We start from the raw sequence: 115,343 nt of genomic DNA on the forward strand, positions 1-115,343 counted from the left end.
GAATAAATCGTTCGTGCCCTGGGACATCAATAATACCAATCTTATCATTATCAGCAGTAATAAAATATGCAAAGCCAAGATCGATAGTCATCGAGCGTTTTAGCTCTTCTGGCAAGTGAGAAGGATGAATACCGGTTAAAGCATTAATCAAGGATGATTTACCGTGATCAACATGTCCAGCCGTGCCAATAACCGCATTCATACTATCCCCTTATTAATATATTTTTATAATAATGCATTAATTACTCAACAAAAACGGCACCTTGCGGTTCTGATTTACTCATCCGCCCAATAACATAACCTTCATGACCTTGTAGCGATTTAATAACGTCATTCACGGCAGATAATGCTGCTCCATCACAAGCGATTAATAAACCACCGGAAGTCTGAGGATCGGTTAATAAATTACGTTGCCAAATTTCTGCTGCGTTTACCTGTATTATTGACTTACCATAACTCTGCCAATTTCGATTTGATGCACCTGTCGCAATACCTTGCTTGGCAATATTTATTGCAGGCTCAAGAATCGGCAATTGCGCAAAATTAATCGTTGCTTGTAATTTAGCTCCTCGACACATTTCAAGTAGATGACCCGCTAAACCAAATCCGGTTACATCCGTCATAGCATGAACACCGTTAATATTACAAAGCTCGCTACCAATCATATTTAATGTTGTAGTTAATTTAACCATTACGTCATAATCCGCATCGGTTAGTAAACCCTTTTTTAAAGCCGCAGATAGCATTCCGATCCCTAATGGCTTGGTTAACACCAACGTATCACCAATTTGGGCAGTCGCGTTACTCAACAATTTTTTAGGATCGACAACACCAATCGCAACAAGCCCGTATACTGGCTCTAAAATATCAATTGAATGACCTCCAGCAATAGGGATCCCTGCTTTTTGACAAATACTGGCCCCGCCAGCAAGAATTTGGCTAATTACCTCTATTGGAAGCTTATCTAATGGCATACCAACTATTGCTAACGCCATAATCGGCTTGCCGCCCATTGCATAAATATCAGAAAGTGCATTGGTGGCCGCAATCTGACCAAAATCATATGGATCATCAACAATTGGGGTAAAAAAATCAGTCGTGGCAATGATAGCTTGTCGTTCATTAAGCTTATAAACAGCGGCATCATCAGCTGTATTGGAGCCAATTAGCAATTCATTGGGTAAAACGCCAGTAGGAATATTAGCGAGCAATTGTTGCAAAATTGCCGGTGAAATTTTACAACCGCAACCACCACCATGAGAAAATTGAGTTAATTTGATTTTTTGCATAGACTATCCTATTAAAAACTAATTAGTTGATAGAGCAAAACACCTGAAAAATATGATTATATTACAGATAAAACACGTAAAGCTAGTCATCAAATGGTCATGATAACTAAACTAGCTCGACAAGAATATTATTTATTGATTCGCTAAAACTGCGTTTTAATCAGTAATGGTTATATAATATCACAGCTAATAATATTATTAATAATAGCGAGCGTAGTTTGAGCCTTGACTTAATAATAAAATTTCAATGACTAAAATAGTGAAACCGTTACTACCGTAATGCGGTTTAAGGGCTAAATCATGTTAACATTTGAAAATATAACAATTGATATTGCACAATTTAAATGGTTAGGCGTTAAAACTTGGCACCCTTTATTAATCGACATTAGCATCAATGTTCAACCGGGTGAAATGGTGGCACTTGTCGGCAGTAGTGGTGAAGGAAAGAGTATTTTTTTACAAAACTCACTCGGATTATTACCAAATAACATGCGCTCAATGGGACATATCACAATTAATGGTCGAACAATCACTGACAAACAGAAAAGTCAACTTAGAGGCAATACCATTTGTTATGTTCCACAAGGCGTTAATGCGCTTAATCCCCTCTTGCGCATTGGCCCACAACTAAAGCGCACCACAAAACTCAATGGCGTACAAAAATACTCTCATGACGTTTTACATATTTTGCAACAATTTGAATTACAACAAAGTATTGTTAATTGCTATCCCAGGCAATTATCTGGCGGCATGGCAAAGAGAGTTCTCGCATGTAATGCGGCATTAGCCGAAGCCCAGTATATTTTAGCTGATGAGATAACCGCGTGGCTTGACAATGTGCATGCTATGCAATTACTCACTTACTTAAAAAAATTATGTAAACAAGGTCGAGGCACTTTGTGGGTAACCCATGATCTTGCCATGGCGGCTAAGTTTGCCGATCGCATCGCGATTCTACATAATGGCAGACTTGAAGAGATCGTAACACCAAGCCAACTAAAATTCCGTCAAGCAAGTAAGTGGTCACTATGTTTGTGGGATGCACTACCCGAACACAAATTTATCAGCTAATCTTCACGCCTAACATTGGTCATCAAAATAGATGATATTGGTGCAGACTTTTTGTAATAAGGATTCATTGTGACTAAAAATGAGCATTCCTAAAGGACGCTGATTTGATTCATCAATTAACATCTGCCAAATTTTGGCCTGAATATAAGCATCAAGTTGCGCGGTAGCCTCATCGATAATTAAAAATTTTGTCCGTGGATCCAGTGCGCGCAACAAAGCGATTCTAGCGAGCTCTCCGCCTGATAGTTCACTGGGTTTACGCGCTAGCCATGCTGGTTTAATAAACAATTTATTAAGCCAACCAGTATCAGGAGCCCAAGTGTCATATACGCTAGCTCGCATGGTACGGTAAGGATTAAAACTGCGTTCAGGATGCTGATTAACCAACTGGATGGGACAATAGCCTTTAGTTGATATCTGCTGACCATCCAATAATATTTTTCCAGAAGATATTTTTTGCCACTGGGCAATAACTCGCCCTAATGTGCTTTTTCCATAACCGCTTGGCGCAAAGATCCCTAACCTATCGCCACTCTTTAAACAAAAAGAGAGATTTTGCCATAAGATCTTCTCACCCTGCTTTATCGTCAGATTATCAACTTCAACTGTCGAGTTTATTAAGCTATTCATTTTTTATACCTACAAAATAACTACTATCAATAAAAAAGCCAAGAAAGAGCATTTTTCTTGGCTTTCTATTATATGTAAATCAATGCCTATTTGTATGACGAAAAGGTTGCCTTTTCAGTCTGCGCGCGGAGACGATGTTTTAATTGATGATATTCATCTAGCACATAAGCTTCAGCCCACTGCTGGTCAGCGATCGTTTCCAATTTAACTGGCACATATTTATACTCAGGCGTTTTTGTTATTGGGCTTAAGTTCTCCCCAACTAGCTCATTGCAAGCACCTACCCACCATTGATAAGTCATATATACCGCGCCTTTATTGGTACGGTCACTTACATTCGCTCGTGATATGACTTTACCATGCCGAGAGGAGATCCAAACAAGCTCTTCATCCTTAATATTGAGATTTTTAGCATCCTGACTATTAATTTGAATATAACCTGGTTCATCCGCTAACGTGGCTAAAGCCCGGCAATTGCCGGTCATAGAACGACACGAGTAGTGACCCACTTCACGAACAGTCGCAAGCACTAATGGGTAATCATTATCAATTTGCTCAACCGGCGGTGCCCAATCGCAAGTAAAGATTTGCCCTTTCCCATTTGGCGTATCAAACTTAACCCCACCTTGTCCATCGCTATATAAATAACGAGACCCAGGTGAATCAAGGGTTGGGCAAGGCCATTGCACATAGCCTAAACCGCCATTCACATCCATTTTTTCATATGTAGCACCATAGTACTTAGGACATAATCCCCGTAACTCATCCCATATTTCTTGGGTATTGTTATAGTGCATTGGGTAGCCTAAAGCCGTTGCAAGCAAGCTAATTATCTGCCAGTCAACTTTAACATCACCGACAGGCTCAACGGCTTTATAAAAGCGCTGAAACCCTCTATCTGCAGCCGAATAAACCCCTTCATGTTCACCCCACGTTGTTGCGGGCAAAATAACATCGGCAACAGAAGCGGTTTTAGTCATAAAAACATCTTGCACAATTAATAGATCAAGTTGACTAAATCCATGTCTTACCGCCGATAAATCTGGCTCAGTCTGCAAAGGATCCTCACCCATGCAATAAAATGCTTTTACTGAACCTTGCTCAGCTTTCATCGCTACTTCACTTAGATATACGCCAATCTTATCAGAAAGTTTTTCAACTCCCCATGCCTGTTCAAATTTAGCACGAACATCGGCATCGGCCACATTTTGATAACCAGGGAATTGGTTTGGTAAAGCGCCCATATCACAAGCACCTTGAACATTGTTTTGACCACGCACCGGCGCAAGTCCCGTATTTGGTCGACCAATTTGCCCCGTTAATAACGCTAAACTTGCCAGCGCACGAACGGTTTCAACGCCTTGATAAAACTGACAAACACCCATTCCCCAAAAGATCCCTGATGCAGGAGACATTGCATACATTCTTGCTACTTCACGGACAACGTCGGGTTCAATTCCTGTTGTTGTCTGAGTTGACTCAGGTGGATACTGCATGATAATTTGTTTAAATGGCTCAAAACCATCAGTATATTTATCAATAAAAGTCTGATTAATTAAATTTTCTTCAAGTAAAACATAAGCAATTGAATTTAAAAACGCAATATTACTACCATTTTTTAATGGCACATAAATATCCGCAATCCTTGCGGTTTCAATTTTACGCGGATCACAAACGATAATCTTCGCACCATTCTCTTTAGCCCTTAGTACACGGCGTGCAATAATAGGGTGAGAGGTTGCTGGATTCCAACCAAAAATAAAAATACATTTAGTATCATCAATCTCAACGATTGAGTTACTCATGGCACCGCCACCGACTGAAAGTTGCAGACCTGCAACAGAAGGGCCGTGTCAGACCCTTGCACAACAATCGATATTGTTAGTGCCAATCGCCGCCCTAGCAAATTTTTGCATTACATAATTAGTTTCATTACCCGTACTACGAGAAGAGCCGGAGCACATAATGGCATCTGCGCCATATTGCTCTTTTATTGATTTTAGTTTTGCTACCGTGAAATTGATGGCTTCATCCCAAGAAACGGCCTCGAGTTCGCCACCTTTCTCGCGACGGATCATTGGATTACGTAAACGAGGCGTCAAAATTTTTGTATCATTAATAAAATCCCAGCCATATAAACCTTTTAAACATAACTCACCTTCGTTAGTTAGGCCGTTTGCACCTTCAGCACCGACAACCTTCCCATTATCAACGTGCAAATTAATTTTACAACCTGAAGCACAATAAGGACAAACCTCTATCACTTTTTTCATTATCAACTCCTCACTATTACGATTGTATACATTCAATAAAATAATTTATTTATTCAATTTTTACTCATTTAAGCTTATTGTTATATCAACGGCTTTTATTAATTATATGCCAGCAATTAACTATTACAACGACGATGATTTAACGTGTCGAAAAATGCTTTCTAACTGACGTGTTTCTTGAATTTTTACCAATTCTTCAGGATCAACTAAAGATAGGGCATCGGTAGGACAAGCACGCACACATGCTGGTCCCTTTGAGTCGGTATAACAAATATCACATTTTATCGCTTGAGCTTTATAGCGTTTGCCTCTTACATGCCCTGCAACGATTAAATCTTGCGTTTTTAGTTTTACTTTCATCGCCCCAAATGGGCAGGCTAAAACACAGGTTTTGCAGCCGATGCATTTTTCCTGTAAAACCTCAATATGGTAATTTTGACGGATAATGGCGCCATTCGGACACGCTAGCATGCATGGTGCATCTTCACATTGGTGACACATAACCGGAACCGTAATATCACCCACCTCAATCACGCGAAGTCTGGCGTTAAAATAGGCACTTTCTAGCGTTTTAATTTCTTCACCATGCGCTAAAACACAGGCAATTTCACAGGTTTTACACCCAATGCATGCATCGGCATTTGCATTAATAAACTTATTCATAATCTGTCCTTATTGCATTGGTTAGATTTAATCATTTGTATTCTTTGCTATATGCATAACAACATCACTTATCAATGACGCTAAGCTATTTGACCATTATCACTTATTTGTAACCGTTCAAATGACGTCGTAATATTATTTTGCTGTAATGCTTGATATACCTTTTCAACTGCCTCAATAACCGCATTAGTCATCGGGTAATAAAAACCAACAATATCCGGCTGAATACCGAGAAATAATATGCTTTCAATATCCGGTTTTAACTGTTCTACTAAAAAATTTAGCGGCATATTGTGGGTATTCATTAAGAACATCTCAGCAATCATATCCACATCAACAAATCTAATTTCACCAGGATTTAGCCCCATTTCGGTCGCATCAATAATAAGCAAAAGGTTGGGTTTGATTCGGCGAATAATATGAACAACATTTTCGGGTGAACTCCCGCCATCAATCACTTGCCAATTAGCAATTGAATTTTCAGTCATTTTCTTCGCTAGTAAGGGGCCGGCACCATCGTCGCCCATCATACTGTTACCAACCGTAAACACCATTTGAGTTTGCATAACTAATCCTGCCCAATACGTTTAATCATTAAATACATAGCGGGTTCTTTGGTCATCGCCTCAAATAGCGAAAATAGCGTCTCGGTCCAAGTTCTAAATGGCTCCTCCATCGACTGACGTTTAGGTAAAAAAGCATTTGCTAATAAATTAACATGCGAAATATCCACTGTAATTTCACCAAATTTAAACAACCGATCAAGTTTTGCGTGTGCTTCACTCGAATCATCAATATGATCGATCCACTGTTTATATTGCGTAGCAGGGCAGTTAATTACTGCTTGAAAGCAATCAATAACACCAACATGATGACCTATTGCTAAAGAGTAATACATCACTTGTTGGGCATGCTGGGGAATGTCATGTTCCTGCTCAACAAATTTACTATTTAACGCATAAAATAAAACCTGACTATTCATCACGCATCACCTTTTAAAGCTTTAGCACACGTCTCTTTTAATGCAATGACTATTTCAGTTAAACGCGGATCATTTTCTTGCGACAACCACTGCTCAATTTGACTATCAAACTCATGAGGAGAAGATGATGTTAATATTTGCATAACTTTATCGCTAATTTGCTTACCTTTGTAATAACCTGCCAAAATTCGTGCTTCACGCTCTACCGTTACTCGAATAGATAAAGGAATATCAGCGTAAATTAATGAAGGCGCCATAGCTTGCGTTTGATCGCTGGTTTTACCATGTAATTTTTGCTCAAGCAATCCAAGCGCCATGGCAAAACCATATATCGTTGCCGCAGGCGTTGGTGGGCAACCTGGAATATAGACATCGATAGGCACAATATTATCGCTACCGCCCCATACACAATAGAGATCATGAAAAATCCCCCCACCACAGCCACAAGCACCATAAGAGATACAAATTTTAGGGTCAGGTGCACTATGATAGGCTCGCAGAGCCGGCATCCTCATTGAACGCGTTACCGCACCAGTAAAGATTAAGATATCAGCATGCCTAGGAGATGGGACGACTTTTATGCCGAAACGCTCGGCGTCAAATAGTGGTGTTATCGCAGCAAATATTTCAATTTCGCAGCCATTGCAACCACCGCAATCAACGCGATAAACATAAGCTGAACGTTTAATTTTTTTTAATAAGGTCTCTTTCAATTTTTTAGTTTGTTCATCAACCGTTATCGGCTCTAACCGATGATGATCATAGCTTGAGTTTAATTGGCTGTTTTTCATATTCATAGCTTAGCTCCTAGGCTGAATATGTTGGCTTAACATGATATTATCTTCACTGACAATATTTTGCCGGCGTTTACAATCAGAACAGGTTTCAAAGTGCTCGCGATGACTTTCAACTTCATCAATATCCATGCCCGATTGAACCAGCAAAGCCATCACATAGTCGATCTCTTTTTGCGGCGCAAAATAGCGCTGACATACTCGACAAGACGTTAAACTAAATATTGCCGTTTCATAAAGATCTTGTTTATTAGTCACAGCTAATTCAAATTCTTGAGATAATACAATTGCTCTTGTCGGGCAAACTTCTTCACATCTAGCGCAAAAAATACATCGACCGACAAATAGCTGCCACGTGCGCGTTCCTGACGTTAGATCCGTTGCCATTGTTAACGCATTAGCAGGACATGCTGTCGTACATGCGGCGCAAGCAATACATTGCTCTGGTTCATATTTTGGTTTACCGCGAAAACCTTCAGGTAAATCAAGTGGTTTAAACGGATATTTGACGGTAACATCACCCGTTTTAGTTAGAATTTTTAGCAATTTTAACATCGTAACCTCTCTATCCTTTAACTGGAGAATTTACCCGCTCAATGCCGTAGCGCTCTATTTCTTTATAAGGCACTGTTACAGATTTTTGCTTACGCACATCAACGAGTGTCACGCGATCTGTACAAGAGTAACAAGGATCAAGACTGCCAATAATTAAAGGCGCATCAGAAACCGTATTGCCGCGTAACATATATTTCAGTACCGGCCAATTAGCGTAGGTTGCCGCCCTACAACGCCAGCGAAATAATTTTTGATTATTACCTGTCATACTCCAATGAACGTCTTCGCCACGCGGTGCTTCGGTAAACCCTAAAGCAAATTTATTAGGCTTATATGTAAATCCTTCAACTAATAGCGGCCCTGCTGGTAAATTATCTAAGGCATATTCACACATCGCAATGGAATCTAATGTCTCTTCAACACGCACAAAGACTCTAGCTGCAACATCACAACTATCGTAACTAATCAAGTTTTTAGGTAATAATTCATAACCAGTATAAGGATGATCAAAACGGACATCCCGCTTAAAACCACTAGCACGCATAAGCGGGCCGACCGGACTGAAATCGCGGGCAATTTTTTTATCTAAAATCCCGATGCCTTTAGTCCGCTGTTCAAAGTTAGGAGTGCTCACTAACATATCAACTAACGTCATGACCTCCTTACGCATCTCTTGTAATAGCAATATTGTTTTTAAGCGTGCATCTTTTAAGATATCGCGCCGAATACCACCAATTAAATTCATACCATAGGTTTTTCGAGCGCCAGTCAGCAGTTCAGCAATCACCATCGCTTTTTCACGCACCCGGAAAAACTGTTGAAAACCACCATCAAAGCCAGTAAAGTGACAGCTCAGTCCAAGATTAAGCAAATGGCTATGCAGGCGTTCAACTTCAAGTAACACGCTACGAATCATTTGTCCTCGCATCGGCACTTCAATACCCAGCGCATTCTCAACTGAATTGGCATAAGCAACACTATGTGCATAGCCACAAATACCACAAACACGATCGGCTAAAAAGGTAACTTCGTTGTAGCCCATTCTATTTTCAGCTAACTTTTCCATACCACGGTGAACGTAAAACAGTCGATAATCGGCATCAATAATCCGTTCACCGTCGACAAATAATCGAAAATGGCCGGGCTCATCCGAAGTAATATGCATTGGCCCTATCGGTACAATGCGGTTACCGCTATCGCCAAGCTCATTTAAAAATGGATAGGTATCATTATCCGTAGTTGGCGCAGGTCTTTGACGATAATCCATCGAATCTTTACGCAGAGGATAGAGTTCATCTGGCCAATCATCGGGTAAAACTAAACGGCGCGCATCAGGAATACCGATTGGCTCTAAACCATACATGTCGCGAATTTCACGTTCTCCCCAAACAGCCGCGGGAACAAGTGGCGTTACCGATGGAAACTCAGCTTTAACTGGATCGACCAAGGCTTTGATAACTATCCAGCATTTTTCACCCTCCTCCATCGATAAAGCATAATAAATGGCAAAGTTACCATGTAGTGAGCGTTCATCATTACCAAATAGCACGGGCAAAAACCCGCCCAAATCATAATAGAGATAAGCGACGATATTGGGCAAACTATTTAGATCTACGGTGATCGTCAGTTGATTATAAGTTTGCCTCTCTTGCTCTAAAATGGCATGAGGAAAGCGATTTCTAACATTGCTAACATAGTTATCACCCAGGTTTTTATCTCTTAAATTATGCCCTGTTGGTCCTAAATTTTTCATCACTGTCGCTCTCCTGTCGTAATGATGTTAACGCTAATTCGATAACTCAATTTGATTGCTAATCGGCTGATTATCAACATTAATATGCGCTGTTTGTGGTTGCATAATAATGTCTGTCGCTCGGTAAATATATTGTTTAACTGGCTGAGGAATATAGGTTCCCATTAATAACATTAAGGCTAATAATATCGCCATCGGTAAAACGGTCATAAAGCCAAGCTCGCCTTTCGATACGGCTTCTGGCGGTGTGCCAAAACTCACTTTAGCGGCCATTTTAACTAAACCACCAAGCACTACAGTAAGTAAGAGTAACAGCAATATCGTCAACCATATTGAGCCCGCTTTAATCGATGCGACAACGATCATAAATTCACTCACAAACACATTAAAAGGCGGCATACCACCAAGTGCTAACGCACCAGCAATAAATAATACCGAGGTGACTGGTGCGATTTTTAATAAGCCTTTGACAACAGACATATCACGCGTGCCATATTTTAATAGGATATTACCCGATCCACAGAACAACAAAGTCTTGGCTAAACTATGGTTGATCGTATGTAATATTGCAGCAAAAGTGCCTATTGGTCCGCCAATAGCAATAGCTATTACAATTAATCCCATATTTTCAACACTTGAATAGGCGAGTAGCCTTTTTATATCTCGCTGGACAATAATGAAAAAGGCGGCAACGCCAACAGATAAAAACCCTAATACAAGAAATAACGTTTTGGGAAAACTATCACCGATGACTTCGGTTATAACAATAAAATAGCGCAGCACAACTAATAGCGCGCAATTTAATAACACCGCCGAAAGGAGAGCGCTGGCAGGACTTGGCGCTTCGCTATGTGCATCAGGAAGCCAAGCATGCATTGGGAATAGCCCCATCTTAGTGCCAAAACCTAACAAGATAAATACAAAAGCAATGTGCATTAATGTTGGATCAAGAATCTCTGGATGCTTAACAACCTCAGTCCAAAATATGGCTTGGCTAGGATCGACCATTAAACTGGCTGCATCGGCATAAACTAGCACCGTACCATAAAGCCCAAATGCCACGCCGATAGTACAAATAATGATATATTTCCATGCGGCTTCTAAAGATGATTTTTGCCCGTAAAGTCCGACTAAAAAAGTCGAACTAAGTGTTGTCGCTTCTATCGCCACCCACATGACAATAAGATTATTAGTCGTAATCGCAAGTAACATAGTAAATAAGAATAGGTGAAAAAAACCGTAATAGCAGCAAAGGCCACGAGCGGAAATTTCGCCATGGCGTACTTCATGGTTCATATAACCAATCGAATAGATCCCCGTAATCAATCCAATTATGCCTAAAATTGCGATAAACAGACCGCTCAAAGAATCAACGTGCCACCACAAGTTATCGGATAATATTTGCCCTTCAAAAAAAATACGATAAACAACCAATCCACATAAAATAAATAATGCCACCACGCCAACAAAATTGAGTAATGTCACCAAGCCAGTTGCCATTTTAGCCAAAAAGCAGACTAAAAAAGCTAAAATGGCAAACAGTAATGGGGTTGCAAGTAATAGATAGATAATTTCAGTTCCGTTCATAACCACTACCCTTTTAATGCATTTAGTTTATTCGCATCTAATGTTCTTAAGTCTCGATGAATGCGCCTAGCAAAATATGCCATAATGATGACAGCGAAAACTGCGTCGGTGGTTACCCCTATTTCAACGAGCTCAGGCACCCGAAACGCTAATAATGCCAAGGTTAAATGCGAGCCATTTTCCATCAAACAATAACCAAAAATTTGTTTAACGATATTGCGTTGACTAATAATGCACATAAGACCAATAAAAAAAAGTGCCAAAGAAACGGCTAAAACAGGTTTTAAATCTTGACGCAAAGGCAGCTTCACTGGCGCAGCAACAAAGTAACAAACTAATAAAATAGCCGCAGCTAATAAAATAATCAGCGGAATAGGGACATCTTTATAGCGAATATTGGTCTCTTTTATGTTACGAAAAGCAACGTAAACAATTGTTGGCACTAAAATCACTTTAGTTATAATTGAGGTTATCGCCCAACTATATAATTCATGCGCATTCATAAAATAGGCAATCACAAAAAAAATAGTCACTAATATTAAGGATTGTAGCGCAAACACCAAAATTGATGTCGTCAATCGCTTAACTAAAATAAGCACAATGGATGTCACAACTAGAATGCCGGCTAAATTATTGACAATAAAAGATTCAGTCATGCTTAGTTCTCCTTTTAATTTAACCAGAGTGAAGCGATCACACTTGAACACAGTGACATAATAATGAGAATAATAATTACCACCTTCATTGCCAAAGGAACGGGTGATGCGTTAGCAACGTCATCCGACGGTTTACCTGGTACCGTCTTACCAAACCAATATAAAAACCATGCGAAGCTACCCACTGATTCAATTAAAATAATAATGAGTAGCGCCATAACGAGCCAATTACCATTAAATAATCCAAAACCCGCAGCAAAAATAGGATACTTACTAAAGAAACCATTAAATGGCGGCACACCAGAAATCGCTAATGCGGCGACACAAAACCCGATCCCGAGTAATGGTAAAACCGTAATAATACCTTTTAGCTTAGGTAGCATTCGCGTTCCACAACTAAAACTAAGCGCGCCTGCAACTAAGAAAAATAGACTTTTAGCAAAAGCGTGATTGAAGATGTATGCAATTCCGCCTGCAAACGCCATAGTTCCGTATACCGTACCAAAACCATAAATAGATAATGACAGCGCAAAAAAGATATAGGAAAGCTGTGTGATCGTTGAATAGGCCAACAAGCGCTTCATATCCGTTTGCGGTAAATACATCACAAAGCCATACACCAGACTAATAGCGGATAAAACCATACCCACTTCACCAATAATTATTGGAATATTGCCTGATGACATAATGGCCCTTGCAAAAATATAAACGCCAACTTTTACCATTGATGCAGCATGCAAATAAGCACTCACCGGCGTTGGTGCTTCCATCGCATCAGGCAACCAAACATGTAATGGTAGCTGTGCTGATTTTCCCCAGGCTGCAAATAAGATCCCGCCAACAATAATAATCTTGGCGGTATCATTAACTTGAGCAATAGACATTAAGGAAAATGTGCCTGTTTCTACAAATAACCACGATGCTGCCAAATAAAGACCTAAGGCAGCAATATGCGTAACGAGTAAAGCTTTAAGTGCCGAGCGCTGTGATTTTGCGGTCTGATAATAACCAATTAATGCCCAAGAACATCCTCCTGTGATTTCAAAAAACAGTAACTGACCAATCAACGTTGAGGATAGTACTAATCCCGCCATTGCGCCAATAAATACCATTAACAAAGCATAATAGCGCTTGGTTCCCTCATGCGGATGTTCGCGATTTTGTTTGGTTAAGTAGGCGGTAGAATAAACACAAACAAGGAACCCCAAAAATACGACAGCAAAGCCAATCAGCGTGCTTACTTTATCGACTAAAATACCTAAAATTTCCGTCTCACCAAGCTTAAAGAGCATAAAGTAATAACTTGACTCGCTACTCTTTAACAGCATGTAACCTAATAAGGTGATACCAAATGAGGCAAGTAAAGAAACGACTACGCCTAACAAGCGAGACCGACTATACGGTAAACATGCGATAATCAATGCCCCAATAAAAGGGCCAATAATCGTCGCAATTGCAATATTTTCCATATTATTTTGCTCTCCTTTTATAAGCTTACGAGGTAAAAGACATAAGCTAATACGGAAATACCAAAACCAACCCATGTCACTTTTGCAGTGAGTAAAAAACGTCCTCGACATAAGCTATTTTCAATAACACAAGCGATCACAAAGACTATCAATAATTTAATTAAGAATAGACCGACCAAGCAAAAGATATTGACGTTAGGTGATGGAAAAAAAATCGCTAAAAATAGGCTAACGATAACAATTTGTTTTAGACTTAACCCCACTTTAACTAGTGCAAGGCTTACACCTGAATACTCTGTCAATGGTCCTTCTTGCAACTCTTGCTCTGCTTCAGCATAATCAAACGGAATTTTACCCATCTCAATAAATACGGCAAATGCACAAGCGACTAAAGCAATCATTGCTGCTGTTGGTGCTTTGCCACCCCACTGCGCCATAAAAAAGAGATTTATTTGGGTGATATTGGTCGTGCCAGCAATAATCGCGACCACAATTAGGGACAGCATCAAAATAGGCTCAACCAAAATCCCCAACATTAATTCTCGGCTAGCACCAATTCCAGCAAATGGGCTACCTGAATCAAGTCCAGATAATGAGAAAAAGAAACGAAAAATTGCAAATATATAAATAATCGCAATAAGGTCAGCAACCGTACCTAATGGTGAACCGACCGTAATAATCGGTAAAATCGTCGCGAGTAATAGCATTGAGCCGATTAAAATAAACGGCATGGCTCTAAAAATAAGCCCCGCATTCGTTGGCGCAACCTCTTGCCTTGCAAATAGTTTAATAATATCGCGGTATTCTTGTAATATACCAGGCCCTCGCCTTGATTGCATTCGCGCCTTAATTTGACGAGATATTCCCGCCATTAAAGGCGCAATAATTAGTAATAATAATCCCTGCAATAACCCTATTAAAAGCCAAGATAGAGATACTAAATCAAAACTCATACTTTTATCCCCCTATACTACGGCTAAAAAGAGTAAAATAACTAAAGCTACAACGATATATAGGCTGTACACCCTATAATTCCCTTGCTGCAATATTTGCACTCTCTGCCCCACGGCTTGAGCAAAATTCACCACTTTATCGATAATTTGACCATCCCATAATGGCTCAATTTTTCTTGCCCAATTGGTCAGCTTATCAACAAAAAGCTTGGACCAACCACCAAAGTCGAAAAACTGCCGCAGACGATACAGCGCCGCAAACATAAAACGTAGTGGTTGAGTGAAATTGCTTGCTGATTGCGCCATATCATTTTCATATTGGTAGCCGCATGCCCATGGTTCGCCTTGCTGGCGAAAAGCAGGACGATAGCAACGTGTTACCGCGTAGATAACAAGCGGTAAAAGAATCAATCCAGTTAATAAGATGAAAATTAAGATAGGCGAAAGCTGAGCTTGCTCAGGATCACCAGGGATAAGCGTTAACCCGCTATTAACAGTAATATTACTACCGCTTTGCAACATATGCGGCTGAACTAATTGCATCGCGATATCAGCAATAAATGGCGCAACCATAAAAGCGCCAACGCCAAAAACAATACACAGTAGTGCCAATAGCAACATCGCACTAATCATTGATAACGGAACGTCAGTCACTTTAGCTGCTTTTTCAGTTTTCGGCGCACCACAAAAACAGATCCCATAGACCTTAACAAAGCACATTGCAGCCAGCGCCCCCGTTATCGCTAACATCACAATAGCTATTGGGCCGACGAGTTTTAATAGCACGTTATCAGAATTTGTTAAACTAAAAAGCGACTGATAAGTATACCATTCACTAATAAAACCATTTAAAGGAGGTAATGCTGAAATTGCCATACAGCCGATTAAAAATGCTATTGCGGTATAGGGCATCATTTTGGCTAGTCCACCCATTTTTTCCATATCTTTAGTGTGTAAGCGATAAATAACCGAGCCAGCACCTAAAAAGAGTAATCCCTTAAAAATAGCATGATTGACTAAATGATAAAGTGCGCCTAATAAACCTAATACCGCTAATGCTGGCGAGTTAATTGAGATCCCTATCATACCAACGCCCACACCCATTAAAATAATACCCACATTTTCAACCGTATGATATGCGAGCAAGCGTTTAATATCATGTTCCGCTAAAGCATATAAAACCCCTAGCACCGCAGAAATAGAACCAAATGCTAATACCACAATCCCCCACCATAGCTGCGTCGCACCGAGTAAATCGATACCGACTTTAATAATTCCAAATACGCCGATCTTAACCATTACACCCGACATAAGCGCAGAAGCATGAGATGGTGCAGCTGGGTGCGCTTTTGGTAACCACCCATGTAGCGGCATCATGCCAGCTTTAGCACCAAAACCAAAAAATGCTAATAAAAAAATGATTGAAGACATCACTGGCGAACAATCGAGCGTTCGAAAGCTAGCAAAATTAAGACTACCGGATTGAAAATAAAGTAAAAAGAACGATGCCATAATTAAAACAGAGCCGACATGGGCGATGAGAAAATAGATAAAACCAGCTTTAATCGCTTTTTCATCTTGCTCAGATATAACAAGAAAGTATGAGGCAAGCGACATAATTTCAAAAAAGATAATAAAATAAAATGCATTATCAACCACCATCAACATCACCATCGAGGCGATAAACAGATTCATAAAAAATCCTATCGCGCTTGCCCCTTTACCGACATATTCTTGTACATAAGATAGAGAGTAAAGCGATGAAATTAATGCGAGTAAAGAGATAACGGCAATCATAAAAGCCGCTAGCCGATCGAGTAATAATGGACAGTCAGAAAAGGCAAATGGGCTCAGCAGCGAGTACTGATAAATTTCACCAAATAGTAACGTTGGAATAACAGCTACTAATCCGAGCACCGCCGCTATCATCCCAATAATACCCGAAAGATAAATTGCAACTCGCTGTTGTGTAGTAAACAAAATAGAAGCCAATGAACCTAGCCCATAAACGATAATTGAACAGAGTAACAAGCTAAAACTTAATGGCATAATTATTCCCCTTTTAACTTCGCTATGTTGATATCAACTAACTCCGCTGACAGGGCAACAGCTTCTTGCTTAATTTTAACCGTATCATTGAGCGTATCATTACACACGAGGAAAAGCGCATCAGTTGGGCAACTCTTTATACAAGCGGGCCCTGATGATGAAAAATAGCATAAGTCGCATTTGACTGCGATCATCTTGCGGCCTGCATTCCACGCTAAAAATGGGCTAACGGATGCTGGACTTGCTGGTAATTGATTAAGCATCGACTCGGGAACATAGTTGCCATAGCATTCAGGCTTATCTACTGGCTCACTTGCGGCGGGAGTGATTGCGCCAAATGGGCAGGCTAATCCACATAATTTACAACCAATACATAAACTTTCATTTAATAAAACCGAGTTGTCAGTATGAGTAATAGCATTGACTGGACAAACTTTGACGCAAGGAGCATCCTCACAGTGTCGACATAGCACTGGAGCCGTGCCACTCTTACTATCACGCACGACAATTAACCTTGCATGGCCAACTAGCCCTACGTCTTTATGAGCGTCAATACAAGCCGCCATGCAAGTATTACAACCAATGCACTTTCTTGGCTCGGCTATCACAAAGCGATTCATAGCATGAACACCCCTTGATTTTAGTTTGAGTATGCTTACCGTTATTAAAATATAGTTAGCAAAATTTATGCCAATTTAAGGTATAAGCGCCTAATCATATAAGAGGAGATAAAATTATGATGTCAGTCATAATACAAAATATGATTAAGGATACGAATAAGTCTAAATTAAATCTAGAAGAATCATTAAATTGAAATTAAACGGATTGGCAATCAGCATTAAGGCTAAGTGTGTTTATGGTATGGGATAATCAATTATTAGCAGCCTGAAATCTACACTAATATATTAATGAGAATAGCGCGTTGTTCGCTAGGTGAATGGTATTTAGACATTTTTGTCGATTTTAGTGTCGATAATAATGACATTCTCGACACTAGCTATTAGGTTTAATTATAAAATAAACAACTCTTTTACGTGAATCATTTTTAAAATATAATTTATCTCACAAACTTCTTTTAAATTTAAGGACATACCACTATGTTTGGAAATAAAGTTAACCGTCAAATCATCATCTGGACAACACTCCTTGGCGGCTTTTTTAGCTCGCTGGTGAAATGGGGATCTGAAGTTAATATGCCCCCTCGTGTTCCTGGTGAAATATCACCACCCGCTGCGCATATCGACGCTTGGTTAGGTTGGCTCGGCATTGACTCACACTCACTTGATTATATTTATCAAGGTGGTTCAGTTCTTGGTGCGGTAACGCTTTACCATTGGCTGTTTAGCTTTGCTTTTGCCTTTGTTTATGTGGCAGGATCATTCTATTGCAACAAAGTGAGATTATGGTATGGCGCTCTGTACGGTATCGTTATAACTGTTGTGATGCACGGTTTTTTAATCCCATTATTGGGTTTTAGAAATCCAATATATAATAGCGGCGCCACGGGCTGGTTATGGAACCTTAATGCCTATGAGTTATGGAGTGAAATTCTTGGTCATATTTATTGGGCGGTATCGATTGAAATTTGTATGATTGCCGTCCTAGCCCATTTTGCTAGACCAATAAGAGGCGTGTGGCGTCAATAATTGGCTTAACCTACAAAAGCAGAATAATTCTGCTTGATGCTTGCGAAACTAATATATTAATTTCGCAAGCTACTCTCCCGATAAAAGCCCGCGTTTAACAGTGATAATCAGCTCTGCCAGCAATTAAAATAATCGCAAATAGCGCTTATATTTCCGACTGCCATTGCCTTTTTTGTGACCAATATCTCAATTTTCACTTTTAACACACTAAATGTGACATATATCACAAACACTTTCGTTCGAAAGATATGTAATAGCCAAAAAGAGGTGATGCATGATCTTTAATGTTCAACGTTATTCTACTCATGATGGGCCAGGAATACGAACTGTCGTATTTCTTAAAGGCTGCTCATTAGGTTGCTACTGGTGCCAAAACCCAGAAAGTCGCTCAGCCCAAAAACAAGTACTCTTCGATAAGCGGTTATGTATCAAAGATTGTCAATTATGCGTAACATTTTGTCCAAACGCGATTACGCGATTAAATGAGAGAATTTACATTGACCGAAATAAGCTCACTTCCGCTGATTATGAAACACTACAACATCTATGCCCGAGCTTAGCGATGACTGTGTGTGGCGAAATTAAAAGCGAAGATGACGTGATGGAGATGATCAATAAGGATGCGGCTTTTTATCAACGATCAGGCGGAGGCGTCACGCTATCTGGCGGTGAGCCATTTATGCAACCAACATTGAGCCAAAATATATTACAAAAATGCAAACAGCAAGGTTATCACACAGCAGTTGAAACGTGTTTACACGTACCGTGGAAAAGTATTCAGTCTTCACTTGATTTCATTGATCTATTCCTTGCCGATCTTAAGCACACCGATATGAAAATATTTCATCAGTGGGCAAATGGCAGTGCAAAGCGCATTTTAGAGAACTTTAAAAAACTCGCCAAAGTAGATAAAAAAATCATCATTAGAATACCGTTAATTCAAGGTTTTAATGCCAATAGAAACGCAATTAAAAGCATGATTGACTTCATTGCTAACGAAATTCCAACCAATGAGATTCATTTTTTACCTTATCACACTTTGGGGATCAACAAATATAACATGTTGGATATGCCCTATTATGCACCATCTGAGCCATTAGATGACGAAGATTTAATCCAATATGCAACCACTTATGCCAAGCTAAAAAATTTAACTGCCATCTTGCGAGGATGACAAGGAGAAGAATATGCCTACTTTAGATTTAACCAACGTTACACCAAGAATTCAAATGCATAAAGACGCATTGATTCAAATTACCAAGCCCGCTATCTGTGTTGAACGTGCGGAACATTATACTGAGTCTTACCAAAAAAACCTTGCCCAACCAGTGGTATTGCGCCGTGCTCTTGCGCTTGCCCATCATCTAAAACAAAAAACCATCTGGATAAAACACGATGAGCTTATTGTTGGTAATCAAGCTATTTCGCCAAGAGCCGCACCCATTTTTCCTGAGTATACCGTTGGCTGGGTAGAAAAGGAGATCGACGAATTGGGTGATAGACCAGGTGCGGGCTTTGAAGTAACAAAACATGACAAAGAAGTCTTGCATAGCATCTGTCCTTGGTGGCATGGACAAACGGTCATTGATAAATGCTATGCGCTGTTTACCGATGAACAAAAATCATTACTTGATACGGTTATGATAAAAGCAGAAGGCAATATGAATTCAGGCGATGCTCACCTTGCGGTGAATTTTCCGTTAATACTTGAAAAAGGCCTAGACGGTATACTGGTAAAAATAAAAGAGCGTCGAAGCCTTATTAATACAACCAATCTCGATGATTTTTATAAAGACCATTTTTTAAAAGCATCGGAGATATCGATGTTAGCTATGAGCGAATACATTGAGCGCTATGCTGAACTTGCGCAAGAAATGGCAGGTAAAGAGAGCCGTTTATGGCGTAAAAATGAACTATTACAAATCGCTAAAAACTGTAAAATTATCGCCCATAAACCGCCACAATCATTTTGGCAGTCCATCCAGTTATGTTACTTTGTTGTACTGCTATTACAAATTGAATCAAATGGTCACTCGGTCTCTTTTGGCCGGCTGGATCAATATTTATCTACGTGGTATGAACAAGACGTTGAAAACAGCCAAACTCTCTCTCGGGAATCAGCAATTGAGCTATTACATAGCTGTTGGTTAAAACTCTTAGAGGTTAATAAAATCCGATCGGGCTCACACTCTAAAAGCTCAGCAGGCAGTCCAATGTATCAAAACGTTACCATCGGAGGCCAAAAATTAGTTGATGGTCAACCGGTTGACGCAGTCAACTCACTGTCTTATGCGATTTTAGAGTCCTGCGGCCGCTTAAAATCTACGCAACCCAATTTAAGTGTAAGGTATTATGCTGGTATGTCCGATGGATTTTTAGATGCTTGCGTACAAGTTATACGTTGTGGTTTTGGGATGCCGGCATTTAATAATGATGAAATTGTGATCCCTGAATTTATAAAACTCGGCGTTGAACCGCAAGATGCCTATAACTATTCCGCGATTGGTTGTATCGAAACTGCGGTGCCAGGTAAATGGGGGTACCGCTGTACAGGTATGAGTTTTATTAACTTCGCTCGGGTTGCTCTAGCATCATTAGAAGGCGGAAAAGACGCAACAAGTGGTGTTGTTTATTTGCCACAAGATAAAGCGTTAAGTAAAGGTAATTTTAATGACTTTAGCGAGATAATGACGGCATGGGCGCAACAGATCCGCTACTATACCCGTAAATCGATTGAAATCGAATATGTTATTGATACTATTTTAGAAGAAAATGCCCAAGATATTATCTGTTCGGTACTCGTTGATGATTGTATTGAGCGGGGAAAAACAATCAAGCAAGGCGGCGCTAAATATGATTGGGTCTCGGGATTACAGGTCGGTTTAGCCAATACGGCGAATAGTTTTGCTGCCGTTAAAAAACTTATTTTTGAGCAATGTTTAGTTCAACAAACAGAACTCGCACAAGCCTTGGATAATAATTTTCAAGGTCTTACGGGGGAGTTGCTGCGCCAACGCCTAATCAATGGCGCGCCGAAATATGGTAATGATAATGATGAAGTCGATTTATTACTAACCGATGCTTATAATGATTATATTAATGAACTAAAAAATTATCATAATCCACGTTATGGTAGAGGCCCAATTGGTGGCACCTACTACGCGGGCACATCATCGATTTCGGCCAACGTGCCTTTTGGAGCGCAAACGGCTGCAACGCCCGATGGACGTAGAGCTTGGTCGCCGCTGGCGGAAGGGGCTAGCCCATCATCAGGAACAGACACATTAGGGCCAACGGCAGTATTTAACTCGATTGCTAAATTACCAACCGATAAAATTTTGGGCGGCGTATTGCTAAATCAAAAACTCAATCCATCGACGTTAGACAACCCAAGAGATAAACAAAAGCTAATGACCATGCTTCGAACATTTTTTGAGGTACATAAAGGCTGGCATGTGCAGTATAACGTAGTAGCAAAGGAGACTTTATTAGCCGCGAAAAAAAATCCCAATGAATACCGTGATCTCGTGGTACGCGTCGCTGGATATTCAGCATTTTTTACGGCTTTATCGCCAGATACTCAAGATGACATTATCGCGCGAACTGAGCATGTTATTTAATGTAAAGTAATCGAAAAAAATTATTTTTTTTAATATCATAAAATCAAAAGCTTTAAAGCATTTTAACCTTACTATTTGTAAGGGATTTAAGAGGAGAATCAACACCAAAAATTGAAAAACTCTCAACGCACTACGATTATTTTATAATGACAAATCTTTATTTGTTGATTACTATTTAGCTACGCTTATCGGTACTATTAATAATTAACATGAAGGTAGGTCATGCTTTATTTAATGAATATTAGACAACAAGAAATTATCTATGCAGTCAATGATATTGGTCAAATTAGTGTAAAAGATCTTGCTCGACAATTCGATGTATCTGTTGTAACAATCCGTCACGATTTAAACTTATTAGAACAAAACGGCTACTTAAAACGAGAGCATGGTTATGCCATTTCAATTGATAGTGATAATCTTGATGCCCGAATGAAAATTAAATTTCCACTCAAACTAAAAATCGCAGAATATGCAGCCTCATTAGTCAGGAATGATGAGTGCGTTTTTATTGAAGGCGGCAGCACCAATGCACTTCTTGCTAGGCATTTGGCGTACACAAAAAGAGTAACATTAATTACGTCAAGTTGCTATATTGCAGAACTCCTTAAAAATACTGATGCAAAAATCATCTTAATTGGTGGTGAATTCCAAAAGAGAAGTGAAAGCGTCGTAGGTGAATTGGCCAGTTTAGCAATTGCTCATTTAAATTTTGACAAAGCATTTATTGGCATCGATGGTTTTGACCAAGTATCGGGCTTTTCAGGGCGAGATCAAATGAGAACCGAGTTAGTTAATACCATTTTAACTAAAAACAGCGAAAATATTATTATTACTGACTCATCAAAATTTGGGCAAATTCATCCTTATACTTTTTCCCCGATACGAGCAATTAAACGCGTTATCACTGATCAGGAGATAAATACTAAAGATGAGCAATTTTTGCTTACAAGTAACATTATTGTAGATAAAGTTTACTAAGCTAGCCGCGCTAGCATCTTACTTATTTTCACTTTTAATGCATAGGTGTTTTTTAAAGCTACCTTTTCCGTTAAAATTTTATTGCAAATTATCGGCATAATAAAAAATCACACTTAGATAAAACTGGTAGACATAGCTAATGATAATCCTAGCTACGAATTTTTAAGGTTAACCCTTTAAGAAAATAACGTAATAGCTGATCGCCACATTTACGATAATTTTTATGATCAGGCTTACGAAAAATCGCACTTAGCTCAGGCTTTGAAACCCGAAAATCAACTGAATTATAAATATCGATCAGATCAGTATCTTTTAATGCAAAAGCAGCTCGCATTTTTTTCATTATGATATTATTGGTAACAACTGGCTCGACCTCTGGGATAGGAAAACGGTCATCCCTACCACGAAGAAGAAGAATTAAGCCATTTAAAAAGTGAACCATAACATAATCTGGGCATATTTTATAATCTGGTGTACCTTCTGCTTTTAGCCAACAATTTATTTCTAAAGGATCTACTTCTAATCCTGCTAGCTTAATAATATCACGCATTTTTTCATCATTAAAATTAAGCATATAGCGCACACTGCGCAATGTATCATTATTTTCCATCATGGTTCCTGCTTTAAACAAATAAAACTATCAATTTATTGCCCTAATATGGCCGACATACTAGAGGGGAATGGAGGTAAACTCAACAAAAAAATACGATAATAACAATATTCAATGTTCTAGAGGTGAAGGCTAGTATCCGTAACCAAAGTTTGATGAAAAACTACTTAAATATTGCCATCTTATTCAGCATGCCACCAACATTAGCGATAATGTTGGTGGCTGGTATTTATTGAAAATAACAACGATTAACCTTTATATAAGGGTGAACGTTGCCCATACATAAAACAACGATTTGATGCAGGATCAAATAGCGTTGAATTCGCCATTCCGGCCATCGGATAGTACTTATCACTTATATTATCTAATATTCGGTTTAATAATAGCCCTAGAACATTAAAATAACTTGTGCTGTCACCTTGAACAGTTATTTCGTTATTCCATAGTGTTTTACCAGTTCTTAAATCAACCAATGTGCCTGATGCTGAAACCTCTGGTGCACCAGAAAGAATCCCATAACTATAACCATATTGGTTAATATCGAAATATAATACCGCATCAGCACCAAAAATTTGACGCAATTTTTCGGTACTAACATTACGCATTTCACCTGCAACAGTTACGCCATTTTGATAAAAAGTTTCCTCAACAACCGCAATGGGGAATACATAATAACCAGCCTCAGATAGTGGGCGAGTTAATTGTGAAAAAAATGCGTTAGTCGCGTCGATATTGGCCGTCTTATTCTCTGGTAATAGCACTAAGATCGATTTAGGCTTACTCTCATTAAACGCAGTATAATCACAAGGTTTTGAACACCCCGTCAAAAAGACGGTTATTAATATTCCTAAAAAAATAATCCCTTTCTTCATTTTAGATTTCTCGTTTTTTGATTAAGTAATAAGTCCATAAACGTTGCAGATTCAACAAATAGCTGCTTTTCTATTTTAAATTGATTTTTTGCATCATCTATCTTACCGATATTGCTGTAAAGCAAACCTAAATGAGCGTGTAGTCCTGGTGGCGATAGCAACGATTTAGCACGAGACTTATCAATATTTTTTTCTAAAAGCTTAATTTGTTCTTCTACATTTACTTTACCTTGCTGGTGATATAAATATAGCGTTGCTTCATAATCATCCCAGTTATAGATATCTTTTTTGGCACAACCAACAACTAATAAAACAAGAAGTGCTGGCAATAATTTTTTTATAAACATTACAAACATCCTTGTATATTACTTAGTGGGATTCCATGCGCCTGATTGAATACCTGAAATTAAATCACTAACGGCTTCATTTATGGCTAAATCAATTACTTTATCATTAAGTGTCGCGTCATAACTTGCTTTTCCACCAAATCCAATAATTTCACGGTTTGATAAGCTATACTCACCAGCACCCGGGGCAGTATAAACAACCGCTGAAGTCTTAACATCAATAACATTAATAATTACTTTAGCATAAGCAACTTGAGTTTTTCCGCGACCAAGAATGCCCCATAATTGATTGTCGCCAACTTCTTTTCGTCCAAATTCGGTAATATTACCGGTGATAATATATCTAGCACCAATTAAAGACTGGTTTTTAGCACTAATTTTTGACTCATTTTTGAGCTCTTGTAAATTTGAGCGGTCAAGAACAGTAAATCTGCCCGTTTGCTGCAAATGGCTAATTAAGACTGTTTTAGTTTGATTACCTAGTCGATCAACTCCATCAGAAAAAAGACCATTTTGGTAATTTGAGCGATTTTCAAATTTACCGATGGCGATAGGGCTTTTAACACCTTGATAATTAGTACTGTAAGATTTAGTTTTATTTACTTCTATAACCCGAGAAGACTCTGTTGCACAACCCGTTAATAACACTACTGGCAAGAATATTGAGCATAATATATTTTTTTTATTAAATTTCATTAAGTTGTCCTTTTAAAATTAATTTTAATCCGTTGTCTTGTTTAAGAATAGAGAGTGCATCCATTGTGGTCTTTAGTTTAGATATTGATATTACATCCAATATAAAGTCAGATTTCATTATTCTTTGCAAAAACTGGCGTTGCAGTATCTTTTTTTTAATTAGTACTGTCAAGTTAAATTTAATTTAATCATATAGATAAAAATTATGCATAAACTACATCAAACAGATAATCCTTATATTGAAAATATTTTGTCACAATATTCTTTCGAAGAAATAGCAATAATAAATAGATAAAAAATTAATCATTTTTTTGCTTTTATACTATACTTAATGAAATGGGATTTTATTACTACATAATATAAAGCGGCTAACATCCGCTTAATTAAACAATGTAATAATAAGAAAGGTTAATCTGATAACTGATTGAATAATGTTATGCCTAAATATTCTCTTAAACAGAAAGAACGCACCATAATCAATAAAATTGATGCCCTACAAAATAGAGTGCCTTTTATCGTTATTTTTATTGCTGGCATGATTGGCATCGTTACCGGTTTTGTCGGTACACTCTTTCAATATGCTGTCAGCTGGGTTTCAACGTCGCGCATTGAGTTAAGCCTAAGTCTATTTGGTGATCACAATGCAACATATATTTGGTCATTTTTTATTGCGGCTTTAATGGGAGTTTTTGCCTATTATTTAGTGCAACGCTTTTCTCCAGAGTCTAGCGGATCAGGAATCCCTGAAATAGAAGGTGCACTCATTGATATGAGGCCCGTCAGGTGGTTACACGTTTTACCCGTTAAATTTTTCGGCGGGCTCGGAGCCTTAGGTTCTGGTATGGTTCTAGGTCGAGAAGGTCCGACAGTCCAAATGGGGGCCAATCTAGGGCAATTACTAGGAAAACTCTTTAAAGTCGAAAATAAAGATAATAAACACACCTTTCTAGCAACGGGTGCGGCGGCAGGGATCACAACCGCGTTTAATGCGCCATTAGCAGGTATTTTATTTGTAATAGAGGAAATGCGAGAAGAGTTTAACTACAGCTTATCATCAATCAAAGCAATCTTTATTGGTGTGATCGGTGCGTGCGTCGTTTATCGGTTGATGGTCAGCACGGCCCCTATATTTAATTTTAGTATTTATGCTGCCGTCCCACTAAATTCCTTATGGCTCTATTTTATTTTTGGTGCCATTATCGCCGTACTCGGAGCAATTTCGAATCGGAGTATATTAACCCTTCGCGATAAACTTAAATCTTTCTATCAATTAAAATCCTATTATTTTTTACTGGTAGGAGGACTGCTTGCCGGTACATTCGGCTTATTAAGCTTATATTTCCCAGCTGTTGCTGGTAGCGGGTTCGAGATAATTCCCAATGTTATTGACCAATTATATGGGTTATGGCCACTGTTCATTATTCTTGTGATTAGACTTATTGCTACGATTTTATGTTTTAGTTCAGGAGCGCCTGGCGGAATTTTTTCGCCAACTTTGGCCTTAGGCGCTATTATCGGAGTATTATTCGGCCTTGCTATGCAATCAATATTTCCTGCTTATCAAATAGAATTGGGAGCTTGTGCAATTATTGGGATGGCCGGATTATTTTCCGCCACCATTCGCGCACCATTAACAGGCATTGTGCTAATTATGGAAATGACAGGTAACTATTTACTCATCTTGCCGCTTATTATTACCTGTTTAGCCGCAACTTTTGTGGCGCAATCTTTAGGTCAAAAACCACTTTATACAGCAATTTTAGATAAACTTATTCAGCGGGATAGTAAATAAAATATTTGAACGATTATTTCCCCTAAGAAAATGATCAGCAATTAAATAAAAAATAAGGAGAAGGCAATGAATGAAGTAAAAGTTTCTCGTTTTGTTTGTTTGGTGATGACCCTGTTCCCAGCTTTATGGGGGCTGTTTAGCTTTTTAAATAATTTAGCTGGCTTTTCTGGCACCGTACAGTATGCTGTTGCGCCATTATTATCGATGCAAAATACAGCAAATAATAGTTGGTTAATGTGGCGTGCAATCGATGCTCCTTGGGCTGGCTATGTAGGGCTCGCGCTCATCACTACCGTAGAAACGCTAGGTGGAATATTTGCAAGCTTAGGGCTAATTATTATGGTAAAAAATTTTAATAAATCGTACATATTATTTAGTAAAGGAAAAGCCTGGGCGATGCTTGGAGCATCTTGTGCCGTTTTAGTTTGGGGGGTTGGCTTTATGGTTGTGGCTGGCGATTGGTTTATGGCTTGGCAAGCCAAAGTCAATCCACTAAATACTCAAATGGGTGCGATGATATATGCGCTTCCTTGTATAACAGCAATCATTGTATTATTAGCGCAAAAAGAGAGCCAATAACAAAGTTTAGTTACCCGTGCCAAATACCACATGATAAGCATCTCATTATGTAGATGGATGCTTATCGACTGACATCTTACTACTTACGTTTTTGTAGCGCAAAATAAGGATAATAACAATGTTACAACCCGTTAATCTAGAAAAATCTTATCGCCTAATTAACCACGGCCCAACGGTAATGCTTTCGGCAAAATATGCTAATATTGAAAATGTAATGTCAATATCATGGGTGTGTGCACTAGAGTTTAAGCCAGCGAAAGTTACGGTGGTGATAGATAAGAGTGCATACTCTCGCTCTTTAGTCGAGCAAAGTGGCTATTTTGCTTTACAAGTACCCTTTGCATCTCAAGCTGCTATGGTTATTGCCATGGGCGAAAGTTATAAACAAAATCCCCATAAACTAGCTGATAATAACATCGAATTATTCTATCAAGATGGAGTTGATATTCCCCTGGTAAAAGGCTGCTCAGCTTATATCTTGTGTAAACTAATACCAGAACCACACAATCAACACACCCACGATCTTTTCATTGGTGAAGTTATTGCAGCTTATGCTGATGATCGTGTATTTTGTGATGACCACTGGATATTTGACCAAGTCGCTGATGAATTAAAAAACTTACACTATGTTGCTGGCGGTCAATTCTATATAACCGGTAAAGGGTTAGAAGTAGAAGGCGGACCATAATGGCTACGCCTTATTTAGTAATAAAAATGATCTAATCTTATTTTCTATGGATAAGGCTGCCGACAATGATATCGGCTCGAATAACCACCACCTGACTAATAATAAAAAATTAAAAAGACATAATGATAAAAACAACACTCTTAATCACGATTCAGGTTATTTGCTTGATGGGACTTTCGTCACAAGCATGTGCAATTGAAACGCAATCGAAACAGACGTTACGGCTAGCAATCGGCTCAGAGCCAACCGAAGGGTTTGACCCTATGCTAGGCTGGAGCCACGGCAGCTATTTACTCCTTCATAGTCCGCTTCTGAAGCAAGATTCAGATTTATCATGGCATAGCTACATGCTTGAAAGCTATCAGCACAGTGATGATGGCAAGTTATGGATACTCAAACTAAAAAATGGACTAAAATTTTCTGATGGATCACCATTAACCGCAAACGATATTGTTTTTACTTATAATAATGCAGCATCTAGTGGTGGAAAAATCGATATGGGAAATTTTGATAAAGCAGAATTTATCGATCCACTAACCGTAAAAATCACCTTATCATCCGCGCAAAGTACATTTATTAATATATTAGGCTCATTAGGAATTGTATCGGCAGAAAAGTATGACGCTAAAAAGTATGCTCACCATCCAATAGGCGCAGGCCCATATCGTTTAGTCTCTTTTCAAGCTGGTCAACAATTATTAGTTGAGCGAAATCCATACTATGCAGGCCCCACAAATGATTTTGATAAAATGGTATTCATCTTTCTTGATGAAGATACCGCTTTTGCAGCAGCAAAAAGCGGTCAGCTAGATATTGTTCGCCTACCTGCTGGCATTGCCATAAATGTAGATAACATCAAAAATATGAAGCTAATTAAGCGCCAAAGCGTAGAAAATCGAGGCATTTCATTCCCTATTCCTCCAGCTGGAGAAATAGATGCTAATGGTGTGCCTATCGGCAATGATATCACCTCAGATGTTGCAATTCGTAGAGCAATTAATTATGCGATTGACAGGCAATTATTGTCTCAGTCAATTTTAGAAGGTTTTGCTATTCCAGCTTATACTGGCGTGGAAGGACTGCCATGGAATAATCCTCATTCAGCATTCCAAGATGGAGATATTACAAAAGCAAACACCATTCTTGAACAAGCTGGCTGGCAGCTAAACAAAGAGGGATTAAGAGAAAAAAACAGCATAGTAGCAAAACTGACCTTGTGGTACGCAAGCGGAGACATAACTCGTCGAGACTTAGCTCAAGCAATTAGAGCAAGTTTAAAGCCAATTGGCATTGAAATGAACTTAAGAGCGGGAAGCTGGGAAATGGTAGAGCATTACATGCACGCTAACCCGACTTTATTTGGCTGGGGAAGCTTAGATCCAATGGAGTTAGTACATAACTATAGCAGTAAAGCTGCCGGTGTTGGTTTTTATAATCCAGGTTATTATAAAAACCATTATGTTGACGAAATACTTGAAGAAGCGTTGAGCCAAGCAGACCAAAAAACCGCCATCTCATTGTGGCAAAAAGTCGATTGGAATGGTGCCACAGGGACAGGGATTCAAGGCGACGCTCCGTGGGCGTGGTTAGTTAATTTGCAACATCTATATTTATTGAATAATTGTGTTGAATTAGGTAAAAGTGCACCGGAGATCCATGGTTCGTGGTCAATATTGAATAATGTTGATAACTGGGCATGGGCGTGTAAATAATGCGATCGTCGATTGTATTAGTGTGTCGATTTAGCTGTTCATTAGCAATAACCATAGCCAGTATTTTCATTCTACTAAGCTATTCACCAATCGATCCAGTTAAAGCTTATATTGGCAGCGACTTAATGTATGTTTCCGCTGAGCAATATCCGTTAATGGCCGCGCGTTGGGGGCTTGACCAGCCTTTATGGATACAGTTTTGGCACTGGTTCTCACAGCTAATACAAGGTGATTTTGGTTATTCCATCCTCTACAATAAGCCCGTACAACAGGTTATATCAGATAGGCTGATCCCCTCTTTGGCATTGTTACTCTCCGCCTGGATTTTTTCTGGGCTTATTGGATTTGGTTTAGGATTAATCGCTGGGCGTTATTTAAATTGCTGGCCTGACAAAAGTATTGCTTTTTTCTGCTATTTATTAGTATCTGTTCCGGTATTTTGGATAGGTTTATTGCTGCTTTACTTGTTTGCTATATCATTACAATGGGCGCCGATTTGCTGTGCTTGGCCTATTGGCCTTGATGAACAAACGTCAACATTTTTACAAAAAATGCATCACCTCATCTTGCCAGTGATTGCATTAGGTCTATCCCGTGTTGGGGCTATTACGCTACATACTCGTTCAAAAATTGCAGAAATAATGAAGAGTGAATTTATCTACTACGCCAAAGCCCAAGGTGATAAAGGATGGGCAATGTTATCTTTCCATGCCTTAAAACATATAATAACACCCGCAATCTGCTTACAGTTTGCATCGATTGGCGAATTATTGAGTGGCTCTTTACTAGCTGAAAAAGTTTTTACTTATCCAGGCTTAGGGCAAGCTGCCGTAGATGCAGGTTTGCGGGGCGACATTCCATTACTAATGGCAATTACGTTACTATGCATGATAGTCATCTTTATTAGCAATAATGTAGTCAATATCCTACTTAAGAGCGTGAACAAAGGGGTGATGCGCGAATAATGACTTATAATCCTAACAACGCTCTAATTAAATTAATTTTTTCATTATTGAGTTTAATTATCTTAAGTAGTTATGGTTTTTGGCTTTCTCACACTGATGTTGTAACGGATCTACTTAGTCGCCATCACGCCCCTTCATGGCATCATTTATTTGGCACCGATAATTTAGGCCGTGATTTATACAAGCTTGTTTTTCAGGGCTCAAACACCAGTTTACAAGTTGGCTTAATTGCCTCATTATCAAGCGGTGCAATAGCGTTATTTATGGCAAGTTTATCATCATTTAACACAATGATGGATTATCTGGTTCGTGGTGTAGTTGATTCATTACTGGCATTACCACATCTCTTATTATTAATACTTATTTGCTTTACGCTCGGTGGTGGCAAAGCTGGCGTAGTTTGGGCGGTCGCACTAACACACTGGCCCAAACTGACACTCCTGTTACGCGCCGAATTAATCAGCATACAGCAAACTGATTATATTATGCTGTCGCATCGCATTGGTAATAGTTGGCTTTATCGCTGCAGGCATCACTATGTGCCGACGCTCTTTTCGCAATGGATAATCGGCACTTTATTGATCTTCCCTCACGCTATTTTGCATAGTGCCGCTTTAAGTTTTCTTGGTTTTGGCTTATCACCGCATGAGGCATCGTTAGGAATTTTACTATCAGACTCACTACGTTATCTTAATACTGGCACATGGTGGTTAGCCGTCTTTCCAGGACTTGCATTAATGGCACTTGTGTTACTATTTGACCAGTTCGCCAAAGCCATACAACAGTTATTTTTAAGTAATTCATCCTACTAAAGCATGGACAATATTATCTATGTGAAAATAGGATTATATTATGGTAGTTATTTGGTATTGAGTTTTGCAATTACTCGCTTAAAGTTAATAGATTAATATGCCTTAACTAACTACATAACTAAAGAAAATTTTGCCATAAACCAATTAACGGAGCTTTTATACCATAAAAAATAAATTATCTATAATAAACCTAAAATTTTCAGACTATCTTTCGATAAATCAATGTCGTTTTACCACACCTTTGCCACTTTGGATAAAAAGTAAATATCGGGAGCTACTGGCTAACTAGACTGAAAACTAAGCGACTATCACCAGCAATGCAAATATTTCAAGACGGGTTACACCATGAAATAATTTACTCAGGAAAGGAAACGATAAGCTAAGTTACTAAGTGCCAAATTAGCTCCGATCTAATAAGTTAATTTGGCAGCATTTTGTTATAACTAGATTATTGTGTTATCTAAGTGTGCCTTATAGCGCTGAATGTCTTGTTCAATATCGGCATTTTTTATCACATCAATACATAAAAAGGTTGGTAGCCCCTCTAAACCTAAAAATTGATTCGCCTTATGCAAGTGGAAATAAACTATATCAACACCTAGACCTTCAAAAAACTGATCGGGTTGATTAAATGCTTCTGTTGGTGCGTTCCACGTTACAGACAACATATATTTTTTGCCTTGCAATAATCCACCTGAACCATATTTTTTACTCACATCTGAGCGAGATCTACCGTCGCTAGCATAAAGGCGCCCATGACCTTGAGTGAACACCTCATCGATATATTTTTTCATAATCCATGGCTCACCCATCCACCAAGCTGGCATCTGGTAAATAATAACGTCCGCCCACTCATATTTTTGTATTTCTTGCTCAACATCATAGCCATGATCAATCACTGTTACTTTAACTTCGTGACCTTTTTCAATAAGATATTGCTCAGCAGTATTTGTCAATGTGGTATTAAGACGCCCTGATGAGTGAGCAAACTCTTTCATTGAATTTAAAATTAAAATACGACTCATAACTGACCTCATAATGGGGTTAACTAAAACTAATAGCTTAAAAACTATCAAGGAATAAAATTGATGTTAGCTATTTTACGCTTTTACTTATGTAGAAAAAGCGTGTTAAATACACAACATACTTGACTAAAACTCAACAATCATGCAAGGCCTTAAATAATGAATATAACATTTGAAGAATTATTAGCCTTTAATACTGTAGTAAATACAGGTTCAATCACCGCCGCGGCAGAACAGCTACAACAAACGACATCAGGCGTCAGCCGCGCACTTGGGCGACTAGAGAAAAAACTTAATACAACGTTACTCCGTAGAACGACACGTCGATTGGAATTAACCGAAGAAGGCCAGCTTTTTTTAATACATGCTCAACAAATTATTGCTTCCGTTGAAGAAGCAGAAGAGGCAATGGTATTACAACGGCAAGAAGTAGCAGGGCTATTACGTGTTAATGCCGCGACGCCATTTATGCAGCATATTATCGTTCCCTTAATTACGCGTTTTCGTCATAGCTATCCACGCATACAGCTAGAACTTAATACTGATGATCATATTATTGACCTAATAGAAAAACGTACCGACGTTGCTATTCGTATTGGTTCGTTAAAAGATTCATCATTGCATGCGCGCTATTTAGGCGCTAGCCAAACTAAAATTTTGGCCAGCCCTCACTACTTAAAAAAATATGGTATACCAACTAATAGTCAACAATTACAAACGCATACTTTGATTGGGTTTAACTCCTCTAGTTACTTAAATAATTGGCCGATACTTGATAGTAAAGGCCAAATATTACAAGTTACACCTACCATTTCCGCCTCTAATGGCGAGATGATTCGCCAACTAGCACTACAAGGAGAGGGGATCGTGGCATTATCTAATTTTATGACAAAAAGTGACCAACAATCTGGCCAGCTTGTACCGATACTTGAGCAAGAGATGATTTATCGCGAAAAACCAATTAATGCCGTGTATTATCAAAACCGTAAGCTCGCCTTTAGAATATCTTGTTTCTTAGATTTTTTGAGCAAAGAAATTACTGACAGGCAATTACTCTAATATATGAGTATATGTAACTTAATTCGCGCGCTACATTAGCAATATTTTCCTATTTTCTGTTGAAGATCACATTCAGCTTAATAAGTTATATATATAATCTAGCTGGTATTACCATCAATTTAAAAATATATATTAACAATATATCTAGGAAAAAATATGAAGAAAACACTTCTCTCGATTGCTATTTTATCTAGTTTCTTTTATGGCAGTGCATTTGCTGAAAAAATGAAAATTCTGATTGTTAATGATGATGGCTGTGAATCTATTGGAACCACTTCATTGCAAGACAAATTGACAGCTAAAGGATATGATGCTTGGATTGTTGCACCATCGGTAAATCAAAGTGGCGTCGGTACTGCTGTTACATTTAAACCTGGTTATGAGTTTGAAGTAAAAAAAGTAGGTGAGAAGCGCTACTGTTTTCCGGGTACACCTTCTGACTCTGTCGATTTTGGTCTAACGGCATTAATGAAAAACAACCCTCCAGACCTTGTTATTTCTGGTGTAAATGATGGTGGAAATACTGGAGGTGCGCAGCTTAACTCTGGAACAGTCAGCGCGGCAGTGAGAGCAGTGCGATCAGGTTATCCAGCGGTATCAGCAAGTATCGGAGCCTCATTTACAAAGTTAAATGACGATCAAAATGGATTACTTAGCGAAGCAAGCAAAAATGTGAAAAAATACTGGCCAGATTCTATCGACTATGTAGCCGATCTGGTAGATAAAATGCAGATCAATAAAGATAACCATAAACCAATTCTCCCACCAGGGACAGGACTTGGACTCAATTATCCCGCGGTGGCTAAAAATGAAATCAAAGGTATCAAATTTATAGAAAATGAACCCTTCCCAAAACCACAATATATCTTTGAAATTTTACCTAATGGTAATGCAACCCAAAAAATGGATTTCTCATTGATGCAGCCGAGTGATGATGATACGGCTACGGCTTGGTTAAATCGCAAATATATTATCTATAGTATTTTTAAAGGTAACTGGAATGATATGTCGACTCAGGCTGAGTATGAGATGATATTTAATCAAGATTAAATTTTGATAACGAAAAATAATCCTACCAAGATTAGGCTTATAGCTAATTGATTTTGGTAGGTTTTTAAAATAGATCTGGAATTATTTGGCAAACCCATTAATTAGCGATGCAACTATTTCCATTAAATGTCCATTTGATCACTTTTTCCTTCTCGATGGTAAACGTCGTTTTACACCAATTGGACACAATCATATCTGGAGTTCCGCCTACTACGTCAGTATATATCCTGCCCTTACGGACATTGCTTACATAGACTGGAGGTGAGCCATATAATATTCTTTGGTCTGAATAGCGATAAGATAAAAATTTTAAATTACCTGCTTCATAGGTTCCATCAGGAATACCCCACGACTCAATTAATTGTTGCTCACTTGCACCTACCCAGCTATCTAATATTTTTTCATATTTAGCGGTAGTTGCACATCCAGCCAATATTAGAATAAAGATGCAGCTAATCAATAATTTAATTTTCATTATAAGACCTTCCTTACTCACTATTTAATTTATAACAACTCGGCATCGTTAATACTACTGCTTATTAGCTACTTGACGCTTATCGCGTTGCAAATTGGCAAAGCTTTGGCCAATCTTGGCGAGGATTAAAATAGATTTGCCATTTCATTTGATAAGCTAATCATCGCCAAATTATTTTCAGTTACACAAAAAAACTATTTTAATACAAGAGTTACTGATCTTGCTCGAATAATTTTTTACGATTAACCAGATAATAAAAAAGTGAAAATAGGACAAGTAATAGGAAAAATGTATTGCCTATTGCAGCATAAATAATGTAAGACAAATAGTCGTCATAAACACCACTAATAATGAGTCCAATACAATTATAAATTAAGATAAGCATTGCGCCCAAACAGAATGATACGCCGTGATGATGCATTAATTTTAAAAAGAGTTTCATGTAATTACCTCATAAACTATTAGTCGCATTGAGTAAGATTAACACACTGTTTTTACTATATTTTACAATAATTATAATAACGTCAACCCATATAAAAAGATAGTTTTGTTACATATTAATTAACGCAAAATTTTTATCTCAGCACGATGCTAGACTGAAAAAGTGCATTTAACCTGGTTTAATTATCAAATCATAAGCAGTTGGTCTTGTGTTATGTTAAAAATTCATTATTATTTTTATAACCACATACAATTTAGAGATCAATATGCCGATAAATCCTGATGAACTATTCCCTATTACTGGCGTTAATTCTATCTGTTTTATTAAAAATAATATCAAAAATCCCAATATCATAATCGGCGACTATACTTATTATTCAGATAATAAAAATGCCGAGAATTTTGAGTCCTGTGTTACTCATCACTACAATTTTATTGGTGACAAATTAATTATCGGCAAATTTTGTGCTATTGCACAAGGTGTTGAGTTTATCATGAATGGCGCCAACCACTATATGAAAGGCTTTTCTACTTATCCTTTCTCTATTTTCGGTGATGAATGGAAAACATCCGCCCCCACTTTAGAAGATTTAGATTTACGCGGCGACACCGTAATCGGTAACGATGTTTGGATAGGCCAAAATGTTACGATTTTACCTGGCATAAATATTGGCGATGGTGCCATTGTTGCCGCAAATGCGGTCGTAAGCCATAATATTCCACCCTACCATATTTTTGCGGGCAACCCAGCTAAATGCGTCAAAAAACGGTTCACTCAAGAAACTATTGATTTACTTTTAAAAGTAAAGTGGTGGGATTGGCCAATTGAGAAAATTACTAAAAACTTAAGCGTAATTACGCAAGCAGATATTAAAAGTCTTATTAAGCTATGTGATAATGCTATATAGCTGTCAAAATAACACTGCTAAATCAACCTTTGCTGATATGTCTTTTATTTAATAATAGAGATGAATACACTTAGGCATATCGTTATTTGTAATAAAAGAGATATAATATAAAACCCTCAATCGAGTGTATACCTTATGTTTAATATAAAATTATCTTCGCGTCATCATGCTTGGGTTAGCGTAATTAGCTTAGGTTTCGCCGCTTTTATTTTTAATACCACTGAATTTGTTCCCATTGCTTTGCTTTCTGATATTAGTCATTCATTTGATATGAATAAGCAAGATTCGGGTATAATGATTACGGTTTATGCTTGGGTTGTTGCAGCTCTTAGCTTACCCCTCATTTTATTGCTAGCGAACACTGAGCGTAAACGATTACTAATCATTGTATTTATCTTGTTTATCATTGGTCATATTATCTGTTATTTAGCTACATCGTTTAATTTATTATTGGTTGGCAGAATAATTGTTGCTAGTGCTCATGCTATTTTTTGGTCAATTACCTCTGCACTCGCGATCCGGGTCGCCCCCTATGGTAAAAAATCACAAGCGTTAGCGATTATCGCAACAGGAACATCATTAGCAACAATTTTAGGGATTCCAATTGGTCGAATTATTGGAGAATGGCTAGGATGGCGCAGTACATTTTTAATGATAGGAATTCTTGCTTTATTAGTACTCGCTATTTTAATTAAGGTTTTACCTAAATTACCAAGCATAAATAGTGGATCGGCTAAAAATTTACCCATAATAATGAAACGACCTGCTTTAGTCGGTATTTTTGTGATTGCAGCAATTGCGGTTTCAGGTAGCTTTACTGCTTATACCTTTATAGAGCAGTTTTCGATTGATTTAGTCGGTATGACAACAAATGAATTAACATTATTACTCCTTTTCTTTGGAATTTCAGGAATTATCGGCAGTATTATTTTTGGAAAAATCAATCCCAAACACCCACTAAGCATATTACCAATAAGTATTGCATTACTGACTTTTGTGTTACTGATTTTATATACCTCAATGGTAAGTTTACCGCTATTTTTTACAGCCTGTTTTTTTTGGGGGATCGCATTTACGTGTATGATGCTCAGCCAACAAATAAAAGTATTGGATCTCGCATCTGATGCGACAGATATCTCGATGGCAATCTACTCAGGTATTGTCAATGTAGGCATAGGTGCAGGTGCGCTTATTGGGCATCAAGTTATTAATTACACTAATATTAAGTGGATCGGATATTTTGGCGGATCGATTGTATTTGTCGCTTTATGTATTGCTCTTTTTATCATATTACGATTTAAAGCGCTATTTATTGAACGATCTAAAGCCAATATGGGGACCGAGATCATCAGCCATTAATTTTAGTGATAGTTCAAGTATTTTGAGCCCATAAAATAATCATCGCTGACACAAAATCTGATTCATGATATTTTGTGTCAATTAATGCAATATAATACTCATTATTAGGAGTTGTAATTGGTCGATCATGATGTTTTTCCAGAGCAAAGACTGACACTAATTCAGCAGATTCTATCCAATACCGGTAGAGTGATTGGTATTGACTTGGCAAAAAAGCTAAACGTGTCAGAACATACGATCCGCAGAGATTTGCAAGAATTAGCACGCCGAGGACTATGCAAAAAAGTCTATGGCGGCGCGGTGAGTCATATTGTAGAATCGGCAAACTTTGATGTGCGTGCATCTCAAAATATGCAGGAGAAATCGGTCGTTGCAAAAAGATGTGCGGATTTTATTAAAGCAAACTCGTGTATTTTTATCGACGCGGGCTCAACTTATCTAGCAATGGCAGGATTTATACCGAAAGACCTTGAACTGACGATAGTAACTAACTCTCCGCAAATCGCAGCGGTATTAAGTAGCCGTACAAAAAGCGAGCTTATTCTATTGGGTGGAAAAGTTAATCCATTAACAGGAAGCACACTAGGTGCAGATACCGTCAATCAGCTTAAAGGTATGCTATTTGATCAAACTTTTATTGGCGTTTGCGGGTTAGACCCTCAAGCAGGTCTCAGCGCAGTGTACTATGAAGATGCCTGCTTTAAAAAAGCCTTAATCGGTCAGAGCAATGAAATAATTGCTGCCGTCACCGCAGGTAAAATGCCTCAAGTTGCCAGATATAAAGTCGCGGCTTGTGAAGATATTGATATTGCTGTCGTCAGTAAAAACACCAATATCGCAGACTTTCGCTTAGTCAATATGCGAATTGTCGTAGCCGAAGAATAATCATCAACCAAGAACATGACCTCAACTCAAGCGCAAATATAGCAGCTGCGAAGAAAGCCGATACTTATTGGTGTTCACTGCGTTAATTTTGCCACATAAGGCAAATTGCGGTATTTATTTTCCCATGGCATACCATACCCAATAAGTAAATCATCATTCACCATTTCATAGGCGTAGTATTGCCGAACAGGGATCGCTATCCGACTTGGTTTGACAAACAATATGGCGACTGAGATCGATTTTGGGGTGTAATTTTCAGAAATAAATTTAACTAAACGTTTCATCGTTCCGCCTGACTCAATTGCATCATCAATAATAATGACATTTTGTCCGTTGATATTAGCATTATTATGAAAGACGATAGCTGAATTATTATTTCTATCGCCAGGAGTATGGGGGCAAGAAATATAGTCCATAGTAATATCAAATTTTAATTGTCGGACAAGATCTGCTGTGTATAAAATGCCGCCAGGCACAACGGTAATGATAACGGCATCACTAAAATCAAGATTAAGTTGCCTAGCAACTGCGGTTACACCATTAGCAATCGCACTTTCATCGATAATAATTTTGCCTATATGTCTACTTTTCATCGTGGTTTACCTTTAAGTTAGCGAAATCAGTAGCAATCTATGCATGCACAAAATGCGTCACACCATCGGCTGATAGTAATGTAAATATTCTCCCATTTCCTGCACCCATTCATCGTCAAATCATATAAACTAGTTATGAATTTAACATAAATCAACATATTTTTAATATTTTAAACATTAAAATTGCAAAATCAAGCATAATCGAGCACAATATAGCTTACGTGTTTTAACTTGAGAATAATGCTATGTCAATAATAGAGCCAAATATCCAATTTATTCATACACTCTCCCTATTATTAAACATGTTGATGGTGCAATTATCACCAGAGCCAGTAAATTCTCACATAGCCACATTTTTTACTTATTAGGTTATAAATAGCAATCGCATGAACGAGTAACCAGACCGACTTTGAGGTTATATTTTAACGACAAGAACGACCGCTGAATATCTGATTAATAGAAATTAAGCGCGACTAACGCAATTAAATACAGGGAGCCTTATACAATGATCAAACTAATTATTACTGATTTAGATGGCACTTTTCTTAACAGCAAAGGAGATTATGATAGGGAATCATTTAACGTTGTTCGAGCACTCATGCAACAAAAAGGCGTTCACTTTGCTGCCTGCACGGGAAAACAATGTGAAAGAGTTGAAGAGCTGTTTGGCGACAACAGCAAAGATTTGTGGATTGTGGGTGATAGCGCTACCCGAATTAAACGTAACGGACAATTTATTTATCAATCGCTCATCGAAAATAAACTCGGATTACGCATTATCAATACCCTTGAAGAGGTAAGTAAACAGCACGTTGTTATTCCCTGTACATCGACTGCGGCAGTTATTCGTACCGACACGCCGCAAAGGCTTAAGAATATAGTACGAAATTCTTATACAAACGTAATTGAAGTGGATGACCTAGCTACGTTGACGGCAGATTTTGTTAAGATTACTGTCTATGATGAACAAGGCTTATGCCCACAGACACGGCCTTATCTGTCTGATTTTGAGAATGATGTTTACATTGTAGTGTCAGAAAAAGCTTGGATCGACATCGCAGACTATGGTGTCCATAAAGGAACAACTATTAAAAAGCTACAAGAACTGCTTAAGGTTGGTAAACATGAAACAATGGCATTCGGTGATGGCTACAATGATATTGAATTGCTTGCGATGGCTGAATATAGTTTTGCAGTTCGAAACGCCTTTGAAGAAACAAAACAAGCTGCAAATTTTATCACTGGATACAATGATGAAAATGCAGTGCAAGAAACTATTAAGCGGATACTAGCACTGCAGCCTTCTTTCCCTCTCGGACTAAAATAACATAATTTTGCGATACTATTTCCAAATAAAGCATTCCCTAGGAATGCTTTTCTAGGCTCGGTAATCCTCCCATGTTTAATGGAAGTTCGGCGTAGAATTTTGCTGTTGTATTAATTTAAGTTTGAGCTAATACACGTAAAGTTAATTTTATCGTACTATCCAGAGAGTTTTAAAATAAAAATCAAAGGCTTTTATCACTAAAAATGATAAAATCGACTAACTTACATACCTAAATGAGAATGAATATGTTAGATATTTTGCGCATATACTTGACTGATTTTGTTGGCTATTTACAATTTTTATTAGAAGCTATTTCGGTAATATGTATACTAATCGCAACGCTAAAAACCTTATTATTAATGTTCAATAATTGGTGTGAAAAAGTTGCGCAAAGTGGATCGAAAATTAGGCTGGTTTTTGGTAATGGGCTGGCAACGGCACTCGAATTCCAACTTGCCGCTGACATATTAATAACAACCGTTGAGCCAGATACCGAAAGTTTAATTCGATTAGCCGTAATTGCCGTTATTCGTACTTTTTTAAATTATTTTCTCGCGAAAGAACTCGCAGCAGAAAAAAGCAATAGAGCTGAATAACGACAGTATATAATATTTATTTGCGTAGAATAAACTCGCGCAAACAAATATTATAATTTACAGACTAAATATATTTATGCTAATGACTGTTTAATTGATAATAAATTATCTGGGGTAAAGTTAATAATTCCCTCACCAGGCGTATCAATATCGGCAATAATAAATAGTGCTAATGTTGTTAATATAGGTAAAATTAATATCAACCAATTATGCCCTTTCATACCGCGAATATTATAACCAATTAGCATATTGGTAGAAAAAGCAAAGGTGATGAGTAATAGCCACGCAGCATTTGGAATTTTCACTTTCCAGCTTGCATAGGTCTTTTGTTGTGATGAATAAAGCTCATTATAAGCACTCATAACCAAGGATAAATCTATTTTGCTTGGTTGCTTATTTAAGCCAATAATAATATCCCATACTTGTGATTGCAATGCTAATGAGTGTCTTTTAATATCAGTAATTGATTCATTGGGATCTGCCAAGAAAAAATCAATCCTAACGGCTAGATATTGATCTAATAATTGCCGTACTTGTATTTGGTTTTCGGCGTCCAACAGTTTGCTATATTGGTATGCAGAGCCAATCGCGATTGCCTCGTTTTGTTCCGTTTTCTGCCGTTCATCAAAGCCTTGAATCGAGATCGATAATACAAAACCGATCATTAATGCCAGTAATGATAAAATAGCACCAAGCACAATACTTGTTTCAGTATCACCTAGATTATCTTTCCCTTGCCGACGCTGAAAGAGGTATTTACCTCCATAACAGGCAATTAATAATAGCGCTAAGGTAATGGAAAATAGTAGGAAGGAACTGATTGTAGTATTGTTTAAATGCTTTAACAAAGTAGACATATTGTGATCCTACTATCTGTTTATACAGTCATCAATTAATTAATTTATCAGTAATTTTTCTAGTTATACAACTTGTTATCTTAATAATTAGTATGGCATAAGCAAAGGATATTAACAAACCCCCCCCTCTTTATTATATTTTTATAAGATAATTGATTGGAATGGCAACACATTTTCAGACAATAAAATTAAGAGGTAACTGTCAGGTTAAATCTGGTTCAAATTTTTCTCTTCCCAGATTCGTTTTCCATCAAGTAATGTTTCCATTGGTGTTCGACCACTGTGTCACTCAGAACCTAGGCTGATATTATTAGTTTGAAAATTTAACTTCTGTTTTAACATTTAGTAAGGTGTGTGTCCACAATGAGCTGTATGATTGACGACGAAATGTAATTCTCATTTAATTCAGAATTACATTTTCATTTCTTGTCCTTTGGTTACGCTATTATTTTTTTCAATTTTTTTTAGATTCATTGCTTTATGTTGTTTAAAGCAATGGTTACTTGTTGCAAGGTAGCTATTTTTTAGCGTCTGAATCTCTTTACTATTATCATTTTCGACCCTTGCTTGTTGTAAAACTTCAGCGGCTTTTTTGTTAATTTTATCGATGACTATTTCTGGAAATTGTTGCTGCTTTTCTTCATTGGTCTTATTTGCAAAGTAAGATTTAACGTTATCAGGGGGATTCAATCCTGTATTTTCTTTTGTTGCCTCAATGATATAATTTTTTAATACTGCATTAAATTCGTTAGGATTTTGTGCTCTGTTTTCTAATAACTTAACAAGATTTGAACGCTCATTTGGATTGTTTAGGAAATTAGAAATATCTTTTAAATCAAAGGTTTTATTTTGCTCAATGCGATTTTCTTTCACTCTACGATCAATTAAGTTAATAACTTTTATTGATTCTTCTGCCGCATATTTTACATGTTCCTGTAAGCTAACTTTTCCGGTAAGTAATTCAATGTTGTGAGATTCCTTCATGCTACTACGTAGATAGCTATCTAAATACATAGCGGTAGCTAATTTATCTTCCATTCCAAGTTTTTTTAAAATTGAGTATGAACTAAATTCTGCGACCAGCTCTTCCTTGTTATAGTTGATTTTGTTAAGAGAATCATTTTTCATATCAACACTATTTCTATTTAGTTCTTTACTTGTTGCATGTGCTATCTCATGAAATAAAACGGAATAATACTGCTCGGCATTTTTGAATTGATTATCGGGTAACATATGAACTTTGCTATTCAGACAAAATGGTGTTTTATACGCATTTTTGTATATTTTAACACCTATATTTTTTATGAAATGATCTAATTCTGGTATATTTTGCCATGTTTTGGTTAAGTCACTACTTACAGATTTTAGCGTTATTTTTTGCTTGGATTCTTCATTTAGCTGCTCATAGTTAATAAAGTACTTGTCTTGATTCTCGCCTAATCGCAGCCGACATACTTGGGCTTCATCTTTCAAGGATAATCCGTTTGATTTAGCGGTATCAAGATCAACCCAGCAGTTGCTATCAAAAGGAAAAAAAGATAAATAGTGGTTAGTAGGTTCGCCAAAATCCTTCTTAGTAATCGCACAATACGGCGTATTTTGTTCGCTTTCAACTAGATGTATTATGCTTTCATTCTCCCTTTTATGAAGCTCTTCCTGGTTGTTGCTTAGTTTTTTTCTTAACGCATTATAATCATTAACAATTGCCGCAAATTCACTATAAGCCTCTTTAATTTCATCTTGCATCATGTTTTCATCCATTAGTAGCGGACACTAGACCAACGTTTGATTTCGCAATCTAAATACTCTTTACTCATGAAGTCCTTGTTATATAGTTCTCTATATAATGCCTTTAATTGACTATCTACTTCGGTTAATTCAGTGTCCTCTTCTATATTCTCTTCTAAGTCAAAAAGTAGGTTAGGTAAAGCTTGTTGAGATAACGTGATTTTTTTATTAAAAATAGATAGTAATTTGTATCGATAATCAGCGTATTGATGTAGATCAATTTTTCTATTTTTAAGCGCATCAGCAAGCCCGATAAAATAAATTTGAAAGTACTCAATATCTTTGAAGTCAGGATCTCGGCTACCAAGTGGCAAACTAAAAGGGGAAAAACAAAATGAGAGTTTTGCTTGTGTTCCGCTCTCCGTCGAACTAATATCTAGCTCACTCTCTATTTTTTTTAATTGCGTATTTAATTTTTCACTGTTCATTTCAATTTTCCCTTAATATTCAGATAAGCGGCGAGTTATCGTTACCAAAATATTTGCTGTACGACCTTGATAAATAAACGGTATTACGAATATCAGTCTTCATAATACCGTGGCGGTATTAAGTCATTGGTTTAATCACTTTTAACATACCTTAAGCATATTGATTGTCATAGCTTTTAATATAAAAAATAGTTCGATATGTATTCCCAAAAGAGCTACCTAAAAAAGCAGCCCTTCTATTTAAAACATCGTATTACTATTAAATTTTGCTAATTAATTAACCCAACAGTTTTTTGCTATTTCAAATTTTTGAACTTTTCCATTTTGCCCTCGGGCGGTATAAAATCCATTTTTCCAATCTTCATCCTTGTAATAGTTGCCACTACAGCTGTAAGTAGGAAGTTTAACATCAAGATAGGATTTTTTAGCAAGATTTTCACAGTAATCAGGTACCGTCGTCTTTGTTCTATAATAGGTTGTTGACACTATGCCATCTTCTGAACGCTCTCGACGTATAGTTTTTTCCACCAATTTATTGAACTCCTCTGCAGTACAATCTGTTCTGATCGGCGTTACGTCATCAATGATATTTTCTACAATTGGATTTATCTGATTATCATCAGATGTTGGGCAGAGTTTTAAAAAATTCTTTCTTTTAATTACCGTCTTGGCCCATTTTTTGGGGTCTTTAATGCCAAAATAACGAGCTAGTGATGCGGCGCATTCAGTGGGCCTTGTTGATGAAGATAAGCAAAGTAGCGCTTCACAAGCTAGTTTGGTATCGCCGGTTAGCTCATTGTTATTGTTTTCTGCATAGGCTGAATTCGCCGTTACAATCATGGCTAAACTTAAAAAACCGATTAACTTTTTCATCATTTTACTCCTTTATTAGTATTGGTTTGGTTGATTAATAGGGATCGCTTTACTTTTTGCTGGATAAGCGGTAGGATTCGGCGCTGACGAACATCCTACTAGCGACAAAACAAAAAAAATCAAAATTAATTTTAATTTCATTTAGATTTCCTTTTAAAATAAATTATTAGTGTTATTTTTCATAATAGCTTTGGGCAGTTTGATCGAAAGCTCACCCTGTTGCACGGCTCTATCGTAATCAAATTTGCTAGGATTCCCTCTAGTCGCACAAAGGCTTGGAGATACAGCTTTAAATTTTGCAACTAGCTCAGGTGTTGAAAAGTAGTTTGCTTTTTTACATTTTATTTTAACTTTATTACATAAAATGATCTCTTCATCATCATCGAGATCCATAATCTCTTGCGGTAAGATTAATGCTCTAGCTGTTACATTTTCGCTTCGTGATACATCTTTTTTACTAATTGATCGATTATTTTGTTTAGTGGTAATATTTCCGATACGTTTTGATATTTCATCTGCAATTTTTGGGTTCTTAGGTCGATAAATAATGTTACAAGTATGATTTTCAAGTAATGTACTTGCCCCATTCTCCCCGTATCCTAATGGTTTATTTTCCTTTAATTGCGCCTCATTTTGATAAATAATTAAACTACGCAAGTTATACCCTGCCATATAGCTAACGGATAATTGGTATTGCTCCATAAAACCAATAGAGGTAAATTCATCCATCAGTAATAACACGTTGTGTTTTAGATCAGGATTTTGGTCTGGTAATCCTTGCTTAATATTTTCAAAAAGCAATTGAGAGAAGAATAAATTTAATATTGGCCGAGCAGAGATTAGATCTTCTGGATTAATCACTAAATAAAGTGTAATTTTTTTGCGTCTTAGTTCCCTGAAATCAAAGTCATTACGGCTGGTTGCATGTTCAATTACTTGGTTATTGAATGGTTTTAATGCGGTTTCAAATGATGTTTTAACTCCAGCAAACTGGCTTTCCGCTTCTTTTTGAGTAAAAAATGACGTAAAAAGGTTATAAATTGTGTCAGGTAACCAGTTAAGCGAATAGGCAATTTCAACAGCGAGCTCAAGAGGCACTTTCTCTTCTTGACCTTTTTCATTAATAAGGTCAACGCCGTTTAATGCGCCTGCAATCGTTGTTAAGGTATAGCTTTTAGCCAGTCTAAAATTATAATAAAGTCTGCCGTACAAATAAACAATGGCGATAAAAATTGATTTCCCCTCACCAGTAAAAAAATCGTTATTTCCGCCGGTTAAAGGATAAAGTGAGTTGGCAATACCTTGTATGTCTAATTCTATTTTAGGGCTATCAAAATTAAGATAAAGCAACGGATTATAACAATGTGTTTCATAGCTAAAAGGATTGAATAAGTAAACATCTTGCCCAAGAATTTCTTTACGATACTTCGATGTATAATCAAAGCATTCTTTTTTAATATCTAGCACGACCAGAGAATTCGCAAACGTCATTAGGTTTGGGATAACGATCCCCGTCCCTTTTCCCGAACGAGTAGGCGCCCCCAATGAAACAAATTCTTGGCCACCAAAATAAAGCGGCTTTCCATTGCGAAGCCCGACTAACACTCCCTCGCTACTCATAAGCTTCTGATTTTTTATTTCTTTTTCATTACTCCATTGAGCCTGCCCGTGTAAATTATTCCCTTCTTGACGTTTTTTATGCAAGAAATAGAGGATAGAGGCAATAATTAACACGAGCACCAATGACAATAACAAAGAGGTTATCCCTACATAAGAGTAAGTTGAAAGCAATACTGATGAGGTTAGCGTTAGACTAAAATTTGCATAGATAAAACGTGCCCCATAAACGAGTTTTGTTAGCCCAGTTAAACCATTTTCAGGGATAAACCAACCAATCACGAATAAGTTGGAAAGTAAATAAGTGCATATAGAGACGAATACAATAATGACAATAATCTGTGTTTTTTCTCGAGGTGTCTTATTTTTCAAAAAAATCATTATGCTAACCCTCCTTATAATCTTTAAAATGCAATGATTTGATACATCGCTTACCTTTGTGATTTTCAATAATGGCAATAACATCAATTGCTTGCAATATAATTTCTTTTAATGTTTCATAGGGCACATTTTGTCCGGTCTCATTTTGCATTGCCATAGAGACAAGGCGACGTACCGCCTCATCATAAGATCCAGCATGAATAGAGGTTAAACTTCCGCCATGACCACTTGAAATCACATTAATATAATCGAATGTTTCACCACCTCGGAGCTCTGCTAGCAATATTCGGTCGGGTTTCATACGTAAACAAGACTTTAGCAGTTTGGTTGGACTCACAATATCTTGCTTTTCTGACGGATATAAAAGATTAACCATATTCTGATGGACATCACTTTTAATTTCCCTAACGTCTTCAATCGTAATTAATCGTTCATCATGTGGAATATGGACAACCAGCGATTTCATAAAGGTTGTTTTACCACTGCCAGTTGCCCCTGCAATGACGATATTTTTAGTGCCACAGCTTACCGCTAACTCAAAAAAAGATTGATAATCTTTTTGCGATAAAAAACCATTAAGGTTTCTGTTATTTTCATCAATATACTCACCAATAACGACCTGATCGAAAAACCCTTTTTCTTTAAAATCATTTAATGAAAAAATTCGGTCATTTGGCTTCCGTATCGTAATTGAAAATTGACTATCATCGCAGGCTGGCGGCATAATAATTTGCAACCTTTCACCGTGAGGCATGGTTGAGGATAAAATTGGCGTTTGACCATTGAGCGTGTTATTTGAAAATGCTGCAGCAGAGTTAGCAAAATAAATTAGATTTTCGGCTGTTACGCTTTCACTCTTTATTCGTTGCCAAATACTTTCTCTTTCAATCCAAATTTCCCCTATTTTATTGACCACAATTTCGGTAATATGTTGATCAACAAATATTTCACCAAATAGTCTTTTTGTATAGCTGTTTAACGTGCTCCCTTTATCTATCATTTGTTCAACCTTAGCGCATATACAGAGCTAAAATCAATATCACGAGCGACAAATACCCCTACTTTATCACCTTGATTTTTATACAGTGTTGGAGCTATATCACCCATTTTTTCAATAATACTTGATGCGATGTTGGATCCATCGTTTTGGGTGTTCTGAAGATAGTTTTGGCTATTTGATTTTTGCAGTTGGGTACTTGCTGCTACGCTAACATCAGCAATCATACTAACCACGATTGCATTACCGAATCGCTCCCAAAAATGCTGATCGACCCACCCTGTTAACCCGTTTGCTCCTAATTCATCCGTTGAACCACTATCTAGATTAACCACTAAATTACTGGCGGTTCGTGCCTGTTGCCAAATAACAAAAATTTGGTTACTACCTCTCGAAACCCCTGCAGATTTGTACATTCCCATTATCATAGTACCTTTTTCAAGCAATACCACATTACCACTTTTTGACAACACATTACTTGATACTGTACAGCTTATTTGCCCTCCTACATTTGAGATTAAACGCTGCCTTAATACACAGGGAATATAAGTGCCTTGCTCAAGTAATAAATTGCTATCATAATTACCTTTAAGCGCGCTGCTTGCCTTAAAATTTTGCGACTCACTCACAAACATATCCTGTTTATCTTCAGTAATAAATGGCTCAGAACCACCAGAATATTTATTGTTGCCATTTTGACCAATACTAGTTTCCTTGTTGATGATAAGTGCTCCTCCTGAGCCTGAACGAGATACTTTTGGAGCATAAAATGTTGGATTTGCAGTACCGATAAACCCCATATCTATATTTTTATCATCATTATTAGATTCTTGGGGGGCTATATTAGGTTCAATGGGATCTTTGAAATCAAAGATTTTTTCTTGTACAACGATAGTTTGTTCTTGTGGTTCTTGTGTTTTTTCAGATTGTGTAGTTTTAGAAAATAGTTTATAGGATAAAAACCCTAAAACTAAAACGGCAAAAATAATAAAAAATAAAGCTACCATATTATTTTTTTTACCTTTTTTACCTGCTGTTTCAGTTGTTATGCTCATGTTTATTATCCTTATTTTATGATTCGTTCGACATGATCATTAATGACTGGTGAATTATTTGTTTTAATCTTACCAAAGCTTTTATTAGTGACACCTACTACTTGATTACCACTTCTCAAAATAAACCGCTCATAATTATTGTGAACAAGAACAATAACGTATTTGTCTACATTACGCGTAGATATGTTAGTCATAACCTCTTGATCGCCTTCATAACCAAAAATAGCAGGAATTTTTTTATCGCTAGAAAAACCGAAAAAGGTCCTCACTCCATCATCATAAGCAAAATCAGGGGTAATACTTTCCGCTTTTTTTCCTACTTGCATAAAATAATTCCAATTACGGACAGATGAGGTTTTATTAAGCCAGCTTTTAACGTATTCATCTTGTTTCTGCTGAATAAATTTTTCTGTTTGCAATTTAAGATTTTCATTTTTCTCCATTTTCTTTTCGTTCGGATAATTAAATGAGACTAAAAAAGCATTATCTTTTTGTTCATCGTGCAAATCTGTTAGCGTCAAGTTAAACACGTAAAACCGCTTATTTGTCGTAACAAGCATATTGGTTTTCCATTCCTCGCTAGATGGTTCAATAAAATTATCATTATCGTACTTATAGGCAATGGCTTTTAAAAAAATTTTATTACCAGTTTCCACTGCTTCCCAGCCAGCATTAAAGCCTATAGCAACATTGATAATAACTTCATCAAGGTCAAAATTAATCGCCGTTACGTACCCCGTTTTAGCTCTAATTTGTGCTACATCTTGAGCGTTATAGCTTAGTGATTGCATTCGAGTATCATACTTAGATGACTTAGGCACCTCTAACGCCTGAGCATTTAAAGCAATAGCTCCCCAAAATAATAAAATAAGTAGCTTTTTCATTAAATATTTTCCTCCACAATCTGATAACTAGTTATTTGAAAACCTAACGGGTTTTCAAGACGATAACTTAGTTGTATTTTTTGTTTAGGTAAGTACTCAAATGCAAGTTTTATTACAAAATTCCTAGTATAAATTTCATTACGATCTGTAGAATAGGTTTTAACAATTCTAGCCGTTGCAATACTAGAACCATTCAAATTATCTAAAATAATTGAATTAACCTTAACGCCGATTGTTCCTTTTCTCATTACTCTATCAGGTGCATTATCGGTGTTCATAAAAGCCAAATAATCTGCTTTAACTTTATCATCCGAGTAAAGTTGTGTTAAAACATAATTCTGTTGAATCGTCTGATAGGTGTAACTTTCTCGATCTTGAATATAGGTATTTACAAAATACTTATCTAATGCCTCGCTGGCTCTAATATCAATAGGATCAGTTACCGTGATAACATCAGGGATACCTGTCTTCTCATTCACCTGAATGACGTAAGGCATCACTTCCTTTAATGGTAAAGTAAAAAGTAAAATTAACCATGAAATGACCAGTAAAATAATGGCAGAAATTGCAACTATCCATGCTCTTTTTTCACTACGTTTAAATAGATATTCTTTGTCCTCTTCAAACTCCCTTGCTTTTGAAAATTCACCTTTTTCTTTTTTTATTTTTTTATTTTCCATCTTTAATTTGTACCTATTTATTCAAAATTTCTGATTCGATTTTAGGGATATCATTATTAACGGGTCTCTGTTGAATATTTTCTAAATCATTCCAGCTAGTTTGCTGCTTATTACTAGTACACCCTATTAAAATTAACGCAATTAATAAAACTACTACATTTCTAAACTCCATCATCTGGCCCCTTCTTTTTAGCTCGCCATGCATTGAATGCTAATTTCCCTGCTTGCCCAACCCGCTCTCCCGTTCCTGTTGTGTGATTAATAGATACTTTAGATAAAGAATCCGCTAATGATATTGAAATTCGGCTACCACCAAGAACAATAACTCCAGCCACAAGCATACCAAAGCAACCATAAACACCTACAGACTGATCCATTTCAAGGCTCTTAGTTGCGATTTTGTAACCAATTTCAATAAATAATGAAATAAATAAACAAAATAAAATAACGCTGATAACCGCCTGAATCCACATAGCAAACATTTCTTTAAACCATCCCCACATATAACAAAATAAAAAGAGAGGAAATATTGCAAGCAAAGCAGTTATTGTCAGTTCACTTGCAAGCACTGAAACACAATATATAACAGTCCCAACGACTAATACGGCTGAAAAGATCATTTGCACTATTCCAGTTACCCAAGTCCGAGGATCCCAACCAATTTTTTTTAAAATAGTGGCATAAACGTCACCTAATTTAATAAATTTGTCATCCATACTGGCATAAATAGTCACACCTTTTTCTGTATTAGTAACAAATAATCTTAACTCATCTACAGCCCCTGTAATCAATTCCAAATAGGTACTATAGCTTTGCAAAATACCGATCACTAGGGCGAAACGAGCAAGATTCCAAACCAGCTCTTTGACTGGCTCTTGTATTTTTCCAGCAAGAATAAGATATCCATAAAAAATAATATAAATCGTAATACAAATAGAACTAAAATGAATAAGCTGAGCAACCCAATTAGCAGAAACCGCATCCACACTAGCTTGCATCATGTCTTTTATTTCCTTGCCCATCATTTGAAATAATCTAAATTGCATCAGTTACCTCTTTCTTTAATTATCCAATGTGTTTTTTTAGTAAAAATCAACTAAATCACCATTGATTTGACAATCAAATTTACCAAAAAAATATTCCGATTTAATATCATTAATCCTTACCGAAATAGTTTTAGTTTGACCATCTAAATTAATATATTCATCTTCTGTTTCATTGGTAATATTTTTAAACCCTGATAGGTTAACATTTAGTTCTTCATTTTTTATCTCAGTTGAAAGCGAAATAAATGGTGTTGTTATGCCGTTACCATCGTTATAAAATACTTCAATTTTTCCTGTATCTTTAATGACTTTACCTTTGTATTTTTTTAATACCAGTGAGCTATTTCCGTCTTGGTATTCCTGACATAATTGCTCTGGTGTAATAGAAGCCCATGTATTAAAACTGATTACGGAAGTAATTATTGCGGTTAATATTATTTTTTTCATTTTAAATCCTTATTTTTCATATTGTGATAACCACGCTTTAAAGTCGGCTTCTTCTTTTAAATTTTGAAGTCTTTCTGAATTTTTTTGTGATTCGTTATCTTCTACCATTCGTTGCAATTTAACTTGATGTTGAATTAATTGACCGAGTAATTGGTTAGTATAATCAGCACTTTGCTTAGAATCTTTAGACTGTGCAATCTCTTTCATTTGCTCTGCTAATTTTTTATCTTGCTTGTTTCTTTCCCTAACTAATCCTTCATATTTAGCACTTTGTAAGAGGCTAATAACTACTCGACCTTCACAGTTCTTACGCAATTTATAGCTGTATTGCGCATCATTATCTGAATTTTTGTAGTTACACATCTCCCCGAAACCTAATTCAGTAACTTTCGTTCTAAGTTCAGTGGTTAAACTATCAAAGCCAGCATTTAATATTTTGTCAGGTTCGGAAAGCCATTTAGTTAAATCATCCATATTCCAACTTTGAGAGTTTAAATAGCTTAATGCACTGCTCAAATCTCGGATGCCCGTCAAACTTTTATATTGCTCTTGAGCTTGCTTATATTGCTTTTCAAACATGTCATAATTTTCTTTATACTGACTTATTTGCTTTTGCCAGTGATCAATCTGTTGAAGAAATTCAGCTTCACGTTGTGCTAATTGCGCTAAATCTACAGTGGGAATACCAGAGCTAAACGCATAACCACTGAATAAAACCAATAAACCAATTATTTTTTTCATTATTAGCCTCTCTCATTTTATAATTTTAATTTAGTTAAACACATTTATCTTTGAAAATAGGAATCCAATCGTCGGGATTATTACCGACTTCTTTAATGGCTTTTTCCATAATTGTAATATTGTCCATGGAAGCAGATAAAATTTTTAAGTTACCTTTACCTAATCCGCCTAAATCAATTTTAGCTAATACAGAGTTACCTCGAGCCACCGACGGATCATCTGCTTTTTTAATTAAGAACTGGCGACTATCATCGGCCAAATTTTTAATAATTTTGTACTCTTTTTCGCTTACTTGTAATTGCTTGGTATATTGGTCAAAATCAGCTTTTGCATTAGGTAAAAATAGAAATGTTTCTATCTGCTCTACAATGGTTCTTGCAATGCTGCTACGCAATACCTCATCAGGCGACTGGGTTGCAAAAACCATAAATGCATTTAGCTTACGGAATGTTTTTAGCCCATCTTTAATAAATGGCTCAAAACTTGGTGAGTTAAGCCACATCCAAAATTCATCCATAATAATCGGTAATCGCCGACCATCTAGAATTTGCCTAATTCGATAAAGCAAATAGAAAGAGATGGGAGATACAATCTCTTTTTTGTCTAAAATTTCAGTACCATCAAAGGCAAAAAGCGGCGCTATATCAAAATTTAAACTATCAAATTCATTATCAAAAACCCAACCATTAGCATTACCATTCGACCAAATAGTTAATCGCTTTAAAAGGCTATTATCATCATTATCTTCTTGTATACTTTGTAGCAACCTTGATATTGGGTAAGTTCTCTCCTCTTTTGCCATGTTCATTAGTGAGTTAACCGCTAAATTAATTTTATTTTTTATTGATATTGAAGGGACGTCTTCACCGTAAGCAAGCATTTGTATAAGCTCATTTAAAAAAATGATATTGTCATCGCTACTATCAAGCATAAATGGATTAAAATGAGTTGGCTGACCGAGTTTTAACTCGTTATATACCCCACCTAATGCTTTAACCGCAATTTTTGCCCCGTAGTCTTTATCAAAAAAGAATGCGGTAAATTTTTTGTTTTCTGACTTTTGGGGGAATGAACTCTCAACACTAAATTTCATTAACTGAGTTAATAAAAAATCAAGCGTCATTGTTTTACCTGTCCCTGATTTACCGATAACCAAGGTATGAGCAAGCACCATCTCACCAAAATCATCACGACCTTGTTTAGATTGGTGAAAATTAAAATAATATGGCTGGTTAGCATTAGTTTTAAATACTGTAACAGCTTCTCCCCAAGCATTATTTTGTTGTTTACCAATTGGGTTATTATGTAATGAGTTAAAATCTGCGAAGTTAATACTGGTAATATCACTTAAACGCTGCCTAAACTTAAAATTACTGGGTAGCTGCGAAAAAAAACTCTCTTCAACGGCAAGACGATTAATTGCAGTAATAAAACCTAAATCTGCCATTTTGGCATTAAATAAGTTAATAATTTTACTGAGTTCTTCTTCGGAATTAGCGAATAAAAAAACGGAAAAATGATGAGAACCTAAAACAAAATCACCATTAATTAATTGTTCTAACGCAACTTCTAGATCGGCCCGTTGTTGTACAGCATCATCATCCGCTGATTTTAGTTGTTTTATTTGTTTAATTATAGTTGATCTGGCTTCCGCTTTAGATAGGGGCGTAAAAGATTGCGATATAATCAGTTTTGCAGGAAAATTAGCTAACTCATCCAAGAAACCTGCTTCACTGTAAGAAACCCAATCTTTAATTTCAATACATTGGCAATAAGCAATATCATTACCTTTAATAACCTTAATAATACCGTTATAAACTGAGTAATCAGCGCCCCCAAGATAGCTATAAATATGGGTATTCAGTACTTTAATGGGTTGTTTTTTAAAGGTCAGTAAATAGTTATAAAATTCTAATTGCTGAGAATACAACTGATCATTTTTTTTATAGCAAGTAAGCTTTCTTGCCCCAAAAGAATTAAGAATAGTCTCAATACTGTTACACTTTTCATCAAAATCATGAATACGCATTTCAATATCACTTTTTTTATCTTCATCTTTTGCCATTCGATAAGCTAACTTTTCTGCTCTATTTTTCTTAAAAATAACGGTAACAAAAAGTCTAGATTCCATATATTCTTTAGAGTTCTCTAATGAACGAAAATACTTATCATTAATTTCTCGAGCAAACGCATTTTCAAATTTTCCTTCCAACCTATCTTCTGAGTTATCTTTTATCGTATGAAAATAAAAAGAAATATTATCAATTGCAAGCGTAATAAATAAACTATTCAGCTTATTTTTATAGGCATCTAAACTGTGGTCATCTCTTAGCGCATAAGAAATTCCCTCAATTTCCCATGTTGATAATAAAAAACCATTACGATCCATTATTTTGTCATTATCAATTTGAGTTGAGTAAGGTATTATTTGATTTAATGAAATCGCTTTTTCAATATCTATCATCTTTAACTCGCTGATTAAATTAAGTTTTGACTTGCTTCGTGCTGAATAATTAATACTTGAATAATAAAAGGCATTAATTTTGCTTTTGATCGGCAATGACTTTATTTTTTGTGGCAATAAATGGATTTTCGTACCAATAATTTGAAAAATTTTTTCGTCCATTTTAGTTAATAGTTTAAGAATAAAAAAAATGGGAACGAAAAAAATAAAGTATAAAAGATTAGTATAAATGGCAAGTAATGCACAAAATGAAAAAACAATCACCAATGGAGAGATGGGAACACCAAATACTAACGGCGGTCTCGTTAAGGCTTTGTAAACCTGATTTTTATTCATCATTAAACTCTTTTTATTTAAAGAAGGAGGTTTCCACCTTCTTTATTTATTATTTGTTGCTAATAAACTATTTACTGATAAAGAGCCCTGCAATTTCTGATGCAGCACCAATTGCAATACCACCAATTAAAATTGGTGCTACTTCTCTAAACGTTTGACCTCCAAATAATATCTTATAACCTGCCCATAAAACGGCAACAGTAACAGATACCAGAGAAACACCTGTTAATACGCCTTGAACATTATCCATTAATGTATTAACACGATCCAATCCGGCACAAAAAGCAATATTGGAATAACAAAAAATAAACAGAAGGGAAAAGTATTTACTAAATTTATTCATCAAATATACTCCTATTTTAATTATAATTAAGCGGCAGAATTATATTCGATAAAGATAACAAATACTATGTAATAAATGTAAATTATTTAATTTATTTTCAAAGGAAAATTTTTGTTAAATTAATATTATTTTGATAATTTGCTTTGGACTATTTTTGAAATGGGACCATTAGATTGCTTTTCTTCAATTCTGTTTCTATACTCTTTAAATGAAGAGTGAGTGTAAGGAAGGATAACATGATCAACAATCCATTTTTGAGGGGTTTGGATCCGTTTCATTTCATTATTTGTTAATTCAAATTGCTTAGCATAGTTTTGTGTATTATCATAAATAGCTAATGAGCTTGAAAGGTTAAATAATTTTTTTATATTGCCATAACTTATTAGATAACGTCTTTCAATTGTTTCAATAGGAATATTATGCCCACCATTTTGAACTCTAATTGCAACCCGATCAATATGGTCACTTAACGAGTTTAAGCCAACATAGACACAATTAACGTTATAATTATATTGTTTTGCAGTCTCAATTTGTTTTAAAATTAGATTGCCTGTTAAAGTAGACTCAAGCAAAAATGACTTATTATTTTTAATACATTCGCGAAATAAATGAATAGCTTTTTTTCCTGCTTCAATTTCAGAACAATTGGTTTCTCTTTGAATTTTATCAGCATCTATAATGGTAATTTTGTCAAAATTTTCTAAATCTCTTAACGATGATTTACCTGCGCCATTTAAACCCAGCAGAAAATAAGCTTGTTTCATCTAATCACCTATTTCATTTACTTTATTGCCATTCCTGTCACGAATTAATTTTTTTATCCCCGTTAAAGGATTTATATACCATGTCTCCCCATTTATTTTTTCTAAATGCGGTTCTTTAGATAATTTATCGCCTAAACATTCATTAATTTTTGCTATATCTGAAAATAATTTTTTTCCCATCTTAATCTCCTATTTTATTAAGTTTCCTTTTAATTTCTTAATATTTAGCCATCTTTTCACCCTATTCATTACTTCCACATTATCTATATTTAAATTTATAAATATCGCTATATTCCTATTTACACAATAGCCCCCTTTAAGAGAAAAAGAGTGGAAAAATTAATCTTAGCATCGATAAAATAATGCCAATTTTTGCTAACGTCTACAATTTTCACTAAATAATACTCAAAAGTTGATAACGCGATGATGTAAAAAATAACAGTGGAAAAAAAGAGGGTGTTCTTGGAGTCAAAATCTGATTGAACCTTTCGCACCAATATGTCATAAAAACTTGAAAGGCAATCTAATTTAATCGAAAACTGCTTTTTGTCACTAAAAATTCCCAATCAAATAAGGAATAGATCACTGCGCAGGTGCTCTAATAGCACTTATATTTCATGGATGATAGATTTGAGATCTCTTCAGCAGCGTGTAATAATGCCGGCAGATAGCTTTTTAATCTTTCTTCGTGATTACCTTCTGATATTCTGAAAATATTAATAGCGGCAATAACACGCTTATCTTTACCAAAAATAGGAACAGCTAAGGCGATAAGTCCAACTTCCATCTCTTGATTAACAATGCTCCACCCTTGTTCTCTTACTTTTAAAATAGACAATTTTAATTGTTCAAATTCAAATTTAGATAAATTATTATTTTTTTGGTCTTCGATAAAATTCAAAAGCGTTTTATCTAATTGTTCATCGTCAAGCGCTGATAATAAAACGCGCCCAAGAGCAGTGAGCGGGGCCGGTAGACGGCTCCCTACAGACAGATTAAGTGACATTATTTTTTGTGTTTGAACCCGCAGCAGATAGACAATATTATAGCCATCAAGTGCTGCAATCGAAGAGCCTTCCTCAACATCCCGAACTAGTTTTGTTACAATTGGCTCAGCCATTTCCAAAAAAGGAACGCCCGCTAAATAAGAAAAACCGAGTTCGAGTATTTTAGGCGTTAAGCGGAAAAACCGTCCTTCTTTTTCAACATAACCTAACGACATTAGTGTAAAAAGCAAGCGCCTAACTCCGGCTCTAGCTAAGTTAACATTAGTTGCAATCTCTGCTAGCGTTTGCAGTGATCTTTCTTTATTAAAGCTTCGAATAACATCTAAGCCTCGAGCAAAAGAGCGAACAAAATTTTCACTATTACGAGATTCGTCATTTTCAACTGCTGTTTCGTCTACATCTAATGGTGATTTTTTATTCATCTTTACCTACAATTGACGACATCCAAATTCTCGAACTATTTTTAAATATAGTCTTAAATATAGTTTTGAATTTTTTTGTGAATTGCTTCAAAAATAACATTTTAGCATTATTGTATAACTGGTTCAACTTCGGTTACAACAGGTATTAGAGAGATATACAATATTAAATCACGCTATTAAAATCAGGTCGGTTTTAATCAAATTGGTATATATGAGAAATAGCGCGAAATAGACTTTAGGGGTCTTAAAACGATAAGAAATATTGAAACCATCGAATCTATTATAAAAAATAAGCATTATTTTTTACGGTAATTAACTATCAAAATTTTTTATAAATTTAGAGCAATTAAAGTTACTTATAGTTTCGTAACATTTAGTGGTTCAGCCATGGTAAACAAAATGAAAAAGGTCAATATAGAAATGGTACCAAGAAAAATAAAAATCATATCCCACCCCCAATGATCAAGTATAACGCCAGTAATAAAAGGCGCGGCAGTTCCACCCAACTGGCCAATCATGCTAACGATTGCACAGGCGAAAGGGAATCTGTCTTTATTTGCAACGTTCATTGGATAGGCTAAATAGTTAGAATAACCAATATTTAATAAAGTACCAGTTAAAAAGAATACAAAGCCATAATATAGCGCATTGCCTGGAATGAAAATAATTAGCATCATCATAAGGCAAGTTGTTAACGCTGAGAGCATCATTCCGGGTTTACGTCGACCTTTTAATAACTTATCAGATAATATTCCGCCAAGAATATTACCCACAATCGCACCAATCCATGGTGCACTTGATACAACCCCCATGTCAATCAATGAGAAATTTTTAACCACTAAAAAATATGTCGGCAGCCAAGCCATCAGCACATAAGTGATGCCCACTTGGAAACCAAAACAGATACCACAGCCGATAATGTTCCATGAACGCAAAATCTCTTTTGTTGAGGACAATAGTGCGGTATTATGCGTACGAATAATCTTATCTAATACCGGGATCGGTTCAATTAAAAGTATCTTGTTGCCTTTTTGCACTGTATGAGAAATTTTCTCTTCAATATAATCAATCTCTTGCTGATTAACAAAGCGCGTATTATGAGGATAATTTGGGATCCCCATAAACCAAACAATGGAAAGCAAAATACCAGGAATGGCAAAAAATATAAAAATCTCTCGCCATCCCCATATCGCAACAATGGCGATGCACACAGGCGGAACAATAACAGGGCCAAACTTAGCTGCGGCAATAAAAATGCTTGTCGCTATCCCTTTTTCTTGGGAAGGAAACCATTGATTAATAGTAGACGTAACGCCTATAGGGAGCGGTGATTCAGCAAGACCTAACATAACTCTGGTTAATTGTAGCTGTAATAATGAATTAGACAAGCCAATACCTAATGTCACTAATGAAGTACTGAATAATGCGATGGGAATTACTTTTCTCACGCCGAATTTCTGCAATAACCATGCGCTCGGTAACTGAAAAATCGCATAAAATAGTACAAAAGCACTAATTAAACCGCCAGCTTGCGTATTAGTAATATGAAATTCTTCACGAATAAAAGGCATAGCTATACCTAAATTTGCCCTATCTGCAGAAGCGGCAACATATGCTAGAAAAAAGATAAACGCGACAAACCAACGATAATTACTCCGTTTTTTTTTATACTTTTTGTCTTTCATGATATGTAATTCTCCATGGTAAACGATATGCTTTATATTAAAAAACCGTAGCGTGTCGTTTATTTAACCAACATAAAAATTGGTCAAATTATGTGTTAGGCGCATCATAATTTCGAATAACGGCCAAAATTGACGGCTCCCTTTCTCCTCTATTAATTTATGTTTGCCTTATGTTAAAAAGGGCTTAGATAAGATTTAAGCCTTGTTTATAACCGTCTAAATCACACCTTCACGTTTTAATAACACGATGTCATCCGCTGTATATCCAAGCAATTCATTTAAAATAGACTCATTATGTTCACCAAGCATCGGCGCCCGTTCAACAGGTTGCTGATAATTGGATATCCTGATTGGATTTGCCGCCATTGCATACTTACCTATTCCAGGATAATCGCACTCAATGATGCTGTTACGAGCTTGGATATGTTCATCTTTGAAAAGATCGCCGATCCCTTTAACGGGTGCACATGGAATGCCAGCTTTTTCAAGCTCGATTACGGCATCTTGGCTCGTCTTTGTTAATGACCATTCTTCAACGATCGATTCAAGAAGCGCTTCGTGTTGCTTTCTGCCGGTGTTATCTTTAAACCTCGGATCGGTAATTAGCTCTTCTCGTCCAATTAAACTTGCTAACGCTTCCCACTGTTTTTGGAATGAACCCGCAATATACACATACTCACCATTTTTTACAGGAAAGACATTAACCGGTGCAAAACCTGCGCGCCTGTTACCAAACCTTGTTGGCTCTTTTCCCGTTACCTTATATTTTGGTATAAAATCATCTAATACAGAGAGAATTGAATCAAACATTCCCACATCAACATAGGAACCTTCCCCTGTTTTATCGCGCTTACGCAAAGCAGCAACAATACCTAATGCGGCATAGATCCCTGAGATAAAGTCAGAAAATGCCGCACCCGTTTTGGTAGGTACCGTTCCCTCAATACCATTGACAGACATTAGGCCGCTGATAGCAGCGATGGTCATATCAAAAGCTGGCTTGCGAGCATAAGGACCATCTTGACCAAAGCCAGAGATTGAAGCATAAATTATTTTCGGGTTGATCGCTTTAAGATCCTCATATCCAAGCCCAATGCTGGCTAATAAGCCTGGCCTTTGGTTTTCGACAAAAACATCTGCCTTTGCAACCATTTTTTTTAATAACTCAACTGCTTTTGATGATTTAATATTTAACGTAATCCCTTTTTTATTACGGTTATAGTTTGGATAAACAATACTGACTCCTGCCTCATTTTTAGTGCCTTCTGCCCGGTAGAACTCTCCTTCACCTGGTTTTTCGATCTTAATCACCTCAGCGCCCATATCAGCTAATAACATCGTACTAAACGGTCCAGATATAACGTGCGTAAAATCAAGAATTCGTACTCCTTCCATTGGTCCTTTCATCTTTTTTTGCTCTGTTTTCATATTCATTTTGATGTTTCCTGTATTAAGCTTATCTAAAGCGTTAGATCTAAAGACAATTGATAGAATTTGCGCAGATGGCAGCATAAAAACCCTGAATTAAGTCATTGGGCTGTTCTTTTTAACGATTTCATTTGCTAAAATAAACGCAATTAACCCCGCCATTAGCCCGGCAAAAATAGGATCTATACCGAGAATAAAGCCGCTGTCTCCTTTTAATACATTCCAGATAATGTTGACAATTGGACCAGCAAGAACCGACGCTAACCCTGCCGCTGCGGTGAGACGCCCTTTGTAGAAAAAAGCAAACGCCATCGGAATAAGGAATACACACGTACGCAAAGCAAAAGAGAGAAATACAAATTCTTGAATATAGACCGCTGCTTTTGATACGGTGAAATACCCAGCTAAAAGACAAATAACAACAATTACGCCTCTTAATACATAAAGGTTTTCTTTATCTGATGCAGTAGCACGCAAGCGTTTATACAGATCTCGCGTCATCATCGTGGCAACGCCTAATGATAACCCGGCCATGCTACCCAACGTTGTTATCATCAAGGTTGCGATAAAAATCCCTGCAATAAAAGATGGCATATATGTTAAGAAAAACTGAGGTAAAGCTTGGGCTGCTTGCAACTCAGGATGTGCTACTTTCATATACATGCCGATAGCAACACCAAATAACCCCATGGGTAGTGTCAAGGCACATGAAATAAGTGCTCCATTTCTAGCCGCTTTAGCATCGATAGCCGATAACACAGCTTGAATATATATTTGTGTAACTAAAACACCAAGGCATAAAGAGACACCACTTGCTAAGTTGGATGAACCATCTGCGAATAAGTTAAAGTAGCTCGCGGGAAGTTTGTCAAACATGCCGGAAAAACCACCAATTTTAGCAAATGCGAGAACGCCACAAACCACCATCGAAATATAGATCATCAGCATTTTAAATAATCCAACCATACTGGCCCCCATAAGGCCACCAAACATGACCAGACAAAGCACCAGAATCACACCAATAACAGCTGCAGCTTGAAGCGAAATAGTGTCGGGGAACATCGATTGAAGTAGAGGCGTGAACGATTTTAATTGCGAAATAATAGAAAAGAAGATTGCGATACTCCCAAAAATGCTCGTAATTGGGCCAATTTTCGGTCCATATGTTTTCATCAGTACTTGAGGAACGGTTTCAACTTTAGTTTTATATAGATGATTAGCAAAGAAAACACCCAGAACAAGGCATCCCATCCCTAAGCCTAACGTTTGCCACCACCCAACGAGACCTTTAGAAAAGGCTGCTTGAGCGGTACCAACCGTACCGCCACCGCCAACAATAGAACCAAGAATAGCGCCGGCAACCACAACCGCCGTTGATTTTCGCCCACCGATAGAAAAATCTTCCGAATTTGTTACTTTGCGCATTGCAACAATCCCAATTAGGCAGACGATGCCTAATGTGATCACTATACCTAAATATAATCCGATATTATCCATAGAAATCAAGCCTCTCTATTATTTATCTACAAATTGTGGCGTTCTTTTCTCTAGAAATGCGTTCATCCCCTCTTTCTGGTCTTTCGTACCATAAAGCGCTGTCCATGCCATGCCTTCAAGTGATAGACCGGTTTGAATATCAGTAGAATAAGCGCTATTAATCGAGGATTTTGCTGCTTTTAATGCCAACGCTGGCTTGTTAGCTAATTTTTTAGCTAAAGTAAGGGCTTCATCAAGCAGTTCTTCTACCTTCACCACTTTATTCACCAGTCCTAGCCGTAACGCCTCTTCAGCATTAAGATTTTTGCCTAAAAAGATCATTTCTTTGGCAATCGCAATCGGTACATTTTGAATCAACCGTTGCGTCCCTCCACCACCTGGAAAAATACCGACATTAATTTCAGGTAATCCAAACTTTGCGTTTTCAGCGGCAATCCTTAAATCACACATCAGGACATTTTCAAAGCCGCCGCCAAAAGCATAACCCGCAATAGCTGCTAGCGTTGGCTTGTTCATGTCAGTAAAGACTTTTTGATATTCGAGTCCTCGGCGCCAAAATGCTTGCGCATCAGCTACATCAAATTTTGCAAATGCGGCGAGATCGCCTCCGGCACAGTAGGCCTTATCATTACCCGTTACAATAACCACTTTGATTTCATCATCTTCAGCAATAGCTCTAAAGATTTCTAAGCGCTCAAAACTCATCTCCACATTCGCGGCATTCATGGCATCAGGACGATTAAAACGAACAATCGCGATAGGTTCATCGATGACGACTTGCATGGTGTGATAAACTTTCGTTCGGTAATGCATATTATGCTTTCTCCTATCAGGATATTTCACTATGTTATAGCAGAATAGAAGCAACACTATCCCGGCACTACTTGAGTGAAAAATAAATAAAATAGTTCATTACGAGTTAAAGATTAAAGATTCAGATCTCTTTTTTTCTTTTCACCAGAAGAATAGTCATACCATCCCTTACCGGTCTTAATACCAAAATCACCACTCATAACAAGTTTTTTAAGAGGTAAGAACGGGCGCCATCGAGGATCTCTGAAGTGGCTATATAGCACTTCAGCGACTTGAACACCTACATCAAGTCCCGTTAGGTCATTAAGTTCAAATGGACCCATTGGATGACCTAAACCATATTTGAGTGCTTTATCAATATCTTCTATTGTTGCAAGACCTTCGCTCAGACATGCAAAGGCTTCATTTTTGAGAGCATTATTGATTCGATTGACTAAAAAACCAGGGCTATCCTTTACAAATACGCCCTCTTTTTTAAGCTGACAAACAAAATCATATGCAATTTGTGCAGTCTGTTCTGACGTTTTTAGCCCTTTAATTATTTCAACCAGTTTCATAACCGGTACGGGATTAAAAAAATGTAAACCGATAAAATTTTCTGGTTTTTTTAATTTAGCGGCAATTTCAGAGATAAGGATGGAAGAGGTGTTACTCGCTAAAATGACATTTTCATTTAAATGCATTTCACACTGACAAAAAAAGTCTTGCTTATTGATTAATTCTTCTCTAATTGCTTCAATAACAAGATCTGACTGATCAGCCTCAGCGATAGAGTTTGCAATAGCAATATTGGCAATTAAATGATCTTTATCATCAACAGTCATTTTCCCTTTTTCAACGCGTTTCGCTAATGCGCCAGTAATTTTTTCTATGCCTTTTTTGGCCATTCCATCAATTGCATCGTAGAGATAAACCTTATATCCCTGACTTGCACACACTTGGGCAATCCCTAACCCCATGATCCCCGCACCGGCGACAAGTATAGTATTAATCTTTTTCATAAAAAAACTCCATTTAGTTTCATTTAATACACTAAAAAATAAAATATTTGCTTAAAACGTCGGTTCTCGCTTTTCAACGAATGACAGGACGCCCTCTTTATGATCGCTGGAAAGTTGACATAAGCTTTGGGTTGTTGCTTCATATTCCAATGCTTCATCCATACTTTGCATTAGCCCAAAGCGCAGTGCATTTTTCGATTCTGCAATGGCATTTGGGCTCGCTAAAGCAATACCTTCTGCTATTTTTAAAACGGTATCCATCAATTCAGATTCAGACGTCACTTGATTAACAAGCCCACAAGCTAGCGCCTCTTGACTATCAATGACTTTTCCACACGCTACTAATTCCATTGCTTTTGCATAACCAATCAATCTTGGTAAAAAGTAGTTTGCCCCCCAATCAGGAATAAGCCCTCTCTTAGCGAAAGAAAAACCAAATTTTGCGTTATCTGCAGCAACCCGCATATCGCAAAGGAGTGAAATGCTAACTCCCGCACCATATGCGCCACCATTAATAGCAGCAATGACCGGAATTTTTATTGCATAGAGACGCTTAACCATTGCGGCGACATCATTTCTAAAAATTTCACGCCTCTCTTTAAAATCAAGTCCTGATTCCATTCGACTCACCATGAGTTTTACATCGCCCCCGGCACAAAATGCTTTACCTTGCCCAGTAATAATCAGTACCCGAATATCTGGATCTTGTTCAATTTGTATTAATACGGTGCGTAATTCATCACGCATAACATTAGATAAAGCGTTGTAAGCTTCTGGTCTATTGAGCGTGAGAATACCAATGTGCCTTTTCACTTCATATTTAATATGTTCAAAAATCACAGTAAAACCTCTCTGTATCACGATATCGAATTGCGTTTTATTATCAGCCGTGATAAATCACGACTGATAAATTGCAGAACAACACTAAAAATCAGGACGTTTAATTAAAAACAATGCTCTGTGCGATCAATCACGTCCTCCTGAAGCCTTGGGCTGAGCGCGGTAAAAAATGCACTATAGCCAGCCACTCGCACAATAAGATCCTGATAATTTTCTGGATTTTTTTGTGCTGCTCGTAATGTTGCAGCATCAGCAACATTAAACTGAGCATGCCAGACGCCAGAATCCAGCATTCCTTTAACATAATTAGAGAAGCGTTTTTGCCCTGCTTCACCTCTGATCACCGATGGTGAGAACTTCACATTCAGAATAGAACCGCCACTCATACCACTGTGATCAAGTTTGCCTGAAGATATTGCTACAGCTGTTGGACCGGCAGCATCTTCGTGATGACTAGGGGAACAGCCATCCGCCAGTGGCGTCCATTGTTTTCGGCCGTTAGGCAAGGCTGAAATTACTGTTCCATAAGGAACATTAGAGGAAACAGAACTAAAGCCAGGGTGGAAACGACCACCAAATAGACTTCGATATTTATCGGTTTCTCTGTTATAGATATTTACAACCTCAATAGCAATATCATCAACATAAGAATCATCATTACCATACTTAGGTACAGTATGAATCAACGCTAACACATCGTCATATCCTTGGTAGTTCGCATCCATTGCGGCAAGTAGTTTATCCATCGTGATTGACTTATCTTCGAAGACTAGCTTTTTAATTACCGCAAGTGAATCGGCAACATCTGCTAACCCAATTCCTCGAGGGGTCATACCTGAGTTGTAAATAGCTCCGCCGGCACTTCTATCTCTTGCATTACCAATACAATCTTGTACAAAGCATGAAATATACGGCGTTGGTACCAGCTCTTTATGTGCCTCTTCAACGCGCACACTCGCTTTGGAATAAATACCGATCATATACGCCATTTGCTTTTCGAATGCTTTAAGCATCTGCTCAAACGAGGTAAATGTCCTAATATCACCGCTTCTAACGCCCATCTGTCGTTTACCGTAAATCCAATCGCCATCATGTAACGCAAAATCAAGTGCTGCTGCAACATTTATATATCCAGCATTATGCGCACCTTTATCCTTTCTTGTCGGTTGAACACTTGCACAGCCAACGCTTGAATAATCCCTTGCATCTTCAAGCTCAATTCCTTTTGATTGAAGCGCAGCGACAACTCGACGGTCGTTAAAAAATGAAGGATGGCCCGTTCCTTTTGAGGCTAACTCAACAGCCTTATCGATAAGGGCATCCGGCGAGCCCTCAAAGAAACGAACCGATATACTTGGTTGATGTAAAAGGGTATTAATCGATGCTTGAATACACATTAACGTTAATAAGTTGGTGGCATCCTTACCATCAGGAGTCTGCCCGCCAACACAAATTTGCTGTTGAACCGGAAAACCACTGGCGATATGTGAGTAGTATTCAGAGTTGATATAGTTGGTTTCTGGAAATTTCATCCATAAGCAATCTAGCATTTCTTGCGCGTCTTTTTCCGTCAGGCGACCTGCCTCTAGATCCGCTTTAAGGAATGGGTATGCGTATTGATCAAAACGACCAAAGCTAAAACATCGTTGGAATGCTTCTTGCTGAATACCAACATATAAAAGCCATGCACATTGGGCGGCTTCAAAGAACGTTCTTGGTGGATGGGCGGGTACATGCGCGCATGCTTCACTTATACGCATTAATTCTGCTTTTCGTTTTTGGTTTTGTTCTTTGTCAGCCATCTCTTTAGCAAGTTTAGAATAGCGCTCAGCAAAATCAACAATCGCCTCAGCACTAATAATCGCCGCAGTTAGAAATTCAATACCCTCCTGATCATTTTCCGCTTCTGCCCTTTCTAAACGAGCTTCTGCACGTTTTTTAATACCGACAAACCCTTGTTCAATAACAGTTTGATAGTCAGGAGTTATATGTCCCGCAGGACCATAAAGCGGCACATCAAGCGTAAAGACGTTTGTTCCAGCAACAATATTATTTTCAGGATCCATGAGGAAAAGGTTCTTCTCTTCTTTACTCATTTGTGGGAATACTTTTTGGCGAAGCGAACTATCTTTCCATTGCATTAAAATATCTTCTAACTCAACACGATCGGCTTCATCATAAACAAAAGGATCGATTGGCCGAGTAGGAAGTTTGCGGTATTCATTAATAAGATCAGCGCCAACGCTTTCAGGATAAATAGGAAATCCTCTCGGCCGGCTTGACATGCTGCCAGCAAAAAGCTGATCATCTTCAATATAAATAGAACGAGTATTTAAGTATTTTTTAAATGCTTTTGCCCGTCCAACAATCAATTTTTCGCTATTTAAATTGTCTGCACCAAAATAAGCGTCATGATATATTTTTGCTCTTTCGATGCACACATTAGGCTTATAGGTAAAAAATTTTTCTCTAAGTCTTTTTACTCGATCACTTGCTGGATAAAAGTTAGTCATGGTAAAAATCTCCAAATTATGCCACCTTATTGTGGCTTCATGTTGAATCCTTATAATGAAAAACAATTACGATACTTTTCTCTAATGTGTATTAATTTGTACCGATACCCCCATACTAGAGAGAAGTTCTTTATAAGGAATAGCCTCTTCTTCTTTCATATTTCCATTGCCAGCAAAAATATAGTTGAGTCCTAGTTTTTCATATTTAGATTCACCAAAATTATGGAAAGGAAGAATCTCAGTCTTATAATTTCCCTTTAAAGATGTTATAAATTCGCCGATTTCTTTAATTATTGATACCTCAGCATTACATGTTGGTATCAATGGTATTCTTAAGGTCACTTTTTCTTTTTCTGGTTCACTCAAGTATTCATCCATTTGCCTAATATTTTTTAAAATTTGTTGATTTGACACTCCTGTTATTTGCCTGTGTAAATTGCTATTGATAGCTTTAATATCAATAAAAACGTGATCGCAAAGAGAGATCGCAGATAAAAAAACAGATGTTTTAACAAGTGCAGAGGTCTCTATTGCCAAATTTAAATTGCGTTGTTTGGCAAGCTTTAGGATCGCTAACGCAAACTGATGCTGAGATAATGGCTCACCGCCACTAAGTGTTAACCCACCGCCGCCATTGTTGAAAAAAAATTTATCTTTTTCACAGATTTTTATCACCTCTAAAGCGCTCATACAGTTATTACTCATTTTTCGCGCTTGGTATTTACATACTTCTACACACTGACCACAACCATTACATAAATTAGGATCGGTTAGGTATTGTTTGTTCGATCTATAGATGGCACTGTTTGGACAAGGTATGCAATCGCCACATCCGATACATTTACGTTTATCGAGTAAAACTTGGTTATTGAGCGTTAAACCTTCAGGATTCGCACACCAAATGCAACGCAACGGGCATCCTTTTAGAAAAACAAGAGTACGTATCCCAGGGCCATCATGTAGAGAAAACCGTTGGATATTAAAAACAACACCTAATACATCCTTAGAATCGTCCACAGTCCTCGTCCCATAAAGTGTTATATTTTTTTGTATAAATACCCATTGATAACAAACATTAAATCCGTTCTAAAACCATAGCGATACCTTGTCCAACGCCGATACACATAGTACATAGCGCATAACGGCCATTGGTGCGCTGTAACTGATACATCGCAGTTGTGACAATGCGAGCACCGCTCATGCCAAGAGGGTGACCTAATGCAATGGCGCCGCCGTTAGGATTCACTCGCTCATCATTATCTGTAATCCCTAATTGATGTAAGCATGCTAATCCTTGTGCAGCAAAGGCCTCATTAAGCTCAATAACATCCATATCATCAATCGTTAAATTGAGTTTTTGTAATAGTTTTTGGGTGGCAGGGACTGGACCAATACCCATAATTTTTGGTTCAACACCAACGGAAAGGGAACCGACAATACGCGCTCTTGGCGTTAAACCTTGCTTCAACGCCATTTTTTCATTTGCGATAACTAATGCACATGCGCCATCATTAACACCGGATGAATTACCCGCAGTAATAGAGCCACTAGGGCCGGTTATGCTTTTTAATTTTGATAGCGCCTCGAGAGAAGTTAGCCGAGGATGCTCATCTTTGTCTATGGTGATCGGTTCCCCTTTTCTTTGCGGAATAGAAACGGGGCAAATCTCTTGAGCTAAAACACCATTTTCCTGCGCTTTAGCAACTTTATGTTGACTATTTAGCGAAAAAATATCTTGAGCTTCACGTGAAATACCAAACTGATTAGCCACGTTTTGAGCTGTTTCAGGCATACCATCAATACCGTAAAGCTCGACCATTTTGGGATTAACAAAGCGCCACCCGATAGTTGAATCATGCAGCGTGATATCGCGACTAAATGCCGATGTTGATTTGGCTATCACAAAAGGCGAGCGCGACATACTTTCAACGCCACCAGCCATTACCAGTTCGGCCATACCGACATTAATTAAGCGAGCTGCATCTCCTACGGCTTGCATTCCTGAACCACAAAGACGATTAACCGTCGCACCCCCCGCTTTAGTAGGAAGGCCCGCGAGTAAGCTTGCCATACGGGCGACATTACGATTATCTTCTCCTGATTGATTTGTACAACCCAAAATCACATCATCAAGTGCATCCCAATCAACTTTTACACAACGTTCTCTTAATATTTTTAATGGAATTGATGCTAAATCATCGGTACGGATTGAAGATAATCCGCCACCATACCGACCTATTGGGGTTCTTACTGCTTCACAAATGTAGGCTTGGTACATTATTGCTCTCCTCAAATAATTTTATAGCTAGAATTATAAAATTTGATTTACCATAACATAATGTTCGCTTGATGAACTAATCGTTCGCTATACGAACAAATTAATAAGAGATCATCAAGCCGTCAAGCGACAATCGATTGATTAGTGAGAAGGATCACAAATTTAATTCAATTTTTATTATTTTTAATTAGCGGAGAAATAAGATTATAAAAACGATTAACAAGCTTATGATGAAAAACTTTAGAAATAAAAAACCCGCTTTAAGCGGTGTTATTTATTTAGGATTGGTACCCGTAGGCGGAATCGAAAAATATTAATTATTTGATTTATAAATGATTTCAAATTTAAAGAGACAAAATTACGACTATTACTAACAAGTTTTATTAATAATTAAAATAAAGTCTATCGCTATAAGTGTCTTCTTAATTCAATATTGGAACACTGAACCCGATTTTGTGTAAAATCTGAGTTCAGTAAAGGGAATTAAATAAAAATTTAGCGTTTAAAAGTCTGAAATTGATTTGGTTTTAAAATAGATATCCTCTCCATTCTGGTTGATTCATTTAAACTAACCGCTTCATCTTTTTGATTTAAAAGAGAATCAATTGGAATTTTTTTGGTTAGAAACGGATTGAAAATCCGATAAATCAGATGATCAGATTTTTCTGCTTTTTTCAGTGCGCTCAGTATCACAGGGCAATGTTTAAAATCGATTAACGAAAATTCTGTTGGCTGAGTTTTGGCAAGCGGATTTTTCTTAAAAATAGTTCTGCCATTTAAAAAATCGGCTAATGGATATTGTTGTAATGGCGATAAATACTCTTTAGCCGTTTTTGCAATATCAGCATTATCAAAACAATCATTTTCATAAAGAGCGGCAAACTCAAAAGTCATTAAGCCTTTCAACTCAGCATCTGGTGTCGCTAATATTTTTTCACCACTCGCTCTATTTGGACGATAGATTAAATTTTCTTTCCCCATCCAAGAGAAGCTCCTAAATAATGTTAACTGAATAGTTTCAAATTGCGATCCGATAACTTCATATTCTCGAACGCCTTGTGTCATTAAAGCGACGGTTCTATGTTCATCGCTCAAGGCAACAAAAGATTGCATAGGATTAATGGCAATCGGCGCTTCAGTCCATTTTTCTTGCTGCCAGTTGTTTATATTTGGATGCGTGAAAGGCACTTTTTCTACACCAAAAAGCCGATCAACAATGGCATAATCGGCATAGATTGCCGTTGCACAGCAAACACATAATCGATGAGAGCTAACGGTATTATTACATTCAACCAAAACGCGAACTAACTTTTCATCTTTACGCAGCTCAACCGTTTGTTTAAGCGATAAAACTGCATCACAAAGCCCTTTCGCTCTATTTTCTAAACAAGAAGGAACCTTAAGTTCAAAAGTGCAACTGATTTTTTGGTACAGATCATTTTTTTCTATTTCAATCACTCTATTTTGCATCGATTCTTTGCTACTAATGATTAAATCAGTTCTTGGCGGACTATAATTATAAGAATCACCATCATCACCATTTTCAATTAACACAAATTGCTCAGCGTAAACATGATTAGAGGTTTTATCAACAACGGTAAAACTCGATGTTTTATCGTCAAATGAAACCGTATAAAAGCTATTTTCAATTTCTGATTCTTCATTAAAATGAAGCGCTTTATTTAGATTGCTTTGGGCATCTGGAATTAAGTAAATCTGAGTATAACCGAGTGCTGGTACCTCTTTAACCTCAATTTTTAAATGAGATAAATAGGCTTTGTTCGGGATATAAGTCTCTTCCATTTCTTGTTTGTACAGATGAGGCGTTAAATAAGTAAATTGATTGAGTAAATAATCAGAATGATCAATTTGGGATGAAATATGGTAATTTAATTCATTACCATTTTTATCAACAATCTTAAATTCACCATCAGGCAGATATAAATCAGTTTCTAAAAGCGTCGTTCTTTGGTAAGGCAAAGTATTAAAAACCGTAATGGCATAACGCTCATTTTGATTTATCGACATGGCAATTTCGCGAAGATGCAAATCAAGTAAATTATCGACCATTTCCTCTATCAATTTATATCTTGCTTTGATGTCTTGATTGGTTGCATCGCTGTTGCAGCCGCCAATGCTATCGTGGGCTGCATTTTCAAACATCATTTTCCATATTTCTTCTAGCTCTTTTGTTGGGTAAAGATGATCTTGTACATGGCTGATGGTAAGAATCGGCTCCAATAGATTGGTGATTTTATTTTCAATACGATTGTTCGCTTGCTTTAAATCAGCCCTTGTTGAGTAAATCGATTTATGAATTCGGCTATTTTTGCCTTCAATCATTTCGCCTTTAATAACTGGCAAAGTGAATGATTCGTCTTTTAGATAGCTAAAAAAATCATCTGGATTAGATATTTTATATTTTCGCCCCGAATCAAGCTCATTCATTAGCGCAATAACTTCAGGTAGATTTTGTTGAATAGGCGCTTGGTCGCCACCATTAGGAAAATAAATATGGCCACTTTCAGTTCTTTTTTCTAATGGAACAATCACTGAGTTGATATAATCGGGCAAAATAGCTCTATTTTTTGGTATGTTTAAGCCATAATAATAAGCAAAAAAGAGTTGATGAGCTAAAATACGCGAACCATCAACACCTTGCCAAATGAATTCAGATTGTTTAAGTCGATCATCGCTGATACCGCGCCAAAATAAGAAACCATTCAGTTCAAACTGTGTGTAAATTTGAGGCATATTAGCCGCTTGCCCAAATACATCAGGGCAATAAGCAATTTTCATTGAATAACCGAGATCTTGCGCATCACTAATTCCATAATAAAGATTGCGAACAATTGATTCGGCACAAACAACCAGCTGGTCTGTTTGTGTTGTCCAAGGGCCAATAATTAGACGTTTATCGGAAATGAGTTGTTTTATTTTATGTTTATCTTCAGGATAGTATTTTAGATAATCAGTAATTAAAGATGTCTGTCCATCTAACAGATAATGCGTGAAATCGGGATTATCTGTTAGCGTTTGCATGACTTCTTGAACATGTCTCATTAAATAAATTTTAGAACGCGAAGAGGTAAAATACCATTCTTTATCCCAGTGCGAATGAGGAATAATGTGAATTGTTTTAGTTTTCATTTTGTGTTTTTCCTCTCTTGAAATAAGCACTAAAGAGAATCAAAAATAGATTAACTGCAATGATACCAAGCAGAATAGCAAGTAAATACAGCGCGACATTATTGCTGGCACCTAAGATCCCCGCCACAGGTCCGCCATTTGGAATAACAATCGTCACTTTAAATAACATTGCTAACGCGCCAGTTACAGCCGATCCACAAACAATGCTTGGGATAACAACTTTAGGATTTGCAGCAGCGAAGGGAATTGCTCCCTCGGTAATCCCTAGCATGCCCATTAAAATAGCGGGAGTCCCTGCTGATTTTTCGTCAGGAGAATATTTTTTTAGATAGAAGGTCGATATTCCTAAAGCTAGAGGGGGAACACCAATGACAGCAGCAACAACGCCCATAATCATCGGATTGCCCGTTGTGATAGAAGCAACACCAAATAAATAAGCGACTTTATTAATTGGCCCCCCCATATCGATACCAAGCATAGCGCCAAGAATCACCCCTAGAAGAATACTAATAGAGCTATGATGAGAAAGCGTTTCGAGTAATCCGTTTAAATTAGTCATTAACCAAGAAATGGGTTGCCCTAAAACCAGAATAAGCAGACCACAAATAATCGCGGTTCCTAAAATAGGAATCACAACGGTTGGCATAACGGCTCTTAGATCTTTTGGTATTTTCCAAGTATTCATCCATTTAACTAAATACCCAGCTAAGAAGCCAACGACAATGGCACCTAGAAATCCGGTACCCGCCTCTGTGCCTAAAATTTCTGGGGAATTGGCAACTTGTGCACTAATCATTGCTGGTGCTAATGCTGCTCTGCCGGCAATAGCATAAGCAATATAACCGGCAAAAATAGGGATCATTAAACCAAAGCCAATCACACCGATATCTGATATTTTTTGCCAAATAGAATCTAACGGTATTTCTAACCCACCGGGTAAGTTTTCACCACCAATAGCGGCTGCAATTGCAATAAAAAGCCCACCAACCACAACAAATGGGATCATATGTGAAACGCCATTCATTAAGTCTTTCATCGCACTTGATTTTTGCTTTGAACTCATGGCTCTTTCACTTTGATTAGGTTGCTCTAAATCTAAAATTTGTGCTTGATCGTTTAATCGCTCATAAACCTGCTGTGTATTTTTTAAGACCTCAGAAATAGGTACTTCCAATACTTTTTTACCATTAAAGCGCTCTTTTTCATCAATCGAAACGTCTGCCGCAATAATGACATAATCGGCGCTTTCGACATCTTCTTTAGTTAATTTATTCTCAACAATCGCAGCGCCTTGTGTTTCTATTTTTATTTCATAACCGAGTTTTTTGCCAAAACTTTCTAATTTCTCGGCTGACATATAGGTGTGCGCAAGTCCGTTCGGACACTTTGTAACCCCAATAACTTTCATATTACATATCCTTCAGTTTTAAAGCTAACAAATCGCTCACGGATTGTTTAGATTGGCATTGATTTAACTCATCAATAAAATCATCATGAACTAACAATCTCGCTAATTTAGCGATCATTTTTAAATGCATATTGTCGTTATCTTTTTCTGGCATAATGAGCGTAATGGCATTTTTAACTGGTTTTTCATCTAATGATTGCCACTCAACCTCATCCGTGAATCTAAAAAAAGCAACAATGCCTTCATTAATATTAGATTTGGTATGAGGGATGGCAAAACCAGAACCAAAACCAGTTGTGGATAATGCTTCTCTCGCTAGCAAACCTTGATTGATTTGAGCAGCTGATAAATTGGTTTTAGCGGCAATTTCCTTAGCAATAAGCTGTAAAACATCATTTTTTTGTTTATTGACTGTAGCGACATCTAAAAAAACAAGTTCGGTAGGCAAAATAGAGTGTGCCATTTATAACTCTCCTAAATAATTTGAAAGACTGAATAACTGACGAATTTGTAAAGGCGAAATAGAGTGTTTGGATAGCTTTTGCAGGTTTAAATAAAAATTTCGTTTAGCGGTATTTCGGTAAAAATGGTTAAAAAGCTGAGGAAATTCAAACATACTATGCTCGGTAATGGCTAAGAGAAAAATCCAATCGACTTGTTCATTGCCCCATAAAATAGGTTCTGGTAAATTTAAAATAATTAAGTGATTTTTTTTGACATAACTATTTTTACCATGTGGCACCGCTATACCTTTAATCGAGGTAGATGAAATCGCTTCACGGTCAATTAAACTGGGTAAATAATTCGATGTCACGCAAGACTTACTTTCTAAAACTTGATTTAAATACGTCAAAATATTTGGGACATCTTGAAAAAATTTATTGTGTATAATCGTCGCATTCTCAATAATTTTAGCGAGTTTGGCGTCACTTTTCTGTGCATAAATAAATTGGTTAATTTCTTTTATATTTTCATCTTCTAAAGCAAGCGGTAAGACAATAACCGGCTTTGTCAGCGCGAGTTCAATTTGAGAGAGAGAAAAGACCAGATCAACCTCTTCAATAAGATGAAGTTGGTTTAATAATTCAGATTGAGAAAGGATCGCTATTATTTGCACCTGATTTAAGGTGTGAGATAACTGGGTTTGAATTAATTGTCCTGCAGCTAGGCCATAAGGTGTTAAAATCAACGCTTTTATTTTACTCTCTTTGCTTTTTTGATTTTCTAATGAATTTTGATAATGAAGCGATAAATAGATCAACTCATCACCTTTAAAAGAAATATTTTTAATATTTTGTAAATATTGATTTGAGATAACGGCGGCTTCATAGCTTAGCGGAAATTGAGTTTTAATCGTCCACAGATCCATGGAGACCACTTCACTTTTTTCATATTCTTGCCAAGAAAAATCAATATGCTGAAGCAAATTTTTTTTAAGCTTGTCATCCTCTTGAAAAGAGGTGCTTAATAGATCATCAATATGGATTAAAAGATCATCTATGAGCCTTTTATTTTCGTCCGATTGCTCGTCTAAAGCTATTTGGTTAAAGTATTGTTTTGAAAATAACGTATAAAGCTCGGTAAAAGAGTTATCTTTATGGGTTATTTGATAATGAATTAAACTTAAAAATAGGCGAGTAAAAACTTCTTCTTTATATTGTGTCACTTTATTTTTAATGCTTTCAGCGACTAACTTAGCTTGAATGACTTCATTTTCTGTTACATATTGATATAAATTAAAATGCTGTTTACAAAAAAAATTAAATTTATCAACAAAGTGCAGACTTTTAAAATAAGGTAATAAAATATTAATAAAAGCATTTCTTTTTAAACAAATATCACCATGAAACTCATAACCTAAATGGCTAGATTTTATGTTATCTTTATTAATTTTATTGACGACTAAAATGGCTTTACTGCGGCTAATATAAAGGCGATCAGCTAATTTTTGTAGTGAAATTGGCTGTTTTTCTAGAATTAATAACAAGTTAACTTTATCAAAAATAGTCAATTTTTGTAATGAATCAAGTAGCAAAATAAGATGTCTGGCGGACTCTAAATCAGAGAACGAAATAAACTGTTCTAAATAAATAATCTGAACATGATATTCCTGCAAAAGCGTATTTAGAGAAATAATATCTGCTTTTAACGTTGGTTTTGATATTTGTAAATAAAGACAGCAATCATCTAAGGTAACAGGTTTATTTTCCATTAACAAAAGCATTAATTCTATTTGTCTTTTTAACATGCCTCTGCCTTATTTAACTATTTTTATAATATGAGTGTAATTATTTTTATTGAATTGTAGTTATATAATTTTTTTTCCTAAGGTGAAAATAAAAAAAACCAGCTTTAAGCTGGTGTTCTTTATTTAAGATTGGTGCCCGGACGCGGAATCGAACTACGGACACGGGGATTTTCAGCTCTAATTTTATATCAATAAAAACATTTAAGAACATACTTAAAAAATCTCAACCACTATTCTATCTCCAATGTTTTAATTAATAATTTCCCATACTTGAAATCTTTTTAGTTACTTAATCAATACTTCCTAATTTTCCAGCATTAATCAATTGACTTACATAGTGTAGATTAAAATTCCCAAAATCTATTTTATCTTTTGCTTTTACTAATACATTCAATTGCTCAAGTGTAAAGAGACACGATAGCTTATCTAAATAAATTTTAGATTCTGCCTTTATAAAAATATTTAGAGCGTCATGCTTAGAATGGTAAATAATGCTAAAGGGAGTCCAACCATAGTATACATCATCAGTAAATTTTATTTTACTAATTAGATACAATACAAATTCTGCTTGCGTAAAAACGTCGAGACTAAGAGTTGAGTGCTTCCAATCTTCATGTAAATATGTAGCTCTCAGGGATACTTTATTAAGAGCTAGTCTTTGATTTCTACAAGTTAAAGTCAGTTGTTCACCTTCATTAAAACAAACAAAACTTCTATATCTTTTCTTTCCATATGAACGATCTTCGATCACATATCTTCTTGATAAAAAATCACTTAGTTGTTGGAAACGTTCATATTGAATGAAAAGAGAAACAGTATAAACAAAAATTTGGTAACTAATTTCCTGATAATTTTCAAAATCAGCTTTATGATAACTGCTTACACCAGCTGGTGCGAAATTATATATTTGAATTTTTTCAAAAAAAGCATGTATTTTGTTAATAAAATCAGAAGTTGGTGAATAATTGAGTATAAATGAAAATATCTCAAGAATTTCATTTCTTGCCACAATTAATGAATTCATATTATGAAAAAAAATATCGTCAAACTTTTGCCCATCTGATATATCAGAATATTTAATTCTGAAGTTCTCCAAATTCTCAAGAAATACTTTGCAATATTCATCAAAACACCCTAATGCATTAGATTTTCCATTTCGAATGGAATCCACACAACGAGAGTAATATGTTTTTGTGCCTATTGAAATAATATTATCATCAAACAAAAAAGCCGGAGGTTTACCTATCGTCGGTTTTTGATAAACGGGTCTGTCATAAATCCAACGCAGCAGCTGCTCATAGTTTTTAGAATATTCCTCATCATCAGACAAATCGATATAAATTTTTGACTGGTAATATGCTGGAACATAAGCCTCATTATTTTCATTTTTTTCTTTAACAACAATCACAAACTTATTCTGTTCAATTTTACCATATAGTTCAGGTGTAATTATTTGAGTTTCAGTACCAACGCCCCCACTTCTATCATCAGCTTTTTCTGCGTATACTCGATCACTAATAATAATTACTTTGGTTATTTCGGAATCAGTAACCATTTTTTCCATAAAAGCAAATTTATCGTGCCCCTCCTTTAACCCCCATTTATCTAGTTGAACATCAACACCATTTTCACATAGCTGCTCAGCTAGCTTTAAAACCCATTGTTCATGTTCAGGAGAAGACCAACTATAAGAAATAAAAGTTTTAATAGATTGAGGATTCGACATTTTCTTATTCTCTCTTATTAATGATTAAAATTAGTGAAATAATAAAAATATCTTATTTGATTTCTTTGGTTTTTTAAAGATTAGATTTGACAAGGGAAAGGGATATATAGTCCCCGTGCCATAAAATGGGATTTTATTTTTATTTAAAAACAAGGGATTAACTTTTGACTTCTCAATCGCCATTTTACCGCTACTTGAGAAAGTGACGTAAAAAAACCAGCTTTAAGCTGGTGTTCTTTATTTAAGATTGGTGCCCGGACGCGGAATCGAACCACGGACACGGGGATTTTCAATCCCCTGCTCTACCGACTGAGCTATCCGGGCAACAATGGAGCGTATTAAACACGATCTGCGATTGTTCGTCAATCCATTTTATTATTTATTTGATAAAAACCCAGCTGATTGCTCGAAAAATAGATGATTTGCCCAAATTTAATAATTCTTTAATCATTTTGTTGAAAAATAGTAACTCGACCTCATTATATTATTTAACCAATAGGTTTTGCAAAAAGGATTAAATTACATGCGTTGGTTATTTTTGATACTGTTCTTTTTATATATTTATATTGAAATTAGCGTTTTTGTTGCGGTTGCAAATTCGATTGGCGTATTATTGGCGCTAATTTGTATCATCGCTACATCAGTGCTTGGTTTATCATTAGTGAAATCACAAGGCTTAAAAAATCTAGTCATCATGCAGCAGAAAATGGCAGCTAATGAAAACCCAACTAATGAGTTAATCAAGAGTGTTTCACTATTACTAGCTGGGCTACTATTATCTATTCCTGGTTTTTTCACTGACATTTTAGGCGCGCTTTTATTGCTCTCACCCGTTCAACGTTTTTTGGTTAAACGCATTGTACCTAAAATAAATATCAAAACGTACCAATCCAATTCACACAATAACCGTAATAGTAATGAAATTATTGAGGGAGAATTTACGCATAAAAATGATGAATAAATAATCAGTTAATAATTTTTTTTATTGCCCCTCTTGAAGTAGTCCAAACTATCCCCATTTACATTGGACTGCATCATAAAATATAACTATTTTATGACTTTATTTTAACGTACCATTTATAAATTTAACTAAAAATTTATTGTAGGAGAATAATTAATGAAAATTCGTCCATTGCATGATCGTGTAATTATAAAACGTAAAGAAAGTGAATCAAAATCAGCTGGTGGGATCGTATTAACGGGATCTGCAGCGGGTAAGTCTACTCGTGGTGAAGTTTTAGCTGTTGGTAATGGCCGTATTTTAGAAAACGGTCAAGTACAGCCATTAGATGTTAAAGTTGGCGATATTGTTATTTTCAACGAAGGTTATGGTGTTAAAACTGAAAAAATTGATAATGAAGATGTTTTGATCCTTTCTGAAAGTGATATTTTAGCAATTGTTCAGGCGTAATTAAGTTATTTAATAGAATAAAATACAGATTTTAGGAGAACTAAAAATGGCAGCTAAAGATGTAAAATTTGGTAGTGACGCGCGCGTAAAAATGCTTCGTGGCGTAAATGTACTTGCTGATGCAGTTAAAGTAACGTTAGGCCCAAAGGGTCGCAATGTTGTTTTAGATAAATCATTTGGTTCACCAGTGATTACTAAAGATGGTGTGTCAGTTGCGCGCGAAATCGAATTAGAAGATAAATTCGAAAATATGGGTGCACAGATGGTTAAAGAAGTGGCATCAAAAGCAAATGATGCAGCTGGTGACGGTACAACAACGGCAACAGTTCTTGCTCAGTCTATCGTAAATGAAGGTTTAAAAGCGGTGGCTGCGGGCATGAATCCAATGGATTTAAAACGTGGTATCGATAAAGCGGTTATTGCTGCAGTTGAAGAGCTTAAAAAGTTATCTGCCCCATGTTCTGATTCGAAAGCAATTGCGCAAGTTGGTACAATCTCAGCTAACTCTGATGAAACTGTTGGTACCTTAATTGCTAAAGCAATGGAAAAAGTAGGTAAAGAAGGCGTCATTACCGTTGAAGACGGAACAGGCTTACAGGACGAATTAGATGTTGTTGAAGGGATGCAATTTGATCGTGGTTACTTATCACCTTATTTCATCAATAAACCTGAAACTGCAACGGTTGAATTAGATAGTCCGTTCATTTTACTGGTTGATAAGAAAATTTCTAATATTCGTGAATTATTACCAGTGCTTGAAGCTGTCGCTAAAGCAGGGAAATCACTCTTAATCATCGCTGAAGATGTTGAAGGCGAAGCATTAGCGACATTAGTGGTTAATACTATGCGCGGTATTGTTAAAGTTGCAGCGGTTAAAGCACCTGGTTTTGGTGATCGTCGTAAAGCAATGTTGCAAGATATTGCGATTTTAACTGCTGGTACTGTTATTTCGGAAGAAATTGGTCTTGAGCTTGAAAAAGCAACCCTTGAAGATTTAGGTCAAGCGAAACGTGTTGTGATTAATAAAGATAACACAACAATCATCGATGGCATTGGTGAGCAATCACTTATCGAAGCTCGTGTTACACAAATTCGTGGCCAAATTGAAGAATCAACGTCAGACTATGATAAAGAGAAACTTCAAGAACGTGTTGCTAAATTAGCTGGCGGCGTTGCCGTTATTAAAGTTGGCGCAGCAACTGAAGTTGAAATGAAAGAGAAAAAAGCACGTGTTGAAGATGCTCTGCATGCAACTCGCGCAGCAGTTGAAGAAGGTGTTGTTGCTGGTGGTGGTGTTGCACTTATTCGCGCAGCAAGCTCAATTACTAACTTAAAAGGCGACAATGAAGATCAAAACGTAGGCATTAAAGTAGCGTTACGTGCGATGGAAGCGCCATTACGTCAAATCGTTGCTAACTGTGGCGAAGAAGCGTCGGTAGTTGCTAATAACATCAAAGCGGGTAAAGGTAACTATGGTTATAACGCGACAACTGAAGAATACGGCGATATGATTGCCATGGGAATTTTAGATCCAACTAAAGTAACACGTAGTGCATTGCAATACGCGGCATCAATTGCGGGTCTGATGATCACAACAGAATGTATGATTGCTGAATTACCAAAAGAAGATAAAGTAGACATGGGCGCAGCTGGAATGGGCGGCATGGGTGGTATGGGCGGAATGATGTAATTTGCCTTACCCGTTATCAAAAAAACCGTAACGAATGTTGCGGTTTTTTTATATTTAACCCATCTTATTTTGGTTATTTTTTTACTTCAATATTAAATATAATAAAAAAATCATACCACTAGATGTTGATAAAGCGTTGAAACACCAATGGCAATCAGTACTAACCCACCTAATAACTCGGCTTTTTTACCAATAATACAACCTATTTTTGCACCTAATAAAATACCTATCGTTACCATGATACATGTCACTAAACCAATCATGCTGGCAGCATAGGCAATATTAACTGCCGCAAAAGCAAGCCCAACCCCTACCGCAAAGGCATCAATACTCGTCGAAATAGCCGTTAGGATCAACATAATTCGTGAACCATTTTGTTGTGAATCTGCAACGCACTCTTCTTTTTTAAAGCTGTTATAAATCATACGTGCGCCTAAACAGAGCATCAGTACGAAAATAATCCAATGATCCCATTGTTCGATATATTGCACCGCAATATAACCTAATAGCCAACCAATAGCAGGAGTTATTGCCTCGATAATACCAAATAAGACGCCGACTTTTAGTGCATCAGTGAAACGATAAACGTTAAGTGATGTGCCTTTACAAATCGCCACCGCAAAAGCATCGGTTGACATAGCAAAAGCTAATAATAATATAGTCCAAAAATTCATGACATAAACTCAAATTTTATTGTTATCGTGTTCTTATTTGCAAACGGTTAATAAATATCTTGCAATTTGTGTGTCACCTTGTTGTCGATATACCTCGGCCATGCCTATCACATCTTGCCGTTTGTTTGGGTTATATTGAAATAGCGACTTAAATGCTTGGTTAGCTTGAGCAATATCACCGTTTTGTATTGCGCAATAGCCAAGTTGCTCCAACCCGTCCATCTTCCATTGTGGGCGGTTAAGAGTAGTGGCTATTTTGTATTGTGTCTGTGCTTCTTGATAGCGGCCAGTACCGCATAAAAATGAACCATAGTGAATGCGATATAAACCATTAGTAGGTGCAAGTTTAATAATTGTTTGATAAATAACATCGGCTTCTTGACGCTCACCTACGTGCTGATCAAATAGCGCCATGCCAAGCATGACATTCGGGTTATTCGGTGAGTATTTATTCGCTAAGGTAAGATTATAGTGAGCTAGTTTAATATCTTCATTGGATTTATCGGTCGTATCCTTGGCTTGAGCTAAATAACCTAAACCCAACTTTAACCTTGCTAGCGCGGCAAGTTCAGGATTGAACTCTTGTTGCTGCTCAGCAGTAAACTGACAAGCAGTTAAACCAATAAGTGATGACCAGCATATTATGATATATAATAGTGACTTAAACATAGCATCAATCGACTCCTCTTATTGCCTGATATCAATAAAGGACTGAGATAATGGTGATGTAACTAATTTTGTTCGCTTAGTCCTATCTAGTACGTCACCCGCTAGCTGTCCGCAAGCTGCATCAATATCATCTCCACGCGTTTTGCGCACAATGACCGTAAAACCGTATTCCATTAATGTTTTCATAAATCGATCAATACGGGTGTTAGAGCTACGTGAGTAAGGGGCCCCTGGAAACGGATTCCATGGAATTAAATTAATCTTGCATGGTGTATTTTTTAAAAACTGCGCAAGCTGGTGCGCATGTTCAATGCCATCATTAACTTGATTAAGCAATACATACTCTATCGTCACTTTACCATGGTTTGCATTTGATACGGCCAGGTAACGGTGAATGGATTCACGTAAAGTTGCCATATTATATTTATCATTAATTGGCATAATTTGGCTACGAATATCATCATTTGGCGCATGCAATGATATAGCAAGTGCAACATCAATCATGCCAGCCATTTTATCCAATGCTGGCACCACTCCAGATGTAGATAATGTTACTCGTCGCTTTGATAATCCATAAGCAAAATCATCTAGCATGATCTCCATTGCTGGGACAACATTTGATAAATTGAGTAAAGGCTCGCCCATTCCCATCATCACAACATTGGTGATTGGGCGATCGACAAGTTTGCCAGTGACGCCAATAATTTTTGATGCGCGCCATACTTGGCCGATAATTTCAGACACACGTAGATTACGATTAAATCCTTGCTGGGCAGTAGAGCAGAAATTACAGGCTAATGCACAACCTACTTGCGAAGAGACACATAACGTTGCTCTGTCGCGTTCAGGGATGTAAACACATTCAATTAGTTGATTATTGCCAACATCGAGTGCCCATTTTATTGTGCCATCAGATGACCGCTGCTCCTGTGCAACTTGTGGCGCTTTAATTTCAGCAATCGTTTTGAGCTTATCTCTCAGTTTTTTATTGATATCTGTCATTAACTCAAAATCATCATGACCAAAATGGTAAATCCATTTCATAACTTGATCCGCACGGAAAGGTTTTTCTCCCATATTGTTGAAAAACTCTCGTAATTGCGGGCGAGTAAAATCTAATAAATTGACTTTATCTGATGAGTTATCACTAGTTGTAAGCGATGAATGACATGGCTCAATTTGAGCACTGTCTAAATTAACTGTGGACATAAGGCCTCGTTTTTACACATTGTGGCGAAAAATATATGACAAAAATAGAGAAAGGATTATACTGTTTTACAATCGATCTGGCTAATAATATTGCGATAATTACGACTTAGATAGCATGAAAAAATACAGTTTATTAATTTTAATCATATTACCCTTTATTACTATGGCAAATACAATTCCGTTAGAAAAACTGCTTGGCCAGTTCAATGAAAAATTAGATGATAAGTTTATCGCACTAGATAAAACCGAGCTACCGGTTAATAAATCAGGCATGTATCTACAAAAAGAGCCAACAGAGCAGCTAATCAAAGCCTATCATGCTTTTAAAAAGCAATATCCAAATAATCCATTTATCGTTGTAAGCGCTACACGTAATTACAATTATCAAAGTGGTATTTGGCAGCGTAAATGGAATGCCCTTTTCCCTAAGTTAAAAAATGAGCAAGAGACGGCAAAAGATATCCTAAAGTATTCATCAATGCCAGGGAGTTCAAGGCATCATTGGGGAACAGATATTGATATTACCAGTGTCTCATCAGATTATTTTCATAAAACTGCCAAAGGAAAAGTTCTATATCAATGGTTACTAGACAATATGCCAAAATATGGCTTTTGTCAGCCTTTTAGTGAAGGGCGTGTTGGTGGATATAATCCTGAAGAGTGGCACTGGTCATATAAACCAATCGCTAAAAATTATCTCCAGCAGTATAAGGAAACACTACAACAGAATAGTGAAGTGATAATATCTAAGTTAAATTTTGCTGGCCACGATAAAATTAAACTAGCAACGCTTTTACAAGAATACGTGCTTGATGTTAGCCCAGATTGTTACTAAGACGACAGATTAAGTTCGCCAATACGGAAGCTTAATCGTCATAATTAAACCGCCAGAGTCCCTATTACGTGCCTGTATCGTGCCGTTATGCATGACAATTATCTTCCTTGCGATGGCTAGCCCTAAACCGTACCCTTTAGCTACTTGAGGGGATTGAATTCGTACAAAAGGTTCAAAAATACTCGATAGCTTATGTTCTTCAATGCCTGGCCCATGATCACTTATATCAATTTGTAAATAGCGACCGCTCTCTTTTAATTCTAAATCAACTTGCTGTTCTGGCTTAGAAAAACGAATGGCATTACGAAGAATATTTTCGACTGCTCGACGAATCTGCTCTGAATTGCCTTTAATTATCGGATGAATAAGTGAAGTATATGTAAAATTAATCATGATTCTTTGCGGCGTTGCTTCATATGTAGCATCTGCAACCACAACAGTAAGGAGATCCTTAAGATCAAAATATTCATCGAGTGGGTTGCGGATTTCTGTTCTAGAATAGTTTAATATCTCACCGATTAATGTGTCTAAACGTTGTGATTCTAACTCAATACGTTGTAATGAATTATCAATATTGTTTTTATTTTGTTGAGCAAGACCTATTGCGAGCTGTAAACGAGCCAATGGTGTGCGTAGTTCATGAGAAACATCGTGCAATAGCGATTGTCGATCGGAAATCAAAATATGAAGTTGTTCAACCATTGAGTCAAAATCTTTTGCAAGCTCGCTCAACTCATCATGGCGATTTTTCAGCTTATCAAATAATCTGACAGACAAATCACCTTGTGATACCTGATGAAAACCGTGCCGAAGTAGTTTCATCGGTCTAGTTAAGTTCCAAGCCAAAAATAGACTAAATAATAACCCGCCTGCAATTCCCATCAAAAACATCGGTATTGGCATGTTAAATATTGTACCTTTGCTACTATTATCATTGTTTTGATAAGAGATTAGATACATTTTCCCGTCTGGAGCCGTCGATGTTTTCTGGTAGATAAAAGAACTACTATTTAACTTATCGGAAGTCAGTTCAAGATGCCCATCTTGTGGATTAAATAACGTAATAAAGAAGCATCCACGCTCCGGCTCCGGGAGATGAGAAATAAAATTAGCTGCCTCTTTCTCACCAGAAATTTGCAACAATTGTGCAATCATTTCAACTTTGGTAGGAATATGGTAATAGATCCGGTGCTCACGACTTTCAAGATAAAAAGTGAGGCCAACCCAGGTAAGTTGAAAAGTAAGATAGAAAATTCCCCAGAAAATAATGAGGATTTTCCAAAATAGGCGCCTATTCATCTATATGGCTATCTAATTCTGTAGCCAACAGCTCGTATCGTTTCAATAGTTACAGCATCTTTGGTAAGCTGGTGTAATTTCTGACGAATATTGCTAATATGAACATCAACACTTCGGTCATAAAGTTCTCTTGCTCGACCCAAACCATCCTCTGATAACTCTTCTTTTGTTACAACTCTATCTTGATTCTTAACTAATAAAGCGAGTAAGTTAAACTCAGTAGAGGTTAGTTCAATAATAATATCATTCCAACGGCACTGTCTCTGAGGGATATCAAGCACTAGATTATGCAGTTCGTATTTTTTATTATCAACTTCACCTTGATTTTGTGAGGCTTGCTCATCAACACGTCTCAACACCGCTCTTAGTCTTGCTAAGAGTTCTCGTGGATAGCAGGGCTTTGGTACGTAGTCATCAGCACCTAATTCTAATCCTAGAACTCGATCAATATTGTCACCTTTTGCTGTAAGCATAATAACTGGAATATTAATCGCTTGACGAATACTCTTTAGAACATCAATACCATTAATATCTGGCAGCATAATATCTAAAATTACCGCTTTAAACTTACCTGATAATGCTTGATCAATACCTTCTTGTCCTGTATGAACAGCTGTTACTTTAAAACTCTCATTAGTTAAATACTCACTCAACATTTGTGAAAGCTCAACATCATCGTCAATCAATAAAATATTAATCATAGTCATAGCCATATAGAGAATAGTTATAGATGATCTATATTATCAATAAGATGGGGGAAAAGTCAGTTATTTTTACTAAAATATTACATGAAATCGTAAATATTTGTAAAAAAACAAATAAAACCAGTTTATTGCAACCAAAATGAATAAAATATTAAATGAAATAATAAAAAAGCCCCAAACCAATAGGTAAGGGGCTTCTTAACATTAAAAGTCTGGCGGTGACCTACTCTCACATGGGGTAACCCCCACACTACCATCGGCTTCACGGCGTTTCACTTCTGAGTTCGGCATGGATCAGGTGGGACCACCGCAACATTGCCGCCAGACATAACTCGTTTTCTCTTAGACTATATAAACTATCTACTTCCCATCAGTAACCTAAACCGCTACCAATCCTCAGCAAATAAACATACCATCCATCAATATAGACTCAAGCCAAATTTTTCATTGAGATTCAAAACAACTCTAAGTTGTAAGGTTAAGACTCTCGGTTCATTAGTATCAGTTAGCTCAATGTATCACTACACTTACACACCTGACCTATCTACGTCTTAGTCTCAAACGGACCTTACAGAGTAAACTCTGGGAGGACTCATCTCGGGGCTAGTTTCGTGCTTAGATGCTTTCAGCACTTATCTATTCCGCACGTAGCTACCGGGCAATGCAATTGGCATCACAACCCGAACACCAGCGGTGCGTTCACTTCGGTCCTCTCGTACTAGAAGCAAACCCCCTCAATCCTCCTACGCCCATGGCAGATAGGGACCGAACTGTCTCACGACGTTCTAAACCCAGCTCGCGTACCACTTTAAACGGCGAACAGCCGTACCCTTGGGACCTACTTCAGCCCCAGGATGTGATGAGCCGACATCGAGGTGCCAAACACCGCCGTCGATATGAACTCTTGGGCGGTATCAGCCTGTTATCCCCGGAGTACCTTTTATCCGTTGAGCGATGGCCCTTCCATTCAGAACCACCGGATCACTATGACCTACTTTCGTACCTGCTCGAGCCGTCACTCTCGCAGTCAAGCTAGCTTATGCCATTGCACTAACCTCCTGATGTCCGACCAGGATTAGCTAACCTTCGTGCTCCTCCGTTACTCTTTGGGAGGAGACCGCCCCAGTCAAACTACCCACCAGACAGTGTCCGTAGACCCGATTCAGGGCCCTACGTTAGAACATCAAACATTAAAGGGTGGTATTTCAAGGTCGACTCCATGCAAACTAGCGTCCACACTTCTTCGTCTCCCACCTATCCTACACATTAAGGCTCAATGTTCACTGTCAAGCTATAGTAAAGGTTCACGGGGTCTTTCCGTCTTGCCACGGGTACACCGCATCTTCACGGCAAATTCAATTTCACTGAGTCTCGGGTGGAGACAGCCTGGCCATCATTACGCCATTCGTGCAGGTCGGAACTTACCCGACAAGGAATTTCGCTACCTTAGGACCGTTATAGTTACGGCCGCCGTTTACTGGGGCTTCGATCAAGAGCTTCTCCTTACGGATAACCCCATCAATTAACCTTCCAGCACCGGGCAGGCGTCACACCGTATACGTCCACTTTCGTGTTTGCACAGTGCTGTGTTTTTATTAAACAGTTGCAGCCAGCTGGTATCTTCGACTGACTTCACCTCCATCCGCTACGGACTTCAATTACCATCAGCGTGCCTTCTCCCGAAGTTACGGCACCATTTTGCCTAGTTCCTTCACCCGAGTTCTCTCAAGCGCCTGAGTATTCTCTACCTGACCACCTGTGTCGGTTTCGGGTACGATTAAATATGACCTGAAGCTTAGAGGCTTTTCCTGGAAGCAGGGCATCAATTACTTCAGCACCTTAGTGCCTCGTCATCACATCTCAGAGTTACAGTGACCGGATTTGCCTAATCACACCCCTACATGCTTAACCCGGGCTCCTTGCGGACCTATCCCGGTAAACCTAGCCTTCTCCGTCACCCCATCGCAGTCACATTCAGTACGGGAATATTAACCCGTTTCCCATTAGCTACGCATCTCTGCCTCGCCTTAGGGGTCGACTCACCCTGCCCCGATTAACGTTGGACAGGAACCCTTGGTCTTCCGGCGTGCGGGCTTTTCACCCGCATTATCGTTACTTATGTCAGCATTCGCACTTCTGATACCTCCAGCAAACCTCACAGTTCACCTTCTACGGCTTACAGAACGCTCCCCTACCCAATATGTTATTCACACACTGCCGCAGCTTCGGTGCATAGTTTTAGCCCCGTTACATCTTCCGCGCAGGCCGACTCGACTAGTGAGCTATTACGCTTTCTTTAAATGATGGCTGCTTCTAAGCCAACATCCTAGCTGTCTAAGCCTTCCCACTTCGTTTCCCACTTAACTATGACTTTGGGACCTTAGCTGGCGGTCTGGGTTGTTTCCCTCTTCACGACGAACGTTAGCACCCGCCGTGTGTCTCCCATGCTCAACTTGTCGGTATTCGGAGTTTGCATCGGGTTGGTAAGCCGGGATGGCCCCCTAGCCGAAACAGTGCTCTACCCCCAACAGTTATACATGAGGCGCTACCTAAATAGCTTTCGGGGAGAACCAGCTATCTCCCGGTTTGATTGGCCTTTCACCCCCAGCCACAGGTCATCCGCTAATTTTTCAACATTAGTCGGTTCGGTCCTCCAGTTAGTGTTACCCAACCTTCAACCTGCCCATGGCTAGATCACCGGGTTTCGGGTCTATACCCTGCAACTCATTCGCCCAGTTAAGACTCGGTTTCCCTACGGCTCCCCTATTCGGTTAACCTCGCTACAGAATATAAGTCGCTGACCCATTATACAAAAGGTACGCAGTCACACCATTAATGATGCTCCCACTGATTGTACGTACACGGTTTCAGGTTCTATTTCACTCCCCTCGCCGGGGTTCTTTTCGCCTTTCCCTCACGGTACTAGTTCACTATCGGTCAATCAGGAGTATTTAGCCTTGGAGGATGGTCCCCCCATATTCAGACAGGATAACACGTGTCCCGCCCTACTCGTCAAGCTTCCACATAATGCGTATTCGTGTACGGGACTATCACCCTCTATCGTGTACCTTTCCAGATACTTCCACTTACACACTATGCTACCCGCTTTGGGCTCCTCCCATTTCGCTCGCCGCTACTTTGGGAATCTCGGTTGATTTCTTTTCCTCGAGGTACTGAGATGTTTCAGTTCCCTCGGTTTGCCTCCCTAACCTATTTTATTCAGTTAAGGATAGTATAGTTACCTATACTGGGTTTCCCCATTCGGACATCGACGGTTATAACGCTTATTACCAGCTTACCGTCGCTTTTCGCAGATTAACACGTCCTTCTTCGCCTCTGATTGCCTAGGCATCCACCGTGTACGCTTAATTTCTTAACCTTACAACCTACAGTTGTCTTGGTTTTCTCAATTTCGCTTTTTCTCTATCTTATCGTCATTCCATCTGGACTTTCACCCAAACTTCATCACCATAAAACGAGAACTCGTTTCTTTCAGCTTGTTCCATATTGTTAAAGAGCAATATTAATCAATGCACTCTAAAATGCACTTATCAATATAGTGAAATAGTTAGAAATGGTGGAGCTAAGCGGGATCGAACCGCTGACCTCCTGCGTGCAAGGCAGGCGCTCTCCCAGCTGAGCTATAGCCCCATTATCTTCACTTTACCGTATTCAGCCTATATTCGCTAAATTATCCAATTCGATTAATCCAGCATAATCATAGCCAAATAATGTCAGGGCATAATATAACAAAATTAAATTGAATTGGTGGGTCTGAGTGGACTTGAACCACCGACCTCACCCTTATCAGGGGTGCGCTCTAACCACCTGAGCTACAGACCCAATAAAGTGATATCTCTTTAAAAACAAACAATCTATGTGAACACTGTTAGGCACTTCGTAAGGAGGTGATCCAACCGCAGGTTCCCCTACGGTTACCTTGTTACGACTTCACCCCAGTCATGAACCACACCGTGGTAAACGCCCTCCCGAAGGTTAAGCTATCTACTTCTGGTGCAACCCACTCCCATGGTGTGACGGGCGGTGTGTACAAGGCCCGGGAACGTATTCACCGTGACATTCTGATTCACGATTACTAGCGATTCCGACTTCATGGAGTCGAGTTGCAGACTCCAATCCGGACTTAGACGTACTTTGTGAGGTCCGCTCCAGTTCGCACCTTCGCATCCCTTTGTATACGCCATTGTAGCACGTGTGTAGCCCTGGTCGTAAGGGCCATGATGACTTGACGTCGTCCCCACCTTCCTCCGCTTTATCAACGGCAGTCTCCTTTGAGTTCCCACCTCTACGTGCTGGCAACAAAGGATAAGGGTTGCGCTCGTTGCGGGACTTAACCCAACATTTCACAACACGAGCTGACGACAGCCATGCAGCACCTGTCTCATAGCTCCCGAAGGCACTCTCGTATCTCTACAAAATTCTATGGATGTCAAGACCAGGTAAGGTTCTTCGCGTTGCATCGAATTAAACCACATGCTCCACCGCTTGTGCGGGCCCCCGTCAATTCATTTGAGTTTTAACCTTGCGGCCGTACTCCCCAGGCGGTCGATTTAACGCGTTAGCTCCGGAGCCCAAGGGTCATGCCCCCAAACTCCAAATCGACATCGTTTACAGCGTGGACTACCAGGGTATCTAATCCTGTTTGCTCCCCACGCTTTCGCATCTCAGCGTCAGTATCTGTCCAGAAGGCCGCCTTCGCCACCGGTATTCCTCCACATCTCTACGCATTTCACCGCTACACGTGGAATTCTACCTTCCTCTACAATACTCTAGACAACCAGTTTTAAGTGCAATTCCCAGGTTGAGCCCGGGGCTTTCACACCTAACTTAATTATCCGCCTACATGCCCTTTACGCCCAGTCATTCCGATTAACGCTCGCACCCTCCGTATTACCGCGGCTGCTGGCACGGAGTTAGCCGGTGCTTCTTCTGTAATTAACGTCAATTCAGTATCCTGTTAGAATACTGACCTTCCTCATTACCGAAAGTACTTTACAACCCTAAGGCCTTCTTCATACACGCGGCATGGCTGCATCAGGGTTTCCCCCATTGTGCAATATTCCCCACTGCTGCCTCCCGTAGGAGTCTGGACCGTGTCTCAGTTCCAGTGTGGCTGGTCATCCTCTCAGACCAGCTAGAGATCGTCGCCTAGGTAGGCCTTTACCCTACCTACTAGCTAATCCCATATGGGTTCATCAAATGGCATGTGGCCCGAAAGTCCCACACTTTGGTCTCGCGACATTATACGGTATTAGCAGTCGTTTCCAACTGTTGTCCCCTTCCATTTGGCAGATCCCCATACTTTACTCACCCGTCCGCCACTCGTCAGCAAGAGCAAGCTCTTCTGTTACCGTTCGACTTGCATGTGTTAAGCCTGCCGCCAGCGTTCAATCTGAGCCATGATCAAACTCTTCAATTTAAAGTTTGATGCTCAATAGTTAACTGACTATAATTTCATTTCAAATGAATCTTTAGTGTCACTATCAAGACTTAATTTTGAGTCCTAAGACTTTTATATTTTGTCCTAACAGTGCCCACACAGATTGTCTGTTTTTAATTTTTAAAGAGCTGACAACTTACTTCTTTTCGCTGTCTCAAGGGTTGCGTATACTACACACTTACCGATTAAGCGTCAATATCTTATTTTGGATTTTTTTACTTTCTCATATCGATTGCTCATTTTTTATCTTATTAGGCAACTGAGCAAGGCTATCAATAATCCAATCGGCTTGTTGCTCAGCCTCTGTAGTAACAGCGTCTCCCGTACGTACAAGCACTGTTTTTTTTACACCCGCATTTTTGCCAGAAAGTAGATCTGAGATTCGATCGCCGACCATATATGAATTAGCAATATCAATGTCTAAATTTTTTTTAGCAGCAAAAATCATTCCAGGTTTAGGTTTACGGCATTCACAATCCGAATTACTTGGATCGTGCGGGCAATAATAGACACCGTCAATTTCGACGCCTCGATCGATTAATGACCAATCCATCCATTCAGTTAATGTCTCAAACTGTTCCTTAGAAAATATTCCTCTAGCAATACCTGATTGATTAGTCGTGATCACCAGTAAAAAACCCATTCTTTTTAGCTCTGCCATTGCCTCTATGACACCATCAATGAAATGGAAATCATCAATGGTATGGACATAATTATAATCAATGTTAATTGTACCGTCACGGTCGAGAAAAATTGCAGGTTTCATTACATAGGCTCAATTTCAGTATTTGTTAGGATGTTAGCATAATATTTATTGACTTAGATGTCTAGACGTCTTAACATTCTTAAATTAACTTTTTGCTTGAATCCTTTTATGATAAGACTAGAAAATATTTTTAAAACATTCATTCATAATAAAAAACCTATTTATGCATTGAAAGATATCAATATTAATGTACCTAAGGGTCAAATATATGGTGTCATAGGAAAATCTGGGGCAGGGAAAAGCACGCTGATTCGTTGCGTTAATTTATTGGAAAAACCAACAAGCGGCAAAGTGTTTGTTGATAATCAAGAATTGACTAAGCTATCAAATGGGCAATTAATCCATGCCCGCCGAAAAATTAGCATGATTTTTCAACACTTTAATTTGCTTTCCTCCAGGACGGTATTCGAAAATATTGCCTTCCCTTTAGAGTTAGAAGGAAGCACTAGGAAAAATATCAAAGCTAAAGTTAACGAGCTTTTAGAATTAGTGGGCTTAAGCGAAAAAGCAAATGTCTATCCAGCAAATTTATCTGGAGGACAAAAACAGCGTGTAGCAATCGCTAGAGCACTTGCAAATGATCCCAAAGTATTGCTATGTGATGAAGCAACGAGTGCTCTTGATCCAGAAACAACGCGCTCAATCCTACAATTATTGAAAAATATTAATAAAAAATTGGGATTAACAATCTTATTAATCACTCATGAAATGGACGTGGTAAAACAGATTTGTGACCAAGTCGCCGTAATTAGTGACGGACGGCTAGTTGAACAAGCGCCAATAGGTGAAATGTTTTCAAATGCGAAAACAGACATTGCGAGACAGTTTATTCAATCAACGCTACATCTAAACATACCTGATGACTATCGACGTAAGTTATCGCCAATCCATGAAGAAGGCTTATACCCTTTATTAAGACTTGAGTTTTCTGGCATTTGTGTTGACAAACCACTATTATCTCAAGCTGCCAAAGAGTTTAATATTGATAATAATATTATCAGTGCTCAAATGGATTATGCTGGCGGCGCAAAATTTGGCATCATGTTAACCGAAATGATCGGCAGCCCTATTAATACTAAGAATGCAATTCAGTTTTTACAAAACAACAATACAAAGGTAGAGGTTCTTGGTTATGTCTAGTCTTTTTCCTGCTTTTAAGCCGTTTGAAACCCTACTTCGCTTTTTATCTCAATTCGATTTTTGGGCGAGCTTTGTAACATTTTGTTCACAATTTAATGGTTTTAATGAAACAATGATTTTCAAAATGGCACAAGCCACCGATGATACGATTTATATGGTTATATTTTCTGGTTTTTGGGGAACAGTTATTGGTCTACCGGTAGGAGTGATGCTCTATACTACCCGCAAAGGTCAAATTTTAGATTGCTCTATTGCAAATAACGTTTTATCTTTTGTGACTAATATTTTTAGATCAATACCTTTTATTATTTTAATTGTATGGATTATCCCATTCACCTATTTTGCAATGGATATACTGACAGGGACAAAAAGTTTTTTAGGTAAACAAGCCGCAATAGTCCCGTTAAGTATTGGTGTGGCACCATTAATTGCTAGAATGATTGAAAATGCATTACTCGATGTACCAAAAGGGTTGATTGAAGCGGCTCGTTCAATGGGCGCAACGCCATTTCAGATTGTTCGTAAGGTTTTACTTCCAGAAGCAATGCCTGTTATCATTAATAGTATGACCATAACGCTTATTACGTTAACTGGCTACATTGCAATGGCTGGCGCTGTTGGTGCTGGGGGCTTAGGCCAGTTAGCAGTTCAGTACGGTTATCAAGGCTATAAACCAGCTATTATGAATACCGTTTTAGTTATATTAATTATATTAATCTTTATTATACAATTTATCGGTAATCGAATCGTTAAACGAGTTACACACCACTAACCTTTTTATGGAGAAAGATTATGAAATTAAAGAACTTAGCTCTAATTACAACGTTGGTAAGCACATTCTTTCTTAGCGCTTGTGATGATAGTAAAAAAACAGATATTGATGTTATTCCCGATGCTAGCACATCGATTAAAGTAGGAGTGATCTCAGGACCGGAACAAGAGATTGCAGAAGTGGTAAAGCAGCAAGCGCAAAAGCTATATAATTTAGATGTCGATTTAGTGGTATTTAATGATTTTGTAACACCAAACCAAGCGCTTAATGATGGATTAATTGACGCTAATGCCTTTCAACACAAACCTTATCTTGAGCAGCAGGTACAAGAACGAGGCTATCAATTAGCCATTGTAGGCAATTCATTTGTATACCCAATCGCTGCTTATAGTCATAAGCTAAAACCACTAGCAGATACTACAGAGCTAACTGACGGCTTAATTGTCACATCACCGCGAGGTGAGTCATATTTTGTAGAAGCTAATTCGACAGTTGCGATCCCAAATGACCCAACAAATTTAGGGCGATCGCTACTTCTTTTGCAAAAACAAGGCTTTATCACTGTTGATGAGTCAAAAGGATTATTACCTACCGTCGTTGATATTACGAGTAATCCATATAACTTAACTATTCTTGAGATTGAAGCACCAATGTTGCCGCGTTCATTAGATGATGCACAAGTTGACTTCGCAATTATCAATAATGCATTTGCAGGTCAAGTTAATTTGACTCCTAGTCACGATGGTATTTTTGTCGAAGACAAAGACTCGCCATATGTAAATATTATTGTAGCAAGAGAAAATAATAAAAACTCAGAAAATATTATTAATTTTGTTAAAGCTTATCAAACCGATGCTGTTGCTGAAAAAGCCAATGAAGTTTTTAATGGCGGTGCGGTTAAAGGTTGGTAAGATACTGTTTATTTAATTACGCGAGTAAATCAAATGGTTAGAATCCAATTGATTAATTAATGAGCAATATGATTGATTTAAAAACAATTGGTATTATTCACTCACCATACCAAGAAAAATTTGGTGTACCACGGCAACCAAATCTAGTTCCTTCAGGCAAGGGAGAGCTTCATTTACTCCCGCCATTTAATAATCCAGATTGTGTTCGAGGTTTAGAGCAGTTTTCTCATTTGTGGTTATTATTTATTTTTAACCATACCGCTGCCCATGGCTGGCAAAATTTAGTCAGACCGCCACGGCTTGGAGGCAATGAAAAAATAGGGATATTTGCCAGTCGGTCAACATTCAGACCAAATCCTATTGGGCTATCTGCTGTAGAGCTGCATGACATTGTATATGACAAAGGGTTGATTATTCTAAAATTAGGTAGTGTTGATATTGTTGATCAAACTCCAGTTATTGATATAAAACCCTATATTCCATACAGCGATTGCTATACTGACGCATTGGCTGGTTATGCCAGCCAAAAGCCAGGTATCGAGTTGACTGTAGAATTTATGGAAAGCGCCGAACAACAGCTAAAATTAATGCCGGAATTGAAAGAGCTTATTATACAAGTGGTCAAACAAGATCCTCGCCCTGCTTATAAACGTAATTCACATCAAAAACAAGAATTTGGTATTACACTAAATCATAGCAACATTCGCTTTTACGTTGAAAATAATGTCGCTACCATTTTTAATATTCATTATATGTAATATAAAAGAATTTACTGCTAGATTAATAAAGAATAGAAAATTTTTTATTGCTAAAAATAGATATTAATCAAAAATAGAAAAATTCATTCTGTACATTTAGTGCTCTTTATTTAATAATTTTTTGTGAAATTAATCATAAAAAATCAAATAAATCAATTTATTATCATCAAAAACTTAAAGTATTACAAAATTATGACTTTTTTTGTCATTAAAATGTTTTTATTTTGTCATTTTAAAGCGAATATCATACTCTCACAACGCTATTTAGCTTATTAAATAATCAATTATTTTGGAGAAAACCATGAAAAAAGTATTAATGACGTTAGCAGTGCTTGTTCTTTCCGTTATACCTGCTACCAGCTATGCATCAAGCACTAATAAAATTCAATCAAACTTAACACCAGAAGGAACTTTAGCGCCAAATTCGGGGTCAAGCGCGATGGACAAGTCAAATACAGATGGTGACGTCAAATTTACTGCGCCAAACCTACTCGATAACCCACGAGTAAATAATAAATAATTATTTGCTATCATGTTAACTCGCCTTTAGATGGCGAGTTAAATCTTCCTCGCCCTCTTAAGTCCGATTAGCAATAAATTTCTTAGCACTAAGTTGTTATACTCTTTAGTTTAAAATTATTTTAATATCTAAACTTTTTTCTCTATGAATCATAGTTACTATACTTACTTTCATTTGTTGATATTACAAGCTTTGTAGTTGCATAGCTATAGTGCCATAGCGCGATGTCCTATAGCTAAAAAATAGGATTACAACTATGCTTTAACGAAATTTGTAAATGGATAAAATAATCACTACACTTTACGATTATTTAATTTTGTAGGTTTAAGCAGATGCAAAAGATTTTTTGCTGAATAATGGATTTGGTGGAGCCAAGGGGGATCGAACCCCTGACCTCAACGCTGCCAGCGTTGCGCTCTCCCAGCTGAGCTATGGCCCCATCAATAATAATACTTGCGCATGATATGAAACTGAGTCGTTGATGTCAATACGCAAATCAATATATTACCTACTTATTTACTCATACTGAGTGATAAGTAGGCATTTTGTTGGTAACTAGCGCATAATTGGCGCTTGATCCGCTCCTTCAGCCTCAATTTTTTGTGGAATGAAGTGATCACGTTTGATCCCCATTTTTAAAGACATATACGCTGCAACATAAATAGATGAGAATGTTCCAAGCAGTATCCCTACACCTAATGTTTCAGAGAAACCTTTTAGCATAGTGCCACCAAAAATATAAAGAATAACAACAACGGCAAGCGTCGTTGCGGAGGTCATTAAAGTTCGGCTTAGTGTTTGAGTTAATGAGATATTAATAACATCATATGAAGAAGCTCGGCGGATTTTACGAAAGTTTTCTCTAATTCGGTCGAAAACAACAATAGTATCATTTAATGAATAGCCAATAATTGATAACATCGCGGCAACTATAGTTAGGTCGAGCTCCCGATCAAATAATGATAGATAACCAGCCGTAATAATAATATCATGCGCAAGAGCAATAACAGCTCCCGCACCAAAACGCCACTCAAAGCGAAATGCAATATAAATTAATATAGAGAGAAGTGCCGCACAAATGGCCAAAACGCCGTCTTGTGCTAACTCTGCACCAACAGTTGGTCCAACAAAAGCAACCCGTTTGATTTTTGCTTCAGAATCAATATCTTTGTGCATTAAATCTGCAATCTTAGCTCCAACTACGCTATTAATTTTCTGAATTTCTTTTGCGTCAGGTAATTTACCAGATTTAATCGAAGTATCACCAATTATGACGGGTAGCCGAATAATTATATCGCGGCTACCACCGTAGTTTTGTACAACTGGCTCACCATATCCAGCTTGCTTTAAACTCGTTCTGATATCATCAAGAGCAACGGATTTACTTAAGGTGATTTCAATTGTCGTTCCACCAGTAAAATCTTGCCCAAGGTTAAATCCTTTAATAAAAATAACAACAATTGAAGCAACAACTAATACCATTGAAATAACAAATGCAATGAAGCCAAAGCGAAGAAAGTCAATAACTCGTCGCCCATGATTTAACGATTCGACGCTAACTTGAGCTTCTTGGCCACGATTTTTTGCTAATTGTGAATTTGCCACCATAGACTCCTAAATTGATAGCTTATTAACACGGCGTCCACCGTATACTAAGTTGGCTAACGCTCTTGTTCCAACAATTGAAGTAAACATTGATGTTAAAATACCAATACCTAGCGTAATTGCGAAGCCTTTTATTGAGCCAGTACCGACTGCATATAAAATAACTGCAGTTATTAAAGTGGTAATGTTCGCGTCAAATATACTGCTCCATGCACCAGCATACCCTTCATTGATTGCATGCTGAATGCCTCGGCCGTTACGTAATTCCTCTTTTATTCGCTCATTAATCAGTACATTCGCATCAACAGCCATTCCTACCGTTAAGACAATACCTGCTATACCCGGCATACTAAGTGTTGCTCCTGGTAATAATGACATAATACCAACAATAAGAATTAAATTGGCAACGAGCGCAATACTGGCAAAAATACCAAATAAACGATAAACAATTAACATAAATGCAACAGAAATTAACAGACCCCATGCACAAGATTCTAGACCTTTAGTGATATTTTCTTCACCCATCGACGGTCCAACGGTCAACTCTTCAATGATTTGGATGGGTGCTATTAGCGCCCCTGCTCGTAATAATAAGGATAATTGCTTGGCTTCATCAATACTATTAATCCCCGTTACTTGAAAACGATCGCTAAAAATGCCCTGTATGGTTGCTACATTGATAACTTCTTCTTGTTTTTCTAAAATTGGTTTACCGTCTTTATCAACTTTACCTGAATCTTTATACTCAACAAATAATGTTGCCATTGGTTTATAGCGGTTTGCCTGAGTAAATGCGAGCATTTTTTTGCCACCATCACTATCTAACGATATTGATACTTCTGGTTGACCATATTCATTTAAGCGGAAAGAGGAATCCGTAATATGATCACCCGTTAACACAACATTATTATATAATAAGACTGGCCTACCATCTTGCATGTATTTAATTTCGGAACCATATGGTGCTTTTACTTTACCAGAGACAATATCGTTAACATTATATGAGTTAGAATCATTTACTTGTCTGAATTCAAGTGTCGCAGTAGCACCTAAAATCTGCTTAGCCAATACAGTATCTTGAATACCAGGTAATTCAACAATAATTCTATCGACCCCTTGTCTTTGGACGATAGGCTCAGCGACACCTAACTGGTTGACCCTATTTCTTAAGATCGTGGTATTTTGGGCAACCGCATCCGTTCTTGTTTGCTGCAATCTGTTTTCATTAATGGCAACAATTAACTGCTTATCACCTTGTGAAACAATATCATAATCAGCTAATTGATTAATTCTTAAAATTGCTGCATTTCTTGCATCATTATTACCAAAAGAGACGATAATTTGCTGATCATTGTTTTTATTCAATGAAGTATAGTTTATTTTATTAGCATTAAAGTCTGATTTTAGTGAACTTTCAGCTTGCTCAAGAAGTTTCTCTAGCGCTGTCGACATATCGACTTCCATTAAAAAATGGACTCCACCTCGTAAATCTAAGCCAAGCTTCATCGGCTCAGCGCCAATAGCGCTTAGCCAGGCCGGGGTTGCTGAAGCTAGGTTTAACGCTACAATATATTTATCGCCTAATGTTTCAGCAATAAGTTCTTTAGCTTTTAGTTGGATATCATTATTTGCAACTCGAATTAAAATAGAATTATTTTCAAATACAATTGATTTTGCCTCTATTTCTTTTTCACTTAAAAGAGTTTGTATTTGCTTTTGGGTGTCAACGGAAACTTCGTTTCCCCGAGAACCAGAAATTTGAATTGCAGGATCTTCTCCATAAAGATTAGGAAGTGCATAAAGTAGGCCGACGATAATCACGACGACCAAAACCACATACTTCCACAAAGGATAACGATTTAACACGGCGTATTCTCTTGCGGTTTATTTAATTTATAAAACAATGAATTTATAATGACTTCATTGTTCCTTTAGGAAGAACTGAACTAATAAAGTCACGTTTAATGACAACTTCAGTCGTATCATTAAGTTCTAGCGAAACATAACCATTTTCACTTATTTTTGCTACACGCCCAATTAAGCCACCATTAGTTAACACTTCGTCACCTTTAGAAATTGACGACATGAGCTCACGATGAGATTTGGCACGTTTTTGTTGAGGTCGCATAATCATAAAATAGAAAAATAAACCAAATACAACAAGCATAATCGGTAGAAAATAAGGATTTGTTTCGCCTGCTTCCCCTGCATCTGCGTAAGCTTTAGTAATAAAAAAGTCCATACTTTTCCTCTTAAAATCAATTAATGGTTAATAAAAATTGGTGAACAATAATACATGAAAAACGAAATTATAGCACACTAATTTAAAATAAAGATCCCACTCTCATACTTGATTATTTTGGCATCAAGTATTGTGCGACACTCACAAGGCTAAATAACCATCTCGGGTAAATTCCACACAGTAAAATGAATAATGCAGAAAGAACAATTAGTGCCTCATTGATACTAATTTTTTGGGATTTAATCATCTTTACATTCTGTTGTTTTTTAATTTGTTTATGTGTATTAGATCTAATATAAAGATTAATAACTAAACGCAAATAAAAATATAAGCCAAAAGCACTGCCTAAAACAGTAACGGCAACTAGAGGCCAAAGCTCAGCTGTAACGGCTAATAAGATTAAGGAAAAACGCCCAATAAATCCGACGGTCAATGGAACTCCCGCTAAAGAAAGCAAACCGACTCCCATGGCAAGAGCCATAATAGGCTTGCGCCAAAACAGCCCTCGCAAATCAATGTCATTATCTTGATCTTCTTTATCACTAGACTGAGATTCCAGACTTATCACACCTAATACACAAATATTAGCGAAGGTATAGCCAATCAGATAGACACCGATCGTTTCAAGCGCTAATACTTGGTACTGTACTGCGATCAACGCAATTAATAGATAACCAAAATGAGTAATTGAAGAGTAAGCTAATAACCTTTTGAGATTATGCTGACTTATTGCAAATATATTTCCCCAAATAATTGAAAAGAAAGCCATAATTACAAGAATGGTACGAATACTTTCATTATTTACAATCGGAGCTAATAAGAATAATTTAGCCACTGCACAAAAAATAGCAACCTTACCAACTGTTGTGAGTAGTAAAGCGACACCGGCAGGGGCGCCTTGAAAAACATCAGGTAACCATAATTGAAATGGTACCAATGATAGCTTAAAGCCAATACCGACTAACATTAAACATACACCCAGTAATAATAGTAAACTTGGTGAAGCTAATGTTGAGAGCTGAAAACTTAGCCCGCTAAAAGTTAATTCACCTGTTGCAGCATAATAAAATGCAATACCTAGCAATAAAAATGTCGTTGCAATAACTGATAGCACCATGTATTTGATAGCCGCCTCTAAGGTATATTGCTGTGTATATTGGTAACCAATCAGTCCAACGAATGGAATAGAGAGTAATTCTATACCGATAAACAGTGAAATGAGGTGGCTTGAATATATTAGTGTTGTCGCTCCTAACGCAGAAAACAGCAACATTAAATAAAATAAGCTATGGCTTTTCTTTTGATCATTATAAAACCATCGAAATGACAATGTTGATACCATAATTGATAAAAATAGCACTAAGCTCGTGTATAAGGCACTGTAGCCATCGCTAGTAAATAAAGCGGTCACATAGCTCGCTTTCCAAAATGAACTCTTTGGTTTATCCTGTTCAATATCGTCATTGGTGCTACTTTCACTATTAGTTAGTAAGTTTGGTTGCTGTAACAATAAGGATGATTGCAGATAAACTGGCAACTCAGAACTTTTCATTTTTGATGGCTCGGAATTTTGCATAGTGCTTTGTATAACATTTTGCTCATCTGAGTTAGAAACAATTTTATAACCAATAAATGATGATGAAATAAATGCTACCGATAAACATATGATAGTAAAAAGCGCCGAAAATCGAGTGCTAACACGAAACAAAAAAATTAGAAATAAGGAAACAATAATAGCCAAACCTAAGATCAGGATTGGCAATAAATAGATAAACTCAGATATCGTAATCGCCACCATGATAATTAAACATCCCCTTCAATGAGATTAGTTTGAGCACTACTAAAAATGTGTTGTATTTTACTGACTACAGGATAAGACATATCAAGAACCCATTGAGGATATAAACCAATGAAAAATAATATAACGAGTATTGTAATTAACAAGCATAGATCTTTAATGGAAATTGCTTTTTTTGCAGGTAACGAATTATCGACAACACCATAAAAAATAGGATGTATACGGATAATGATAGAAATAGAGAGCATAATTAGCCCAACGATGAGTAATATAGCAATATAAGATGCATTACTATAGCTACCAACTATAGCCATAAAATTACCAACAAAATTAGCGGTTCCAGGTACACCTAATACCGCAAATATAAAGAATAGAGTCAATGTTGATAAATATTTTACCTGAGCTTTTAAGCCCAAAAGCTGGCTAATATTTCGAGTCGAATATCGCTCCGCAAGCAACCCACTAATAATAAACAATCCAACAATGACTAAGCTGACAGAAATAATTTGTAAAATAATACCTTGATAAGCTAGCAAAGAGGCACTATAAACAACAGCCGTCATAAAACTCATTAAAGCAACATGAGCATAAGCAATTAAGCGTTTAATATCACTTTGACTAAAGCACAAAAAAGCACAATAAAAGAGTGTTAATAAGCTTAATCCCCACATCAATGGACTAATTGTTAATGATGCATTAGGGAAAAGAGGTATAACAAATCTTAATAATCCATAAATGGCGGTATTCACTAATAGCCCACTGATCATAATAGAACCCGTTGTTGAAGATTCGATATGGGCATCAATAAACCAGCTATGAAAAGGCGCTAACGGGATACGAACAATAAAAGCGGCAAGGAAACCAAGCATTAATAAAAATTCAACATAGCTTGAAATCGGCGTTTTAGTTAAAATATCGTAATCGAATGTCCATTGATTTGTTAACTGCCAGTTAGTTAATGCCAATGAAACAATCGAAAGTAACATCAGCAAGCTACTTATTTGTGTATAGATTAAAAACTTACTCGCACCATTAATCGTTAACTGTGCACTGGAATCCCGTCTTCCCCACAGAGTGATAAGAAAGTAGACAGGAATAACCACCGCTTCCCATAGGAAAAACCATAAAAATAAATCCATTGCCATAAATGACATCATCACTGCTGAGGTCATAAATAATAAGCAAAAATAAAACAACCCTGGACTATTTGGCGCTTCTTTACGAGAATACAAAATACCAATAATAACAATAATAATAATTAATAAATTCATTAAAATGGACAAGCCATCTAACATTAGGTGGAATCTAATCCCAAATAATGGGATCCACGCTAAATCAATAGATTTAACCCAATCTTGACCTTGATAAAAACTCGCTAGAGCATCAAAACCCAAAATAAAAATAATAACCAATGTAATAAGCATTATTAGTAATGCGACCCAACTAGAACCATAACCGCATAACTCATCGCTTAATTTATTTAAGAAACGAAAACGTTTGTAATGTCCTATTCGACATTGCCCTATTCGCGTAAAAGACCCTTGTAAAAAAGCATCAGATAGCCATCCAACTAATCCACCGAATAATGGTAATAAAACAAGTAAAAATAACACAGATAAGCCTTCCAACAATATGATTAAATTAAAATAAGTAACAATAGTATGATTATGCTTCCACCGACCATTGACATCATATACCAGCGTAATCGTCCATTCTCTAAAAACTCAATTTGGAAGTTTATTTTTTTTATTCCCCATATTACTAGCTGATTCCATCGAGAAAGTGGATCTTTTTTAACTAACTCAGCTAAGTAGCGATAAGGACGGACAAACAAAAGCTTTAATAATTGATCGAAACGCCACTTTTTGTGCCATAACTTAAATAACATTCTACCTATCGGTGTATTTATGATTTCATTAATTTCAGAATTAGAATCGAAAAATAAAATGCACGCAATCAAAATGCCTAAAACTGTTACGGCGGTTAATAGTAACTGTAATATTAATTGATTTTCAGTATCTAGATTTAATTCTGGAATGATGCCTTGTATTGGTAAGGGAATATATATAAATATAGCTGTTGACATAATAGCTAAAACAGCTAACGGAATATAACTTAGTTTAGACACAGAGGAGAAATGAGTTAGTTTTTGCTTATGATGAAAAACGATAAAAATTAATCTTAATATGCTTAACGTTGATAATAATATTCCAACTAATGCAATAGTTCCTAACCCCATTTTATTATTCATCATCAAGCTCCAGATAATATCGCCTTTAGTATAAAAAGCAGACATAACCCATGGCATTGCACATAATGATGCCGCAGAAAGTAAAAAAGCAATATAAATAACAGGGTAAGACCTATATAATCCCCCTAATTTATAAATATTTTGCTCGCCATTACATACTTTAATTAAAATCGAGCTAGAAACGAGTAATAAAGCACTAGTTACGCTATAACTGATCATAAAATTAAGGGAAAGAACCCAATCATGTATTGAAAAAACAAAGAAAATATAGCTAATCTGACCTAAATTGATGTAAGTAACAAGACTTTTAATATCATTTTGTACTAATGAAATACAATTTGAGAAAATTAACGCCATTGCAGATATGATTCCCATAATGGCAAAAATATCACTAGACATCGTAAATAGCGGACTTAATCGCAAGACAAAATATCCACTTGATAAAACCATTGCAAGCGATTGTAGTAAAGTGATAACAGGCATAGGCGCCAGCACCGTCTCGCTAAAACTCGTATGAAAAGGAAATAAGCCAGCTTTGCCCATAACGCTAACAAAAAATATTATTGAGATCCAAAATACTATTTCCGAATCTATGGCTAAGTTTTTATTCGCCAGAGCCAAAATATCTTGAATATTCAATGTATTTAACTCGTTATAAGTTAATAAAATACCTAATAATAAAAAAGCATCTGAAACGCTCATAGCAATAAATGCTTTAATAGCGGGTAAGCTAATTTTACGTTTTTGATAGTAGATACCAATTAATAAATAACTACTTATACTAACCCCTTGCCAACCGACATAGAGCACAAATAAATTATCGGCTAATATTAATAAAAATAGACTCGATATCAGTAAGTTACTGTAAGCAAAAAACGTATAGATATCATTAGATGATTTTAAATAACAAGCCGCAAAAAAATAAATAAGCAAACTAAAGAAAGATATCACAATTAAGAATACTAAAGATAGACCATCTAATTGCAGGGAAACAGAAACTTTAGCAGTACCAACGCTAAACCATTCCCACAAAAATCGAGAGTAAATTAGCGATGTATCAGGAATAACATTCGTATGATAATCGATCAAAACGAATAGCATCAATAAACACAACAGTCCGATAGTACTAATACCAATAACAACAATACTTTCTTTACGTATACTTCTACCAAAGCATACTAAAATTAAAAAAGAGAGTAGTGGAACTACGATTGTTAAATAAAGTAAGTTCATCCTTTCATTTCACTCAATTCATCAATATTAACGATTTTTCTACGATGAAATATTCTCATCAATAGTCCAAGTCCAATACAAGATTCGGCCAAGGCTGTGCCCAACGCTAAAGTGGATATAATTTGTCCGTCGGCTTGCTGCCAATACGCACCAGCGGCAACAAGAGCAATGACCGCACCATTAATCATCACCATCAAGCTGAGTAGTAAAAAAAGAAAATTTCGACGGATCAGCGCACCAAATAGGCCGATTACAAAGAGAGTTGTAGCAAAAATTAAACTATGCATTAGTGGGATCATTTTCTTCTCCACAGTGAGGATCATTTTCTGATGATAACTTATTAGTTGTATCATTATTAGTATGCAGACGATGAATAAAATGGTAGGTGATAACCAACGTACAAAGTAACAATAATACAGCTAATTCAATAACTAAAATATAAGGGCCAAATAACATATCAGTTATATTCATATTATCAGCATGATTAATAGCCAAAGCCGAATAATCGGTACTAACAATGCCGTGAATTAATGTAACAAACAGTACAAAAACTAAAATAAGTGGACCTAGCCAAATTTTAGGGCTAATCCCTCGTTTACCCTGCTCTACGACATCTTTACGAAGATTAATTAAAAAGAGCACCGAGAGAAATGTTAATGAAACAGCGCCGACAAAAAGAACTAACATCAAAGCAGCAGAAAAGTATGCATCCATGATAAAAAAAACAACGGCGGTTGCTAAGAGAGAAATCACAAAATACACAAGTGCATTCATTGACCGGGTACTTGTAATTACTTTAATACTTGCTAAAACAGCAATAATCGCAGCAGTGTAAAAAACAGAAACCATCTACTTATCCAAATTATTAATCTTATACTTAAATTCGCTAATATGAAAAATAAAACTTAATCATACATAAGCATCGTTACCAACAATTAAATATTGAAAATTAATATGTTGGTATAAAATACACTGGCTTATTTTTATGCTTATTTAGCTAAAAGTCTAGTTAATTTATCATTAAAAGCGCTTAAGAACGAATGAGAGATGTTATTATTTTTATTTATTAGGCTGTATACAGCAATCAATGAATTGTAATAAACCTCAATTAGTTATTATTGTGGACTTGTCATAACTAAAAATAGTAACCCATGTCTCGATATAAATTTTTATAATTTAATTTTGCAATAGCATTACTATAAAGTATCACAAGTTGTAATGTAAGGTTATGCAAAATTTACCCTTAATTATTGCTCTTAACTAGGCAAGATAAAAAGTCTCTTTAACTTATTTTTAACAAAAATTAACTATAAATTTTATATCGACAAAACAATATAGTAAGATTTTTATTTTCGATTAAAAAATCAAAAGGATAGCTATGAAAACTGCTTACTCATTGATGACAAACAACGTCAATATGCTTGGTACACTACTAGGTGACGCAATAAAACGTGCTGCGGGTCAAGAAACACTTGAGCGAGTTGAAAACATTAGGCAATTAGCTAAACTTAGCCAGCAAGGTGACAACATAGCCCATGATAAATTACTCAATTTAGTTCAACGTTTAAGTAATGAAGAACTGCTGCCAATAGCAAGAGCCTTTAATCAGTTTTTAAATTTGGCAAATACCGCGGCAGAGTATTATGGGATATCGCCTCACGGAGAGGCTGCGAGTAGCCCATTAAAATTAACACAACTATTTGATACATTAAAATCACAAAACATCAATCAAGATGCTATCAATAGTGCGATTAATGAACTATCGATAGAGCTAGTTTTAACGGCTCATCCAACTGAGATAAATCGTAGAACCTTAATTAATACTTACACATCAATCAATTCTTGCTTAGCCCAACTTGACCATGACGATTTAGCCGATTATGAAAAAGACCGTATCATGCGTAGATTGCGCCAATTGGTATGCCAAGCTTGGTATACAGACGAAATCCGTAAAAATCGCCCAACCCCTCTTGATGAAGCAAAATGGGGATTTTCAGTAATTGAAGATAGTTTATGGCAAGGCGTTCCGTTATTTTTAAGAGAATTCAACGACCAACTCGTTGACGCTTTTGACGAGCAACTATCAGTAGAACACGTCCCAATCAAGTTTACCTCATGGATGGGAGGTGACCGTGATGGTAATCCAAACGTTACAGCAAAAGTAACCGCCAAAGTTATGTTACAAGCGAGACTTAAAGCGACTGAACTATTTTTGGCTGATATGCAAGTATTGGTTCGCGAATTATCAATGTCGGAGTGTACAGACGAAGTATTGCAATACTTAGATGCTGACAAAGAACATGCTGAACCATACCGAATGATTGTGAAGATGCTTCGCTCTAAGTTGGTGAGCACTCACGCATACTTAGTTTCATTATTGAACGAAGAAGAATTGGTTGTTCCATCAAATATCTTAATAAAAAATGAGCAGTTATGGCAACCGCTCTATGCTTGCTACAACTCCTTAATAGCATGCGGAATGTCAACTATCGCCCATGGACCGCTTTTAGACACCTTGCGCCGTATAAAAAGTTTTGGACTGCAACTCGCCCGCTTAGATATTCGACAAGATAGCGCATTACATACTGAAGCGCTCGATGCCTTAACTAAGGAACTAAATATTGGTAGCTATGCGGCTTGGTCAGAACAAGAGAAACAACAATTTTTATTGTCAGAGCTTGCTTCCAATCGTCCTCTACTCCCTTCTCGATGGCACCCAGAAGACTCAGTTAAAGAGGTCTTTGATACTTGCAAGGTGATAGCCAAAGCAGGCGAAGAGTCTATTGCGGCTTATGTTATTTCTATGGCGAAAAAACCATCTGATATTCTTGCAGTATACTTATTATTAAAATCAACGGATTGTGATAAAAATATTCCGGTTGTGCCTCTTTTTGAAACTTTAGATGACCTTAATAATGCTAAATCTGTTATGCAAAAATTACTCGATATTCCGTGGTATAAAGAAAAAATAGCAGGCAAACAAATGGTCATGATTGGCTATTCTGATTCAGCAAAAGATGCAGGAACATTGGCAGCATCATGGGCACAATACCGTTCACAAGAAGAGCTCGTTAAACTTTTCGCCGATAATAATATTGAGCTCACGTTGTTTCATGGCCGAGGTGGAACTATTGGCCGAGGTGGGGCACCAGCACATGCAGCCTTATTGTCTCAGCCGCCGGGTTCATTAAAAGGAGGGCTGCGAGTAACTGAACAAGGAGAAATGATTAGGTTCAAACTCGGTTTACCAGAAGTTGCGCTCAGTAGCTTAATGCTTTATGCAACAGCAATATTGCAAGCCAATTTATTACCGCCACCTAACCCTAAACAAGCCTGGCGCGAGCTTATGGATGAGATGTCCGAAATATCTTGCCAATGTTATCGGCACTATGTCCGAGCTGAGCCCAAATTTGTCTCTTATTTCCGAACGGTAACGCCAGAAATAGAATTAAGCCGTTTGCCTTTAGGCTCTCGTCCTCAAAAGCGAAAAAACGGAGGCGGAATTGAAAGTTTACGTGCAATTCCATGGATTTTTGCTTGGACACAAAACCGCTTAATGTTGCCATCTTGGCTTGGGGCGGGTTCAGCATTACAGCAAGCTATCAGTGAAAATAAAGAATCATTATTAAAAGAAATGTACCACCATTGGCCATTTTTTAATACTCGACTAGGTATGTTAGAAATGGTTTATGCAAAAGCCGATACTAACATATACCTGCATTATCAAAAACGTTTAGTGGATCAATCTATGTGGTATTTAGGTGATGAATTATGTCAAATACTAAAAAAAGATATTGAGACCGTGCTAAAAATTACTGATGACGATAGTTTAATGGCTGATTTACCTTGGATAGCGGAGTCTGTCGCACTAAGAAACAGTTATATAGAACCGCTCAATTTATTGCAAATAGAGCTACTCGAGCGATCACGCAAACATAATGAAGAAAATTCAACGGTAGAACAAGCTCTCATGATAACAATATCTGGTATTGCAGCAGGAATGCGGAATTCTGGGTAATAATTTTATAAAATTGGCATTTCGGTGCCAATTTTTATTCTTCATCGAGAAACTCGTCAGCTTTCAGCAATTCAGTCAGATTCAACCTAGCGTCGTCATCACCCTGCTCAGCAGCTTTGGTAAACCAATAAATCGCGCGCCCTTTATTCTTCGAAATTCCAACGCCATCTAGATATTTAACGGCTAAATTGTATTGAGCATCAACGCTTCCTTGCTCTGCCGCTTTTATATACCACTCAACTGCTTTTGTTGAGTCTTGGGGGACGCCGCCCCCAATATCATACATAACTCCAATATTATATTGGGCATCGGCATTGCCTTCTTCGGCGGCTTTAGCAAACCAATAAGCGGCTTTTTCATTATTAGGTTTAGTTGCTGTGCCTGTAGCATACATAATCCCTAAATTATACATAGCGGGTACATAGCCATTATCAGCAGACTCAGTATAAAAATAAATAGCCGCTAAGTTGTCTTGAGTAAGACCATCGCCCTTCTCAGACATTACGCCTAAATAATACTGCGCCTCACTATTATTATCTTTTGCCGCCTTGCTAAACCAATCAGCGGCAATTGATCTATTTTCTTTAATACCATCACCAAAAAAGTACATTAATCCTACATTAAGATTCGCGTCAGAAATACCTTGCTCACCTGCTTTCTCGAATAAATCGATAGAACGCAGAATATTTTTATCTGTTCCTGAGCCATTTTTATAAGCCAATGCTAAATTATATTGACCCAAAGCAAGATTCTGTTCAGCGGCTTTTGTATAATATTGAAATGCTTTTACTAAATCAATATCAACACCTAAGCCATCAACATAAAGGTTAGCTAGATTATTTTGTGCTTTTGCCATTCCTTTATCAGCCGCTTTTTTATACCAAAAAGCAGCTCGCATATAATTAACATCAACCCCCAACCCTTGTTGGTAAATATTAGCTAAAGAATATTGAGCATCTACTTCGCCATTTTCTGCCGCGGCACGAAGAGATGGCAGCAAAATAGCAGGATTATTTATTACAATTTCTGTGGATGAAATATCTGAGGCTAGCGGTTGTGCACAAAGGCGATTAGTAAAAATAGCAAAACATAAGATCGAGATAAATAAGCATATTCGTTTCATTACATATCCCTAATTCATAACATAAAATAATAAGCTAAACCGATAAGCGACAATTATACATAAATGTTAACGATGATAATAGTATTTGTTCATGAATAACCCTTGATAGCAGAGGTAGTGAAATGCTTAATTAGTAAAAATTCAAATATACCTTTTTATGCAACTAACCATAATATAATAAAAATTTAGGTACTAATTTACTCATTTCTTACAATAATTTTAATTATTGACTTGTAAGGATCTTATTTTTTATCTGGATTCAACAACAACAAAGCATTACAATATGACTCGCTAAAATCACGGATTTAAAGCCGCTTTCATTTTAACAATTAAAAATAGCTGAGTTATTGATGAGTAAAAAACTATATATCAAAACTTGGGGTTGCCAAATGAATGAGTACGACTCATCAAAAATGGCCGATCTCTTGAGTTCAACTCATGGTTTGACCTTAACGGAAAACCCTGAAGAAGCAGACATTCTATTACTTAACACGTGTTCTATTCGAGAAAAGGCACAAGAAAAAGTATTCCATCAGTTAGGCCGTTGGAAAAATCTAAAAAAACATAACCCTGATATCATTATTGGTGTAGGAGGTTGTGTCGCCTCACAAGAAGGTGAATTGATCCGAAAACGTGCACCATTTGTCGATATCATTTTTGGACCGCAAACGTTCCACCGTTTACCCGAAATGATCACTAAAGTTAGTGACAACGAAAATATCCACCTTGTCGATGTTAGCTTTCCTGAAATCGAAAAATTCGATCGTCTTCCTGAGCCTCGCAGCGAAGGACCAAGCGCATTTGTCTCAATCATGGAGGGTTGTAACAAGTATTGCACCTATTGTGTTGTACCTTACACCCGGGGTGAGGAAGTTAGTCGCCCTAGCGATGATGTAATCTATGAAATTGCTCAACTAGCAGCTCAAGGCGTTAGAGAAGTTAATTTACTAGGGCAAAATGTCAATGCTTACCGCGGTCCAACATTTGATGGTAGTATTTGTACATTTGCCGAGCTATTACGCTTAGTTGCTACCATTGATGGGATTGATCGGATCCGCTTTACAACAAGTCATCCAATTGAATTTACTGATGACATTGTAGATGTTTATCGTGATACTCCAGAATTAGTTAGTTTCTTGCATTTACCTGTGCAAAGTGGCTCTGATCGTATATTAAATTTAATGAAACGAACTCATACCGCATTAGAGTACAAATCGATTATTCGTAAATTACGCAAAGTCCGTCCCGAAATTCAGATTAGTTCCGATTTTATCGTTGGTTTTCCTGGCGAAACAACTGAAGACTTTGCCGACACCATGAAATTAATTGCTGATGTAAATTTTGATTTAAGTTATAGCTTCGTCTACTCAGCAAGGCCTGGAACCCCAGCTGCGGATATGGAAGATAATGTATCTGAAGATGAGAAAAAACAACGTCTTTACCTGCTACAACAACGAATTAACCAGCAAGCAATGGAATATAGCTTTAAAATGGTCGGTACTGTCCAACGTATTTTAGTTGAAGGGCCATCAAAGAAAGATTTAATGGAACTAACTGGACGCACTGAAAATAACCGTATTGTAAATTTTGAAGGTAGCCTTGATATGATTGGAACGTTTGTCGATGTGGAGATCACCGACGTTTATTCAAATTCACTGCGAGGAATAGTCATTCGCACTGAAAATGATATGAATTTACGTATCAATTCATCTCCAGAGCTTATTATTGCTCAAAAACAAAAAGAAGATGACTTAGGGGTGAAAATTTATACTCCCTAGGTGCTATAAGTTGCCTATTTTATTAGTCTAAAGCACCCAAAGTGATAAAATGCGATAGCTTAAGGTGCTTTTATTTTCTCATTAGAACTAAGTTAAAATTGTTGTAAAACAAGTAATAAAAAGATTTATGGGATAATATATTTAGATAGGATAAGATTAATTATCTTAATTTAAGTATTTTCTCAGCCAAAAGATCGTATTAAGGACGTTGAAGTGGATATTATTACAAGAAGCATTCTGTTAGAACCCGCAGATAATCAACGGTTAAATAGCCTTTGTGGTCCATACAATAATAATATTAAGCAGCTAGAAAAACGCTTAGGCATTGATGTAAATCATCGCGGTAACCAATTTAGCTTAACGGGCGATAAAATTTCTGTTCAAGTTGGCGATAACATACTACAGTCTCTTTACAAGCAAACACTATACAAACAACAAATTATCACAATTGAGCCAGAACAGATTCATCTGGCGATCAAAGAGAGTGGCGCGCTTGAAAAAATGGTCGAACATTTGCCTGCCCATGCTTTATTGGGAAGTGGTAAATTAGTGATGATTAAAACCAAACGAGGAATTATTAAGCCTCGTACACCAAATCAAGCAAGCTATATTGCAAATATAATGGATTATGATATTACATTTGGAATTGGTCCTGCTGGCACGGGGAAAACATATTTGGCTGTTGCCGCCGCTGTTGATGCACTCGAAAAGCAACAAGTAAGAAGAATATTACTCACCCGTCCGGCAGTTGAAGCAGGCGAAAAATTAGGTTTCTTACCTGGTGATTTAAGCCAAAAAGTCGATCCATACTTAAGACCACTTTACGATGCACTGTTTGAAATGCTAGGATTTGAGAAAGTTGAAAAACTAATTGAAAAAAGTGTTATTGAAGTTGCTCCGCTGGCTTATATGCGAGGGAGGACACTTAACGATGCCTTTATTATTCTTGATGAGAGCCAAAATACGACAATAGAGCAGATGAAAATGTTTTTAACCCGCA

Annotated in this window: 102 protein-coding genes, 4 tRNA genes, 3 rRNA genes and 1 pseudogene (2 of these 110 cut by a window edge); 30 read left to right on the top strand and 80 right to left on the bottom strand. The window is 37.1% G+C overall.

Annotated features, from left to right (window positions below; all coding sequences use genetic code 11):
• Together selB and selD are read right to left on the bottom strand one after the other, a co-directional pair.
• Nucleotides 1-202, bottom strand: partial view of a selenocysteine-specific translation elongation factor gene (selB, locus tag RHO12_07505; protein WVD65235.1) — the 5' end (the start) only. Its footprint begins 1,592 nt before the window's first position; the window shows 202 of its 1,794 coding nt (coding positions 1-202); its start codon is at nucleotides 200-202; its stop codon lies off the left edge, out of view.
• A gap of 40 nt (nucleotides 203-242) precedes the next feature.
• A complete protein-coding gene (gene selD / locus RHO12_07510; protein ID WVD65236.1) occupies nucleotides 243-1,289 on the bottom strand; it encodes a selenide, water dikinase SelD in 1,047 nt (348 codons plus the stop codon).
• A gap of 300 nt (nucleotides 1,290-1,589) precedes the next feature.
• Between selD and RHO12_07515 the strand changes: the two genes are divergently transcribed.
• Entirely contained in the window at nucleotides 1,590-2,360 is a 771-nt protein-coding gene (locus RHO12_07515) for an ATP-binding cassette domain-containing protein (GenBank protein ID WVD65237.1), read from the top strand.
• A 9-nt stretch (nucleotides 2,361-2,369) separates the two neighbouring features.
• Here RHO12_07515 and RHO12_07520 read toward each other — a convergent pair whose 3' ends face one another.
• The 14 genes from RHO12_07520 to RHO12_07585 all read right to left on the bottom strand — a co-directional run bounded on the left by RHO12_07520 (nucleotide 2,370) and on the right by RHO12_07585 (nucleotide 17,344).
• The gene (locus RHO12_07520) at nucleotides 2,370-2,990 is read right to left on the bottom strand and encodes an ATP-binding cassette domain-containing protein (protein WVD65238.1); all 621 of its coding nucleotides are present in this window, start codon (nucleotides 2,988-2,990) and stop codon (nucleotides 2,370-2,372) included.
• A gap of 86 nt (nucleotides 2,991-3,076) precedes the next feature.
• Entirely contained in the window at nucleotides 3,077-5,263 is a 2,187-nt protein-coding gene (gene fdhF, locus RHO12_07525) for a formate dehydrogenase subunit alpha (GenBank protein WVD65239.1), read from the bottom strand.
• Between the two features lie 123 nt (nucleotides 5,264-5,386).
• The gene (locus RHO12_07530; protein WVD65240.1) at nucleotides 5,387-5,926 is read right to left on the bottom strand and encodes a 4Fe-4S binding protein; all 540 of its coding nucleotides are present in this window, start codon (nucleotides 5,924-5,926) and stop codon (nucleotides 5,387-5,389) included.
• An 80-nt stretch (nucleotides 5,927-6,006) separates the two neighbouring features.
• The gene (gene hycI / locus RHO12_07535) at nucleotides 6,007-6,492 is read right to left on the bottom strand and encodes a hydrogenase maturation peptidase HycI (protein WVD65241.1); all 486 of its coding nucleotides are present in this window, start codon (nucleotides 6,490-6,492) and stop codon (nucleotides 6,007-6,009) included.
• Nucleotides 6,493-6,494: 2 nt separating this feature from the next.
• Complete coding sequence (locus RHO12_07540; protein ID WVD65242.1) at nucleotides 6,495-6,908, bottom strand: formate hydrogenlyase maturation HycH family protein; 414 nt, start codon at nucleotides 6,906-6,908, stop codon at nucleotides 6,495-6,497.
• A complete protein-coding gene (locus tag RHO12_07545) occupies nucleotides 6,908-7,705 on the bottom strand; it encodes an NADH-quinone oxidoreductase subunit B family protein (protein WVD65243.1) in 798 nt (265 codons plus the stop codon). The genes RHO12_07540 and RHO12_07545 overlap by 1 nt, the downstream gene beginning before the upstream one ends.
• Before the next feature lie 3 nt (nucleotides 7,706-7,708).
• A complete protein-coding gene (gene hyfH / locus RHO12_07550; protein WVD65244.1) occupies nucleotides 7,709-8,257 on the bottom strand; it encodes a hydrogenase 4 subunit H in 549 nt (182 codons plus the stop codon).
• A gap of 10 nt (nucleotides 8,258-8,267) precedes the next feature.
• Nucleotides 8,268-10,010, bottom strand: coding sequence for a hydrogenase large subunit (locus RHO12_07555; GenBank protein ID WVD67386.1), 1,743 nt, complete (start codon nucleotides 10,008-10,010; stop codon nucleotides 8,268-8,270).
• 33 nt (nucleotides 10,011-10,043) lie between these two features.
• On the bottom strand, nucleotides 10,044-11,597 hold the full coding sequence (locus RHO12_07560) for a hydrogenase 4 subunit F (GenBank protein ID WVD65245.1): 1,554 nt from the start codon (nucleotides 11,595-11,597) through the stop codon (nucleotides 10,044-10,046).
• A 5-nt stretch (nucleotides 11,598-11,602) separates the two neighbouring features.
• The gene (gene hyfE / locus RHO12_07565; protein WVD65246.1) at nucleotides 11,603-12,253 is read right to left on the bottom strand and encodes a hydrogenase 4 membrane subunit; all 651 of its coding nucleotides are present in this window, start codon (nucleotides 12,251-12,253) and stop codon (nucleotides 11,603-11,605) included.
• Between the two features lie 14 nt (nucleotides 12,254-12,267).
• Nucleotides 12,268-13,722, bottom strand: coding sequence for a hydrogenase 4 subunit D (locus tag RHO12_07570; GenBank protein ID WVD65247.1), 1,455 nt, complete (start codon nucleotides 13,720-13,722; stop codon nucleotides 12,268-12,270).
• A gap of 17 nt (nucleotides 13,723-13,739) precedes the next feature.
• A complete protein-coding gene (locus RHO12_07575) occupies nucleotides 13,740-14,675 on the bottom strand; it encodes a respiratory chain complex I subunit 1 family protein (GenBank protein WVD65248.1) in 936 nt (311 codons plus the stop codon).
• A gap of 12 nt (nucleotides 14,676-14,687) precedes the next feature.
• A complete protein-coding gene (gene hyfB / locus RHO12_07580; GenBank protein WVD65249.1) occupies nucleotides 14,688-16,724 on the bottom strand; it encodes a hydrogenase 4 subunit B in 2,037 nt (678 codons plus the stop codon).
• Between the two features lie 2 nt (nucleotides 16,725-16,726).
• Nucleotides 16,727-17,344 (bottom strand): 4Fe-4S dicluster domain-containing protein, encoded by a 618-nt coding sequence (locus tag RHO12_07585; GenBank protein WVD65250.1) that lies wholly within the window; start codon nucleotides 17,342-17,344, stop codon nucleotides 16,727-16,729.
• Nucleotides 17,345-17,821: 477 nt separating this feature from the next.
• Here RHO12_07585 and RHO12_07590 point away from each other — a divergent pair, with 477 nt between their 5' ends.
• The 4 genes from RHO12_07590 to RHO12_07605 all read left to right on the top strand — a co-directional run bounded on the left by RHO12_07590 (nucleotide 17,822) and on the right by RHO12_07605 (nucleotide 22,968).
• Entirely contained in the window at nucleotides 17,822-18,370 is a 549-nt protein-coding gene (locus tag RHO12_07590; protein WVD65251.1) for a DUF1440 domain-containing protein, read from the top strand.
• A 274-nt stretch (nucleotides 18,371-18,644) separates the two neighbouring features.
• Complete coding sequence (locus tag RHO12_07595; protein ID WVD65252.1) at nucleotides 18,645-19,544, top strand: glycyl-radical enzyme activating protein; 900 nt, start codon at nucleotides 18,645-18,647, stop codon at nucleotides 19,542-19,544.
• 13 nt (nucleotides 19,545-19,557) lie between these two features.
• The gene (locus RHO12_07600) at nucleotides 19,558-21,990 is read left to right on the top strand and encodes a formate C-acetyltransferase/glycerol dehydratase family glycyl radical enzyme (GenBank protein ID WVD65253.1); all 2,433 of its coding nucleotides are present in this window, start codon (nucleotides 19,558-19,560) and stop codon (nucleotides 21,988-21,990) included.
• A gap of 234 nt (nucleotides 21,991-22,224) precedes the next feature.
• On the top strand, nucleotides 22,225-22,968 hold the full coding sequence (locus tag RHO12_07605) for a DNA-binding transcriptional regulator YciT (GenBank protein WVD65254.1): 744 nt from the start codon (nucleotides 22,225-22,227) through the stop codon (nucleotides 22,966-22,968).
• 148 nt (nucleotides 22,969-23,116) lie between these two features.
• Here RHO12_07605 and RHO12_07610 read toward each other — a convergent pair whose 3' ends face one another.
• The 4 genes from RHO12_07610 to RHO12_07625 form a co-directional block, all read right to left on the bottom strand.
• Nucleotides 23,117-23,581, bottom strand: a complete 465-nt coding sequence (locus RHO12_07610; GenBank protein WVD65255.1) for a DUF1456 family protein — start codon at nucleotides 23,579-23,581, stop codon at nucleotides 23,117-23,119.
• Nucleotides 23,582-23,826: 245 nt separating this feature from the next.
• Nucleotides 23,827-24,450, bottom strand: coding sequence for a DUF799 family lipoprotein (locus RHO12_07615; GenBank protein ID WVD65256.1), 624 nt, complete (start codon nucleotides 24,448-24,450; stop codon nucleotides 23,827-23,829).
• Nucleotides 24,447-24,797, bottom strand: a complete 351-nt coding sequence (locus RHO12_07620) for a DUF4810 domain-containing protein (protein ID WVD65257.1) — start codon at nucleotides 24,795-24,797, stop codon at nucleotides 24,447-24,449. The genes RHO12_07615 and RHO12_07620 overlap by 4 nt, the downstream gene beginning before the upstream one ends.
• A gap of 18 nt (nucleotides 24,798-24,815) precedes the next feature.
• Complete coding sequence (locus RHO12_07625; GenBank protein WVD65258.1) at nucleotides 24,816-25,493, bottom strand: CsgG/HfaB family protein; 678 nt, start codon at nucleotides 25,491-25,493, stop codon at nucleotides 24,816-24,818.
• A 436-nt stretch (nucleotides 25,494-25,929) separates the two neighbouring features.
• On the opposite strand from RHO12_07625, the gene clcA reads away from it, so the two are divergent.
• From clcA to RHO12_07655, 6 genes are all read left to right on the top strand, one after another.
• Nucleotides 25,930-27,285, top strand: a complete 1,356-nt coding sequence (clcA, locus tag RHO12_07630; GenBank protein WVD65259.1) for a H(+)/Cl(-) exchange transporter ClcA — start codon at nucleotides 25,930-25,932, stop codon at nucleotides 27,283-27,285.
• A 66-nt stretch (nucleotides 27,286-27,351) separates the two neighbouring features.
• The gene (locus tag RHO12_07635) at nucleotides 27,352-27,864 is read left to right on the top strand and encodes a DUF2165 family protein (GenBank protein WVD65260.1); all 513 of its coding nucleotides are present in this window, start codon (nucleotides 27,352-27,354) and stop codon (nucleotides 27,862-27,864) included.
• A 118-nt stretch (nucleotides 27,865-27,982) separates the two neighbouring features.
• Nucleotides 27,983-28,552, top strand: coding sequence for a flavin reductase family protein (locus RHO12_07640; protein ID WVD65261.1), 570 nt, complete (start codon nucleotides 27,983-27,985; stop codon nucleotides 28,550-28,552).
• A gap of 122 nt (nucleotides 28,553-28,674) precedes the next feature.
• Nucleotides 28,675-30,264 (top strand): ABC transporter substrate-binding protein, encoded by a 1,590-nt coding sequence (locus RHO12_07645; protein WVD65262.1) that lies wholly within the window; start codon nucleotides 28,675-28,677, stop codon nucleotides 30,262-30,264.
• Nucleotides 30,264-31,229, top strand: a complete 966-nt coding sequence (locus RHO12_07650) for an ABC transporter permease (GenBank protein WVD65263.1) — start codon at nucleotides 30,264-30,266, stop codon at nucleotides 31,227-31,229. Before RHO12_07645 ends, RHO12_07650 begins: the two co-directional genes overlap by 1 nt.
• Nucleotides 31,229-32,041 (top strand): ABC transporter permease, encoded by an 813-nt coding sequence (locus RHO12_07655; GenBank protein WVD65264.1) that lies wholly within the window; start codon nucleotides 31,229-31,231, stop codon nucleotides 32,039-32,041. Before RHO12_07650 ends, RHO12_07655 begins: the two co-directional genes overlap by 1 nt.
• A 443-nt stretch (nucleotides 32,042-32,484) precedes the next feature.
• Here the strand turns inward: RHO12_07655 and RHO12_07660 are convergent, their stop codons facing one another.
• Complete coding sequence (locus RHO12_07660; GenBank protein WVD65265.1) at nucleotides 32,485-33,066, bottom strand: NAD(P)H-dependent oxidoreductase; 582 nt, start codon at nucleotides 33,064-33,066, stop codon at nucleotides 32,485-32,487.
• A 159-nt stretch (nucleotides 33,067-33,225) separates the two neighbouring features.
• Between RHO12_07660 and RHO12_07665 the strand changes: the two genes are divergently transcribed.
• Both RHO12_07665 and RHO12_07670 read left to right on the top strand, forming a co-directional pair.
• Nucleotides 33,226-34,125: a LysR substrate-binding domain-containing protein gene (locus RHO12_07665; GenBank protein WVD65266.1), complete on the top strand. Its 900-nt coding sequence runs from the start codon at nucleotides 33,226-33,228 to the stop codon at nucleotides 34,123-34,125.
• 156 nt (nucleotides 34,126-34,281) lie between these two features.
• Entirely contained in the window at nucleotides 34,282-35,175 is an 894-nt protein-coding gene (locus RHO12_07670) for a 5'/3'-nucleotidase SurE (protein ID WVD65267.1), read from the top strand.
• A 97-nt stretch (nucleotides 35,176-35,272) separates the two neighbouring features.
• On the opposite strand, the gene RHO12_07675 is transcribed toward RHO12_07670, so the two are convergent.
• Together RHO12_07675 and RHO12_07680 are read right to left on the bottom strand one after the other, a co-directional pair.
• Entirely contained in the window at nucleotides 35,273-35,650 is a 378-nt protein-coding gene (locus tag RHO12_07675; GenBank protein ID WVD65268.1) for a hypothetical protein, read from the bottom strand.
• A 211-nt stretch (nucleotides 35,651-35,861) separates the two neighbouring features.
• On the bottom strand, nucleotides 35,862-36,092 hold the full coding sequence (locus RHO12_07680) for a hypothetical protein (protein WVD65269.1): 231 nt from the start codon (nucleotides 36,090-36,092) through the stop codon (nucleotides 35,862-35,864).
• A gap of 265 nt (nucleotides 36,093-36,357) precedes the next feature.
• Here RHO12_07680 and RHO12_07685 point away from each other — a divergent pair, with 265 nt between their 5' ends.
• The 3 genes from RHO12_07685 (at nucleotide 36,358) to RHO12_07695 (ending at nucleotide 39,243) form a co-directional block, all read left to right on the top strand.
• Nucleotides 36,358-36,999: a Vat family streptogramin A O-acetyltransferase gene (locus RHO12_07685; GenBank protein WVD65270.1), complete on the top strand. Its 642-nt coding sequence runs from the start codon at nucleotides 36,358-36,360 to the stop codon at nucleotides 36,997-36,999.
• 135 nt (nucleotides 37,000-37,134) lie between these two features.
• Nucleotides 37,135-38,358, top strand: a complete 1,224-nt coding sequence (locus tag RHO12_07690; GenBank protein ID WVD65271.1) for a sugar transporter — start codon at nucleotides 37,135-37,137, stop codon at nucleotides 38,356-38,358.
• A 117-nt stretch (nucleotides 38,359-38,475) separates the two neighbouring features.
• On the top strand, nucleotides 38,476-39,243 hold the full coding sequence (locus tag RHO12_07695) for a DeoR/GlpR family DNA-binding transcription regulator (GenBank protein WVD65272.1): 768 nt from the start codon (nucleotides 38,476-38,478) through the stop codon (nucleotides 39,241-39,243).
• A gap of 74 nt (nucleotides 39,244-39,317) precedes the next feature.
• Here the strand turns inward: RHO12_07695 and RHO12_07700 are convergent, their stop codons facing one another.
• Entirely contained in the window at nucleotides 39,318-39,836 is a 519-nt protein-coding gene (locus tag RHO12_07700; GenBank protein WVD65273.1) for a phosphoribosyltransferase family protein, read from the bottom strand.
• A 505-nt stretch (nucleotides 39,837-40,341) separates the two neighbouring features.
• Here RHO12_07700 and RHO12_07705 point away from each other — a divergent pair.
• Complete coding sequence (locus RHO12_07705; protein WVD65274.1) at nucleotides 40,342-41,163, top strand: HAD-IIB family hydrolase; 822 nt, start codon at nucleotides 40,342-40,344, stop codon at nucleotides 41,161-41,163.
• A 245-nt stretch (nucleotides 41,164-41,408) separates the two neighbouring features.
• On the top strand, nucleotides 41,409-41,759 hold the full coding sequence (locus RHO12_07710) for a DUF1622 domain-containing protein (protein WVD65275.1): 351 nt from the start codon (nucleotides 41,409-41,411) through the stop codon (nucleotides 41,757-41,759).
• Between the two features lie 74 nt (nucleotides 41,760-41,833).
• Here the strand turns inward: RHO12_07710 and RHO12_07715 are convergent, their stop codons facing one another.
• The 35 genes and pseudogenes from RHO12_07715 to RHO12_07885 all read right to left on the bottom strand — a co-directional run bounded on the left by RHO12_07715 (nucleotide 41,834) and on the right by RHO12_07885 (nucleotide 79,800).
• The gene (locus RHO12_07715) at nucleotides 41,834-42,616 is read right to left on the bottom strand and encodes a hypothetical protein (GenBank protein ID WVD65276.1); all 783 of its coding nucleotides are present in this window, start codon (nucleotides 42,614-42,616) and stop codon (nucleotides 41,834-41,836) included.
• A gap of 411 nt (nucleotides 42,617-43,027) precedes the next feature.
• Nucleotides 43,028-44,365, bottom strand: coding sequence for a zincin-like metallopeptidase domain-containing protein (locus tag RHO12_07720; protein WVD65277.1), 1,338 nt, complete (start codon nucleotides 44,363-44,365; stop codon nucleotides 43,028-43,030).
• Nucleotides 44,366-44,376: 11 nt separating this feature from the next.
• On the bottom strand, nucleotides 44,377-44,832 hold the full coding sequence (locus RHO12_07725; protein WVD65278.1) for a hypothetical protein: 456 nt from the start codon (nucleotides 44,830-44,832) through the stop codon (nucleotides 44,377-44,379).
• Between the two features lie 273 nt (nucleotides 44,833-45,105).
• A complete protein-coding gene (locus RHO12_07730; GenBank protein WVD65279.1) occupies nucleotides 45,106-45,708 on the bottom strand; it encodes a TrbM/KikA/MpfK family conjugal transfer protein in 603 nt (200 codons plus the stop codon).
• A 12-nt stretch (nucleotides 45,709-45,720) separates the two neighbouring features.
• The gene (locus RHO12_07735; protein ID WVD65280.1) at nucleotides 45,721-45,846 is read right to left on the bottom strand and encodes a hypothetical protein; all 126 of its coding nucleotides are present in this window, start codon (nucleotides 45,844-45,846) and stop codon (nucleotides 45,721-45,723) included.
• Nucleotides 45,847-45,858: 12 nt separating this feature from the next.
• Nucleotides 45,859-47,703 carry a type IV secretory system conjugative DNA transfer family protein gene (locus RHO12_07740; protein WVD65281.1) on the bottom strand — a complete coding sequence of 615 codons (1,845 nt, stop codon included), beginning with the start codon at nucleotides 47,701-47,703 and terminating at the stop codon, nucleotides 45,859-45,861.
• A 4-nt stretch (nucleotides 47,704-47,707) separates the two neighbouring features.
• Nucleotides 47,708-48,703, bottom strand: coding sequence for a P-type DNA transfer ATPase VirB11 (gene virB11 / locus RHO12_07745; GenBank protein ID WVD65282.1), 996 nt, complete (start codon nucleotides 48,701-48,703; stop codon nucleotides 47,708-47,710).
• Entirely contained in the window at nucleotides 48,700-49,755 is a 1,056-nt protein-coding gene (gene virB10, locus RHO12_07750) for a type IV secretion system protein VirB10 (GenBank protein ID WVD65283.1), read from the bottom strand. Before virB10 ends, virB11 begins: the two co-directional genes overlap by 4 nt.
• Before the next feature lie 11 nt (nucleotides 49,756-49,766).
• Nucleotides 49,767-50,639 (bottom strand): P-type conjugative transfer protein VirB9, encoded by an 873-nt coding sequence (virB9, locus tag RHO12_07755; GenBank protein WVD65284.1) that lies wholly within the window; start codon nucleotides 50,637-50,639, stop codon nucleotides 49,767-49,769.
• Entirely contained in the window at nucleotides 50,639-51,319 is a 681-nt protein-coding gene (locus RHO12_07760) for a type IV secretion system protein (GenBank protein WVD65285.1), read from the bottom strand. Before RHO12_07760 ends, virB9 begins: the two co-directional genes overlap by 1 nt.
• 13 nt (nucleotides 51,320-51,332) lie before the next feature.
• Nucleotides 51,333-51,494, bottom strand: a complete 162-nt coding sequence (locus RHO12_07765; GenBank protein ID WVD65286.1) for a hypothetical protein — start codon at nucleotides 51,492-51,494, stop codon at nucleotides 51,333-51,335.
• The gene (locus RHO12_07770; GenBank protein ID WVD65287.1) at nucleotides 51,481-52,365 is read right to left on the bottom strand and encodes a type IV secretion system protein; all 885 of its coding nucleotides are present in this window, start codon (nucleotides 52,363-52,365) and stop codon (nucleotides 51,481-51,483) included. Before RHO12_07770 ends, RHO12_07765 begins: the two co-directional genes overlap by 14 nt.
• 36 nt (nucleotides 52,366-52,401) lie before the next feature.
• On the bottom strand, nucleotides 52,402-52,812 hold the full coding sequence (locus RHO12_07775) for a hypothetical protein (protein ID WVD65288.1): 411 nt from the start codon (nucleotides 52,810-52,812) through the stop codon (nucleotides 52,402-52,404).
• 9 nt (nucleotides 52,813-52,821) lie between these two features.
• Nucleotides 52,822-53,553 (bottom strand): type IV secretion system protein, encoded by a 732-nt coding sequence (locus RHO12_07780; GenBank protein WVD65289.1) that lies wholly within the window; start codon nucleotides 53,551-53,553, stop codon nucleotides 52,822-52,824.
• 34 nt (nucleotides 53,554-53,587) lie between these two features.
• Entirely contained in the window at nucleotides 53,588-56,356 is a 2,769-nt protein-coding gene (locus RHO12_07785) for a VirB4 family type IV secretion/conjugal transfer ATPase (GenBank protein ID WVD65290.1), read from the bottom strand.
• A 64-nt stretch (nucleotides 56,357-56,420) separates the two neighbouring features.
• Complete coding sequence (locus RHO12_07790; protein WVD65291.1) at nucleotides 56,421-56,696, bottom strand: TrbC/VirB2 family protein; 276 nt, start codon at nucleotides 56,694-56,696, stop codon at nucleotides 56,421-56,423.
• 125 nt (nucleotides 56,697-56,821) lie between these two features.
• Nucleotides 56,822-57,460 (bottom strand): hypothetical protein, encoded by a 639-nt coding sequence (locus tag RHO12_07795; protein ID WVD65292.1) that lies wholly within the window; start codon nucleotides 57,458-57,460, stop codon nucleotides 56,822-56,824.
• Nucleotides 57,461-57,640 carry a hypothetical protein gene (locus RHO12_07800; GenBank protein ID WVD65293.1) on the bottom strand — a complete coding sequence of 60 codons (180 nt, stop codon included), beginning with the start codon at nucleotides 57,638-57,640 and terminating at the stop codon, nucleotides 57,461-57,463.
• Nucleotides 57,641-58,058: 418 nt separating this feature from the next.
• Nucleotides 58,059-58,889, bottom strand: coding sequence for an IclR family transcriptional regulator C-terminal domain-containing protein (locus RHO12_07805; protein ID WVD65294.1), 831 nt, complete (start codon nucleotides 58,887-58,889; stop codon nucleotides 58,059-58,061).
• 356 nt (nucleotides 58,890-59,245) lie between these two features.
• Nucleotides 59,246-60,574 (bottom strand): MFS transporter, encoded by a 1,329-nt coding sequence (locus RHO12_07810; GenBank protein WVD65295.1) that lies wholly within the window; start codon nucleotides 60,572-60,574, stop codon nucleotides 59,246-59,248.
• Nucleotides 60,575-60,790: 216 nt separating this feature from the next.
• The gene (locus tag RHO12_07815) at nucleotides 60,791-62,008 is read right to left on the bottom strand and encodes a CaiB/BaiF CoA-transferase family protein (protein WVD65296.1); all 1,218 of its coding nucleotides are present in this window, start codon (nucleotides 62,006-62,008) and stop codon (nucleotides 60,791-60,793) included.
• 90 nt (nucleotides 62,009-62,098) lie between these two features.
• Nucleotides 62,099-63,499 (bottom strand): sodium:solute symporter family protein, encoded by a 1,401-nt coding sequence (locus RHO12_07820; protein ID WVD65297.1) that lies wholly within the window; start codon nucleotides 63,497-63,499, stop codon nucleotides 62,099-62,101.
• Nucleotides 63,500-63,517: 18 nt separating this feature from the next.
• Nucleotides 63,518-64,312, bottom strand: a complete 795-nt coding sequence (locus RHO12_07825) for an enoyl-CoA hydratase/isomerase family protein (protein WVD65298.1) — start codon at nucleotides 64,310-64,312, stop codon at nucleotides 63,518-63,520.
• A 113-nt stretch (nucleotides 64,313-64,425) separates the two neighbouring features.
• Nucleotides 64,426-65,313, bottom strand: coding sequence for a 3-hydroxyacyl-CoA dehydrogenase family protein (locus tag RHO12_07830; protein ID WVD65299.1), 888 nt, complete (start codon nucleotides 65,311-65,313; stop codon nucleotides 64,426-64,428).
• A 51-nt stretch (nucleotides 65,314-65,364) separates the two neighbouring features.
• The gene (locus RHO12_07835) at nucleotides 65,365-66,153 is read right to left on the bottom strand and encodes an enoyl-CoA hydratase/isomerase family protein (GenBank protein WVD65300.1); all 789 of its coding nucleotides are present in this window, start codon (nucleotides 66,151-66,153) and stop codon (nucleotides 65,365-65,367) included.
• A 104-nt stretch (nucleotides 66,154-66,257) separates the two neighbouring features.
• The gene (locus RHO12_07840) at nucleotides 66,258-68,666 is read right to left on the bottom strand and encodes a formate C-acetyltransferase/glycerol dehydratase family glycyl radical enzyme (protein WVD65301.1); all 2,409 of its coding nucleotides are present in this window, start codon (nucleotides 68,664-68,666) and stop codon (nucleotides 66,258-66,260) included.
• Nucleotides 68,667-68,747: 81 nt separating this feature from the next.
• Complete coding sequence (locus tag RHO12_07845; protein WVD65302.1) at nucleotides 68,748-69,683, bottom strand: glycyl-radical enzyme activating protein; 936 nt, start codon at nucleotides 69,681-69,683, stop codon at nucleotides 68,748-68,750.
• A gap of 58 nt (nucleotides 69,684-69,741) precedes the next feature.
• Nucleotides 69,742-70,944: a 3-oxoadipyl-CoA thiolase gene (pcaF, locus tag RHO12_07850; GenBank protein ID WVD65303.1), complete on the bottom strand. Its 1,203-nt coding sequence runs from the start codon at nucleotides 70,942-70,944 to the stop codon at nucleotides 69,742-69,744.
• A 495-nt stretch (nucleotides 70,945-71,439) separates the two neighbouring features.
• A complete protein-coding gene (locus tag RHO12_07855; protein WVD65304.1) occupies nucleotides 71,440-74,094 on the bottom strand; it encodes a glycoside hydrolase family 38 C-terminal domain-containing protein in 2,655 nt (884 codons plus the stop codon).
• Nucleotides 74,084-75,157 (bottom strand): PTS fructose transporter subunit IIC, encoded by a 1,074-nt coding sequence (locus RHO12_07860; GenBank protein ID WVD67387.1) that lies wholly within the window; start codon nucleotides 75,155-75,157, stop codon nucleotides 74,084-74,086. Before RHO12_07860 ends, RHO12_07855 begins: the two co-directional genes overlap by 11 nt.
• 81 nt (nucleotides 75,158-75,238) lie before the next feature.
• Nucleotides 75,239-75,502, bottom strand: a pseudogene (locus tag RHO12_07865) (PTS fructose transporter subunit IIB).
• 1 nt (nucleotide 75,503) lies between these two features.
• Entirely contained in the window at nucleotides 75,504-75,965 is a 462-nt protein-coding gene (locus RHO12_07870; protein WVD65305.1) for a PTS sugar transporter subunit IIA, read from the bottom strand.
• Nucleotides 75,966-77,750 carry a PTS sugar transporter subunit IIA gene (locus RHO12_07875; GenBank protein WVD65306.1) on the bottom strand — a complete coding sequence of 595 codons (1,785 nt, stop codon included), beginning with the start codon at nucleotides 77,748-77,750 and terminating at the stop codon, nucleotides 75,966-75,968.
• 289 nt (nucleotides 77,751-78,039) lie between these two features.
• Nucleotides 78,040-79,476, bottom strand: a complete 1,437-nt coding sequence (locus RHO12_07880) for an SEFIR domain-containing protein (protein ID WVD65307.1) — start codon at nucleotides 79,474-79,476, stop codon at nucleotides 78,040-78,042.
• 248 nt (nucleotides 79,477-79,724) lie between these two features.
• Nucleotides 79,725-79,800 (bottom strand) — tRNA-Phe (locus RHO12_07885).
• 199 nt (nucleotides 79,801-79,999) lie between these two features.
• Between RHO12_07885 and RHO12_07890 the strand changes: the two genes are divergently transcribed.
• The 3 genes from RHO12_07890 (at nucleotide 80,000) to groL (ending at nucleotide 82,577) form a co-directional block, all read left to right on the top strand.
• Nucleotides 80,000-80,437 carry an FxsA family protein gene (locus tag RHO12_07890; protein ID WVD65308.1) on the top strand — a complete coding sequence of 146 codons (438 nt, stop codon included), beginning with the start codon at nucleotides 80,000-80,002 and terminating at the stop codon, nucleotides 80,435-80,437.
• A gap of 156 nt (nucleotides 80,438-80,593) precedes the next feature.
• Nucleotides 80,594-80,887 carry a co-chaperone GroES gene (locus tag RHO12_07895; GenBank protein ID WVD65309.1) on the top strand — a complete coding sequence of 98 codons (294 nt, stop codon included), beginning with the start codon at nucleotides 80,594-80,596 and terminating at the stop codon, nucleotides 80,885-80,887.
• A gap of 46 nt (nucleotides 80,888-80,933) precedes the next feature.
• Entirely contained in the window at nucleotides 80,934-82,577 is a 1,644-nt protein-coding gene (groL, locus tag RHO12_07900; GenBank protein WVD65310.1) for a chaperonin GroEL, read from the top strand.
• A gap of 110 nt (nucleotides 82,578-82,687) precedes the next feature.
• Here the strand turns inward: groL and RHO12_07905 are convergent, their stop codons facing one another.
• From RHO12_07905 to RHO12_07915, 3 genes are read right to left on the bottom strand one after another with little or no spacing between them, the layout of a single operon-like run.
• Entirely contained in the window at nucleotides 82,688-83,251 is a 564-nt protein-coding gene (locus RHO12_07905) for a manganese efflux pump MntP family protein (GenBank protein ID WVD65311.1), read from the bottom strand.
• A 33-nt stretch (nucleotides 83,252-83,284) separates the two neighbouring features.
• Nucleotides 83,285-83,920 carry a tetratricopeptide repeat protein gene (locus tag RHO12_07910; GenBank protein WVD65312.1) on the bottom strand — a complete coding sequence of 212 codons (636 nt, stop codon included), beginning with the start codon at nucleotides 83,918-83,920 and terminating at the stop codon, nucleotides 83,285-83,287.
• An 18-nt stretch (nucleotides 83,921-83,938) separates the two neighbouring features.
• Complete coding sequence (locus RHO12_07915) at nucleotides 83,939-85,129, bottom strand: bifunctional tRNA (adenosine(37)-C2)-methyltransferase TrmG/ribosomal RNA large subunit methyltransferase RlmN (protein WVD65313.1); 1,191 nt, start codon at nucleotides 85,127-85,129, stop codon at nucleotides 83,939-83,941.
• Nucleotides 85,130-85,244: 115 nt separating this feature from the next.
• On the opposite strand from RHO12_07915, the gene RHO12_07920 reads away from it, so the two are divergent.
• Nucleotides 85,245-85,964, top strand: coding sequence for a M15 family metallopeptidase (locus RHO12_07920; GenBank protein ID WVD65314.1), 720 nt, complete (start codon nucleotides 85,245-85,247; stop codon nucleotides 85,962-85,964).
• A gap of 9 nt (nucleotides 85,965-85,973) precedes the next feature.
• Here RHO12_07920 and RHO12_07925 read toward each other — a convergent pair whose 3' ends face one another.
• The 8 genes from RHO12_07925 to gmhB all read right to left on the bottom strand — a co-directional run bounded on the left by RHO12_07925 (nucleotide 85,974) and on the right by gmhB (nucleotide 94,194).
• Nucleotides 85,974-87,263 carry an ATP-binding protein gene (locus RHO12_07925; protein ID WVD65315.1) on the bottom strand — a complete coding sequence of 430 codons (1,290 nt, stop codon included), beginning with the start codon at nucleotides 87,261-87,263 and terminating at the stop codon, nucleotides 85,974-85,976.
• 8 nt (nucleotides 87,264-87,271) lie between these two features.
• Nucleotides 87,272-87,964, bottom strand: coding sequence for a response regulator transcription factor (locus RHO12_07930; protein WVD65316.1), 693 nt, complete (start codon nucleotides 87,962-87,964; stop codon nucleotides 87,272-87,274).
• A 213-nt stretch (nucleotides 87,965-88,177) separates the two neighbouring features.
• Nucleotides 88,178-88,293 (bottom strand): 5S ribosomal RNA (rrf, locus tag RHO12_07935).
• 148 nt (nucleotides 88,294-88,441) lie between these two features.
• Nucleotides 88,442-91,346 (bottom strand): 23S ribosomal RNA (locus RHO12_07940).
• Between the two features lie 196 nt (nucleotides 91,347-91,542).
• Nucleotides 91,543-91,618, bottom strand: a tRNA-Ala gene (locus tag RHO12_07945).
• Between the two features lie 115 nt (nucleotides 91,619-91,733).
• A tRNA-Ile gene (locus RHO12_07950) sits at nucleotides 91,734-91,810 on the bottom strand.
• A 58-nt stretch (nucleotides 91,811-91,868) separates the two neighbouring features.
• Nucleotides 91,869-93,407: ribosomal RNA gene (locus RHO12_07955) — 16S ribosomal RNA — on the bottom strand.
• Together the 16S, 23S and 5S rRNA genes with 2 tRNA genes alongside form the textbook arrangement of a ribosomal RNA operon.
• 244 nt (nucleotides 93,408-93,651) lie before the next feature.
• Nucleotides 93,652-94,194 carry a D-glycero-beta-D-manno-heptose 1,7-bisphosphate 7-phosphatase gene (gene gmhB, locus RHO12_07960; GenBank protein ID WVD65317.1) on the bottom strand — a complete coding sequence of 181 codons (543 nt, stop codon included), beginning with the start codon at nucleotides 94,192-94,194 and terminating at the stop codon, nucleotides 93,652-93,654.
• A gap of 108 nt (nucleotides 94,195-94,302) precedes the next feature.
• Between gmhB and metN the strand changes: the two genes are divergently transcribed.
• From metN to RHO12_07985, 5 genes are all read left to right on the top strand, one after another.
• Nucleotides 94,303-95,334, top strand: a complete 1,032-nt coding sequence (gene metN, locus RHO12_07965; GenBank protein WVD65318.1) for a methionine ABC transporter ATP-binding protein MetN — start codon at nucleotides 94,303-94,305, stop codon at nucleotides 95,332-95,334.
• The gene (metI, locus tag RHO12_07970; protein WVD65319.1) at nucleotides 95,327-96,106 is read left to right on the top strand and encodes a methionine ABC transporter permease MetI; all 780 of its coding nucleotides are present in this window, start codon (nucleotides 95,327-95,329) and stop codon (nucleotides 96,104-96,106) included. Before metN ends, metI begins: the two co-directional genes overlap by 8 nt.
• A gap of 20 nt (nucleotides 96,107-96,126) precedes the next feature.
• Nucleotides 96,127-97,017: a methionine ABC transporter substrate-binding lipoprotein MetQ gene (metQ, locus tag RHO12_07975; GenBank protein WVD65320.1), complete on the top strand. Its 891-nt coding sequence runs from the start codon at nucleotides 96,127-96,129 to the stop codon at nucleotides 97,015-97,017.
• Nucleotides 97,018-97,085: 68 nt separating this feature from the next.
• Nucleotides 97,086-97,775, top strand: coding sequence for a tRNA (N6-threonylcarbamoyladenosine(37)-N6)-methyltransferase TrmO (gene tsaA / locus RHO12_07980; GenBank protein ID WVD65321.1), 690 nt, complete (start codon nucleotides 97,086-97,088; stop codon nucleotides 97,773-97,775).
• 301 nt (nucleotides 97,776-98,076) lie between these two features.
• Entirely contained in the window at nucleotides 98,077-98,295 is a 219-nt protein-coding gene (locus tag RHO12_07985) for a hypothetical protein (GenBank protein ID WVD65322.1), read from the top strand.
• A gap of 363 nt (nucleotides 98,296-98,658) precedes the next feature.
• Here RHO12_07985 and RHO12_07990 read toward each other — a convergent pair.
• The 9 genes from RHO12_07990 to RHO12_08030 all read right to left on the bottom strand — a co-directional run bounded on the left by RHO12_07990 (nucleotide 98,659) and on the right by RHO12_08030 (nucleotide 108,273).
• Nucleotides 98,659-98,734: transfer RNA gene (locus tag RHO12_07990), tRNA-Ala, on the bottom strand.
• A gap of 116 nt (nucleotides 98,735-98,850) precedes the next feature.
• Entirely contained in the window at nucleotides 98,851-99,900 is a 1,050-nt protein-coding gene (gene secF, locus RHO12_07995) for a protein translocase subunit SecF (GenBank protein ID WVD65323.1), read from the bottom strand.
• Nucleotides 99,901-99,909: 9 nt separating this feature from the next.
• Nucleotides 99,910-101,766: a protein translocase subunit SecD gene (gene secD / locus RHO12_08000; protein ID WVD65324.1), complete on the bottom strand. Its 1,857-nt coding sequence runs from the start codon at nucleotides 101,764-101,766 to the stop codon at nucleotides 99,910-99,912.
• A gap of 43 nt (nucleotides 101,767-101,809) precedes the next feature.
• Nucleotides 101,810-102,142, bottom strand: coding sequence for a preprotein translocase subunit YajC (gene yajC / locus RHO12_08005; protein WVD65325.1), 333 nt, complete (start codon nucleotides 102,140-102,142; stop codon nucleotides 101,810-101,812).
• A 112-nt stretch (nucleotides 102,143-102,254) separates the two neighbouring features.
• On the bottom strand, nucleotides 102,255-103,940 hold the full coding sequence (locus tag RHO12_08010; GenBank protein ID WVD65326.1) for an NADH-quinone oxidoreductase subunit N: 1,686 nt from the start codon (nucleotides 103,938-103,940) through the stop codon (nucleotides 102,255-102,257).
• Between the two features lie 5 nt (nucleotides 103,941-103,945).
• Complete coding sequence (locus RHO12_08015; protein WVD65327.1) at nucleotides 103,946-105,553, bottom strand: NADH-quinone oxidoreductase subunit M; 1,608 nt, start codon at nucleotides 105,551-105,553, stop codon at nucleotides 103,946-103,948.
• 23 nt (nucleotides 105,554-105,576) lie between these two features.
• Nucleotides 105,577-107,424 carry a proton-conducting transporter membrane subunit gene (locus RHO12_08020; GenBank protein ID WVD65328.1) on the bottom strand — a complete coding sequence of 616 codons (1,848 nt, stop codon included), beginning with the start codon at nucleotides 107,422-107,424 and terminating at the stop codon, nucleotides 105,577-105,579.
• Nucleotides 107,421-107,723, bottom strand: a complete 303-nt coding sequence (nuoK, locus tag RHO12_08025) for an NADH-quinone oxidoreductase subunit NuoK (protein WVD65329.1) — start codon at nucleotides 107,721-107,723, stop codon at nucleotides 107,421-107,423. The genes RHO12_08020 and nuoK overlap by 4 nt, the downstream gene beginning before the upstream one ends.
• On the bottom strand, nucleotides 107,704-108,273 hold the full coding sequence (locus RHO12_08030; protein ID WVD65330.1) for an NADH-quinone oxidoreductase subunit J: 570 nt from the start codon (nucleotides 108,271-108,273) through the stop codon (nucleotides 107,704-107,706). The genes nuoK and RHO12_08030 overlap by 20 nt, the downstream gene beginning before the upstream one ends.
• Before the next feature lie 529 nt (nucleotides 108,274-108,802).
• Between RHO12_08030 and ppc the strand changes: the two genes are divergently transcribed.
• Nucleotides 108,803-111,442 carry a phosphoenolpyruvate carboxylase gene (gene ppc, locus RHO12_08035; GenBank protein WVD65331.1) on the top strand — a complete coding sequence of 880 codons (2,640 nt, stop codon included), beginning with the start codon at nucleotides 108,803-108,805 and terminating at the stop codon, nucleotides 111,440-111,442.
• A 34-nt stretch (nucleotides 111,443-111,476) separates the two neighbouring features.
• Here ppc and RHO12_08040 read toward each other — a convergent pair whose 3' ends face one another.
• Complete coding sequence (locus RHO12_08040) at nucleotides 111,477-112,565, bottom strand: tetratricopeptide repeat protein (protein ID WVD65332.1); 1,089 nt, start codon at nucleotides 112,563-112,565, stop codon at nucleotides 111,477-111,479.
• 350 nt (nucleotides 112,566-112,915) lie between these two features.
• Here RHO12_08040 and miaB point away from each other — a divergent pair, with 350 nt between their 5' ends.
• A complete protein-coding gene (gene miaB / locus RHO12_08045) occupies nucleotides 112,916-114,343 on the top strand; it encodes a tRNA (N6-isopentenyl adenosine(37)-C2)-methylthiotransferase MiaB (protein WVD65333.1) in 1,428 nt (475 codons plus the stop codon).
• A gap of 213 nt (nucleotides 114,344-114,556) precedes the next feature.
• Nucleotides 114,557-115,343 carry the 5' portion of a PhoH family protein gene (locus tag RHO12_08050; protein WVD65334.1) on the top strand. 260 nt of this gene lie beyond the right edge of the window, so the window shows 787 of its 1,047 coding nt (coding positions 1-787); the start codon lies at nucleotides 114,557-114,559; its stop codon lies off the right edge, out of view.

It is taken from the genome of Orbaceae bacterium lpD02, from assembly GCA_036251875.1.
Classification (GTDB): Bacteria; Pseudomonadota; Gammaproteobacteria; order Enterobacterales; family Orbaceae; genus Orbus; species Orbus sturtevantii.

What these genes read in the sequence shown, in the direction of transcription:
- RHO12_07925 (WVD65315.1), bottom strand. Translation starts at nt 87,263, where the DNA reads ATGAATAGGCGCCTATTTTGGAAAATCCTCATTATTTTCTGGGGAATT.
- RHO12_07730 (WVD65279.1), bottom strand. Translation starts at nt 45,708, where the DNA reads ATGATGAAAAAGTTAATCGGTTTTTTAAGTTTAGCCATGATTGTAACG.
- groL (WVD65310.1), top strand. Translation starts at nt 80,934, where the DNA reads ATGGCAGCTAAAGATGTAAAATTTGGTAGTGACGCGCGCGTAAAAATG.
- RHO12_07595 (WVD65252.1), top strand. Translation starts at nt 18,645, where the DNA reads ATGATCTTTAATGTTCAACGTTATTCTACTCATGATGGGCCAGGAATA.
- RHO12_07690 (WVD65271.1), top strand. Translation starts at nt 37,135, where the DNA reads ATGTTTAATATAAAATTATCTTCGCGTCATCATGCTTGGGTTAGCGTA.
- clcA (WVD65259.1), top strand. Translation starts at nt 25,930, where the DNA reads ATGCCTAAATATTCTCTTAAACAGAAAGAACGCACCATAATCAATAAA.
- RHO12_07985 (WVD65322.1), top strand. Translation starts at nt 98,077, where the DNA reads ATGAAAAAAGTATTAATGACGTTAGCAGTGCTTGTTCTTTCCGTTATA.
- RHO12_07605 (WVD65254.1), top strand. Translation starts at nt 22,225, where the DNA reads ATGAATATTAGACAACAAGAAATTATCTATGCAGTCAATGATATTGGT.
- hyfB (WVD65249.1), bottom strand. Translation starts at nt 16,724, where the DNA reads ATGCCATTAAGTTTTAGCTTGTTACTCTGTTCAATTATCGTTTATGGG.
- RHO12_07675 (WVD65268.1), bottom strand. Translation starts at nt 35,650, where the DNA reads ATGAAAATTAAATTATTGATTAGCTGCATCTTTATTCTAATATTGGCT.
- RHO12_07840 (WVD65301.1), bottom strand. Translation starts at nt 68,666, where the DNA reads ATGACTAACTTTTATCCAGCAAGTGATCGAGTAAAAAGACTTAGAGAA.
- RHO12_07810 (WVD65295.1), bottom strand. Translation starts at nt 60,574, where the DNA reads ATGAAAGACAAAAAGTATAAAAAAAAACGGAGTAATTATCGTTGGTTT.
- RHO12_07585 (WVD65250.1), bottom strand. Translation starts at nt 17,344, where the DNA reads ATGAATCGCTTTGTGATAGCCGAGCCAAGAAAGTGCATTGGTTGTAAT.
- RHO12_07825 (WVD65298.1), bottom strand. Translation starts at nt 64,312, where the DNA reads ATGCATTACCGAACGAAAGTTTATCACACCATGCAAGTCGTCATCGAT.
- RHO12_07855 (WVD65304.1), bottom strand. Translation starts at nt 74,094, where the DNA reads ATGAAAACTAAAACAATTCACATTATTCCTCATTCGCACTGGGATAAA.
- RHO12_07620 (WVD65257.1), bottom strand. Translation starts at nt 24,797, where the DNA reads ATGTTTATAAAAAAATTATTGCCAGCACTTCTTGTTTTATTAGTTGTT.
- RHO12_07815 (WVD65296.1), bottom strand. Translation starts at nt 62,008, where the DNA reads ATGAATATGAAAACAGAGCAAAAAAAGATGAAAGGACCAATGGAAGGA.
- RHO12_07765 (WVD65286.1), bottom strand. Translation starts at nt 51,494, where the DNA reads ATGATGGAGTTTAGAAATGTAGTAGTTTTATTAATTGCGTTAATTTTA.
- RHO12_07520 (WVD65238.1), bottom strand. Translation starts at nt 2,990, where the DNA reads ATGAATAGCTTAATAAACTCGACAGTTGAAGTTGATAATCTGACGATA.
- RHO12_07705 (WVD65274.1), top strand. Translation starts at nt 40,342, where the DNA reads ATGATCAAACTAATTATTACTGATTTAGATGGCACTTTTCTTAACAGC.
- RHO12_07665 (WVD65266.1), top strand. Translation starts at nt 33,226, where the DNA reads ATGAATATAACATTTGAAGAATTATTAGCCTTTAATACTGTAGTAAAT.
- RHO12_07600 (WVD65253.1), top strand. Translation starts at nt 19,558, where the DNA reads ATGCCTACTTTAGATTTAACCAACGTTACACCAAGAATTCAAATGCAT.
- RHO12_07800 (WVD65293.1), bottom strand. Translation starts at nt 57,640, where the DNA reads ATGGGAAAAAAATTATTTTCAGATATAGCAAAAATTAATGAATGTTTA.
- RHO12_07660 (WVD65265.1), bottom strand. Translation starts at nt 33,066, where the DNA reads ATGAGTCGTATTTTAATTTTAAATTCAATGAAAGAGTTTGCTCACTCA.
- metN (WVD65318.1), top strand. Translation starts at nt 94,303, where the DNA reads ATGATAAGACTAGAAAATATTTTTAAAACATTCATTCATAATAAAAAA.
- RHO12_07725 (WVD65278.1), bottom strand. Translation starts at nt 44,832, where the DNA reads ATGAACAGTGAAAAATTAAATACGCAATTAAAAAAAATAGAGAGTGAG.
- nuoK (WVD65329.1), bottom strand. Translation starts at nt 107,723, where the DNA reads ATGATCCCACTAATGCATAGTTTAATTTTTGCTACAACTCTCTTTGTA.
- RHO12_07640 (WVD65261.1), top strand. Translation starts at nt 27,983, where the DNA reads ATGTTACAACCCGTTAATCTAGAAAAATCTTATCGCCTAATTAACCAC.
- virB9 (WVD65284.1), bottom strand. Translation starts at nt 50,639, where the DNA reads ATGAAAAAGCTACTTATTTTATTATTTTGGGGAGCTATTGCTTTAAAT.
- RHO12_07860 (WVD67387.1), bottom strand. Translation starts at nt 75,157, where the DNA reads ATGAGTTCAAAGCAAAAATCAAGTGCGATGAAAGACTTAATGAATGGC.
- RHO12_07650 (WVD65263.1), top strand. Translation starts at nt 30,264, where the DNA reads ATGCGATCGTCGATTGTATTAGTGTGTCGATTTAGCTGTTCATTAGCA.
- RHO12_07615 (WVD65256.1), bottom strand. Translation starts at nt 24,450, where the DNA reads ATGAAGAAAGGGATTATTTTTTTAGGAATATTAATAACCGTCTTTTTG.
- RHO12_07740 (WVD65281.1), bottom strand. Translation starts at nt 47,703, where the DNA reads ATGATTTTTTTGAAAAATAAGACACCTCGAGAAAAAACACAGATTATT.
- RHO12_07570 (WVD65247.1), bottom strand. Translation starts at nt 13,722, where the DNA reads ATGGAAAATATTGCAATTGCGACGATTATTGGCCCTTTTATTGGGGCA.
- RHO12_07700 (WVD65273.1), bottom strand. Translation starts at nt 39,836, where the DNA reads ATGAAAAGTAGACATATAGGCAAAATTATTATCGATGAAAGTGCGATT.
- RHO12_07720 (WVD65277.1), bottom strand. Translation starts at nt 44,365, where the DNA reads ATGATGCAAGATGAAATTAAAGAGGCTTATAGTGAATTTGCGGCAATT.
- yajC (WVD65325.1), bottom strand. Translation starts at nt 102,142, where the DNA reads ATGGACTTTTTTATTACTAAAGCTTACGCAGATGCAGGGGAAGCAGGC.
- RHO12_07775 (WVD65288.1), bottom strand. Translation starts at nt 52,812, where the DNA reads ATGAAAAAAATAATATTAACCGCAATAATTACTTCCGTAATCAGTTTT.
- RHO12_07655 (WVD65264.1), top strand. Translation starts at nt 31,229, where the DNA reads ATGACTTATAATCCTAACAACGCTCTAATTAAATTAATTTTTTCATTA.
- RHO12_07820 (WVD65297.1), bottom strand. Translation starts at nt 63,499, where the DNA reads ATGGATAATATCGGATTATATTTAGGTATAGTGATCACATTAGGCATC.
- RHO12_08030 (WVD65330.1), bottom strand. Translation starts at nt 108,273, where the DNA reads ATGGTTTCTGTTTTTTACACTGCTGCGATTATTGCTGTTTTAGCAAGT.
- RHO12_07590 (WVD65251.1), top strand. Translation starts at nt 17,822, where the DNA reads ATGTTTGGAAATAAAGTTAACCGTCAAATCATCATCTGGACAACACTC.
- RHO12_07685 (WVD65270.1), top strand. Translation starts at nt 36,358, where the DNA reads ATGCCGATAAATCCTGATGAACTATTCCCTATTACTGGCGTTAATTCT.
- RHO12_07805 (WVD65294.1), bottom strand. Translation starts at nt 58,889, where the DNA reads ATGAATAAAAAATCACCATTAGATGTAGACGAAACAGCAGTTGAAAAT.
- RHO12_07540 (WVD65242.1), bottom strand. Translation starts at nt 6,908, where the DNA reads ATGAATAGTCAGGTTTTATTTTATGCGTTAAATAGTAAATTTGTTGAG.
- RHO12_07560 (WVD65245.1), bottom strand. Translation starts at nt 11,597, where the DNA reads ATGAACGGAACTGAAATTATCTATCTATTACTTGCAACCCCATTACTG.
- RHO12_07785 (WVD65290.1), bottom strand. Translation starts at nt 56,356, where the DNA reads ATGATGAATAAAAATCAGGTTTACAAAGCCTTAACGAGACCGCCGTTA.
- RHO12_07680 (WVD65269.1), bottom strand. Translation starts at nt 36,092, where the DNA reads ATGAAACTCTTTTTAAAATTAATGCATCATCACGGCGTATCATTCTGT.
- RHO12_07795 (WVD65292.1), bottom strand. Translation starts at nt 57,460, where the DNA reads ATGAAACAAGCTTATTTTCTGCTGGGTTTAAATGGCGCAGGTAAATCA.
- RHO12_07515 (WVD65237.1), top strand. Translation starts at nt 1,590, where the DNA reads ATGTTAACATTTGAAAATATAACAATTGATATTGCACAATTTAAATGG.
- RHO12_07710 (WVD65275.1), top strand. Translation starts at nt 41,409, where the DNA reads ATGTTAGATATTTTGCGCATATACTTGACTGATTTTGTTGGCTATTTA.
- RHO12_07735 (WVD65280.1), bottom strand. Translation starts at nt 45,846, where the DNA reads ATGAAATTAAAATTAATTTTGATTTTTTTTGTTTTGTCGCTAGTAGGA.
- tsaA (WVD65321.1), top strand. Translation starts at nt 97,086, where the DNA reads ATGATTGATTTAAAAACAATTGGTATTATTCACTCACCATACCAAGAA.
- RHO12_07915 (WVD65313.1), bottom strand. Translation starts at nt 85,129, where the DNA reads ATGTCCACAGTTAATTTAGACAGTGCTCAAATTGAGCCATGTCATTCA.
- RHO12_07545 (WVD65243.1), bottom strand. Translation starts at nt 7,705, where the DNA reads ATGAATATGAAAAACAGCCAATTAAACTCAAGCTATGATCATCATCGG.
- RHO12_07760 (WVD65285.1), bottom strand. Translation starts at nt 51,319, where the DNA reads ATGGAAAATAAAAAAATAAAAAAAGAAAAAGGTGAATTTTCAAAAGCA.
- RHO12_07905 (WVD65311.1), bottom strand. Translation starts at nt 83,251, where the DNA reads ATGAATTTTTGGACTATATTATTATTAGCTTTTGCTATGTCAACCGAT.
- RHO12_07645 (WVD65262.1), top strand. Translation starts at nt 28,675, where the DNA reads ATGATAAAAACAACACTCTTAATCACGATTCAGGTTATTTGCTTGATG.
- virB10 (WVD65283.1), bottom strand. Translation starts at nt 49,755, where the DNA reads ATGAGCATAACAACTGAAACAGCAGGTAAAAAAGGTAAAAAAAATAAT.
- hyfE (WVD65246.1), bottom strand. Translation starts at nt 12,253, where the DNA reads ATGACTGAATCTTTTATTGTCAATAATTTAGCCGGCATTCTAGTTGTG.
- RHO12_07930 (WVD65316.1), bottom strand. Translation starts at nt 87,964, where the DNA reads ATGATTAATATTTTATTGATTGACGATGATGTTGAGCTTTCACAAATG.
- RHO12_07920 (WVD65314.1), top strand. Translation starts at nt 85,245, where the DNA reads ATGAAAAAATACAGTTTATTAATTTTAATCATATTACCCTTTATTACT.
- RHO12_07880 (WVD65307.1), bottom strand. Translation starts at nt 79,476, where the DNA reads ATGTCGAATCCTCAATCTATTAAAACTTTTATTTCTTATAGTTGGTCT.
- virB11 (WVD65282.1), bottom strand. Translation starts at nt 48,703, where the DNA reads ATGATAGATAAAGGGAGCACGTTAAACAGCTATACAAAAAGACTATTT.
- metQ (WVD65320.1), top strand. Translation starts at nt 96,127, where the DNA reads ATGAAATTAAAGAACTTAGCTCTAATTACAACGTTGGTAAGCACATTC.
- RHO12_07555 (WVD67386.1), bottom strand. Translation starts at nt 10,010, where the DNA reads ATGAAAAATTTAGGACCAACAGGGCATAATTTAAGAGATAAAAACCTG.
- RHO12_07870 (WVD65305.1), bottom strand. Translation starts at nt 75,965, where the DNA reads ATGGCACACTCTATTTTGCCTACCGAACTTGTTTTTTTAGATGTCGCT.
- RHO12_07830 (WVD65299.1), bottom strand. Translation starts at nt 65,313, where the DNA reads ATGAAAAAGATTAATACTATACTTGTCGCCGGTGCGGGGATCATGGGG.
- RHO12_07575 (WVD65248.1), bottom strand. Translation starts at nt 14,675, where the DNA reads ATGAGTTTTGATTTAGTATCTCTATCTTGGCTTTTAATAGGGTTATTG.
- RHO12_07875 (WVD65306.1), bottom strand. Translation starts at nt 77,750, where the DNA reads ATGTTAAAAAGACAAATAGAATTAATGCTTTTGTTAATGGAAAATAAA.
- RHO12_07715 (WVD65276.1), bottom strand. Translation starts at nt 42,616, where the DNA reads ATGTCTACTTTGTTAAAGCATTTAAACAATACTACAATCAGTTCCTTC.
- RHO12_08040 (WVD65332.1), bottom strand. Translation starts at nt 112,565, where the DNA reads ATGAAACGAATATGCTTATTTATCTCGATCTTATGTTTTGCTATTTTT.
- RHO12_08020 (WVD65328.1), bottom strand. Translation starts at nt 107,424, where the DNA reads ATGAACTTACTTTATTTAACAATCGTAGTTCCACTACTCTCTTTTTTA.
- hyfH (WVD65244.1), bottom strand. Translation starts at nt 8,257, where the DNA reads ATGTTAAAATTGCTAAAAATTCTAACTAAAACGGGTGATGTTACCGTC.
- RHO12_07530 (WVD65240.1), bottom strand. Translation starts at nt 5,926, where the DNA reads ATGAATAAGTTTATTAATGCAAATGCCGATGCATGCATTGGGTGTAAA.
- RHO12_08010 (WVD65326.1), bottom strand. Translation starts at nt 103,940, where the DNA reads ATGGTGGCGATTACGATATCTGAGTTTATCTATTTATTGCCAATCCTG.
- RHO12_07770 (WVD65287.1), bottom strand. Translation starts at nt 52,365, where the DNA reads ATGCAATTTAGATTATTTCAAATGATGGGCAAGGAAATAAAAGACATG.
- metI (WVD65319.1), top strand. Translation starts at nt 95,327, where the DNA reads ATGTCTAGTCTTTTTCCTGCTTTTAAGCCGTTTGAAACCCTACTTCGC.
- RHO12_07910 (WVD65312.1), bottom strand. Translation starts at nt 83,920, where the DNA reads ATGTTTAAGTCACTATTATATATCATAATATGCTGGTCATCACTTATT.
- RHO12_07780 (WVD65289.1), bottom strand. Translation starts at nt 53,553, where the DNA reads ATGAAAAAAATAATTGGTTTATTGGTTTTATTCAGTGGTTATGCGTTT.
- RHO12_07635 (WVD65260.1), top strand. Translation starts at nt 27,352, where the DNA reads ATGAATGAAGTAAAAGTTTCTCGTTTTGTTTGTTTGGTGATGACCCTG.
- pcaF (WVD65303.1), bottom strand. Translation starts at nt 70,944, where the DNA reads ATGTACCAAGCCTACATTTGTGAAGCAGTAAGAACCCCAATAGGTCGG.
- ppc (WVD65331.1), top strand. Translation starts at nt 108,803, where the DNA reads ATGAAAACTGCTTACTCATTGATGACAAACAACGTCAATATGCTTGGT.
- hycI (WVD65241.1), bottom strand. Translation starts at nt 6,492, where the DNA reads ATGCAAACTCAAATGGTGTTTACGGTTGGTAACAGTATGATGGGCGAC.
- miaB (WVD65333.1), top strand. Translation starts at nt 112,916, where the DNA reads ATGAGTAAAAAACTATATATCAAAACTTGGGGTTGCCAAATGAATGAG.
- RHO12_07790 (WVD65291.1), bottom strand. Translation starts at nt 56,696, where the DNA reads ATGAATAAATTTAGTAAATACTTTTCCCTTCTGTTTATTTTTTGTTAT.
- RHO12_07625 (WVD65258.1), bottom strand. Translation starts at nt 25,493, where the DNA reads ATGAAATTTAATAAAAAAAATATATTATGCTCAATATTCTTGCCAGTA.
- RHO12_07890 (WVD65308.1), top strand. Translation starts at nt 80,000, where the DNA reads ATGCGTTGGTTATTTTTGATACTGTTCTTTTTATATATTTATATTGAA.
- selD (WVD65236.1), bottom strand. Translation starts at nt 1,289, where the DNA reads ATGCAAAAAATCAAATTAACTCAATTTTCTCATGGTGGTGGTTGCGGT.
- RHO12_07895 (WVD65309.1), top strand. Translation starts at nt 80,594, where the DNA reads ATGAAAATTCGTCCATTGCATGATCGTGTAATTATAAAACGTAAAGAA.
- gmhB (WVD65317.1), bottom strand. Translation starts at nt 94,194, where the DNA reads ATGAAACCTGCAATTTTTCTCGACCGTGACGGTACAATTAACATTGAT.
- RHO12_07610 (WVD65255.1), bottom strand. Translation starts at nt 23,581, where the DNA reads ATGATGGAAAATAATGATACATTGCGCAGTGTGCGCTATATGCTTAAT.
- RHO12_07670 (WVD65267.1), top strand. Translation starts at nt 34,282, where the DNA reads ATGAAGAAAACACTTCTCTCGATTGCTATTTTATCTAGTTTCTTTTAT.